Source organism: Myroides sp. A21, from assembly GCF_000807225.1.
Lineage (GTDB): Bacteria > Bacteroidota > Bacteroidia > Flavobacteriales > Flavobacteriaceae > Flavobacterium > Flavobacterium odoratimimum.
On record NZ_CP010327.1, the window covers coordinates 230,687 to 346,029 of the forward strand.

The window sequence follows — 115,343 nt, forward strand, 5'->3', positions numbered from 1 at the left end:
ACCCGAATGCTAATTTATAATCAGCATTTAAGTCAATAGCATAAGCTAAATCTACAGAGATATTATTCTCATCCATCGCTCCTAGTCGATCATTGGTAAAGTTCACTCCTAGTCCTAATCCACTTTCTCCAAGAGGTGTAGACACAGATACATTCGCTGTCTTAGGTGCTCCATCTAGTCCTACCCACTGTGTTCTGTACATCCCAAACACGTTCAGTGTTCCTCTACTACCTGCATAAGCAGGGTTGATCATATTAGCATTATACATATACTGTGTATACTGTGGATCTTGTTGAGCTTGCATTTGAGAAAAGCAGCCTAAGGCGAATAGGCTGATTCCGATTTTCTTTATGTTTTGTTGAATATTCATATATTCTCTTACTTATTGCTTTCTAAATGTAGGTAACCCGATTTCTTAATCATACGCGAACCGCTAGCGTCTTTATACTCATAACTCACGATGTAGAAATAAGTACCTGTAGGTAATTTCTCACCTTTATTTACAGTAACACGTCCATCAGAGTATCCTCTAAACACATTACCTGCACTGTCATAACTCTTCGTATCAAATACCTTAACTCCCCAACGGTTATAAATCTCTACTGTATTATTAGGGAATCTGTTGATATTATCTATGATGAAGTAATCATTCTTACCATCTCCATCAGGAGAAACAAGGTTGTAAATAACGATATCTCCGTCTAAGATTAAGTCTGTATTCACAGTAGCTAATGTAAAGAATCCGTACCCCTTCACACTAGTAGGTGTTGTGATCTCTTTTTTCTCCACATCCACTACTCCTCCTTCGTCTACCCAAAGCTGTTGCTTAGCATCCCAGCGTACGATGTGTAATTCTTTCTCTGGGTTCACTAATAACTCTTTAGGTGTCGTACGCTCATCCCAACTCAGTGTCAGCATGATGTCTCCTTTACTATTATCACTTCCTTTATCTACTGTCCAGTACTCGCGCTCATCTAGTAAGTTAATCACTCCTGACTTAGCACTACGCGCTCTAAAGAAGTTCTTATCATCTAAGTTATACTTTCCTTCATACGCATCCTTTACATGATCTGGAGCAGTGATTCTAGCATAACGGTATAGTCCTTTATCTCCTTTAGGATATTGGAACTCCTCATTACCTATCTTCTCTACATATCCTTCTGCGTGGCTTCTGTCTGTAGGCTTAAGTGCTTTCGCTCCTTGGTGGAAGGTTAGCATCCCTGCTAGTGAGTCTACCTTAATAATACCATCTTTAAAGTCTACACTACCTCTTACGTTAGCCTCGTTCTTTAGGTCAAAGGCCATATCTTTAGTAGAGTTGTCTAGTACTACATCAAAGAAATTAGAAGGTTGGCTTCCAGTGATATGCTGAGCTCCTTTTGCTTCTTCAAAAGGAGTGAACACAGCTTTAGAACCTTTGGCGTTAGTGCTGTGATCATAAATATTGTCATTGTTAAAGTTGCTGTAGTAATAAACCGTTCCATCATTCTTTACATACCCTTCTTTTGTATTGTCAAAATCATAGATAGTAGACATTACACCACCTTCTGCTACTGAAATCTTTCCTTGGTTTACCATTACTTGGTCTTTCTTAGCTTGCTGTGCTACTACTGTAGCTGGCAATGCCAAACCTAATAAGGCAACTGATTTATATATTTTTTTTGATTGCATAGTTTTCAGTTTTTAAATACTGTGCTAGTGCGAGACTAGCACAGTTATTATTCTATTATCTCACTTTTTGATAAATCATAGGATTCGTTATCAATAATCCATTCCCTTTTAAAGGTACATAAGTATGAAATTCTTTAGTAGCATCCCATCCTTCGTCACCTTCTTTATATGGTGTTGGATCTGTTGAAAGTTCCTTAACATTACGTGTTGATTTAGACAATCTACCAACTCCTGTTACAGTTGCACGGTTGTAAACCCCTTTCGTTTCGAATACATCAGCTTCCGTTACTTTATAAGATACTGTGAACGTCCAAGTCTCATTTCTATTTAAAATACCATTATTATTTTTATCACCTGAGAAAGTCACTCCCTCTTGTATTGGTAAATGAGTGCGCTCATCTAGCTTAATAGTAAATCCAAACAATGGATCAATAATCTCAATATCCTCTATATCCATATCACCAGCATTTTTCACATCGAAAGTATATAAGATTGTTTCTCCTACTTGTGCATATCCATCTTTACTCTCATCTGTAAACACCCCTTCTTTCTCTATAGTACAAGTTTCACACTCTTTTTGCTGTTGACCATAACCAAAACCATACATCATCGTTTGACCAATTACATTTTGAGTTACATCTACTTTATTGATATCTGTACCTGTTCCTTCTGAAATCCAATGTACTACTTGCAACGGTACCGCTACATTTCCATTAGATCTATCATACACTTCCAATTCTTCTAATGAATCATCCGTAGTTCTTTTTCCCCATAATGTTACATTCCCCCATTTATCAATATTAACACGGATAACTGGTGAAGGATTATTAAATCGATCATTCAGATCAATATGTTTATTATCACTTTCATCACCATTAGGGTTTTTATTTACATTCCAAACAGCACTAGTTCCTGTCTCTCCAAATCTTTTTCCATCAGACTTAAAACGCACATTTCTATTTGCATGTCCTGTTTCAAACTCTAATTCTTCTTTATAAAGAGGCACTCCATTAATAACCATATTAAAAGAATTGTCTAATCGATAAATATCTACAACAAATCCTCCATCTGTAGCAGGTTGTTCAAACTTCTCAACCACATTGCTACCTCCTGGTTTTTCTCCAGCACTATAAAACCATCCAAAACCTTTACCTACGATGTCTTGATAACACTCATCTGCACAAGTAATATTAGAGACATGGATTCCACAACTTGGATCCTGAATACGCTTAGAGAATGTAATATTATCTATCAGAGTATGTCCAAAACCTTTTCCAGTTTCTAAAGCTCTATCCTGACTTCCTCGAATAGCAATCTTCACATTTTTACTTACTACATCATCACATGCAGCTTCAGCAAATGTAAAACTAGCTGTCAACGGTACCCATCCTAAACTAAATCCTTCTGGCTTAGCTCCTTCTGGCAATCCAACACCTCCATACTTCAATGGAACTGATGCATAGATATGACCAGTCTCTTTATCTAACACATCCATGATCATATAATCTTTATCATGGTAAGTCACATAAGAATAGATATCTAAAGTATAAACTCTGTCTTTCTCTATTTTTTCTGCTAATTCAAACTCATAAAACGGTTTAATACTTTGCGCAGCTGAAGCAGCTCCTCTTACTAAGAATGCTGAACCATTTACTGCTCCAGACATATCTCTTATCGCTTTAGCATTATCCCAAGCTGGAGTCCAGTCAAAATTACTATTTGCTTCAGTTGGATCATTACTTGGTGCATTCTCTACCCATATTCCTTCATGCCAAGAATCTGCTGTAGGGATCCCCATCTGTACATACCCAGGAGGATTTACAGAGTAATATCCATTTTTGATACGTGCTACAGAGATAGTTTCACTATGAGGATTTCTATTCGCACCTGCATAACGACTATCGTTAACACCTGGTGCAAAAAGATAAGATGCTGTCGCTCCTCCTCTAGGGCCTTGTCTTTTTATCGAACCATCCTGATTTCTCAATATCTCTCCATTCGCTCCTATACTAATAGAAGCTCGTTGACTCCAATCCGTTCTTCCAGAATTCACATTCCAATATCCACGATCAAAATCTTCAAAATACAATATCTTATCTACACATTCTCCAAGTGCCATAAAGACAACTTCATTGATATTGTTACATCCTATTGATCCATTTCCTCCAGGTAAATTACCTGAATCATTATTATAACATTCATAATGTGGATTCGTTGGTTTCACATTTGGGTCTCCATTTGTTGCATCTGGATCAGAAACATCAGCAGGTCTCATAATCGTTGATTCTGCAATCATTGATCCTGTCATACCGTTTAACACTCCCGTGATTTTATACTCAACTGTACATCCATTAGGTATTTGTAATTCTGAACGGAATGTACGCGTTAGAGGATCATAAGTAAGTGCTACTGATTCTTTAGCATTTCCATTCGCACATTTAAAAGTTGCTTTTACTCCTTTTGGATTGATTACATCCACTCCTGGAGGTACTGTAAATGTAAAAGGGGCACCATGAATTCCTTTACTAGCATCTGCTATAATATCAGAAGGTCCTTTATTACCTGCTGTCACTACATAATCTACTGTATCTCCTTTATGTCCTTTACTAGTACCACCTACTTTATAAGTAATATTCGTATAAAGGTCAGCCTCTTTTATAACAACCTCTGTCTTAATCTCTTTTTTATTTCCAACTCTGAACGTCCAAGTATCCATTGACTTTTTATCACCAAATGTACCAATAGCACCTGTACCATTTGCTCCCCACTTATGTCCATTAATATTACTACTAATTCCTTTATTCCCTAGAATTAAATGTGTATTTTTTATAGGATTAACTTTATCACCTACTGTATAATCCATCCATACATCACGATTCCAACGATCTTTTGTCCAAAAACCTTCTGTAATATCACTATCATCCCAAAATACTAAATCTGATAGAACATTATTATAATTATGATAATCTAATAATTCGATAGCTATACCTCCTATATTATATTCCATATCAAAGAAAGGGAAGTGAACTTCAGCACCTTGTAATTGTACATTTAGATCAACCGGAACTACACCTTTTAGCTTCGTTTTTCCATCTGTTCCTACTCCATCCCAATAAATTTTATTGTGTCCTTCTTTAGTATTTCCTTCTAATTTTTTAAATACAAATCCATTATTTATGATATCAATCGTAAACTGCTGTCCACTTATAGGAGCGTCAAACTCTATGTACCCACCTTTATGTCCAAAAACACCTACTGTCCCTTCAGCACCTACTATCTTCACATTAGATACTTCTGGCTCTATAACTGTAGGATTTAACCATGTAGTCAAACCATAAGATGAACTATTAATAGCAACTTTTGCCTTATTAGGCATATCTTCCGCAGGTAATGTATAGTAGATCTTATGGGTAATATTACTATCATCATCTGGAGTATTAGGATTATGAATATTATGAATAACTTGACTAGCTTCACTATTCATACTCTTATATAAAGAGTTCTTTGTGTAATAATCAAAAAAACCATTGTTATTCACAAAAAATGCCCATACAATACCTGAAGACCCCTTATGAGTCACTCTATACGTAAACCCATCATTAGTACGAACAAAAAAACGTCCATTAAAATTAACATTTTGATACGCAACAGCATTATCATTCCCATTAGTAAAATTCAGATTTGTAGTATAAACACGTCCCTCAATAAACTTAGTTTTACCCTTATTAATCACTGACACATCCCATGCTGCAATAGCTGCATTATTACCTTGAATCCAATTACCATTAGCACTAACTATAGCACTAGATGCAGATGTACTTCTAGAAGCAAATTCTACACGATAAATTCCCTCTCCTCCTTTTGGAACTTCATAATAAATAGGAGTATATCCACCTTGACTAGTAGCTGATAACCTAGGCCCTGCCAATTCAGCAGAACGACTTGGAATTTGTCCTTCTATTTGATTATTAATAACTTCAATACCAACAGGATTAAATAAATTAATTCCTCCCTTAGCATCCCAACGTCCATTTCCTTGGGCAGAAGATGCCATTGTGATGATTTCTCCTTCTTTAGCATACACGTAATGTGCTCCTTCATTTGGAAAAGGTATTGCTTCAGGTGAAGCATATCCCTTACCTAATAAAAAAGCACGATGTCCACTCACACCACTAGGGTATAGATTTCTAGAACCATCTGCCAACATAGTGGTACTTACTCCTAAGACTAAACTTAGAGTAAGTACTACTTTGATTGTTATCTTATTTATAATTTTATATATCATATTATATTTGTAATTATAATTTAGTTTAATAAGTATCTTAAGCTAAAGATACCTAACTATTTTTCGTTATTTGATTACAAAAACGATATTCATATATGAGGCAGGTGTCGCATTACCAATGATGTCATAAGTAAGCTTACCATCTTTATCTATACTCAAATTAGCAAATACTTTTGTGTCATAATAAGTCACATAGTAATGAAGCTCTCCTTTATCAAATACAGCTATATCTGCTGGAGCATCAGTACTCCCTACTATTCCTCCTGTATAAGGCATTGTATATCCACCTGCACCATGAGCAATAGGATATTCCGCATTTCCTACTCCTACTTTTCCTCCTGTAAACTGATCTACATACTCTTTATATAAATCTCTACTTAATTTAGTCCCTTTTGACTTTGTATCAAAAATAACTGCTGGCATATAGAAGAACTGAGGAGCTACTTTATTTTGATTTTTCCAAGTTGGAACTCCAGAACTATCAGTAACTAATACTTGATTCTTGCCAGCTTTAGCGACATCCTCTGGTTTAATAGTACCATTTTTAATTTCTTTAGAAGTAATTGACTCTTCTTTTACTCTTAAACTTGTCTCAACTAATACAGCTTTTAATCCACCATTTACAACTTCAATTGTTGCAGCATCTCCATCTGCAGCAGTTAAATTCTTACCATCAGTAACGTTGTCAACTCCTACATTTGGTGTACCTGGTTCCCAAGTATTTGTAGTTGTATTATAAACTAAAGTTTGTCCAGCAGCTGGTTTAGTTTCACTTACAGGCGTACCTTGAATACCACCTACAACTGTTTCACCATTCTTTAATACTACATCACCTGCTAAAGTTAATTCTGCTTTTTGATTGTTAACTGTTGTTACAATATTTGTTCCATCAGTCTTAATAGCATTAGTAGTTGTAGGAACTATTTCAGATTGTGCTACCCAAGTAGCTTTACCTTCTTTAGTAACCATTACTTGTCCATTAGTACCCGCTTTTATTTCTAAAGTAACATCTTTAAATGTAGAACCTACACTTCCTTTATCATCATTAACAACAATTGAAGAAGAAGTAACATTACCTGTTGCTAATTCTTTTTTAGCTGTATCGTAATTTACTGTTAAAGTTCCATCAGTAGCAACATCTAATCCCTTTCCTGGTTTTACTACCCCTGCTACATCTTTAGTAGCTGTTGGAACATCTAAAGTGTACTCATGAGAGTCTGTAGCTTTAGTTGCAGTAATATTTGTTCCTCCTTTAATAGTAGTAACTGTTTCGTTAGCTTTAACGATATCTTTTTGAGATACCCATTTAGTTACTTCTTTCTCACCATCATTTACAGTAACTAATACCTCTCCATTTTTACCTGGTTTGATCTTTTCTGTTGTTACAGCACCATCAGTAATTTGTGTATTAGTTACCTGACCTCCAATATTCTGTAGGCTTAGTTCTTTTTCTACTACATCAACAGTATACTCTGTATTTTTATCTTTTGTACCTGCTCCTGTAGTTACAACAGTAACTTTATCAGAACCATTTTTAACTGATGTTGTTTTTTGTCCTGCTTCGATAGCTGGTGTTAAGTCTAATCCTTCTCCTGATTTACCATTAACTGTAGTAACTAACTTATTATCTTTATCTAAAGTGTTTTCAATTGTATTTACAATATTAGCTGTTTCAGAAACACCATTAACATTAGATGTAAGTGTGTTTCCATTAGATATTAACTCGTTAGTTGTAGTAGGAACTAAAGTTGATTGATCTACCCAAGTAGTTCCATTTCCATCAGCATTAGTTACCATCACTTGATTAGCTTCACCGTGTGTAATCGAAAGAGTTACCTCTTTTAATACTGATCCTGCTCCATTATCTGTACCTCCTACAGTAATCCCAGTACCTGTAATTCCTTTTGAACTTGTCAGGTTATTTTCTGTTAAGCTTACCGCTTTCCATTTTCCTTCTGTTACATCATAAGTTAATACCTGATTAGCAGTTGGAGCAACATCTGAAATACTTGTTCCTTGAATAGCTACAACTTTTGTATCTCCTGTTTTACCTGTTACATCACCTTTTAATTCTATCTCAGTAATCTCAGATTGTTTAGCAAAACGAGCCCAACGATCTATATCCCAGTAGTAATAACCTGGAGTAACATCATTAGTTCCACTTGTTGTAGTTGCTTGATTATATACCATCAATGACTGAGCTGGACTATCGATAGTCACAGCATCAACAGTTGATTTTAAATTCACACGTGGTATCAACAATCCTCTTTTTGAGGATTGTATATCTACTGCTGCTGATTTATTTGGTTTATCTGTTCCGAATCCTTGTTGTGCTTGAACTGTTTGAGTTCCTAATAAAAGTAATAAACTAAGTCCGGCAAATCCTATGTATGTCTTTTTCATCTTTTGTATTCTATTTTTTATTAGTTACGTCCAACAACGATCCATTTCGTTCCATTAGACTTAATAATCCATCCTTGGAATGGCATAGCTCCATAAGCTAAAACATCGCTTCCTGATTTGATATTTAAATAACCATTGTGCTTTTCATCAGCATTTACAATCTTAACGCTGATTGTTTGTCCTTCTGTACCGTTAACAGCTGGTAGGCTAAGATTAGTATCTGTAGCGCCTAAAGTAACTTCGATAACAATCTCTTCCATTGAAGGGTGATAGTTATTTACTACTGAATTATTTCCTCCAATAGTAACATCTCCCTCTTTATTAATTGTAACGTTACCAACTCCTTTATCAATTGTAGCTAATTTACCATCTGTATCTACTACAACTACTTTTGTTGTTTTATCTTTAGCTGGAGAATCTAATCCAGTAATTGCTAAAGAACCACCTTTAGTATTATCAATCGCTAAAACAGTTTTTTTATCAACTATTCCACCTAATTGAATATCGTTACCTTCTTTAGTTAAACCATTACTAGCTGTAACTGTATTTCCTAAAGCAGAAGCATCAACCCATTCAGTAGTAGTTCCTGTAACTGTTCCTTCAGCATCTTTAACTTCTTTAGTAACTAATACTTGACCTGCAGTAGTACCTCCTTTTATTTCTATTGATGTCTCATCTAATAAAGCTTTTGCTCCTCCTGTTACAACAATTGATTCAGATTTTAATGCTTTACCATTTAACAACTCTCCTGTTACTTGTTGGTAAGTTACTCCTCCATTACCATCTGCTACAGGTATTTGTCCTTCTCCTGCTGGAGTAGCTGTTCCATTAGCTGTAGTATTAGAAGTCATTTTATCTGCTGATACAGCTCCGCTACCTAAGTCAACATTTGCTATTGTACCATCAAGAATCTCTGTAGATGTAATACTTCCTTCTTTAATACTTAGTTGAGTAGCTACTAAAACAGCATTATCTAATTTATCTAAAGTAGATTTATTATCACCAATAACAATTTTACCATCAGTAGTTAATGTTTTAGCAGTTAACCCTCCTTTATCTACAGCATCTTCAATTAAGTTCTTAGCTGATGTTTGTTTTAACACACCATCTTTATCTGCGATAACAAGTTTATCACTTCCTGAATCTAATTTATTTCCAGTAGTAGCTTCTTTGCCTACTAGCTCTTCTAATCCTTTAATAGCAATATCACCCGCTTTATCACCTTTAGTATCTGTTAAGTCAATAATAGCACCTGGTGTAGTACCATCATTTTTAATCTTACCTCCTAAGTTAACAGTGTTGTCATCTTTAACTGTAATACCTTGACCAGACTTTACTGTATTACCTAAAGCAGATGCATCAACCCATTCTGTTACATGAGTAACTTTACCTTCGCTATCTGTAATTTCTTTAGTAACTAATACTTGACCTGCTTTCTCTCCTCCTTTAACTTCGATATTCACATCTTTTAAAAGAGCTGTAGCAACTGCATCTCCTTTGATTTCAATAGATTTCCCAGTAGATGTTAATGCTTTTCCATTAATAGCACCTTTATCTATAGCATCTTCTACTAAATCTTTAGCTGATACATTCTTTAAGATACCGTCAGATCCCATTACTACGATATTATGTCCAGCTACATTGTCTTTTGTTAATAATTCAAGTCCTTTTATCGCTAATTCTTTATCTTTCCCAGTATTTAAAACTGTTTTCTCTGTTAAATCTCCACCTAGTTTTACAACGGTATTAATAACATTTCCTTTATCATCTTTAACAACCTCTGTTTTCACACCATTAGTTCCTGCTACTATATCTTTTAAAAACACCTCAGGATTAACCCATTCTGAAACAAATGTGTCACCTTCTTTTTTAGTAACTAATACTTGGTTAGGAGCAGTTCCTGCTTTTACACTTACATTATAATCGATATCGTGTCCGTTTGCATCTGGTTTTGGTGTAACTGTCACATTATCTCCTGCAGAAACTGTTACTGAACTACCTGAGTTAGAAGATACGAAACGTACCCATCTACCTTTAGATCCGCCTTCGTGTTTAAAATTTGCATCCCAGTAATAAAAACCAGCTGGTGTTTTCGATCCAATATTATATACCATTAAAGCATTAGCAGGATTAATTACTGGAGTACCTTGGTCTAAATTTGGAATATCAAATCTAGGAATCAATAAACCACGTTTACCCGAAACGATATCTACAGCAGATGATCTATCTGGTGTATTAGTTCCGAATCCTTGTTGAGCGTATATATTTGAAGTTGTTAAAACTGTGAAAGCTACTGTAGCTGATAATATTAATTTTTTCATTTTGATTTCTAATTAAGTAAGGTGATTAAAATTTGTTAACGATTTGCCATTGAGTACCATCAGATACTAGGTCCCATCCAGAGTAAGGTAAGCCTGTTTCTAGCTTTTTACCACTTTCTACTCCTGCTACGTTTCCTTCAATAACTACATAACCGTCTTCATTCTTGTCAAGTTTTTTAATAGTGTATTTTTTTCCTCTATTTTCTTCACTTGCAGTTGGCAGAGTAATAACTATCCCATCTGTTGTAGCTGCATTAGCATCTACTAGGATTATAGCATCTTCTGCTACTAAAGATGTTGCCGAAGTAACCGTTTTAACAGCATTTGCAACATCTACTTTCCAGATAGTTTCATTTGGTTTAGCTACATCTACTCGACTAGAAACAGTTGTATTTGTACCATTTTCTAAAACAACTGTCTTTTGAGTGTTTTGAACCTGCGTCTCTAAATCTTGGTAGATTACATCTCCATTTTTATCAGCAATACCAACTCTAGGAGCATCTGATGTACTTGTTCCAGCATCTAATTTACCTGCTGTTATTGCTTTATCAGCAATACCTAAAGTCACATCTTTTAATAGAGAACTAGCTACTGAAGTATCAGTTCCTTCAACACCACCAGCTGTTACCGTAATTCCTACTCCTTTTAATGTCTTTGCTTCTAAATTACCTGCTTCAACAGCGTCTTCAATTAAGTTCTTAGCAGAAGTTTGTTTTAATACACCTTCTTTATCAGCGATAACTAGATTGTTACCAGCAGTTACTGGCTTCTCAACATTAGCTAATCCCTCTATAGCCAAAACATTTTTATCTGTAGTTGTAATACTAGTTTTAGGCTCTGTTAAAGCACCTCCTAATTTGAACTCACTATTACCGTCTTTATCATTTACTACAGTAATACCATTCTTTGCTGTTACAGTTCCTGACACAAATTCTTTAGGATCTACCCATTCTGTAACTTTATGAGTTTCTTTCTTATCTGTACCGTCAGCATTTTTACCAACAACTATTTCTTTTGTTTTTGTAACTAACACTTGACCATCTTTCTCTCCACCTAGAACTTCGATAACAGTTCCATCTAAAAGAGCTTTTTCTCCACCAAATACTGAGATAGAACCTGAAGTAAGAGCTTTACCTTGTGTTTTTGCTATATTTTCAACATTAACAGACGCTACACCATCTTTAAATAAAATAGTTGGATCTACTTCTGCTTGTTTAGTAACACCAGCTGTAGTACCATTCGCATCAGCAATCTGAATCACATAATCTTTACCTCCAGTTGTATTAGTTGAACCTTCTACAATACTAATTGGAGCATTTCCTGTGAAAGTATCTTTATTATTTAAAGTTGATTGATCAATCCACTGTACTTGACCATCAGCTCCAGTAACTAATACTTTAGATTTTCCAGCTGATTCCATATCTTCAGGCTTAATCGTACCATCTAATATCTCGTCAGACGTTACAGCACCTGTAGCAATATGATCTGCAGTTATTTTATCTTTTCCTATGTTTAATTTTACATCAGCTAATAATGAATTATCTGCTAAAACAGTAGTTGATGTACTATCAGTACCTATCACAATAACTCCATCTGTAGTTAAAGCTTTTGCTTCTAAATTACCTGCTTCAACAGCGTCTTCAATTAAGTTCTTAGCAGAAGTTTGTTTTAACACACCATTAGCATCAGCAATAACTAGATTGTTACCAGCAGTTACTGGTTTATCAATATTAGCTAATCCCTCTATTGCTAAAACATTTTTATCTGTAGTTGTAATACTAGTTTTAGGCTCTGTTAAAGTACCACCTAAACCTAATTTAATAGTTCCATCATCACCAGTAATCTTTTGAATACCATTAGTAACTTCTACACCTACCTTATCAGCATTTACCCATTTAGTGATATATACTCCTTTACCATTCTCATCAACTACAGGTTGTCCGTTAGCATCAAGTTCTGGTGTAGACACTAATACTTGTCCTTCAGATGTACCTCCTTTAATCTCAAGATTAGTATCTTTTAATAAAGAATTCTCTCCTCCTTTAACGATAATAGATTGAGAAGTTAAGTCCTTAGCTTCAAGTTTACCATCTGTGATAACATCCTCAATCAAGTTCTTAGCAGAAGTTTGTTTTAACACACCATTAGCATCAGCAATAACTAGATTGTTCTCTAATACTTTTCCTTTCTCTACTAAATCCATATTAGCGATAGCTAATGTGTTCTCTTTAGTATCGATAACAGTTGCTTCTGTTAAGTAACCTCCTAATTTAAACTCACTACTACCATCTGTTGCGTTATTTACAACTGTAATACCATTCTTAGCATTTACAGTACCTGACACAAATTCTTTAGGATCTACCCATTCAGTAACTTTATGAGTTTCTTTCTTATCTGTACCGTCAGCATTTTTACCAACAACTATTTCTTTTGTTTTTGTAATTAACACTTGACCATCTTTCTCTCCACCTAGAACTTCGATAACAGTTCCATCTAAAAGAGCTTTTTCTCCACCAAATACTGAGATAGAACCTGAAGTAAGAGCTTTACCTTTAAGAGTCTCACCTGAGATTTCTTTATAAGCAACTCCTCCTTTACCATCAGCTACAGGGATTTGTCCTTCTGCTACAGGATTAGTAGTTCCATTTTCTGAAGTAAAAGAAGTCATCTTATCCGCTGATACAGACTTTTCACCTAACTTCTCGTTAGTAACTGCTTTATCGTCTAATTTCTCAGTAGAGATTCCTTTATTTGCTACTTGGATATTAGCATCTGCTAATAATGCTTTAACTCCAGTTGTTTTAGCAATAAATTCAAGACCACCTGATACCACTAAATCACCACTAGTACCTTCTACTGTAGTAATTTTTTCTAATAACTTCTCTATCGCTCCTTGAACATTTGTTGCTCCTAACTGAGTTGAATTGTCATTATATACAATACCACCAGCATTCGCATCAATCTCACCAACTACATCACCCTTTGAGTTTTTGAACTCATACACATTCTTTGTGGTATTTAAAGCAACAGATACTTCTTTTGGATCAATAGTTACTCCTGTCTCACCTGTTAATGGTAGACCATCTGCACCTATTTGTTTCTCATTATAATAAGTATAAGTACCATCTACGTTTTTTACTAATGTAGTAACAGTCTCATTTTCTTTAACAATAGTGCTAAACTTAGAGTTGTCTACATTAACCCATTCTTTCTTATCCTCATTCCATTCTTGGAATATAACATCCCCAGTAGACTGATCATAAACAATCTTAGTAAACCCACCTTTTGTTTCAGTTACATATTTAATATATTCATCAACATTAGTGAATGCACGTCCATCAACTGTTACAGGTTGTTTAACAATAGTTTCAAATTGCTTAACTACACTTGATGGAATATCAATAATAGTTTCTGTTCCATTCTCACTTGTGTAAGTATAGGTACCATTATTATTGTTTTTTAGCGTAGTTACAGTTTCGTTCTTCTCAACAAAATCTTTTAAATACTCCTCTACTGTAGTATATGTATTTCCATTAACTGTAATCGGTCCTCCATTGATAATTTTATCAAACTGGTTAATTACAGATTGTGGAACATCAATAGTAACATCTTTACCATTACCATTAGTAAATGTATAAGTACCATTAGTGTTATCTATTAATCCTGCTTTATTAACTGTTCCTAATACAGTACCATCTTTTGATACTACTGAGAAACTTCCGTTATTATTATCTTTAATAGACACATCTGCACCAGATCCTAAAGATTTCACGATTTCATCGATAGCACTTTGTACATCTTTAGAACTCAATCCTGAATCAGTATTATCATACCCTATAGCTTTAGCATTGGTATCAATAGTAGTAATCACTTCACCTTTACCATCTTTGAATGTATAAACACCATTCTGTGTTTCAACAGTTGTTTTATTGCTATCAAATGATACTGTCTTCCCTTTCTCATCAGTATACTCTAAAGTACCATCTCCTTTATCTAACAATGTAGTCAAAGTCTCATTACCTTTAACGATAGTACTAAACTTAGAGTTATCTACATTCAAATATTTTTGAGTAGTTTCATCCCATTCTTGGAATATAACATCCCCTGTAGACTGATCATAAACAATTTTAGTAAATCCACCTTTAGACTCTGTTAAATAAGTAATATAATCATTCACTGTTTTGAATGTGCGCCCATCAACAGTAACAGGTCCTTTATTTACTATCTCTTCTAAGTTATTTACAACACCACCAACAACGTCAATAGCATAGATTCCTTTTGGTAAATTAGCTGCATCTACTGTAGTTGGCACTACACCTTTATTAGCTACTAGATACTCTTCAGAAACGTAATATTGCTTTTTATTTACAGTGATAATAGCAGTCTTACTTTCATTAGCAGTAATAACTTGATTAATAGAAACCTCTTTTCTTTCTCCTTCTTTAGTTACATAAGTAAGCTTATCACCTTCATAATAAACATTACCACCTACATAAGTTCCATCTAAATAATTAGTGATATGATCTTGAACAGTTTTATTATTGATAATATCACCAAACTTATTGATAACTGTCTCTTTTACTTTAATGCGAATACCTTCACCAATGATTTTGCCATTGCGATCTACAGCATTCTCATTGTAATAAATATAGTCTCCAGTAACTTCATCATACACGATAGAAGTCAATTTATCTTTTATCTCTTGTTTTACAACTTTGTCACCATCTTTAGTGAACGTATAAAACTTATCACCTTCATAGATAACATTACCTTCTGTATTCTTAACGATGTTCTTGATGATAGTTTGTACTTTATCACCATCCATATTCACAATATCTTGGAAATTATTCACTACTATCTGAGGTATATCTTTATCCGCTGTTAAACGCACCCACTTATTGATATCCCAATAGTAGTACCCTGGAGTAATATCTTTCTTCTCAGAAATTTTTGTAGCATAAACCATCAAGCTTTGAACATTACCATTTGTGATAGTTGTTCTGTCAGTAGCACTAGTTAATGCAACATTAGGAATCAATAAACCCCTATTACTTGACTCGATTAATAATTCTGCAGATTTATTAGGTGTTGCTGTACCAATACCTACTTGGGCATTAGTAGCAAAAGTTCCTAATAAAAGTGCAACAGGAAGTAATCTTTTTTTCATAACAATAATGATTAATATCTTATTTTAAAAAAATGCTACTGAAGAAAGTTCTAGTCAAATGAATCTTAGATCAAGTAGTCTTTTATAATTAAATTATTAACAATGCCTAGTTTTGTTTTTATTAGCATCATTTTACACGCATACACCTTAATTCTATACGCGCATTATTTATGCTACAAATTTCTCTTAAAAGGAGAGATAAAATGTTCCAAAACATTAGCTCGAAAGACGTACCAACAAAATGAAACATGAAACAAAAAACCATTAACACCACGCTAACAGACACTTACAAAAACAATAAGTATTTCTCATTAAAAAAAAGGCAAACACCTGAAAGAAATAAAAAACAGTCTCAAAAACACACTTTTGAAACAGCAAAAATCGTTTTTTGAATCACAAATACTACAATAAAAAAAGTAAATCTTACAACTAGAGTCCCCTCTCATATTTACCAAAAAAGAACACAGATACCACTGATATTTTTATGATATCGTGGCAGTATTTCAACACTCTTAACGCACAAAATAGAAAGTAAAATATCATTATATAAAACAAAACAGATCTGCTTAAAACAAAAAAAAGTCACAACATTGGCGAAACGTTGTGACTTTTTTGTAGCGATTGATTCTACACTGGCTATGTAAAATCGAGGTAATTAATTATTGTTGTTTGTCGTTCTGACTTGTTGATTCTCAATATACTCTGAAGGAGATACTCCTACATATTTTTTAAATGCTCTAAAGAAAGATGTTCTTGAGTTAAAACCACATTCTTCTCCTAATTCACTAACAGAAACATTGTATTCTCTAGCTTTCAATGTCTCTTTAGCATATTCTACTCGCAACTCATTGATATAAGTATTGAAATTCTTACCGTATTCAGTAGAGAAGAACTGTGACAGATGATGTCTCTGTATACGTGTTAATTTCTCTACTAAATCCAATGAACAGTTTGTTTTTAAAAACAATTGATCTTTAAGAATTACTTTTTCTATTTTCTCTTTATACTCATCTACAAATTCGTTTGCAAACTTAGATTTCTCATACTTGTTTAGCTCTACATCAACTATATCTCCAGACTTCTCCTCTTCCCTTTGGTTAATATAAACCTCATCGCTTTTCAATTTTTCTACATAATAGAAAAAAATAGTCATTGCTAAACACAGCACCCCTAGATATAATACATTACCATCATTATTAGGAATTGCATTGTACAATACTAATCCTATTGAAACAATTCCCACAAAAACCATAATCCAAATAACACGCAATACTAATAAGCGTACAGAATTAGATATATTTAACTTACTGACTGCTAAATAACCAAAAATGGCATAAAGAATTAGCTGACTTCCTAATACTACATAATTAACTAAATAGTAGTAAATCAAAAACTCCACATCAACACTTCCCAAATTAAATAAAGTAATGATATATCCAATAAAAAAAAGAACACCTGGTACAAAGTGAATATAGTCATCTTTAAAAAATACTATCGCACTTTTACCTGTATCAGCATTTTCTTTAACCTCTTTTACAAACGTTTTAAAACAACAGTAAAAATATGGTGCATAAAATATTCCAAACGGCATCCCTAAATAAACAAATGTTTCTTCTTCAAAAAAGAATCGCACTAGAATAGTTACTGTACAATGAAGAATCATAAATAGTAAAAACCAATTTAAAATTCTCTGAGAACTTCTTTTACTAATTAATCTATTATTTATAAAGTAAGATATACATGCGAAAACGATTGCTGCTGATAAAATAAGTATGTATAAATATTCTTCCATAACTTATCCTTACGCTACCAAACTTCTATAACCTGATGGTGTCTGGCCAACGAAATATTTAAAATATTTATTAAAAGTTGACTTACTACTGAATCCACACTCATCTACTATCGCCTCAATAGTCAAGTTCTGTTTCTTTTCTATTAAAAATTTCGCATGGTTAATTCTATACTTTGCTAACAACTGATAGAAACTAGTATTCATATCGTGATTGATAACTTCTGACACTTGATGTTTACTCATCTCAACTTCTTTAGCTAAATGATCTAAAGAGAAATTAGTATCCAAATATTCTTCTGAGTTTTCGAAGTATTGAATAATACTTTCTACTTGACCACTCATTTCTGTCTCTAATACATCAGTAACAACAACATTCAACACAGGAGCTTCTATAATCTTATTTGTTACCTCCTTAGTTTCATTATCAACAGTTTCTTCTGAACGACTAACAATCAAAGTAAGTGTCGAAAACAAAATAGCAAAGAAATCTATTCCACCAAATAAGAAAGAACTTGTTACTCCATAGCTCTTATCAAATAAATCCATTAGGAAATAGAAAAAACAAATTACAGTACCAGCAACAGCATAAAAACTAAAAAAGCTAATAAAGTTAAATGCCTTATAACTTAAGTTCTTTGCGTGTACTGAGTTTATATTTTTACAAATAGCAAATAGATATCCTACCAAAAAAAGTAGGTTAACAATCTCATATAGCATTGTCATTTCACTAAAAGCTAATAATAGTACTCCTAAAGTACCTACAAAATGTAATTGTAATTTATTAAAGATATTGACCTCTGTACGGTCATATTTTATCATAACGTATATGATAGGTAGGATGAAGTATCCAAACGTAATATTAATATTAATTAGCGATAATAAAAACTGCAAAGCCACTAATACAATAGTTAGCTGCACTATCTTTTCGAAGATAGCTTTATCACTTTTTGCGTTATAAGGATTACTCAAAAATTTCATGCGTTAGGTGGTGTTAATGCAATGCTTTGGAAGCTGCCCTCAACGCACAAGATCATACGCCACATATTGATACAATATGTGGTACATGCCTAGATAAGTGGGGACTTAAATATAAATATTCGCATATTCATATTTTTCTCTAAAGCAGTGCAAATTTATTACTTATTTCTTACTTAAAAACATTTTTTAACAATGCAAGATCAGTTTTGTGAAAATCATATATATAAACTTAAAATGACGAACAAAAAACAACCATTACACAATAAATTATTAAACTTTATTCACCATTCATGTTTAAGTAAAGAAAATAATAAACCAAATTACCCTTATTTTGTAAATATTACTAAAAATATTATCGCAAAATCCGATTATTAGGTAATTCAAGCTCCTATTTTTGTTACATGATATATATCATACTTTATTTTTTAGATATATTATATACCTTATAAGTATACTTTACACAAAAATGAATGGTTAACTTCTGTAAATAAGACAACAAGACATCTAAAAAGTCACATATTTAAAAACATGAAACAAGAATATTTCGCATACAGTCACACAGCACAATACACACAAACATAAACAACTATCATTAATCAATATTTTTTAACCTAAAAAACAAACTTACCATCATAAAAACAACCAAAAGAAAGTAAAAAACACAATAGTCATAAAAAACATATTCTTTTTAAAATACTTCATTTATGCTTCCTTTTAACCTATTTCTTCACATTTAATGAAACAAAAAAACAGCCATATATAGCTATATTAACTATACATGACTGTTCATGTTTCATTTTATTAGAACATCGTACTGATACGTCGTTTTAACTTATTTAGTACCTTACTAGGTACCTTTCTTAGTTTACTGTTTTAATTTTTTCCACCCAAGTATTCCATAATTGTTGAGCGACCTTGTCTAAATCAGGGTGTTTCCCTCCACCATAGACTTCATAATCATTAGAAGTCTCTTCATCATCTTCATAGAAGTAATAATAAGTATAAACTTCTTTTGCCCAAATCTTTTTTGAGATTAACCCTAATAGCTTCCTTACTTTCTCTTCGCGTTCATCTATATTAAAACGAATAGTATAATTTCCTTCTTTAAAATAAAAATCTAATGATGTATCATAAATAACCTCCTTAGTATTTTCTCTTAAATTCCTAGGACATACTTTTAAATGGTATTCTTCACTTACCCAATATTCAGCAGGTGTCTCTTGTCCCTGTTGTACATAATCAACGATATCAGCCAAATACTTAATATTCGCTGTATGGTCCATTAAAGAATAATTCTGTGTAACATTAACCTCTACTTGTGCCAAATGCCATAATCGATTAACAGCTTCACGTTCCTCACTAGGTAACTTGTATTCTTGAGGAATTTCATCTACTGTACTCTGATAGCGCCCATGTCCATCAAAAGCATCGACTATCATATCAAAATACCTACTTGCATTATTTCTATCATTTAACCCATGATAAGACCAAGCTAAACTAAACCAATAATTAACCTTCGCTACCTCATCTACTAAATCAAAATACATAGGGTTACTGAAGAACTCTTCTGTTAATTCAATAGTTTTATAAAAATCGTGCTTCTTATATCTCACATAAGTAAAGAAGTCTGCTGCCATATAGATCATCTCTGATACAATGTCCTCATCCTCTATTTCTTTTTGTTCAAATCGCTCTTTTAAGCTGTAATAAAATAACTCTGCCTCTTCATATTGATCAGCATTAATATGATTCTTTAAAATACGTCCTTGAACAGACATCCACTCACTGCTAAACTCATCGTGATACGTTAATAGTTCTTGAGAGAAATACTCAACTTCTCTAAACTCTTCTAATGTTTCTGCTAAAAACAAACCATTGTCTAAGTTCTCTATAAATGGAGACAACTCATACCCTTTGCGATGAAGGGTTAAGGCATATCTACAGTCATCAGTCTCATAAGTATCTTCCTTTAATTTAGATACATTTCTGATCGCTATTCCCAGGTTATTACACAGCATCGCATAGCCATGACTATTATTATTCACCTTTGGGCCTTCTCCTCTATCAAAATAAGCATCAAGTTGAGGGATGACTAATCCTCCTATTTCTTTTGCCTGTTCATAGTACTTTAATGCCCTTTCATTATCTTCTCCTTTTAGTTCTCCAGCTTTTTCTAGAAAACGAGTCATCAAGTTGTACCCATAAAAACTATCACATCGAATAGGATAATCCACTATTGACACACCAAATTTCTCTGCTAATTCATAATAAGTAAAAAATAGAGAACTAGTCACTTCCTTTACCACTGAATAATACTTACCTAAAGTTTCGAAAGCCTTCTTTGAATTTTTTTCTACTACGAGATAGTAACGTATTTTCATACGAAGTACTATTTCATTCTCAGGGTTAGTTTTTAACTCTTCCTCTATTATATCAGCGAACCTCATTCCATATTCACGTGTATTCTTCGCTCCGAATTCTTCAGGATAATCAATACCGATATGATATAATAAAGAGATTAGATTCCAATACCCCTCTAATTTTCCTGCTTTATACAGTTCCTCTATTTCTTTTCCAAAATTGACACTATACTCATTTCCATGAAAGATATAGAAAGAGTTTAATAACTCATAAGCCTCATTATACTCTCCTCTTTCTAAAAATAATCGTCCTCCTTGATAAGTAGCGTAATAATGATCAGGGAAGTGATCATAAGCTAATTTATAAAAAGATACTGCTGTACTATAATCTTCTAACTCACGATATAGATAAGCTATCATATAATAAGTCTCTCCGAACTCTTTATCTTGCAGACTATAATCGTCTTTTACTAATGATATTTCGATTAACTTATCATGTAGTACTTCAATTGATTTCTCTTTAAGTTCTAATTTTGTCTCATAGATCCAAGACAACCAATCAAAAGCACTAAACACAGCTTTTTTATCAGTAGGTAGTCGCTCAATAATCTCTTGCGCTGTAGACATCATCACAGACACATCGTCGTAATAGGGGCCATTATAGATGCGTATCTTCCAGAAAAGAGCTTCTTTATTTAAAGCATCTTCCCTTAAGATTTCTTCTATAATAGACAATATTTGTTCGGATACCTCCTGATTCTTATGATATAATTCTATTTTTTGCTCTTCATTGGCATTAGACAAATCATCTCCCATCACCAACTGATCATATAATTCTTTTATTTCGTCTAAGCGTTTATCTTTTTGCTCCATAAAGCACATCTTTCCTTTTTTGTATAAATAAACGATAAAGATAATACTTTAACCTATTCCCTAAAAAGACGCCTAAACATTTTACCCTAAACCCTAAACAAAAAAAGACGAACTATCGTTCGTCTTTTTTATAATATCTATAAGTTCTTTTTTCATTTAATGCCTTCTCCTCTTCTATAAATTCTTCTGGAATCACTTTTAAGAAAGAAGGGTGTTGCTCTATCGCCATCTCTACTTTTTCTACGATTTGCTCTATAGTATCATTCTCGTAGTCGATATCTAAAGGCTCTTTAATCACCATAGATTGAAGAATTCCTTTTTTCTTAAGGTGTAATCCTTTTTTATCAAAAGATCTTCTAAATCCATCGATAACAATAGGCACTACGATAGGCTTATAATTCTTAATAATATGAGCCGTTCCTTTTCTAATAGGTTTAAAAGACTTAGTCGTTCCCTGAGGGAAAGTGATTACCCATCCATCATCTAGAGCTACTTTAATATTCTCTACCTGATCTTGATTCACCTCTCTTTTCTCTTCTAACTCTTTTCCCTGGCTTCTCCACGTTCTATCTACTGTTACAGCCCCTACATAAGCTAATATACGCGGTAGCCATCCGGCCTTCATTGTTTCAGATGCAGCTACATAATACAGATTCAACTTTGGCTTCCAGATATAAAATATATTCTTGATAGAATCTTCACGTCCTTTAAGACTTGCATTAAATACATGGTACATTGCTACCACATCAGCAAAGTAAGTTTGGTGATTTGAAATAAATAATACATGCCTATCTGGCAATTGCCTAAGCACTTCAGAGCCTTCTATTTGTAAGCTATTAAAGCCACGGAAACGCTGATGCGTTGCAAATCCAAAAACCCTAATTATCCACTTCTTTAAAAATAAAATATGACCAAATGGATTTCTTTTAAACAATCCCATAATTCACACACATTGGTTCGAACTACAAAATTACAACTTTTACTCCTCTACTTTGTTAATTAAATGAAATAAGTCATACTTCTAAATACTAAATAGTATTAAATAAACACTAATATACTGAAAAACAGAATAGATAAAGAATCAATATTTTTTTATAACCTACTTATATACCTGCTTAATCGTCTCCTTTAACTCACTTAACATCATCGCCGTAGCTCCCCAAATCGTAAAATCATTGTATACATATGCTGGCACATCTATAAACTTAGCATAACTAGTTTGTAGCCCTACCTCTTTGACAATGCTGTCGTCTAACAGAGTCTTGAGTGGCATCTCTATCACACTAGCTACCTCATCTACACTTAATGTCATTTTAGGAGTATGGTCTATCACTCCTAAATAAGGTTGTACGATAAAATTACTAGGAGGAATATACACCCTCGTAAATGCCTTTAGCACTTGTATTTTACTAGGAGACACTCCTATTTCTTCATCCGTTTCTCTTAGCGCTGTCCTCTCTAATGACAAGTCTTCTTCCTCATACTTCCCTCCTGGGAATCCTATTTGTCCTGAATGCACTCCACCACAGCTAGCTCTTTCGATTAATAAGATAGAAGTATCCTCTCCTTTAGGGTATAAAAGCATCATCACAGCAGAATATCTCGGATCCTTCTTAATGAAATCATCTACAGCTAAGTAAGGGCGCCTTTCTTCAGGCACCATCAGTTGCTGTGCTTCTACTCCTAGTAGATTAACACTTTTAATTTCAGGTATTCTATGTAAAAGAGAATCAAAAGTCATATTTTTGTACACGTATAAATTACAACTACTAAAATTACAATTTTATTATCTATGTTTAGCAAAGAAGAAGCACAACGAATAAAAAAAGAATTCTGGATAACTTTTGCAGATGAATATCCTCGCAAATGGTTATTACACAATACTAAGATTAAAGATTTCTCTTTTAAATTCTACGCTGATAACAAAAAAGCACAAGTTTTATTAGACATAGAACACAAAGACGAAGAAAAAAGAAAAATCTATTTCGAAAAGATTGAATCTCTAAAAACAATCTTACTTGAAGAATATCTTCCTGAAGCTATTTTTGAAAGAAACTTCTACCTAGAAAACGGTAAATTAATCAGCCGTATTTGGATAGAACAACCTAATGTTTGTATCAATAACAGAAAAACCTGGAATGAGATCTATGATTTCTTTAATGATAAAATGAACCTTTTTGAATTATTTTTCTACGAACACGAAGATTATATAAGAGATTTAGAAATAAACACGTAATTTTAGCGTTATACATCTAAGTTTCTAAACAAGAATGCGTTATCTAAGCTTTTTTATTATCTTATTTACACTATGCTTTACAGCTAGTAATGCACAAGAAAAACAACCTTATCAGAAAGATTCTTTGTCTTATGTTAAGGTGCATTACTCTGAACATGAAGCACCTAAGTTAATAGAGAGAGACACCACTCGAATCTTTAAAAACTTCGAACAAAAAAGTAAAAAAACAAAAGTAGGACGTTTTTTCAACAAACTTGTTTATAAGAATAATAAGAAACTTATAGCGAATGCTCCCGAAATAAAAACAAACCAACACCTAGAATTAGGCGAAGGAAAAGTTATACGCAATATCTATATCAAGACATTAGACCCTTTTGGGTTTTCTGATACAGACTCTCTAAAGACACCTAAAAACAAAGTAGAGGAAATAGGAAATAAGCTCCACTTCAAAACAAAAAGCTTTACCATCAAGAACTTTCTAATCTTCAAAGAAGGAGAGCGTTTCGACTCTTTAAAGATTAAAGAAAGTGAGCGTCTTTTGCGTACCCAGAGCTTTGTGAGAAAAGTAACAATGTACCCTATTCCTACATCACATCCAGATTCTGTAGATGTCCTTATAAGAGAGTTAGACTCTTGGAGTATATACCCGACTGGCTCTATATCTACCTCATCATATAGAATTAAACTAAGAGACAGAAATTTCGCTGGTCTAGGACATGACGTGATTCTTCAGTATACGAATAGATACAAAGAAAAAAAACAAGGAGTATACTTCGATTATACGGTTAACAATATTCAGAATACCTTCATAAGAGCTAATCTATTATATAATAAACAAGTTTGGGGAGACTATGTAAAAGGTATTGTAGTAGACAGACCTTTTTACTCTCCTTATGCTAAATGGGCAGGAGGTGTGACCTTATCTCAGCATTTTAGAAGAGATTCTCTACCTGATATTAATAATAATTACAGTTACGAATCACGCAAGTATAATACAGTAGATACGTGGGCAGGATATTCTATTCCTTTGTTTAAAAGCTATAAGGACAAACCTGTTATTACCAATCTTAGAACCTCATTGCGATATATAAAACAAAATTACACAGAGAGCCCACAAGAGCAATATGATCCATATGGATTCTATAGAGACCAGAGTACCTATTTAGCCTCTGTTAGTTTAAGTTCCATCAACTACGTCCAAGATCAATACATTTTTAACTATAATATTATTGAGGACGTCCAAGTCGGTAAAGTATTCGCACTGACTGGAGGTATGAGAGATCAGTATGGCAAGCGAAGAGCCTACTATGGAGCTAAACTAGCAATGGGAGGATATACTAGACTTGGCTATTTCTCCGGCAATGTCGAATGGGGAAGTTACTTCTATGGCAGTGATTCAGAACAAGGGGCTTTACGATTAGAAGGAACCTATTTCACTAAGCTATTTATTATGGGTAACTGGCGTTTTAGACACTTCTTTACTCCTCAATTTATCTATGGATATAATCGTTATGATCACATCGGAGATGAACTTAGACTGGATAATGTAATCCAAGGAATACGTGCCCAGAAAGTAACAGGATCAAAACGTCTAGCCTTCGCTTACCAATGGCAGTCTTACGCACCTTATGAGTGGAAAGGATTCCGTTTTAACCCTTATTTCAGTTTCGAAGGTGCCTTTATTACGAATAAGAGCGAAAACTTATTTGATTCTAAATTCTATTCTAGATTCAGCATCGGACTTGTTGCTTATAATGATTATCTAGTTTTTAGTAAAGTAGCACTCTCTCTTGTTTTCTACCCTACTATGCCTGATACAGGGTCTAGTGTCATCAGAGCTAACTCTAGACAGTACAATATGAATCTACCAGACTTTAACTACGATAGGCCTCGTACCGTATCGTATTATTAATAAAAATCCCCAAAGCAGTTAGTCTACTTTGGGGATTATTTTATCTACTCTTAAGATATTGTTGAAATCTATAAATCTCTGTTTCTGCTGCTACATTATGCATGATTTCCTCATCTACAGGAGTTAATTCTACATGTCGTCTAGCCATCACTATTTTCATCGTTTCTAGAGCTTTCTCTACCTTATACGTTTCAGAAGACTCTCCTCCTCCCCAAGTAAAACTTGGTAAAAACGTCTTAGGGAACCCTCCTCCGAAGATACTACATCCCACCCCCACTACAGTTCCTGTATTGAACATAGTATTAATACCACTCTTACTGTGATCTCCCATCATTAAACCACAGAACTGCAAACCTGTATTTTCATACGATTGAGTCTCATAGCTCCATAATTTCACAGGACTATAGTTATTCTTTAGATTAGAGTTATTTGTATCTGCACCTAGATTACACCATTCACCTAGTACTGAGTTACCTAAGAATCCGTCATGCCCTTTATTAGAATATCCAAACATCACAGAGTTACTTACTTCTCCACCTACTCTACAGTGAGGTCCTACAGTAGTAGCTCCATAAATCTTAGTTGCTAATTTCACCTGTGCTTCTTCACATAGTGCAAATGGCCCTCTAATAACCGAACCTTCCATGATCTCAGCATTCTTACCGATATAGATAGGCCCTGTAGAAGCATTTAATGTTACAAATGCTAACTTAGCTCCTTCTTCTATAAATACATTCTCTGGAGCGATTACATTTACACTCTTCGGAATGTCTTCTGATATTCTATCTTCTGTAATTAAAGCAAAATCTGCACGAATAGCAGCGTCGTTCTTCTCGAATATATCCCATTTGTGCTCTATCTTCATCAATTCACTCTCACATACCAATAACTCATAGTCATCGAAGTTCACTTCCTCTTGAGAATCTTGAGTATAGAACGCCACTATATCTTCATTATAGATAACAGCCTGCATAGGCTGTAACTCCTTGATTAAGTCAGCCACCTCTTGATTAGGTAGATAAGCCGCATTAATCATGACATTATTCTCCACCTCTATCATTGGATATTTAGTAGATAAATATTCCTCTGTCAGAGTTGTAGTTGTATAACGCAGGTAATTTTCCCATTTTTCGCGGATAGTCAATATTCCTACACGAATATCTGCTACTGGTCTAGTAAACGTAAACGGCAATAAGGCTGTTCTTACGTCTCCATCGAATAAGATATAGTTCATAGTATATAATTCAAGATTTTAAAGGTTTAAAGTTAACGAATCTACAGTAAAAAACAGTGATAACGATCAATTAAATAATACTCTATTCATACATAACAAATTCACTCCACAACCTATCTACTTCAAAATAAATCCTTTATCTTTAAAATAAAAAATATTATGAAAAAACTATTGCTATTATTCGGTCTCGTCCTATGTACACTATTAAGTAGCTGTAGTGGCTCTGATACTTATCAAGGTGAATGGAAGGCTACAGATGAAAACAATAAACACTTCACCATCACGTTCGAAAAAAGAAAATATACTATCACCAGTGAAGATGGACAAGTCAGCACACATAACTACACCGAATTTGAACATCACACCATAAATAGTATTGAGACCTACGGTATCAGGATGATAGAAGAAGGAAAAGAACTATACATACACTTCCCGATCAAGAACAATAATGTCATTGCCTTTATACAAACCAAAGGAAAGCAAGTATTATACACACTCTCTAGAGACGCATATCTCACCACGTCAGATATATATATATAAACTATAAAAAAAAGCCTCTCAAGTGATTGAGAGGCTTTTGTATATGATAAGCTAAAATTATTTACCAAATTTAGCGTATTTGTTTTTGAATTTGTCAATACGTCCTGCAGTATCGATAAGTTTAGATTTACCTGTGTAGAATGGGTGAGATGTACGAGAGATCTCCATTTTGTACACTGGGTATTCTACTCCGTCAACTTCGATTGTTTCTTTAGTCTCTACTGTTGATTTTGTGATGAATACGTCATCATTTGACATATCTTTAAATGCTACTAATCTGTAATTTTCTGGGTGAATACCTTTTCTCATGATAAATTCTATTTTAAATTGTGAGCTACCTTCCATTTCGAAGCTTTCTATTTTCAAGAAAGGTGTAAACTTCCGATAACTTTTTAGTTATACTTATGTATTTTATTTCAGATTGCAAATGTACAATATAATTTGAAAAATCAAATAACTATTTTACTTTATTTACTGATTTTATCAATCCTTTATAATATCCTATTCGTTATCAACTAATAAGCTTAGACACTATCTCCCAATCCTTATCCTCTTCTATCTCTATATGTATATCTATAGTATCTTCTATAGTATCACAATATCCTCCTATAGCCTCTCCATCTACATCATCACTCGCTAAATAACAAAAGATATCTCTTACCCCCCTACGCGTCATTTTACCTATATATTGTATATCTGACTGAGTTCTTCTTAAGATATCTATGATATTATTCTCTATTTCTTCTAATCGTTCGTTTTCTTCCCATGTAGGGTACTCACGCTCTGTCTCTACAAGTGATAATTCTATAACAAATGCATAAGGATATTTATCCTTGTCGCTAAAGTTAGCATAAGACATATTAATCACTCCAGTAGCTTTAAAGCCGCCTACCTCTAAAACACGAATACTCATACTTTGATCGCTCATAACTCTTTTAATTTTGAAACTAAATATACAAAATTTTTCGCATTTTAACATTTTTATATTTTAGTGAAGCTTTAACAATCCTATCTTTGAAAACACTAACCCTATTTAAGACTAAAACATTATGTTTAAAAAATTAATCACACTCGTATTCTTATTGATTACAGTGCTGGCAGTCGCACACCCTGATCAGAAAAAAGTAGAACAGGCTCTGTACAACTTAAAGAATGTAACATTCAAACAACTAGAGTCTAAAGATGACTCATATCTATTGTATGAACTTAGAGTAAGACAACAAGTAGATCACACAGATCCTTCTAAAGGTTATTTTTATCAAAAGGTACACTTCTATCACAAGGATTTTGATCACCCTATGATTATGGAGACTAACGGTTATGATCTATATGTACGTGCTAGCGAAATGGTAAACTATCTACAGAGTAACTACTTAAATATAGAACACAGATTCTTCGGAGAGTCTATCCCTGAAGGCAAACCATGGCAGTATCTTACTATGGAACAAGTAACAGCTGACTTACATGAGATCAACCAACTGTTTAAAGAAATCTATACAAACAATAAATGGATCAGTACAGGTATTAGCAAAGGTGGACAGACTAGCATCTACTATAAATACTTCTATCCTAATGACGTAGATGTAGCGATTCCGTATGTAGCTCCATTTAACCAAGCGTTAGAAGAGCCTCGTATATATCCATTTTTAGCAAATGTGGGAGACAAATCATGTAGAGACAAAATCTACAATATCCAGGTAAAACTATTTGAAAACAAAACACAGATTCTAGAAAAGCTTAAATGGTATGCTAAAGGAGCTAAATTGTCTTTTAGCTATTTAGGTTCTTTAGAAAAAGCTTTTGAATACGCAGTATTAGAATACAGCTTCGGATTCTGGCAAAGTGGTCACTCATGTGCTACATTCCCTAATACAAAAAACATTGATGAACTAACAGAACACTTCCTAAGCGTAAGTAATATAGACTTCTTTAGTGATCAAACGATCAAGCGATATGAATCACACTATTATCAGTCAGGAACACAGCTAGGATACTACGGATATGACATCACTCCATTCAAGAAATACGTGAGCTTTACGTCTAACCCGCTAGCTACCTTTATGCCTGAAGGAACTACATACAACAACTTTAACGATGCACTAATCCAAAAAGTAAAAACATGGTTAGAGAATGATGCGAATAACATTATCTATGTATATGGCGAGACAGATACATGGAGTGCCTCTATGGTAGTACCTAGTGCTAAGGTCAACTCTAAAGCTTACATACTTCCTAAAAAAGATCATGGACAAGCACGTGTGAAGAATATGACTCCTGAGATGAGAACGCAGTTCTTCTCTACGTTAGAAAAAATGACAGGATTAAAACCCCTAAAATAACTTGAAGAAATAAAGCCAAAAGCGCCTTTCTCTAATGAATAGAGAAAGGCGCTTTTTAATTTTAAAACTCTAATACTTCTGAATAGGTATTTTCATTACAATTCCTTAGTTTATATAACTCTCCAATTTTAATAGATGATTTTTCAACTACCGGATTCTCGCTATCAAATTCATTCAATCCAGTTGTTACTTCTTTTTTCTTAATTGAGAAATTTATACTCATGTGCATCCCCTCTCCTGTACTTCTACTAAACTGATAATAATCAGCGCCTATTAATTCAAAATCATTATGCTGATACCTAAATTTATAAGTCATATTACTGCTAAAATAAGTACCACAGCTTGACCAATAATTAAACTTCCAAATAAGAATATTATTGACGATACTCACTTCATCAAAAGGATCTGATAAACAAGGATTTTCCACAGAGTTTTCACTAGGAACAAATCCTTCAGAATTCTTCTCTACCAAACGATAGTTATTCGATTTATCTTTAAAGAAAACCAATACTTCTCTAGGATTAGTATCTAATAGATTTTGTCCTAATGACTCATTTTTAATTATGTTAGAAGCATCTGTATTTTTTATAACCAAAACTAAATCTTCTATTCCATCTTTATTCAAATCTCCTTTAGCTGTACTAACGATCTTCCAGTTTTTAGGTACATAATTAAGATACGATTTCTGTGCTACAGAGTTATATGAAATTAAAAAAATCACGATTAGCATCATATTTTTCATCACACATATCCCAATATTATTCTTTTGCATAAACATTTTATATAAAAATAGCATACTAAAATACAATATAAAAAAACATCGAAAAAACACTTTTCAAACAAACCTATACACCTACCATACATACTCCATACTTCATTCTATTTAAGTGCCCCTTTACTCAAAATTAAATTACTCAACCTATAACTCCCTCCACACTGAACCCAAGTTTTAGATTAGTCGTAGATCCCCTATCAATACAAGAATCATTCTTCGACTAATGACCTCTCTACTCCACCATTCTCGGCTTATTCTCCATGAATTATCGAGCAAATAAGAACCAACACTAGTGTTCGCAAGGGATTACAAGGGGGTATCATATTAGGTACATCATATCATTATTTGTATCAAAATAGCCTCTATCCCTTATAAATAAAGAGATTAGCAGTAAATATCTCTTTTTAGAATTCTAAAAAAAATAGGATGATTTTTTTATTAAAAGGGGCAAAAACAGCGTTTCGAACCGAAAATTTTAAAAAAAACAGAAGATTATAGCTCAAATAAGAGGGTACACATCAACATTTTAGATCAAAACAAAAAAACTGGATTATGAATTTTAATTCCCATTGATAAAAAGACGCTCCACATACTCACTTTCAATATGCTTATAAATTATTAGATTAGATATCCTTCTAGTCTAGAAAGAGCCAATAAATGAAAGCACGACAAGACCTTCTGCATCTTCACAACTTTACTGTTTTATAAAAAGAATAGATAAATAAGATGATTAGTGTACATTCTGTTAACAAACTCCCATTACATACCGTTCTAAAAGGGTTATTTTATTATATTTGTAAATCATATTTATAGATAACCAATGAAGAACCCAGTAAATAAAGTAGGTATTACTTTCGGAATCATATTAGCCATCTATTACACACTATTTAACAGTGTAATATTTTTTACAGACAAAGCCCTATTTGCCAATACTTTCGCTGGTTTTTTTAATATGGGTGTGATGGTTATCTTAGGGATACTGACTATCTATTTTGCTCGTAAAAAAGCAGGAGGATATGTTACATTCAGAGAAGGTTTTACTCCATTCTTCTTGATGGTCATCATCGGAGTGACTGCGAATATTATCATTTATAATATTCTTTTTAATATCGTGGATCCTTCTGCTAAGGAGGAAATTAGCAAATCTCTTTATGATATGTTAATCAAAACATTAGACGGGTCTGGACTTCCACAAGAACAAATCAATGAACAATTAGAAAAAGCTAGAAATATCAACCAATTTGCTCCTAAATCACAATTGTTTTTATGGGCAGGTAGTGTACTTAGAAATTCAATACTAGGGATATTATTAGCTGCTATATTTAAAAATAAATCAGAATTCGTAAATCCACATCCTGAAATTAATCATGATGTAGATACTGATTTTAACAAAGATCATAAATAATCTAGATGAATCTATCAATAGTAATTCCTCTGCTAAACGAAGCAGAGTCTCTGCCAGAACTACATACGTGGATAACTAAAGTTATGCAGGAGAACGGCTTTACCTATGAGATTCTCTTTATCGATGATGGTAGTAAAGACAAATCGTGGAATATAATCACTGCACTAGCTGCTAGAGATACTCAGGTCAAAGGAATACGCTTCCAACGCAACTTTGGTAAATCACAGGCTTTACACGCTGGATTTGCACAGGCACTAGGAGATGTAGTAATCACTATGGATGCTGATCTTCAAGATAGTCCTGATGAGATACCGGCACTATATGATATGATCACTAAAGAGGGGTATGATATGGTATCTGGTTGGAAAAAGAAACGATATGACTCTGTCGTATCTAAAAACCTTCCTTCTAAACTATTTAACTGGGCTGCGAGAAAGACTTCTGGTGTTCAGTTAAACGACTTTAACTGTGGACTGAAGGCCTATAAAAATGAGGTCATTAAAAATATAGAGGTATCTGGTGAGATGCACCGCTACATCCCTGTCCTAGCCAAAAATGAAGGCTTTGATAAAATAGGTGAAAAAGTAGTCATCCACCAAGCACGTAAATACGGTACTACCAAGTTTGGGATGAGTAGATTTATCTACGGTTTTCTAGATTTGATTACCATTTGGTTCCTCTCTAAATTTGGCAAAAGACCGATGCACTTATTCGGATCACTTGGGGTTATCACCTTTGGGATTGGGTTCTGTGCTGCCTTCTTTATTGGAGCGAATAAGCTGTATAAGCTTTATTATGGGTTACCCGCTATCCGAGTGACTCAAGATCCGTGGTTTTATATATCACTGGTAACAATGATCATCGGAACACAGTTATTCTTAGCGGGATTCTTAGGAGAACTTATACTTAAAACAAAGACAAACATTAGTAGATATAAAATCGCTGAACAAAGTGGTTTTTAATCCACACTAAATATCAATATTATGCAAATAGAAAAAGAAATCTTAGCAAAAGCTGAATTATGGTTAAAAGAACCTTTTGATGCTGAAACACAGGCTTCTGTTCAAAAAATGATGGATACTGATCCTGCAACTCTTAAAGACAGTTTTTATAAAAACTTAGAGTTCGGTACAGGAGGTATGCGCGGTATAATGGGAATTGGTACAAATCGTATCAACAAATATACACTAGGTAAAAATACACAAGGATTATCAAACTATATCAAACAATCATTCCCTAACCAAGAATGGAAAGTAGCTATCAACTTTGACTGTCGTCACAACAGTCAAGAGTTAGCGAAAGTAGTAGCTGATGTATTCACTGCTAACGGTATTAAAGTATACTTATTCGCAGAGATGCGCCCTACTCCTGAGTTATCTTTCGCGGTAAGACACTACGGATGTAATGCTGGTATCGTATTAACTGCATCACACAACCCACCAGAATACAATGGATATAAAGTATACTGGCAAGATGGTGGACAAATCGTTCCTCCTAATGATGCGGCTGTTATAGACGAAATCAACAGATTAACCTATAATGAAGTAAACTTCAAAGGAGATGATAACCTGATTACTTATGTAGGAGAAGAACTAGATGCTGCGTTTATCCAATCAACTGTAGAGAATGCAAGCTTTGATACTCCACAGTCTGTAAAAGATCAGTTAAAAATAGCGTATACTTCTCTACACGGTACTTCTATCAAACTTATCCCTAGAGCATTCGAAGCTGCTGGATATAAGAATGTATTCATCGTAAAAGAACAAGCAGAACCAGATGGGGACTTCCCTACTGTAAAATCTCCTAATCCAGAAGAACCAGAAGCATTGACTATGGCACTTCAGTTAGCAGATGAAACAGGTGCAGATATCGTGATCGGTACTGACCCTGATTCTGACCGTATCGGTATAGGTGTACGTGACTTAGATGGTAATATGATTCTGTTAAATGGTAACCAAACTATGGTGATGATGACAGGTTTCTTACTAGAACAATACAAACGCAATATCGGTTTTAAAGGAAATGAATTTATTGGTTCTACTATCGTTTCTACTCCTATGATGCTAGACTTAGCAGAAAGCTATGGTGTAGAGTGTAAAGTAGGATTGACAGGATTTAAATGGATAGCTAAGTTTATCAATGAATGTCCTACTCAGAAATTTATCGGTGGTGGTGAAGAGAGTTTTGGATATATGGTAGGTGATGCTGTACGTGATAAAGACGCTGTAGCTTCTGCTCTATTAGTTTGTGAGATCGCAGCTGTAGCTAAAGCAGCAGGTAGTTCTTTCTATAGAGAGTTAATGAATCTATATATCGACAATAAGTTCTATAAAGAATACCTTATTTCTCTAGTGAAAAAAGGAATCTCTGGAGCTGAAGAGATTAAACAAATGATGATCGAGTTAAGAGAAAATCCACTTACTGAAATCATCGGACAGAGAGTAGTATGTGTAGAAGACTATCAGTCTAGTGAAGCGAAGAACTTATTCACTAACGAGATAGAACCTATCCATGTGCCTAAATCTAATGTACTAATCTATTATCTAGAAGATGGTACGAAGATAGCTGCTCGTCCTAGTGGTACTGAACCGAAGATTAAATTCTACTTTAGTGTAAACGAACCATTACACGATATCGCTGAAGTGAAGGCAACGGAGAAAGTATTAGACCAAAAAATTCAAGATATCATCAACGAAATGAAGTTGAATTAGAACATATAAGAAAGACTGGTAGTACTACCAGTCTTTTTTTCTTTATTTTTGCTTTTTACATTATAACAAATATGAACGAATACTTTAAGAAGATACTTCACTTTGGTAAGCCATATAAGACCTATGCTTACTTAAACGTTTTTTTTAATATACTATACGCTTTATTCAGTGCGCTATCTTTTGTGGCATTGATCCCGATGTTGACAGTACTTTTTGGTGATGCCAAAAAAGTTACAGAGAAACCTCTCTATACAGGTATAGGACATATTAAGAATTACTTAGAAGACTATATGTCTTACTTCATCACGCAGTATACTGCAGAGCATGGAGCTCAAGATACCTTGATGGTAATGGCTGCTGTAATTATCTCGTTGTTTTTACTAAAAAACTTATTCAACTATTGGGCGATGTACTTTATTACCTTCCTAAGAAATGGAGTATTAAAAGACATTCGTAATGCGATGTATAAAAAGTCATTAGAATTACCTCTATCGTTCTTCTCTGAAAAAAGAAAAGGGGATGTGATCTCTCGAATCACTTCTGATGTACTAGAGATACAACACTCTTTCTTATCTATCTTAGAAGTAGTCGTAAGAGAACCTCTGACTATCATATTTACTATTGTAGCTATGTTTGCAATCAGTACTGAGCTAACTTTATTCGTATTTATATTTGTTCCTATCTCAGGTGTAATCATTTCTAAAGTAGGTAAGACCTTAAAGAAAAGTTCACAAAAAGCTTCTGAAGAACAAGGGTACTTCTTATCTATTATAGAAGAATCTCTATCTGGGCTAAAAGTGATCAAAAGCTTTAATTCAGAAAAAAACTTCAATAAAAAGTTTCAAGACTCTACATATAGTTTCTATGAACTAAACAATACTATCCTTAACCGTCAGAACTTATCTTCTCCACTTAGTGAATTCTTAGGTATCGTGACTATCGCTGTATTATTAGTATACGGTGGTCATCTAGTACTAGGTGAAGGTACACTGACAGGAGCTGCGTTTATTGCCTATATTGGTATGGCTTATAATATCCTTACACCTGCTAAGGCTATGTCTAAGGCTTCGTACTCATTAAAACGTGGTAATGCTGCTGCAGAGCGTGTGTTACAGGTATTAGAAGAAAATAATCCTATCGAAAGCAAAGAAAATGCAATAGCGAAGTCTAGCTTCGAGGATAAAATAGAGGTAGATAATATCTCGTTTAAGTACGAAGAAGAGTACGTATTAAAAGACTTTACCCTTACAGTGCCAAAAGGAAAATCTGTAGCGCTAGTAGGTCAGTCTGGTAGTGGTAAGAGTACGATAGCAAACTTATTGACTCGATTCTGGGATATCAATGAAGGAGCAATTAAAATAGATAACGAAGATATTCGTAACTTAGAGCTGAGCGATCTACGTGATCTTATCGGACTAGTAACTCAGGATAGTATCTTATTCAATGATACGATCAAGAACAACCTTAAGCTAGGTAAAGAAGATGCTACGGATGAAGAAATCATGCAAGCGCTTAAAATAGCTAATGCGTATGAGTTCGTCAAAGATCTACCTCATGGTATAGATACCAATATCGGTGATGCTGGAAACAAATTATCTGGAGGACAGAAACAACGTCTGTCTATCGCAAGAGCAGTGCTTAAGAATCCTCCAATCATGATATTAGACGAAGCGACGTCTGCGTTAGATACAGAAAGCGAAAAACTAGTACAGGTAGCCTTAGATAATATGATGCAAAATAGAACGTCTATTATCATAGCTCACCGTCTATCTACGATCCAAAAGGCAGACTTAATCGTAGTCATGCAAAAAGGTAAAATAGTAGAACAAGGTACTCATGAAGAGCTAATCCAGTTAAATGGTACTTACTCTAAATTAGTTTCACTACAATCATTAGAATAAATGTATAAAGACGGTAAAAATATAACACTCCCTAGCGATCCGAATACTGTTGTATGGAAGTACTTAGACTTATCTAAGTTTTTAGATTTATTACTGTCTAATAAACTATTCATGTCTAGATCTGACAAATTTGAAGATCAGTATGAAGGGACATTTAGCGAGCCAACTTTTGAAGAGATAAAAAGAATCAGCCAAGACAATCCTGATTTCTTACATCACTATAAACAGAAAAGAAAGAATATAGTCATCAGTAGTTGGCATCTTAATGAATGTGAGTCTTTCGCGATGTGGCAGATATTCACCAAAAACAAAGAAGGTATCGCTATTCAATCTACGCTAGAACGACTGCAAAAAGCGGTCTCTGTAGAAAACCGAATAGATCAATACATTGGAGAAGTAAACTATATCGATTACAAAAGAGAGTTTATTCCTTTTGACGATGAGTTCTTCCCATTCTTGTTCAAAAGACAAAGTTTTCAATACGAAAAAGAGGTTCGTATTATCTCAGATGTTAGCCCTCTAGGTATAGAGGTCAATGAAGGTATTAAAATACATGTGGATATCGAACAATTAATAGAAAAAATTTATATTCATCCTAAGTCAGAGAATTGGTATAAAAACTTAGTATTAGAGCTAATGCATAAGTTAAACTTCAAATTTCATGTGGAGAAATCTGACTTAGAAAGTGATATATTAATCTAAAAAACTATGGAAGCAATGAACACTAACCAAGTTATCGTATCTATATTAGATAACGATTTCTATAAGTTTACGATGCAGTACGCTGCTATTAAACAATTCCCTTATGCTAAAGCGTCCTATATCTTCATCAATAGAGGACAACATAAATACCCTCCAGGTTTTGCTGAAGCACTGCGCTCTGCCGTAGATGAAATGGCAAAACTAAAACTAACAAAAGCAGAGAAGATATTCTTAGAAAAGACTTGTCCTTACTTAGACCCTACTTATCTAGACTTCTTACAAGGGTATCACTATGATCCATCAGAAATAGAAATATCACAAGATGGACCAGATCTAGAAGTACATATCAAAGGATATTGGTATAGAACTATCTTATGGGAAGTACCTCTTATGTCTATTATCTGTGAGCTATATTATAAAATGACTAATTCTGAAAGAGACTCTTCAGAAAAGGTGATTGCGAATACGCGTAACAAAATAGAGAAATACAAAGAATTAGGGATTACCATTGCTGAATTTGGTACAAGAAGAAGACACTCTTATGCAGTACACCAATTAGTGGTAGATACCTTAAAGCAGTATGGCGACGGAAGCTTCATCGGGACGAGTAATGTGCACTTAGCGATGAAGTATAACACTAAACCTATTGGAACACATGCTCATGAATGGTTTATGTTCCACGCAGCTAAGTATGGTTTTAAAATGGCAAACTCAATGGGATTAGAACATTGGGTAGATACTTATAGAGGAGATTTAGGAATCGCGCTAACGGATACGTATACAAGTAAAGTTTTCTTTGAACAGTTTGATAAAAAATTTGCTAAGTTATTTGACGGAGTTAGACATGACAGTGGAGATCCATTAGACTTCGCTGATCAAGTCATCGCACATTACAAATCATTAAATATAGATCCTACTCAGAAGACTATTATCTTCTCTGATGGATTGAACCCTGAAAAAGTAGAGCGTATCGCTAATCACTGCAAAGGAAGAATAGGAATGTCATTTGGTATCGGTACAGACTTTACTAATGATGTGGGACTAGACGCTATGAATATCGTAATCAAGATGTCTCAAGCTCTTCCAGAGGGAGGATATTGGACGGATGTAGTGAAATTATCAGATGAACCTAAAAAGCACACAGGAACTCCTGAGATGATAGAATTAGCACAGAGATTATTAGAGATTCCTGTTTCTAAATAAAAGTGATTTAAACCACACTTTTTTATAAATATTATCACTTTTGTAATATTTAAAAGACTATTTTTGCAATAAATTAAATTTAAGAATAATGGCAACGAACAGAACTTTTACAATGATTAAACCTGATGCTGTAGAAGCAGGTAACATCGGTGGAATCATCAACATGATTACTGAAGGAGGATTTAAAATCGTTTCAATGAAGTTAACTCAATTAACTGTAAGAGACGCTCAAAAATTCTATGAAGTACACAGTGAAAGACCTTTCTACGGAGAATTAGTTGAATTCATGTCTAGAGGTCCAATCGTAGCAGCTATCTTAGAAAAAGAGAACGCTGTAGAAGATTTCAGAAAATTAATCGGTGCTACTAACCCAGCTGAAGCTGCTGAAGGTACTATCCGTAAAAAATATGCAAAATCAATCGGTGAAAACGCAGTACACGGATCTGATAGCGACGAGAACGCTGCTATCGAGTCTGCTTTCCACTTCTCAGGAAGAGAGCAATTCTAAGAATTTGCAATAGATTATTTGCACCCAAAAAGAAAGCCAACTGATAACAGTTGGCTTTTTCTATTTATAAGCACTTATTCTTATCTATTAAAAGATACTAAGGTTTAATTCATTTACTAGATCTAAGATCATGTGATACCCTACTACAGAGTTACCTTGTGTATCTAATCCTGGGCTGAAAGTCCCTATTCCGATTCTATTCGGCACAGAAACAACAATACCTCCTCCTACTCCAGACTTACTAGGCAAACCTACTGTACGAGCATACTCTCCACTAAACTCATACATCCCTGCGATTAACATCTGTGACTGTACTAACTTAGACATCTCTGAGTTTTTATACTTCGTATCTCCATCAAAACGAGTACATTGATTAGCAAAGAAATAACCAATCTTAGCTAAATCTTCTGCTGTAACCTCTATAGAACATTGTTTAAAATAATTGTCTAATCTATTCTCTTCTCCTTCGATCAGACCATTATTCTTTAATAAATGGAATATACCTCTGTTTCTATGTCCTGTTTCTCTCTCAGACATATATACAGAGTGGCTATAACCTATCGCTTCGTTCTTCGTGATATAACGAACCATGTCTAAAATCTTCTGAAATGCTTCATCATTATCCCCACCTAACAAGGCAGTCGTAAGTATAGCACCAGCGTTCATTAAAGGATTTAAAGGCTTTCCTTTAGTCTCTAAGTTAGCATAATGATTAAAAGGCTTATCTGTTCCATAATACCCTGCTTTAGAAAACACCTCTTTCTCTCCTAACTCCTCTACTGCTACCATCAGAGCTATTACTTTAGAAATACTCTGAATCGTAAACTTCTGTGATACATCCCCTACATTAACAACTTCTCCATTCTGCTTCACTACAGAGAATGCGATAGCGCTGGCATTAACCTTGCTCAGTTCGGGGATATAGTCTGCGACTTTTCCTTCTCCTACATGTATTCTATTTTTCTCTAAAATACGTTCTAACATCTCATTGGTAATTAGATTGGTATTATCACCATTTCTAATTATCTTCTTAGCATAAGCAGTTCCTCCAAAAGAAACTAAACATGCTACAACCCAGCTTAGGATAATGTTACTTACACTATTCTTCTTCATGTTATTAATCTAGTTTATTGAATATTCTTCTTTCTTATTATTTTGCCTGTTTCTGTCTCTTCGAACTTAGAAACAAACTGTACTTCACGAGGTTTCTCATATTTACCAAGCTCCACGTATATATCATCAGGTAAAGTATACTGCTCACTTTCAATAACTAACACTAGTTTATTACCTAAGTAAGTATCTTCTTTACTCGCCACAAAGAAACGATAAGGAATCCTCTTTGACAACTTTTCTTCTATTTGCTCAGGAAAAAGTTTTACTCCACCACTATTAATGACATTATCTACCCTTCCAAGCCATTTAAACTCCTTATTATTAATAATTTCTACTAAATCATTAGTAATAACTAATTCTGGATTAACAGTCGGGGCAGAGATTACTAAACACCCTCTATCATCTTGACTAACTGTCGCATGAGAAAGCACTGAGAAAGATGCTACACCTACTCGTTTAGCAGCTATATGAGTGATTGTTTCAGTCATCCCATAAGTCTCATATACCTTAGTAGTAACTTGTTTTAACTTATCTGCTAAACCTTGATTCACTTTAGCACCTCCAATAATAAGAGTCTTTACTTTATTTAACTCCTCTATCGAGTTCTCTACTTGCATAGGTACCATCGCTACAAAGTCATATAACTTTGTATTTTGCTCCAAAGGTCTTGCTGTAGGTTCTTTAACATCTAAAGACCATCCAACAATTAAAGATCTAATAAACATCAACTTACCACCTACAAACTTCGTAGACATACATAAAAGAGCAGTACTACCAGTAGTTATTTCAAAAAAAGAAGCAGTAGCCTTTGCTGAACAGATCATAGCTTCTTTCTTTAAATGTATAATCTTAGGAGGTCCAGTAGTACCTGATGTAGTCAAACTTACATAATCATTCATATCAAACCATTCTATAATAAGCCTTCCTAAATCGACCAAATATTCTTGAGTTCCTAGTTCCCATTCTTTAGCCAATGTAATCAACTCCTCTATCGTATAAGAGTTACCATTCAATCTAAAGTTAGGATGTATATAATTTAATTCCATAATTCATTCTTTTATCTTACTCTACCAAATAACTGATGTTTCCAATTCTTCCATTTATACTTTCTAGCGAAAACAAAAACTACTAAAGGCAAAACTATTCCCACCTGTATAATATATTCCCAAGGTGAAATAACACTTTCTGAATTAATATTGGTAAAAATAGAGTTCGTCTGAAAGGCAGTCCAATCAGAAGTGACTAATAGCACTCCTATTAAGTTATTCGCAGCATGGAAACCTAAAGCTAACTCTACACCATCATCCATTAAAGTAATAATCCCTAGAAAGAGTCCTGTTCCGATATAATAAATCATAATAGAGAATCCTATCTTCTCTACCTCAGGATTAGCTAAGTGCATTAAACCAAATAAAATAGACGTTGTAAACAAAGCTACTGCTCTACTGCGCGTAGCTAGACCTATTCCTTGCATTAAATAAGAGCGCATAAAGTATTCTTCAAAACTAGTCTGTAAAGGGATTAAAACAATCGCAAATAGAAAGAATACTAAAAAAGGCCACAGTTTAAACGAAAACACATAATCTTCTGGAGAAGTTATATATCCATAGATAAAGAACGCTATAATCACAAAACTCCATAGAGAAAAAGCAAATAATACTCTCTTCCAATCTACCTTAGCCTTAGAGGTAGTAAGGCTTAGCAGACTCTGCTTATGAACTACTAATACCCAAGCTATTAGAAACACAAACATGAATACTAAAGGCCCTATAGTTATCAAAAAATTGATGTTTTTACCAAATTTATCAATATTCATTTTTATGATTTCGTTAGTAGATAGGGCTGAATATCTTAAAGAAATCCAATTCAGGAACATAATCCCTAAAAAAAATAACGAAAAAGGTAAATAATGCCAAAGTTTCTGACTTTTGTTTATTCTCAATAGCTGTTCAATAATTCCCATATCTCAAAAAATGTACTATATTTGGTATAAAATTCCTTATTTATGATCACAATTTATCACAATCCGCGTTGTAGCAAATCACGCGAAAGTATTGCTTTCATGGAAGAGCAAGGTGTAGCATACAAAATTATAAAATATTTGGATGCAGACCTTACTGAAAATGATGTAAAGACAATACTAACAAAACTCAATTACAATCCAATCGATTTAGTTCGTACAAAAGATGCATTTTGGAAAGATACTTTTGGAAGTAATACATTGAGCGATGACGAGATAATCGAAGCTATGGTTTTAAACCCAAAGCTGATTGAAAGACCTATTGTTGTTAATGGCCCTAAAGCTGTTATTGCAAGACCTACAGAAAAGATTCATGAAATCCTGTAAGACTAATTAACAATTTATTAACCATTTTGTTTTTAAACCTTCACCGCAAATTATAGTCTAATAGATATAAAACTAACGACTATAATGAAAAGATTAAAAACTACAAAAGTTCTTCTAATGCTGTTAACTCTAATGTTCGGGGTAACAGCATTAGCACAGAACTCTAAAAAAAGTACTGTAACAGGTACTGTAGTAGAAGCTGCTACAAATCTTCCCTTAGAATATGCGAGTGTATTCGCACAAAATGAGAACAATGCTAATATTGTCTCAGGAGGTATGACCGACTCAAAAGGACAATACTCTTTTGAAGTACCTGACGGGTCATACTTAATTCGTATAGAATACTTAGGTTTTAAAACTATTGAACTACGCAAAGTAGCTGTCAATGGAAATACTAATATAGGTATTAAGAAAGTCACAGATGACGCTCAAATGCTAGACGAAGTACTAGTCATTGCAGAAAAATCTACTGTAGATATTAAGCTTGACAAAAAAGTTTACAATGTAGGTGAAGATATGATTGTAAAAGGAGGTACTGCAGGAGATGTATTAGACAACGTTCCTTCAGTAACTGTAGATAGTGAAGGTGCTGTTAGTTTACGTGGTAACGAGAATGTAAAAGTACTTATCGATGGTAAACCTACTGGTCTTGCTAATAATATCCAAGAAGCAATGCGTATTCTATCTGCTGAATCAATCGAAAAAGTAGAAGTAATCACTAATCCATCAGCTAGATATGAAGCTGAAGGAGGTGCTGGTATTATTAATATCGTCCTTAAGAAAGGTAAAGCACAAGGTATTAATGGAAATATCACGGGTACAATAGGAGATCCTCGCAACTATGAATTAAATGGTAATGTAAATATTCGTGGAGAGAAATATAACTTCTATACGACCTTATCTTATAGAGATACTAAAACAAAAGGATATAACGTTAACAACAACCAATATCTAGATCACGATGGTAATCCTATACAGTACATCGATGAATATAAAGACAACAATAGAGAAAGACAAGGCTACAACGGTATGTTCGGTCTAGACTACTATATTACTCCTTCTCTAACTTGGTCTAATAGTGTGAATGTACGTAGAAGTAATGGTACCTCTCCTAACTCTGTTGATTACCAATATTACGATGGTAACCACAACTTAGACTATAATAGATATAGAGAAGAAAGACGTAAGTCAAACTATAACAGTGTAGAATATACAACATCATTTGAAAAGAAATTTGCTAAAGAAGATCACAAGTTAACAGTAGAGGCTAGTATCTCTAAAGACACTAGTGATGACGATGCTAATATCTCTGACATTAATGATAAGCATAACCTAATGACTTACGAAAGAACTCTTAGTGATGACAAATATAAGTCAGGTCTAGTAAAAGTAGATTACACATTACCTTTAGGAGAGAGTGGAAACTTTGAAGCAGGTTACTTAGGTACATTTAAATCGACAACTAATAACTTTGGATTATATAATCTAACTAATAATGAATGGATTAACAACACTAGAGTTTCTAACGTACTAGAATACAAAGAACAAGTTAATGCATTCTATGCTCAATATGGAGATAAAATAACTGACAAACTTAACTATATGGTTGGGTTCCGTTGGGAAAAAAGTAATATTGACGTAAATCAATTAACTAGCAACGATTACAACAACAAGAAATATGATGACTTCTTCCCTAGTTTATTTTTAAACTATGAATTGGATGAATCTAGTAATGTGAGTATTAGTTATAGTAAACGTATTATGCGTCCTAGAGGGCGTTTCTTAAACCCTTTCTCTAATTATACGAGTGACATCAACTTCTTTCAAGGAAACCCTGATTTAAACCCTGCTAAAACAAATGCATTTGATTTAGGGTATTTGAAGAGATGGAGTGGATTCACTCTTAGTGCATCTGCTTACTTAAATAAAACGGATGACACATTCCAATTCGTAAGAAGAGAAGCGGGTACAAATGCAAGTGGTACAACTATTATTGTTAGTTCACCAATTAACTTAGCTACAGAATACAGATATGGATTTGATTTTACCTTAAACTATACTCCATTTAAATGGTGGAAATTAAATGGTAACTTCAACTTCTTTAGAACAGAAACAAAAGGAGACTATACTTTCACTAAACTAGATGGAACAGTAGAAACGCAAAACTTTGACCAAAACTCTTATGCTTGGTTTACTAGATTATCATCTAAGATATCATTGCCTTATAAAATAGATTGGCAAGTAAACGGAATGTACAGAGCACCTTATGATACATCACAAGGAAAAGCATTAGGAAACCTATCTGCTAATACCTCTATAAGTAAAGATATCTTAAAAGACAAAGCTACCATTACATTAAATGTTAGTGATATCTTCGACTCTAGAAAAAGAGAAACAGACACTTATTTACCAACATCTATTTCACATAGTGAAATGCAGTGGAGAGGAAGACAAGTAAACTTATCATTTACTTATCGTTTTAACCAAACTAAAATGGATAGACAGAAACAACAAAGAAATGCTGGTGGTGGCGAAGAACAAGGAGAAGGAGAAATGATGTAATCAAACAAAGAAACCTTTACTAAACTATTATAAATTTATTATTTGTTAGGGGGCTACCATTGGGTAGTCCCTTTTTTTATCCCCATATTTTTCGAATCTATCAACCCTCATAAATAGGCATAAAAAAAGAGCCATAATACATATTATGACTCTTTATTTCTTAAACCAAATACTAGATCTGATTGTCTTCTAATTGCTGTCTTTTAGCTTTCTTCTCTTTGATTAGTTCTCTAGCTCCACCTACTGCCCAGTAAGATACGAAACCAACTAAGAACATCATAAGCCAAAATGCCATAGTAACTACAGTCATGGCAACGATGAAACCTAAATACTGTTGAAATTCAAACATGTTTTCTCCGGATTAATTTTTGTATATACGCCGTAAATATACTCACTTTTATTTTTTCTACCTAACCTACTCTAACTTTTAATCTTTCTTTAGAATGAAACTAAATAATTATCCTTATCTTTAGAGAACAATCATTCTAAATAAATTAATAATGGAATACAGAATAGAAAAAGACACTATAGGAGAAATAAAAGTTGCTAAAGACAAATATTGGGGAGCACAAACGGAACGCTCTAAAAACAACTTTAAAATAGGTCCTGAAGCATCTATGCCACACGAAATCATAGAAGCTTTTGCTTATCTTAAAAAAGCAGCAGCTTTTACGAATGCTGATTTAAATGTTTTACCTTCAGAAAAAAGAGATCATATCGCTAAAGTATGTGACGAAATACTAGAAGGCAAACTAGATGCTCATTTTCCTTTAGTTATTTGGCAAACAGGTTCTGGTACACAGTCTAATATGAATGTGAATGAAGTAATTGCTAATAGAGCTCAAGTATTAGCTGGTCTTCAAATAGGTGAAGGCGAACCAGTACTTAAAGCAAATGATGATGTAAACAAATCTCAATCCTCTAATGATACCTACCCTACTGCAATGCACATTGCTGCTTATAAAGCTGTCGTAGAATATACTATCCCAGGTGTGACTGCATTGAGAAACACATTAGACAAAAAAGCTAAAGAACTAAAAGATGTAGTAAAGATAGGCCGTACACACCTTATGGATGCTACCCCTCTTACACTAGGTCAAGAAATATCAGGTTACGTCGCACAATTAGATTATGGACTAAAAGCATTAAATCACACTTTACCTCATCTTGCTGAATTAGCTCTAGGAGGTACTGCTGTAGGTACAGGCTTAAATACTCCTAAAGGATATGATGTAAAAGTAGCAGAGTATATTGCTAAATTCACGAAACTACCTTTTGTAACGGCTCCAAACAAATTTGAAGCTCTAGCCGCTCATGATGCAATTGTAGAAACACATGGAGCATTAAAACAACTTGCTGTTTCTCTTTATAAAATAGCTAATGATATCAGACTACTAGCTTCTGGACCACGCTCTGGAATTGGCGAAATCATTATTCCTGCAAATGAACCAGGGTCTTCTATTATGCCTGGTAAAGTAAACCCTACACAATGTGAAGCACTTACTATGGTAGCTGCACAAGTGATAGGTAATGATACTACAATATCTTTTGCTGGTACTCAGGGTCATTTCGAACTAAACGTATTCAAACCTGTTATGGCAGCCAACTTCTTACAATCTGCTAGACTGATAGGAGAAGCTTGTATTTCTTTTGATGAGCATTGTGCACAAGGAATTGAAGCAAACGACAAACGTATTAAAGAATTACTAGATAGTTCATTAATGCTAGTAACTGCTTTAAATACCAAAATTGGTTATTACAAAGCAGCCGAAATAGCGCAAACTGCTCATGCTAATGGCACAACGCTAAAAGAAGAAGCTGTTCGCTTAGGATATGTTACACCTGAAGATTTTGACAAGTGGGTTGATCCTAAGTTAATGATTGGAAATATCGAAGATTAAAACATACTGAACCTTAAATAGAAAAGCCAATAGCATATAATATGTTATTGGCTTTTTACCTTTTAAACAGTTCTCTTCAGATAACAATTCTTAAATACATACCTTATCTATTTTAGAAGTTAAAATAACTGCGATAATTATCTAAATCTTTATCTCCTCTTCCTGATAAATTGATCACAACAATATCCTCTGGTTTAAATTTACGTTGTTCTAATACTGCTAAAGCATGAGAACTTTCTATCGCAGGGATAATTCCTTCTACTTTACACAAGGCTAATCCAGCTGTCATTGCCTCATCATCTTTAATAGCATAAAACTCTGCTCTTCCCAATTCTTTCATATGTGCATACAAAGGACCGAAACCAGGGTAATCTAATCCTGCTGATACTGAATATGCTTCTAGAGGTTCTCCATTTTCATCTTGCATAAACAACGTTTTACTTCCGTGTAGCACTCCTTCTTTTCCTACAAAAGAAGTAGCCGCTGTTTTTGGACTATCAGCTCCTTCTCCTCCACCTTCTGCTACAATTAACTTCACTTGTTCATCTTCTAAGAAATGGTAAAAAGCTCCTACTGCATTACTACCTCCACCAACACAAGCTACTATATAATCAGGTTCTTCTCTTCCTTCTTTTGCTAATAGTTGTTTTCTAATTTCTTTAGATATAATAGATTGGAATCTACTCACCATATCAGGATAAGGGTGTGGACCTACTGCTGATCCTATCAAATAGAATGTATCATCAGGGTTCTCTATCCAGTATAATAAAGCCTCATCTACAGCCTCTTTTAATGTCTTTGCACCAGACTCCGCTGCTCTCACCTCAGCACCTAGCATTTTCATACGTGCCACGTTAGGCGCTTGTCTTTCTATATCTAAAGCTCCCATATATACGATACACTCCATGCCCATAAGAGCACATACTGTAGCGGTAGCTACTCCATGTTGTCCTGCGCCTGTCTCTGCTACTATTTTATTCTTTCCTAAGCGTTTTGCTAATAATATCTGACCGATAGTGTTATTAATCTTATGAGCTCCTGTATGACATAGATCTTCTCTTTTTAAATACACTTTAGTATTATACTTCTCTGATAACCCCTTTGCAAAATATAAAGGAGTAGGACGACCTACATAATCTTCTAATAACTGATTCATTTCTTGTTGAAAATCCTCTTGTTCAATAATGGTGATATACTCGCTCTGTAATTGGCCAATAATTGGAGCTAATGCTTCAGGAATAAATGCTCCTCCATAATTCCCATAATAACCGTCTTGATTAACTTGATATTTCATTTTATATATTGTTTTAAATTTTACTTTCGATAAGGCACAAAAAAAAGAGGCTTGTCGTTTGACAAGCCTCTTCTAGGTATTATATATTATTTCTCTTAATTCATATATACATAGCAAGGACTGCTCACGACATTCGACGTAAGTTTAGTCCACCACCAAGTATTTGTTAGAATTAAATTCATTTCGTTTTTCTACTTATTGAATTGCAAATGTAGAAACTTATTTTCAATAAACAATAAAAAAAGGATACCATTTTTTAAATGATATCCTTTAAGTTTTTCTTTTCTAAAGAGTTATAGCATCACTACAGCATCTTTTTCTGCTGTAATATCAGATACATCGTATCCACTAAAACTTTTTAGATATGTACGTATCGAAGTACCGTATCCATCTTGGAAACCGTTTGCTCCATTACTGTTCAAGAATTTCTTTACAGAACCTGCTCCACCTAAGTGAGCTGCTGCTAAGATTCCTGACTCTGTAATTGCAATTCCTCCGATGCGTTTACCATCAAATTTTTCAATCTCTTTTCTCAAGATCCATTTGTTTTTTGCAACCAAAGCATCAAAAGCTTTCTCTTGCATTAGTGGATCATGTAAAAAATTAGTCGTATCCGTTACTCCTATTGAACGTAATGCCACTTTACCAAACTGGTATTTGCCCATGTAACCATATGAATTTACTATTCTGTACAATCCATAAGATTCGCGTACTGCCAATGCCTGTTTAAAACCGACATAAGTCTTTCCGATAAATGGTATTGCTAATAACTCTCCTGACTCCTCCATAGCTAAATCGCTATATGGAAAATCATAAGATAGGGGGCCTTCAGGAACTATTTTATACTCCTCTAAAAGCATAGTTTCATACTGTTTAAAACCTGAAACTCCTACCCCTGTTAATAGGACAATACCAATAAAAAAAGAACATTTTTTTCTCATTAAAACTAATTTCTCAAGCCCTGTCACCACTTGAAATTTCTGTCTGCAAAGTTACTTCATTTTTCACATTCTCCTATTTTTTTAATATCACTTTTCAAATTTTAACACCAACACACAATATAAAATATTAAAAATCAACCATTTAAAAAATAAACAATTAACTTTTTCAATCTTGTTTGTTTCATAAATAAATCCTAAATTAAAGGAGCTCACATCACTAAAATAGGCTATTAAACGAAAAAAAGGTACAATATTGCTCAATATTGTACCTTTCTTATTTTTCTTAATTATGGTGTTTTTTATTCTTCCATTTTAGAAGAAAGTTCAAACCATTTCTCTTCTCTATCCTCTAATTCTGCTAACACTTTCTGTAGTTCATTCGCTTTAGATTCGATCTCATCATCTCCTACTTTTCCATCAGAAAATAATTTCTCTATTTCTACTTTCTTTTGCTCCAGATTAGCAATCTCTCTTTCTATTTTTTGAAACTCTTTTTGCTCCTGAAATGTCAATCCTTTTTTAACTTGACTTTCTTTCCAGTTTACCTTCTCTTTTGCTGACTCTTCTTTTACTGGTTCTATACTATCTTCATACGTTCTAAAGTCAGAATAGTTACCTGGAAAATCCTCTATTTCTCCTTCTCCTCTAAATACGAATAAGTGATCCACGATCTTATCCATAAAGTATCTATCGTGAGAAACTACCACTAAACAACCTGGATAGTCTAATAAGAAGCTTTCTAAGACATTTAAAGTCACGATATCCAAATCATTCGTAGGCTCATCCAGAATCAAGAAATTAGGGTTCTGAATCAGTACTGTACATAAATAAAGACGTTTTAGCTCCCCTCCACTTAATTTCTCTACGAAGTCATGTTGTTTCTTTCTATCAAATAAGAAACGCTCTAGAAGCTGTCCTGCCGATATAGATCTACCTTTAGCCAATGGAATATACTCACCGAACTCTTTAATCACATCGATTACCTTCTGTTCTGGTTTTATATTAATCCCTCCTTGTGTATAGTATCCTATTTTTATAGTTTCTCCTACCACTACTTTACCAGCATCTGGTAGTATACCTTGAGTAAGGATATTTAAGAAAGTAGACTTTCCACTACCATTCTTTCCGATAATACCAATACGCTCACCCTTATTGAAATTATAACTAAAGTCATTTAAGATGACCTTATCCTTAAACTTCTTATGTAGTTTATGAAGCTCCACGATCTTACTACCGATACGCTCCATATTGATTTCTAACTCTACTTGGTGTTCACGTCTTCTACTATGTGCTTTTTCTTTAATTACATAGAAGTCATCAATACGAGACTTAGACTTAGTTGTACGTGCTTTAGGCTGTCTTCTCATCCAAGATAACTCTTTCACAAATAAGTTCTGCGCCTTGTCTATGCTCGCATTCTCTATCGCCAGACGTTCCTCTTTTTTCTCTAAATAATAAGAGTAGTTTCCTTTATACTGATAGATCTTACCATTATCTAGTTCGATAATTTCATTACAAACCCTTTCTAAAAAGAAACGGTCGTGCGTCACCATAAACAACGTAATATTTTCCTTAGCGAAGTAATTCTCTAACCATTCGATCATCTCTAGATCTAAGTGGTTGGTAGGTTCATCTAAGATTAACAAGTCTGGTCTATTAATTAAGATAATAGCCAATGCTAACCTTTTGCGTTGTCCACCAGATAGCGTTTTTACTTTTACCTTTAGATCCTCTAACTTCAGCTTAAACAAGATCTGTTTATACTGCGTCTCAAAATCCCAAGCATTATGAGCATCCATCTTCTCGAATGCCTTCTGATAAGCATCTGCATCTTCCGGATTCTCTAATGCCTTCTCGTATTCTTCTATGATTTTTAAAGTATCATTGTCTGAGGCAAAAATACTTTCTTCTATTGTCAATTCATCCTGAAGTACAGGCTCCTGAGGCAAAAAGGCCATACGGATTCCCTTGCGCATAACTACTTGTCCTGCATCCGGAAAATCTTCTCCTGTTAGGATTTTTAAAATGGTTGTTTTACCTGTTCCATTCTTTGCTACGAAAGCAATTTTCTGATCTTTATTAATTCCAAATGATACATCCTCGAACAATGTTCTCGCACCAAATGATTTCGCTATATTCTCAACCGATAAATAATTCACAATCTAATATTTTTTACAAAAATAGCCTTTATTTTATTATATTCCTTGTACTCTGATTACGACGTATTCTGACACAGTACCTATTCTATATCTACCTCCCCATATTCCTACACCAGAACTGACATAGATATGTGTATCCTCTTTCTTTAGATACCCATGCGAATTCTCAAATAACCGATCTGTTATCCAAGACACAGGCCACATCTGTCCTCTATGTGTATGTCCAGAACACTGTAGATCCACTCTATTGTTCACCGCATTTTCTAAGGCGTAAGGTTGATGATCTAAGAGAATATTCAGTTTGTCACCATCTATGTTCTCCATCAGTTCACCTAACTCTTTACGATGTCGATTCGTCTTATCATCTCGTCCTATCAGATTCACGTTTATATCTTCTAGTACCTTGACCTGATCTCGTAATATATTTATACCTGCTGATTTTAAGAACGTAACGCTTCCTTCTACCCCTGCCAGATATTCGTGATTACCTAGACAGGCATATGTACCATACTCACTCTTAAACTGCTTTAATACCTCATCTAACTTATAATATTGTAATGGTATCAGACTTACATCTATCACATCTCCTGCGATAAGTACAGCATCAGCATGCTCTGCATTGACAGTATCTACCCATTTATTTAACTCTTTGTGTTCTATAGCATACCCAAGATGCAAATCTGTTAACAAAACAAAACGAAGCTCTTTAGGCAACTTCTTATTCACCTTGATCACTACTTCTTTTCTCTTCTTTTTAAGATAGGTAATATGTCCTATAAACGCAATTACTAATGTCAACAGTATCAATAGAGAACCACGTGCAGAAGAGTAATGATCATAAATAAACAAAGTAGACTGCTGTGTAAAGTGATTAATCAACGCTCCTATATCAAAAAGTAAACACAGCATAAAAGCGTATATACTCAACATAAGCCACCCCGTACCTATTCTATAGAAATACGATGCTAAGTATACAGGCATTCTCTTCCCTACACCATAGAATATAAGTATACTTAACGACATCGTCAATGCTATAGCACCGAACAACACTTTAACACTATAATCACTATCTCTAACTAATGCACTATAATTAAAAAACACATACACATTAGACAGCATATACATAATGAATATGCCTAAAAAAAGAAATCTCTTCATTGATTACTTTAAAACATTTTTTAATACTATTCTCACTAATGTTCCTTCGCTATCATGCTTGATGATTAAGTCATCATCTAGATACGATTGGATTAGCGAGATTCTCTCTTTCACGATCGCCATACCTTTAGACTCATGTTTCTTATTATTCACAGTAGTATTTCCTACTCCATTGTCCTTTATTTCTATAGCTAAATACTCTTCTTCTGTTTTATAAATACGAATCACAATACGAGGACTCTTTATATGCTGAGGAAAAGCATGTACTAAACTATTCTCTACGAAAGGCTGTAGTAATAAAGGAGGAACTAATATACCTCTTAGATCTACTCCCTTTGCATCTATCTCGAAACTCACCCTTCCGTCTAATCGCATATTTTCAATCTCGACGTATGTGCTCAGGTACTCGCATTCCTCATTTAAGGTAATGCGTTCTCTGGTAGACATATCTAATGTTGTCCTAATCAATTGAGCAAAACGCTCTAAATAAAAGAGTGCATCATCTACCTCTTCTTTTATAATATAGTACTGAATAGAACTCAATACATTAAAGATAAAGTGAGAGTTCATTTGACTACGTACAGACTGTAGTTTTACCTCTGCTAATCTCTTTTGATATTCTAGCCTTTTACGTTCTGCTATTTGAACTTTTCTCAACTGTTTAAACCTAAATAAATAGAATAAAGAAGAAACAGTTAATAGTAGAATAGCACATAGTATAATAAACCAAGCCTTTGCATAAAAAGGCTTATCTACCTCTACTAATAAGAGTGGGTATATCAATTCATTACCACTGTCATAGTCATACACCTTAATATCGATAGGATATAGTCCTGACTCTAGATAATGTAAATCTAGTCTATTCTCTTTTACACTGATCCAATTCTCGCCTAACTTTAAGCGATACTGAAACTCTAATTTGCCTGGAAACTTCGTTCCTAATACTTCGAAGCCTATCTGAATATTGTTCTCTCTGCTATCTAATTCTAACTTTCGTATATGATGATAGACCTCTCCATTTTTTTCTAATTCATGCCCATTGACTGTAATCTCTGAAATATTGACCTCATACTGAACATTTCTTCTTTTAAAATAAGTGATATCTAAAGTATACACCCCATCTACTGTCCCTATGAATAGTAAATTATCCTTTAACTCATAAGATAGGATCTCATCATTGCCAAAGCCTTGCTCCTTATTAAATTGAAACTTGTGATTATCATCTATAACAGTTAGCCCTTTACTCGTTCCTATTAAGATCTTTTGTCCTATACACTTGAGCAAGGTTATATTGGCTCCTACAATATCTTTATTTGAGATAAAGTCCTTCACCATATACTTTCCGCTCTGCGTCTCTAGTATATAAATGTCATTAAAGTCCGTAGCTACGTAAAGCGTATTATTAGCTCCTCTCTCTATCTTCTTTAATCTATTCTCAGGAAACAGATTGCGCTTAGACAAGGACATAAAGTTCTTTCCATCGAAAGTATACAATCCATCTAGAGCTCCTGCCAAAAACATCTTGTCTCCAACATACTCTATATCAACAATATCTCTTGGTATATCCTCACTATCTACCCTAAAGTGGTACTGATAGTCCATCTTATTCAAATCCTGATACACCCTTACTCCTCCAAAAGGATTAGTCTCAATAAATCTGTTTTGATAAAAGCCAAACTGGTAGGTATGAATAGAATGATAAGATAAAATATACCCGTTATACCCTATCTGAAACACACCTATATTACTACTAACCCAAATCGCACCATTATACTCTACTGCTGAGTAGAATATAATCTTATCTACAGGCACCGTATAATCAATCTCAAAAAAGTGATTGCTTTTCGTAGTTATAGCTAAATGTTTGCGATAATGCTGTTCTTGATAATGCTTAAATGCTGATAGAGGTATAGTCCCTACTTCCTCATCTTTATTCTGTATCAACACTCCTTTTTGAGTAAAGAAGAACACTCTGTCTTTCAACTTTTTTATAACAGATACCCCTCCGTGTGAACTATCATAACTCAGAGGAGAGAATAAATCGATCTGAAATACTCCTTGAGATTTAGTCCCTATATATAAGAAGTCATTCTTTTCATCATATCCCACAGAATAGAAGTCCGTAGAAGCTACTCCTAAGTACTCTGTGATATTATCTAATGAGACTCCATCCCATCTATACAGTCGCCCATTATTATCATCTACTCCACCACTGACGATATACAGCTGATTATTTGCTTTCTTTATATCCTTGACTGGTGGAATATCATACTTGGCTATCACTTTTTTAGTAGATAAATCTTTAACTACTAAGCCATCCTGACCTCCGATAAACACCTTATCGTCAAAACCAATAGCAGCAAATATTCTTCCCTCTTTTTCTACTAGAACTAACTCATTATTTATGAGCTTAAATATTCCATCATTAATCGTAGCTACATATACCTCTCCTCGATACTCAAAGAAATCACTTACCTCAAATGGGTGATGCTTATTCGTAACAAAACTAGGAGTAATAACTGAGAAGTCTTTTTTAGAGATCAGAGACACCCCATCAGAGGTAGCTACATAGATATAATCACCATTGTGATATAATCGCCTTATTCTATTAGAGATAAGTCCCTGCTGTACACTGATGATACGCACCTCACCTTTACCTCTATATAAGATACCTTGTCCATAACTCCCTACCCAGATACCCTGCTTATCATCCTCTATGATATCTGTTATATTAGTATATCGGTATCGAGCAGCATCCTCATTCGCTTTTACTATACCTTGTATTTTTTGTGCTAGACCAGATCGAGACCCTATCCATACTATCCCTTTAGAATCCACACATAGCGCACGTACATCATTAGCCATCAGACCATTCTCTATGGTATACTGCTTCGTGATAATCCCCTGCCCGAATCCTATAAAGTAAAAGAATACAAAAAATACAGTTAGTAAATATCTCATATATTAAGGCTATTAAGCTCCTTCATCATAGCAGAAGCCACCGTAATCACATTATCCACCTCTTCATGATTCACTACCATCTGTTCTTTAAAACAAATCACATTCGTATCCTTATCGATATAATCGATATGATCTACATTCACTAAATAAGAGCGATTTACACGTTTAAAGTTTTTATGCTTTATTTTATCTTCCACATTCTTTAATGTCTTAGACACTAAATATTTCTGATCTTTTAAATAAATCTCGCAGTAGTTATCCGCAGCCTTACAGTACACGATGTCTTCTACTCGTACGATATAGCGCTTCTGATTATTCTTTATAATCTTATAAAAGTAGTGATATCCCTCTAGTTCTTTATATTTGTCGAATACGTTCTGTACATCCTGTATCCCTATCGGCTTCAGTAGATACTTCAGACAGTCATACTTATTAATGGCCTCTATAGCATACTGGTCATACGCTGTAGTAAACACCACTTCGAAAGTACTTTTATCTACATAATTAAATAACTCAAATCCATCCTCTTCAGGCATGTGAATATCTAAGAATACAATATCAGGTAATATAGCATTAACTTCTTTTACAGCTTCTTGCACAGAATGGGCAGTATGTACGACTATTCGTTCGTGGTATACTACTTTTTTCTCTATAATCGTTTTGAGTACTTCAGCTACTTTAGGTTCATCATCTACAACTAAAACAACTAGTTCATTCATCATGTTCGTAAGGTATTTATTTTATAATAATGGTGGTATACGCAAAAATAAACAATACATCCATATCCTCACTACATCTACTGATATAAATAGGCAATAATATTCATCCTACTGGTACTTACAGCTGATGACTCACTTATGTTTTACTTGATGAAATACAATCAAAACACGACACTATTCTAATGCATTTCTGATTTATGTGATACATTCAAAACTACAACACTGATTCTCAATTCCTACAAACCTGTAAGATGTATTCAAAATTAATTAGTTTACTTTTTTATTTTTCAGCTAGTATAAAGACTTATAAAGACTAAAAAAGTCACTTCTATCTCTCTTTTTTTATCCTTCTCCCCCAAAAAACCTGCTAAACAGAGTAATTAATAAAAAAACAATCTCATTTTTTTCACAACCTCAAAACAATCAAAACACTATATATCAACACATTAAACACAAAACACCTAATTATACACTTCCTCTTAAAATGCCCACAACCCCTATAAACATTAACGATATCTGCAAATCCCTCGACAATACATGGACAATACCTCGAGAATGGTGGAGCTAGAGCCTTGTTTGTCGAACAATGCTTCTTTTGTATTCCACCTATTCTCCTCTAATGAGCTTATCTGGATAATGGTAAACAACTTCGAAACTTCTCTAAACAGTCTCCTACTACCTATTCATAAATAAATACAAGACTTATACACTCCTAAAAACAAAAAAGTCAGCCCACACAAGATCGTGTGAACTGACTTTTTGTATTCTTATCCCACAGTAGGTACTGCGGCGGGACTATATTATTCTTTGTAAACTCTCTTTAAAAATAAATTGTTCATAGGGTTAATTCCTAGTCCTTTTACATTCTGATGAGAGAACCTCGCTGCTCTGTCGTAAAACAAGATGATAGCGGGTACCTCATCTGCTATAATCTGATCCATCTGTTGATAGATACTATTTCGCTTCTCTTCTGACACTTCTTTAAAAGCTTGTTCATAGAGCTGATCAAACTTTTGATTAGTGAAGCGAGTATAGTTAGGCCCATTAGGAGCCTTGTTCTTTGAATAAAATAACGAAAGGTAATTCTCTGCATCAGGATAGTCTGCTATCCAACTTCCTCTGAAGAATGACACCTTACCTGATGCCATACCCTGACGTAGAGAAGCAGGCGGTGTCACATCTACTATTACTTCTATCCCTAGTTTTTTCCACTCGCGTTGTAGGTATTCTGCGATATCGAGATAGTTAGCATTCGTAGACAAGGTGATCTCTACCTTACTCTCTTTACTCGTCTTCTTATAATCATCCACTAGTGCTTTAGCCTCTTCTGGATTATAGAGTTTATCAGTACTAAAGTGCCCTCCGAGACCCTGTGGTATAATTCCTCCTACTGCTCCATCTCCCATACCACTACGCAGATACAACAACATCTTGTTTCGGTCAAACCCCATATTTAGGGCTTTGCGTATTCTTACATCTTGTATAGCACCTGGTGCCTCTAAGTTAAAGCCTAGGTACTCTGTATTTAGATAAGGGCCTGTCACCATCTGCACCTTCTCCTTATACTTCGGATTTAACTCTCCATTCTCTGTGATAATATCATCCTTATAAGATGGATCTAAGCCGGATATAAAGTCTAGATTACCTTGCAAAAACTGTAAAAAACCACTCTGCTTATCTGGCAAGAATGTTATGGCTACTGCCTCTAGATAAGGCAATGCATTGCCTTGTTCATCTCTTTCGAAGTAGTTTGGATTTTTGCGAAGGACTAACTTAATGTTCTCTTCCCAAAATTTAAAATAGAAAGGCCCTGTACCGATGGGATGAGAACGAAAGTCTATCGTCTTATCCTCTACTATCTCTCTCGGTACTACAGAAGCATACCTCATCGACAGCAATCCTAAAAAGGCAGGAAAAGCTTCTTTTAATTCGATGCGAAAGACGGTATCATTGATTGCCTTAAAATTCTTTACCTTCTGGAATATCCACGCTCCTGGCGAAACCACATCTGCATCTAATACCCTGTTAAAGCTGTATTCGAAATCACTAGCTACTACTGCACGAGTACTATCTGCCCCAAAGTGGCTATGCTTGTGAAAATAGACATCCCTTCTCAGCATAAAGTCATACTGCTTACCGTCTTCACTGATCGTCCATGACTTGGCGATATCTGCTTGTATATGCAAGCTATCGTCTAACTGCACTAATCCGTTAAAGAGTTGATTACACGGCCAGATGATAGCCATATTTCTTGCGAAAGCAGGGTCTAGTGTCTGAATATTAGCATTCTCGTTATATCTAAAAACTAAATTTTTATCCTGATTAGCTGTTTTTTTCTGACAAGAAAACGTCAGTGCACAGACACAAAATATTGAAACGTAATGAATTATTGATTTCATCAAACCGATTTTTGTACGTAAATTTGCAAACCTTTTCAATATTGAAAAAGTAAATATAATTCAAAGTTACTACTTAGTAAGTAATCATTATGGAAAATAGAAAAAAAGTAGCTTTTTATACATTAGGTTGTAAGCTTAACTTCTCAGAAACTTCCACTATCGCTAGAAATTTTGCAGAGGAAGGATTCGATAGAGTAGATTTCGAAGAAGTGGCTGATATATATGTTATCAATACATGTTCTGTAACAGAAAATGCAGATAAACAATTTAAGCAAATAGTAAAAAAGGCTCAGAAGAAAAACGATAAAGCTTTCGTAGCTGCAGTAGGATGCTATGCTCAATTAAAACCAGAAGAACTAGCTTCTGTAGATGGTGTAGACTTAGTATTAGGAGCAACAGAGAAGTTTAAAATAACAGATTACATCAATGACTTGTCTAAAAATGAAATGGGACAAGTGCATTCATGCGAAATTTCAGAGGCTGACTTCTACGTAGGGAGTTATTCTATAGGTGACAGAACACGTGCTTTCCTTAAAGTACAAGATGGATGTGATTATAAATGTACATACTGTACCATCCCATTAGCTCGTGGTATCTCACGTAGTGATACTATGGATAATGTATTGAAAAATGCAGCTGAGATCTCTGCTCAGAATATAAAAGAGATCGTACTGACAGGAGTGAATATCGGTGACTATGGTAAAGGAGAGTTTGGGAATAAGAAACACGAACACACTTTCTTAGAACTAGTACAAGAATTAGATAAAGTAGAGGGTATAGAGAGACTTCGTATCTCTTCTATCGAGCCTAACTTATTAAAGAATGAGACAATAGACTTCGTATCGAAGAGTAGAACATTCGTTCCTCACTTCCACATTCCATTACAGTCTGGATGTAACGACATTCTTAAAAAAATGAAACGTCGTTACCTACGTGAGTTATATGTAGAGAGAGTAGAGAAGATCAGAGAAGTGATGCCAGACTGCTGTATCGGTGTGGATGTGATCGTAGGATTCCCTGGTGAGTCTGATGAGAAATTCTTAGAGACGTATAATTTCTTAAGTGATTTAGACATTTCGTACCTACACGTATTTACATACTCAGAGCGCGATAATACAGAGGCTGTAGATATGGATGAAGTGGTACCTATGAATGTACGTAATAAGAGAAGTAAAATGCTAAGAGGACTTTCTGTAAAGAAACGCCGTGCGTTCTATGAGTCTCAAATCGGGAAAGAGAAAACAGTTCTGTTTGAAGGTGAGAATAAAGAAGGATATATCCACGGATTCACAGAGAACTATGTGAAGGTAAAAACACCATGGGATCCAGCCTTAGTAAATACGTTACACGCAGTGAAATTAACGAAGATAGATGAGGATGGTATCGTAAGGTTAGAGTTTATCTAACACAAGTTTATACACGACATCAATAGACCGTCACAGATTAGAAATCTGATACAATATAGAAATATAAAAAAGCCTGTTTAGAATCTTCTAAACAGGCTTTTTTATATCATTACTTTTTAGTCCTTATTATTTTAAAAGGCTATAAAGTGTATAATATTACTTAGATACGGATACCAGGAGGTAACATCTCTTTATACGTAGGGTTCTTTCTAAAGAAAGAAACAATCTTAGGATGTGTAGGTACTACTCTTAATCTCTTCTCTCTCAACATCTCCAAAATACCTTTTAAAAAGTCAGACGCTTGTGTTGGTAAAGCTTCTTCTAATCCAGTAAGTTTTGTAAGAAAAATCTTTCTTTCTTGTAGTGAATACTCTACACTAAGCAACCCTTGCTCAGTCTCATACTCGAACTGACGTAGTAACTCATTGTCTTTAATTTCCATTATATCTCCAAGTTTTATGATTACAAAACAAATTATAATAACTGCAGTGCTTCCTAAACTAATTAGGAGGGTAAGTGTATACTCCTACTCTCTAACGACCAACTAATACACTATAGCATATAACAGTACCTCAGGTATGCTAAATGATTATCTCTAATCACTAATATACCTCATGATGTATATGCGATAAATCTGCTCTTATTGGATTATTTCTCGTTAAAACTGTAGTAAAAAATAAAATATCTAGTATTTCTTTTTTTAAGTTACTATAATCTCTATATTTAGCAAAGTTCGGGATTTTTTTCCACATAACCTTATAAAAACGATTTAAAATATTTATAATGAGCAAAATACCTATTTATTTCTTTCCAGGTATGTCCTCTACTTCTTTGATTTTTGAACATCTTAGTTTGAATCAAGAAAAGTTTGAAATTGTCTTTTTAGAATGGTTACCTATAAATAAATCTGAATCACTAGAACAATACGTAAAGCGTTATCTTCCCCTAATCACACATGATAATCCTATCTTAATAGGCGTTTCTTTTGGAGGAATTATAGCTCAAGAAATAAGTAAATTAATTTCTGTAAGAAAGACAATTATTATTTCGAGTGTACGTTCTAATAAAGAGTTCCCTAAACGCTATCGTATCGCTAGAAAAACAGGACTCTATAAATGGTTGCCTACATCTCTTATCCCTACTCTTTGGAACGTTATCAAAAAAACAGCTTCAGAGAAAAAGAAGAAAAGATTAGCACTATATGATCGCTATCTCCCGATAAGAGATAAGGAATATGTAGACTGGTGTATCAGAGAAGTACTGCATTGGAAACAAGACAAACCATTAGCTAATGTAGTACACATACACGGGACTAACGATGAGATATTCCCTTACAAGAATATACAATCTGCCATCGAGGTAAAAGGAGGTACTCATGCGATGATTATCATCAAGCACAAATGGTTTAATGAAAATTTAGAAACGATTATACTTAAGAAAAATAATGAAAAAGACACTTAGAACTGTATTTGTAACCGCTGCTATTATAGCAGTAGCTTCTTCGTTTATGTTTGCTACTACTATAGCTAGCTCTACGGAGGATCATAATGAAGCTGCCTTACACGCTCATCCTCTACCGCTATCTGCTAACTTCGCTGGAGAAAAAGCTCCTTTAGACAAGATAGATGTAAAAGAAAGATTTGACCGAGAGATGATCATCAATACGAATCTTCACGGTACGACCATAACAACGATAAAAAGAGCGCATAGGTTCTTCCCTATCATCGAACCAATCTTAAAAAAGAATGGTATTCCTGATGACTTTAAGTACTTATGTGTGATAGAGAGCGGACTAGCTAATGCGGTATCTCCTGCTGGAGCTAGTGGATTCTGGCAGTTCATGAAAGGAACATCTAAGGACTTTAACTTATACATAGATGAATACGTAGACGAACGATACGACTTAATCAAAGTAACAGAAGCTGCGTGCAGATACTTCCAAAGTGCCAAAAACCGTTTCGGTAGCTGGACAATGGCTGCTGCATCTTATAATAGAGGAATGGCTGGTATGTCACGCGCTATGGAAAGTCAATATGTAGAGGACTACTATGACTTATTCTTAAACCAAGAGACTTCTAGATACGTATTCAGAATATTAGCCTTAAAAGAGATTATGTCTAACCCTGTAAAATACGGTTTTGACGTTCCGGAATCTGAAAAATATCCAATAGTACCTACTAAAAAAGTGAGTGTATCTTATGATATAGATGACTTAGCTTTATTCGCAAAAGAACAAGGTATCAACTACAAATTACTAAAACTATACAACCCATGGTTAGTAAACACTAGTTTAAAAGTAAAAGGCAAAGTATATGAAATAGAGATTCCAACTAAAGGAATCTAATCTAGATATAAAGCCAAAACAAAGAGCGCTTATTTAATACATTAAATAAGCGCTCTTTGTTTTTTTAATGCTTCTGAATTCTGTGTACCTTTGTACTCTAATTACATCTGTAGAATCATGGATAAACAACAATACATCAACAACGCATTCGAAATTATTCTTTCTAAGAATCTAAGTACACCTTTTCACCTAGACCCTGGAAGTACCGTAACTGATCTAAACAAATACTTAGAAAGCTTAAAGAGCGCTTATTTGAGTAGTGTTGACCCAAGACTAGAGAAACTATTCTATGACAAAATAGAAGCGCTAAAAGCACTGTAATTATATGTTCTTTTGAAAGAACGATACTATAACTTCTAGTGTTTGCTCTTTTATCTCTTTATGCGGAGTATGCCCTACATTAGGAAAAATAACCTTCTCTGCAATTCCTTGAGCCTTCGCTATTGTTTTCTCTACTTGGTCTAGACTACCATACTCGTCTTGATCTCCTTGTATAAATAACAATGGAGACAGTATTCCTTTCATCTCCTCTTCTACTGTCCAATCTTGGTATTCTGAAGATAACCAAGTATCTACCCATGCTCGGACTACATCATCTACCTTAGTTCCGTGATATTTCACCAAGCGCTCGGCTAAATCTGTAGTCTCATAAGCAGTCTTAGCAGCTTGCACTCCTTCTAAAGTTACTTTCTCTACAAAGATATGTGCTGCCTCAGCTACTAAGGCTAAAGTGTGATCTGGATACATTGCTGCAAATAATAGAGCAATAGACGCACCATCACTATGCCCAAATAAAGCGACACGCTCTAACTCTAATTCTTCCAATAAGTCTTTTAAGAATACTGCTTCTTGCTTTAGATAGTCTTTTCCTCTCTTCGTAGTATCCATCTTATCTGATAGCCCGTACCCTACTCTGTCATATACTACTACATCACACTGCAACCGTTCTACTAACAATTCTGGCCAATCTCTCCACAGGGTAACACAGCCTAATGAATCATGTAATAATACTAGCGTGTACTTACTCTCTCCTTGATAAAAAAAGTGTTTATAAAAAATATTCTTTTGATTGACTAAGACACAATCTTGAATAGCTGTAATCATTTACGGTAAGTTTTATTGTCGTTAGTCTCAAAAATAAAAAGGATATCTGGGGTGTGCAAATAAGATTCTGTAGGATATTCTTATTCTATCAGACCTAGATTATAGGATAGATTTGATTTTACCTAGTGACAAAATATTGACACCACTTCTAGATTTAACTATTCTCCCTCCTAACAAGACACATTACTGTAAAAAAGAAAAGAACTAAAAACTACTGTTATGAAGAATAAAATAAGCATTCCATTTGAACGCAAAAAGACAAATAATCTCTTATATATTCTATACTTAATAATAAGCTTTTAAATACTCATGAAACTGCTTTTTATCAAAACCTAAATGCCGAAGAATCTGCTTAACAATAAACTCAGGCACAGGATCTATATGTGATTGTATAATAATCGGTCTAGTCAAGTCTTTTCTTACATATTTTTTATGCCCACCTATTCCTCCGACATCCTTACATCCATTATGTTCTATAAACCAACACATTGTTTTGAGAGGAATGTTACTGAGCTTATAGGTATTCATACGTAGTTATTAAATAGGGATTACTACTTCTTTACTTGAGGTTTGTAAAGATTGATTATTCAATAAATCCGCTAAATAATCATTTTTTATTATCAACTGACTCAATAGAGGAGCTGATATTTTTTTTGGCTTTTTCTCACTCCCTTTTATAAGTTTCCAACCTAAATCAGATAAAGTCTTATACAAAGTATTTTTATTAGTTGTATAGTCTAGAAACATCTCTAGCGAATTCTCGAAAGAATTTAGGGCTTCTTCATAAGTATTACCATATCCACTTATATCTAATTGAGGAGTATACACTATGAATGTATTATCTTCTTTAAAAGACAACACAGAAATACTAGCAACTACACTTCCTGCTTTATTTGTAAACCTTAAAGACACTTGTTTACCCATAATTAGATATTATTCAATTATTTAGTTTATATAAAGATATAACATTTAAGCTTTTATAGAATAAAATAAATGTTATTATTCTGTTTAAAGAAATCAACTAAAACAATTTAAAAACAAAAAAGCCTCAACTTACGTTGAGGCTTCTGTGATCCAATCAGGATTCGAACCTGAGACCTACTGCTTAGAAGGCAGTTGCTCTATCCAGCTGAGCTATTGGACCTAACCAAAAAACATTAGATGTTTTTCTTTCGTCGGGGTGGCAGGATTCGAACCTGCGACCTCCTGCTCCCAAAGCAGGCGCGATGACCGGGCTACGCTACACCCCGAAAGAAGCGGAGAGACAGGGACTCGAACCCTGGCATCGGTTACCCGATGACAGATTAGCAATCTGCTCCGTTACCACTCCGGCACCTCTCCGTTGCTAAGAGAATTACTTCTCTAATGCGGATGCAAACTTAGCACTACTTTTGGTTCTATGCAAGCTTTTGAAAGAAAAAAACAACAAAAAATTACCACATAAAAACAAACCTATTCATAGTCAAGGAAGTAAACACAAATAAAAAAAACATTATTTTTTTATTTCTTAGATAATTATCCAAAATCAAGATATTTTATGTATTTTCCCACATCTTTATTGAGCCTTACAGAAGGTCTAAAGTTTTAAAACAAAAATCAAACTTAATTAATTCTATAAATTATGAGTAAAAAAGTAGTTATTGTTTCTGCTGCTAGAACACCAATAGGAAGTTTCTTAGGAAGTTTATCAACTGTACCAGCTACAGTATTAGGTGCTACTGCTATTAAAGGGGCGCTAGATAAGATCAACCTTGATACTAATCTAGTAGATGAAGTATTGATGGGGAATGTAGTTCAAGCAGGAGAAGGACAAGCACCTGCACGTCAAGCGGCTTTAAAAGCAGGTTTGTCTAAAGAGGTAGCTTGTACTACAATAAATAAAGTTTGTGCATCAGGTATGAAAGCGATTATGCAAGGGACACAAGCTATTATGGCAGGTGATGCAGAAATAGTTGTAGCGGGTGGAATGGAGAATATGAGTATGATTCCTCATTATGTTCACATGCGTAATGGTAACAAATTTGGTCCTGCAACTATCATTGATGGTTTACAAAATGACGGTCTAGTAGATGCTTATGACAATAATGCTATGGGAGTATCTGCTGACTTATGCGCTAGTACACATAATATCTCAAGAGAAGAACAAGATAACTTCGCTATTAAATCTTATGAGCGTTCTGCAAAAGCATGGGATGCTGGTAAGTTTAACAACGAGGTAGTTCCTGTATCTGTACCTCAACGAAGAGGAGATGCTATCGTAGTTTCTAAGGATGAGGAATACACAAATGTAAAATTAGATAAGATTACTTCTTTACGCCCTGCTTTTACAAAAGAAGGAACGGTGACTGCTGCTAATGCTTCTACTATCAATGATGGAGCTGCTGCTGTAGTAATCATGAGTGAAGAAAAAGCTTTAAGCTTAGGATTAAAACCTCTAGCTTATATCAAAGGATATGCGGATGCTGCTCAAGAGCCTGAGTGGTTTACTACTGCTCCTGCTAAAGCATTGCCTAAAGCGCTTAAAAAAGCGAATGTAGCTATCGAAGATGTGGACTTCTTCGAATTTAACGAAGCGTTCTCTGTAGTTGGTATTGCAAATACTAAATTACTTAATATCGATCCAGAAAAGGTAAACGTAAACGGTGGAGCTGTTTCTTTAGGTCACCCTCTAGGATGTTCTGGTGCTCGTATCATCGTAACATTATTAAGTGTATTAGAACAAAACAATGCAAAAATAGGAGCTGCTGCTATCTGTAATGGTGGTGGTGGTGCATCAGCATTAGTTATCGAAAGAGCTTAATTTTTAATAATATATTCAAGATGAGTTTGATTAGTTCAAACTCATCTTTTATTTTTGTACTTTAATTCAAACCTATATTATGTTTGCATATTGCAACCTTGCCATTGTACCCTTAAGACTTGAACCAAGCGACAGAAGCGAAATGGTCTCTCAAGTCCTTTTCGGTGAACACTTTACTATTTTAGAAAGAACAGAGAAGTGGTCGAAAATAGAATTAGCTTTCGACAAGTACCAAGGTTGGATAGATAATAAACAATATCAAGAAATCTCTGAAGAAGATTATAAATACCTTCAAAACACATCTGTTATTCACTCTGCGGAGTTAGTAGACTTTATTTCTTCTAACAACAATCACTTAATGGCAGTACCTCTTGGTAGTTGTCTTACAGGATTAAAAAAGAACAGCATCAATACAGATAACTTCACTTATGAAGGACTGACTATCACTGGTCAATTTACAAAACAAACTTTTCTAAAGACTGCGTTTATGTACTTAAATACTCCTTACTTATGGGGAGGGAAAACGCCTTTCGGAATAGACTGTTCTGGTTTTACACAAATGGTTTACAGAATCAATGGATATAGAATTCCTCGTGATGCCTCACAACAAGCAGCTATAGGAGAAGCCTTAAGCTTCATCGAAGAAAGCGAAATAGGTGACTTAGCTTTCTTTGACAATGCTGAGGGTAATATCATCCATGTAGGGATAATCATGGAGAACAACTATATCATACATGCTCATGGAAAAGTCCGTATAGACAGACTAGATCACTTAGGAATTTATAATATCGATTCTGGTAGACATACTCATAAACTAAGAGTAATCAAGAAAATCATTTAAGTCTATAGTAAGTTTAGGTCTCCACTTTTCTAATGGGAGCACAATTCATTACAAGGACTTATGTAATTGTTTTTTTATTAGCTATTTTATCCTATTTAGCTCAAAAACTATTCGTTAAGACAATAGAAACTATTTGATATTGCAAAAAAAATAAACGTATCTTTGCTGCAAATATCGACATATATGAATACTTTCGAGCAATTTAATCTACCGAAAGCCCTTGAAAAAGCTCTTAATGAGCTTAATATTATTTCACCAACTCCTATACAAGCTAAATCATTTCCAGTTATTCTTTCTGGAAGAGATATGATGGGTATTGCCCAAACAGGTACAGGAAAGACATTTGCCTACCTTCTACCTATCTTAAAACAATGGAAGTTTAGCCATGCTGAATCTCCTAGAGTAGTGATACTAGTACCTACACGTGAACTTGTAGTACAAGTAGTAGATGAAGTAGAAAAGCTTACAGCCTATATGTCTGTAAGAACATTAGGGGTATATGGTGGTACCAATATCAATACACAACGAAAAGCTGTCTATGAAGGTGTAGATATCCTAGTAGGTACACCTGGACGTATGATGGACTTAGCTCTAGATGGAGTATTGCGTTTTGATAATTTACAGAAGTTAGTCATTGATGAATTTGATGAAATACTAAACTTAGGGTTTAGAACACAGCTTACATCTATTCTTACAATGATGAAAGGAAAACGTCAAAATATCTTATTCTCTGCTACTATGACAGAAGAAGTAGACGAAGTACTTGACGAATATTTTGACTTCCCTGAAGAAGTATCTCTTGCTCCTTCTGGAACTCCGTTAGAGAATATAGATCAACAGATATATAATGTACCTAACTTCAACACGAAGTTAAATCTATTAATGCACTTACTTAGCAATAAAGAAGAGTTTAATAGAGTACTTATCTTTATCAACAGTAAACGTCTTGCAGATGTTGTAATGGAAAAGCTAGACGCAGCCTTTCCTGAAGAGTTCACTGTAATTCACTCTAACAAATCTCAGAACTTCCGTATGAGATCTATGGCTGAGTTCCAAGCGAATGAATTAAGAGGTCTTCTAACTACAGATATAATGGCTCGTGGACTTGATATCTCTGATATTAGCCACGTAATCAACTTACAGTTCACTGACTCTCCAGAACAGTATATTCACCGAATAGGACGTACAGGACGTGCTGATAAAAAAGGTACGGCTATCTCTATCGTAGACCCTAAAGAGGAAGAAGTAAAATTAGCTGCAGAGATTCTAATGGAGAAAGAACTTAGAGCAATGACAATCCCAGAAGAAGTAGTCATCTCTGAGTCACTTATGGAGTTTGAAAAATCTAAGTTAAAGTCTAAACAACTTGCTAAGGTTAAAAAGCCAATAGAAAAAGGAGCTGCTTTCCACGAGAAAAAAGACAAAAACCAAAAGGTAAATCTTGGAGGTCCTGGTAAACGTAACCCACGTAAAACTAAACCTCGTAACAGAGCAGTAGAAGCCAAAAGAGCTGCTAAACGCAAGAACAAATAAGATAATCGAACCATAAAAAAGCGTGCTAAATCAAGATTTAGCACGCTTTTTTTATATCTAAAAATATTCTCTTAAAAGAAAGAATACATATTTACTCTTTTATGTTTTCTTCTACAGCCTGTGGATTGTGTTTATACTTAAATATAATAGCAAACAATATAGTTACTACTAAAGCATATCCTGCGAATATAAGCCATGAATGTCTCCAACCTTCTAACTGTAAAGTAACATCTTCTTGGCTATATACAAAGTGATTCACAATGTACTGAGCGATAAGCATACCTATTGTTGCTCCAAAACCGTTAGTCATCATCATAAATACTCCTTGTGCAGAAGAACGAATATCTTCACTTGTCTCATTATCTACATATAGAGAACCTGATACATTAAAGAAGTCAAATGCAATTCCATAAACAATCATAGACAATATAAACATCCATACTCCATTTCCTGGATCACCTATACCAAAGAATCCAAAACGAAGAACCCAAGCAAACATTGACATCAACATTACTACTTTAATACCAAATTTTCTAAGAACAAATGGAATTAACAAGATACACAAGGTTTCTGAAACTTGTGATAACGAGATTAACGCATTAGCATTATGTGCTCCCCAAGAGTCAGCGTATTCTGGTACTTTAGAGAAACTCGTAATAAAAGGATTCGCATACCCATTCGTAATCTGTAATGACACTCCTAGCAACATTGAGAAGATAAAGAATACTGCCATCTTCTTCTCTTTAAACAAACTGAATGCCTTTAGTCCAAAAGCATCTGCTAAACTCTGCTTCTCATTAGATTTATTAATAGGGCAATTAGGCAATACGAAACTGTATAAGAAAAGAACTATTCCTAAAACACCTGATACAAAGAATTGATAATAATTAGATTGAAAACTCTCAAAAGCGATATCTCCACCAAAGTTAAACCCTAAAGAACCATCACTGTGGAACCCAAAAAAGTTAACAAACAACATCGCACAGATAAATCCTACTGTACCAAAAGTACGTATAGGCGGAAAGGCCTTAATCGTATCGAGGTGATTCTGTTTTAATATTGCATAAGAAGTTGAATTAGATAAAGCGATTGTAGGCATAAAGAAAGCTACACTACAAGTGTAAAGTGTAAAGATCGTTGTAAAGTCTACATCCCCTCCTGCTATAAAACCGTAATAACCTGTAGCAATCATAAAAATAGCTGCGGCTAAGTGATTCAATCCTAACAACCTCTGAACTGGTATCCATCTATCAGCTACTATTCCCATGATAGCAGGCATAAAAATAGATACTATACCTTGCATGGCATAAAAAAGACCAATCTTAGGCCCTAGCCCAACTGATCCTAAATAGTTCCCCATAGATGTTAAATAAGCCCCCCAAACAGCAAATTCGAGGTAACTCATCAACGTCAATTTTGCTTTTACATTCATTACGTGTGATATTATTTCTGTGTTATTAGTTTAAGAGTTTATGCCCTTAAACCTCGTTTTATAAGTGTGTTTATAATAATTTATTTAATTCTTTTTTGCGCTAAATCCAGAATTAAATTAAACTGTTCTTCTATAGTTAAATTAGAATTATCTACCTCTACAGCATCATCTGCCTTTACTAGTGGTGAATCTGCTCTGCTTGTATCTATTTTATCCCTTTCTACTACATTGTGAAACACTGCATCATAACTCACATTAGGGTCTTTATCTTTCAATTCATCAAAGCGTCTTTGAGCACGTATTTCTGGAGAGGCAGTCATAAATATCTTTAACTCTGCATCAGGAAACACAACTGTTCCTATATCTCTTCCATCCATTACTACCCCCTTAGACTTACCTAAATTTTGTTGTTGTTCTACCAACTTTCTTCTTACCTCAGGTACTTCTGCTATCTGACTTACAAACTGTGATACCTCTAAACTGCGTATCACACCTTCTACATTCTCTTGGTTTAAGAACACTTCTGCAAATCCTTTCTCTGGATTGTACTCAAAGTGTAGTTCTACTGATGGTAATGACTCTATTAACCCTTCTCTATTGAAGTAATTTTCTTTTATCAAACCTTTTCTCATTGCAGACAAAGTAACCGCTCTATACATAGCTCCTGTGTCTATATATACATAGCTAAGAGACTTCGCTAATGATTTCGCTAATGTACTTTTCCCGGTAGAGGAAAAACCATCAATCGCTATAGTAATCTTTTTCAAATTGAAAAATTTAAAATTAGTTTAAAACTCATTGATTTGTCAAATATAGTAGTATTTATAAGCTTTCGTATCTTTTTAAAAACACTTTATAAATAGCTATTTCTAATCAAAACACCTTTTTAAAACACTCATTGTAAAACAAATACTAAAAAAGCACCTTAAAAATACGACTATTTTCTACAATAATGGCTAGCAAAAGTAAGTTAATCTGTAAAAATTCCCATCATTTTAAGGTCACAAAATACAGCCAAGAACCTCTTATAACTAAAAAAGCCTCACTTTTATAAAAGTGAGGCTTTCTCTATCCTATCTAATAAGTTTTACTTTTTAGCTACTTCTAGCTTCTTAGCATTCTTTACCTTCTGATTTGTAATTGCGATCTCTAAGACTTCTTCCATTTTATCTACATAATGGAAAGTCAATCCTTTAAGATACTCTTCTTTAATATCATCGATGTCTTTTCTATTATCTTTACACAAGATGATCTCTTTCACATTAGCACGCTTAGCTGCAAGAATCTTCTCTTTAATACCTCCTACAGGAAGCACCTTTCCTCTTAAAGTTATCTCACCTGTCATCGCTAAGTTCTTTTTCACCTTGCGTTGAGTAAATGACGATACCATAGAGGTTAACATCGTAATACCTGCACTAGGTCCGTCCTTAGGCGTTGCCCCTTCTGGTACGTGGATATGTATCTTATAATTATCAAATACTTCTTGAGCTATATCTAACTCTTCTGCATGAGCCTTAATATACTCTAATGCGATAGTAGCAGACTCTTTCATCACTGTACCTAAGTTACCCGTGATAGATAGTTCTCCTTTACCTTTAGAGATAATTGATTCTATATATAGAATATCTCCTCCTACACTAGTCCACGCTAATCCTGTTACTACACCAGCCACATCATTATTCTCATACTTATCATTTTCAAAACGTGGTGTACCTAAGATCTTTTTGATATCCTCTTCTGTCATCTTCACATTATACTCCTCTTCCATCACGATATTCTTAGCCACACCTCTAGCGATGTGTGCTAGTTGTTTATCTAAGCCACGTACTCCAGACTCTCTTGTATAATTCGTGATGATAAACTCCATCTGTTTTTTACCAATCACTACATCTTTAGAAGTTACTCCATGTGCCTTTAATTGTTTTTCTAACAGGTGCTGTTTTCCTATCTCTACTTTTTCTTCTATCGTATACCCTGTCATCTCGATAATCTCCATACGGTCTCTTAATGCAGGTTGTATAGTGCTTAGACTATTAGATGTCGCGATGAACATCACCTTAGACAAGTCATACCCCATCTCTAAGAAGTTGTCATAGAACTCGTGATTTTGTTCTGGATCTAATACTTCTAACAGTGCAGAAGAAGGATCACCATTATGACTAGAAGACAGCTTATCTATCTCATCTAATAAAAACACAGGATTAGATGTCTTTGCTTTCTTTAGACTCTGAATAATACGTCCAGGCATAGCCCCGATATATGTCTTTCTATGCCCTCTGATCTCTGCCTCATCGCGTAACCCTCCTAGAGAAATACGTACATACTCACGACCTAATGCATCTGCTATAGATCTACCGATAGAGGTCTTACCTACCCCTGGAGGTCCATATAGACATAGAATAGGAGACTTAAGATCGTTTCTTAACTTCAGAACAGCCATGTGCTCTAAGACACGCTTCTTCACCTCTTCTATTCCATAATGATCTTTATCTAACTGCTTCTGAGCATTCTTTAAATTAAAGACATCCTTAGAATAGTGATTCCAAGGCAACTCTAAAAACAACTCTAAATAGTTTCGTTGAATACCAAACTCAGCTACTTGAGGGTTCATTCTTTGGAACTTCATTAACTCCTTATCGAAGCGCTCCTGTACTTCCTTAGACCACTTTTTATTAGCAGCTTTCTTACGCATTTCTTCAAACTCCTCTTCATTTGAGAAACCACCCAATTCTTCTTGGATTGTTTTCATTTGTTGGTGTAAGAAATACTCTTTTTGCTGCTGGTCTAAATCAACTCTAACTTTCGTTTGAATATCATTGCGCAACTGAAGTTTTTGTAACTCTAAAGTCATCATCTTTAGAGCTTCTAATCCTCTAGCATTTAGATCATCTATATTAAGTAATCGTTGCTTATCAGCAATATCCATACTCATATTAGAAGACACGAAGTTAATTAAGAAAGATTCACTAGAAATATTCTCAATAGCAAATGCTGCATCTGATGGTATATTAGGATTCTCTTTGATAATTTCTAAAGCAGTCTCCTTAATAGAATCTACAATAGCTGAGAACTCTTTATTCTTCTTGCTAGGGCGCTTCTCTTCACGAGCCACCACATTAGCCTTCATATAAGGTTCTTCTTGTGTTAGTTCTGTAATCTCAAAACGTTTTTTACCCTGTAAGATAACTGTGATATTTCCGTCAGGCAACTTTAATAACTTGATAATACGAGCCACTGTCCCTGTATGGTATATCTCATTGATACCAGGATCATCAGTACCCTCATCTATCTGCGCTACTACACCTATCGTTTTATCTCCTTTATTTGCTCTATTTAATAATTCAATAGACTTATCTCTACCTGCTGTAATAGGAATCACTACACCTGGGAATAATACCATGTTTCGCAATGGTAATATCGGAAGTGAAGTAGGTAACTCTTCTTTATTCATTTCTTCTTCATCTTCACTCGAAAAAATTGGAATAAACTCTGAATCACCATCTCCTAAATCTTGTAACGACAAGTTGTCAAATGTTATTATTTTTTGATTTGCCATATGTATTTTTACGTCATTTTGTCAGTTAACAGTTTTTTTTCGACATAGCCTAACTACAACCACACCCATAACCTACTGATTACCAACAAAAACATTAATTTTTAATTGTTCTACCTATATAATATTTCAATCTTTATGCCACAAAAAAATCCTTACTCTTATGGCAAGGATTTTTTCTCTTTTATGTTAAAATACAAAATATTATTTACTCGGCGAAGAAATAATTATAACAGAAAAATCTCCATAAGTGATTTTTACTCTTTTATCTTGGTCTTCTTCTTCCACTCCTACTAAAGTAGCTTCAAATCTACCTTTTAATAAAAACTTATTAGGATCATCTTTATCTTTCTCTGCATAATCAAAACGCAAGAAACCTTCACTCTCTGCCATATCTTTAGACGTGTACTTAACTCCATAAGGAGAAGTATACTCTACGTTAAACCATCCTAATTTCTTAAAATCTTTAGGATCATTCGATACAACGATATCATTATTATAAGGAAAATCTAATACTATCTTCTGTGTCTTCTCTACACCATCTATACTAGATACGTATGCTCTTCCTGCTTTTACTTCTACAGACTCCTCAGGATTAGTAAAAGGTTCATTATCTGCAAACGCTTCTAAGTACGTAGCCTCTTTTCTAACAAAAGGGATATCTACAAAGTTTCCACTAATAGGAAATGACTTTAAGTTAGGGTCATCTTGTATACTTGGCATCATGCGCTTAATATCAAAATCACCAGACAATACTCTTGCCTTTCTATTAATATTACCTATAGACATAATCCCTGTCACAATATTAGGACGCAATGTGTCCTTCGTAGTATACAGAAGCTTATTCTCCCAAGAATAGTAATTACTCTCATTCACATTAGTAGGAAAGTTACCTGACTGAAACTTTAAAGTTCTAAGGATCAGTTCGTCATTTTCATAATTCTCACTTCCTGTTAACTTCACTTTTATTTCTAAACGTCCGTTTTTATCTAACTCAGCTACTATTCCTTCTCTCATTAAGATAGTCTCTCCCTGATTATGAATAGTCATAATCGGCTTACCTACTCCCTGCTCACCTTCTATGATAGAGTCATAAGATTCATTATCACACGAAGCTACGGTCATAGCTGTGATAGAAAATAAACTAATCGCTAATATTCTAAATGTCTTTTTCATATTATATCTTACTATTCGTAAAGTAATCAATTTTTAAAAATATTTCAATAACAAAAATACAATCTTATTTCTTTTTTAATACTAATTCTATCTTTTATTAGGTATTCTTAATAGTAGAACGAAACCTACAGCAAAAAATAAGATTAAAAACAATATAGCATTCTGCATCTTACCTGTTATATCACTGACTAGCCCATACATAGACATCCCTAGTACAATACCTAACTTCTCTGTCACATCATAAAAACTAAAGAATGAAGTAGTATCTGTGGTCTCTGGTAGTAGTTTAGAATAAGTAGATCGAGACAACGATTGTATTCCTCCCATTACTAATCCCACAAAACTAGCTGCCACATAGAACTCATTAGGTGTGATTATAGTATATGCATATAGACATATTATAATCCATAACGCATTTAATACACATAACGTATAAATATTGCCAATTTTTTTTGACAATAGAGAAGTCAGATAAGCTCCTAGTACAGCTACTAACTGTATCATCAGTATACTTAATATTAAGCCTGTCGTACGCTGAGTATCGTTTTCCCATGCGATTTCTTTTTCTCCAAAATAGGCTGCTATAATCATCACAGTCTGCACAGCCATACTGTAAACAAAAAAAGCAACTAAATACCTCTTTAGCGCAACATACTCTTTTAGCTCTCCCCAAACTCTTTTTAACTCTCTAAATCCTTTAAAAAATAACGATTTAGTAATTTTCTTCTCATTTTTAAAATCTGGTAAATACCTAAAAGTATAAAGGCTAAACCCTATCCACCATAACCCTACTAATATAAAGGAGAAACGCATCGCTGTCATCGCTGTTGTAAAACCAAAGAAGTCATACTTCATGACTAACAATAAGTTTAATAATAACAGTATCACACTCCCGATATATCCTAGTGCATATCCTTTTGCACTTATTCTATCTTGTTGTTCAGTAAATGCTATATCAGGAAGATATGAATTATAAAAAACCAAACTTCCCCAAAAACCAATTAACCCAAACATATAGATCAATAAGCTCAATAGCATATAGTCTAGACTAAAAAAATAAAGAAGCATACACGATATAGACCCTATACCACAGAACAACTTCATAAAGAACTTTTTAGTCCCTAGATAATCTGCTATTCCTGATAATATAGGCGATAGTATACATACTATTAAGAATCCTATCGCAGTGATATAACTAATAATTGACTCACTCTTAATAGAGGTTCCCCAAAAGTCAAAACTATCAATGTTCAACTCTCTAAATAAAGATCCATAATACAACGGAAAGATAGATGACGAAATAACTAAAGCATATACAGAATTAGCCCAATCATAAAACGCCCATGCATTTAAAAGTTTTTTATCCCCTTTTACAAAACTTTTCATAGTCTAGTCTATTTAAAAAAATAAGCTACCTTTGGGTAGCTTACTCTATTTTTATCTTCCGAAAGATACACCAAATTTTGCTGCTTCAGCTTTCGCTTCAGGAATTAATTTCTTCAAATTAGCAATACGCTCTTGATTACTAGGGTGTGTGCTCATCCATGAGCTCCCACCTCCACTTCCATCTCTGGCAGCCATTCTACTCCAAAAACTAACTGCTTCTTCTGGATTATACCCAGCGATAGCCATTAGTGTCAGGCCTATCTTATCAGCCTCAGTCTCATGTGATCTACTGAAGGGCAACATTCCTGCCACATTACTACCATACCCATATAGTCCTGCGCTTAACTGTTTAGTCGTAGCGCTAGACTTAGCAGTAGCTGCATCTATTGCCACAGCTCCTGCCTGCTGTAACATACCTGCACTCATGCGCTGTTGTCCGTGATTAGCTAATGCGTGAGCGACTTCATGCCCCATCACTACAGCTATTCCTGCATCTGTCTGACAATATGGCAAAATACCTGTGTAGAACACAATCTTACCTCCAGGCATACACCACGCATTCACTTCCTTATCATCTACTAAGTTATACTCCCACTTATAGTCATTAAGATAACTCCCATACCCATTAGCCGTCAACCAAACCTCTGCTGCTTTCTTAATTTTTACACCTACGTCAGCTACACGTTGTGCATCTTTTGTCCCTTTTATCACCTTATGTTCCTTTAAGAAAGTATCATATTGTGAAAAAGACATTGGAAACAACTCAGCATTAGAAGTAAATGCCATCGTTTTTTTTCCTGTAAAAGGATTTGTTGCACAAGCAGTTAACAACAAAAAAGTTCCGATAGAGAATACGATTTTTTTCATTATTTTTTATTTTCAAAATTAATAGGAATTCGCATAATTCAAAAACTTTTACTTTTATAATAATTCTTTTAGATTCTTTTATTTTGTAATTTTACCTCCTTAGAACATTATTATAATGCAAAGTCAAAAACCAAAACAATCGCTTGAAATACCAAAAAGCATAATAGTAATAGGAAAAACATTACAATTATTTTCAAATAACCTAGCGACTAGATTTGCTCAGAACTTATTCATCACTCCTCTTAAATTTAAACCACCAAAAAGAGAGAAGGAGATGTTTGATAAAAGTGTTGTCACTAAAATAACCGTGCCAGCTCTGCGCAAAGACATCGTAGTATACCAATATGGAACCAATAAAGCTGCTGATAAAAAAGCACTTCTTATACACGGATGGAACGGTAGAGGTACACAGCTAGTGACTATTGCTAATATGCTCATGAGGTCTGGATATGACGTCGTTAGCTTCGATGCACCTGGTCATGGCAAGTCTCCTAAGACGAAGACGAATATGACAGAATTTATTGCTTCTGCATTCGAAGTAGAGAAACAGTTCGGTCCATTCGAACTCGTTATCGGTCACTCACTAGGAGGAATGACTACCATGAATGCGCTTAGAGATGGTCTAAAAGCTAAAAAAGCTGTCATACTAGGAAGTGGAGACGTGGTAAAGGATGTAATAGATGACTTCGTCAAACAAATAGAACTAAAACCTATTATCTCTAAAAAGATTCAAGAACGATTCGAAACTCAGTTTAACCAAACTATGGAGAGCTACACTGTACACTTAGCAGCAGAAGAAATAGACATTCCGCTTCTAATTATGCATGATGAAGATGATGTAGACGTTAATGTAAGAGCAGCTTATGCGATTAAAAAACACAGCAAGAATGCAGAGATTATGATCACATCAGGTCTTGGACACCGCAAGATCTTAGGAGATAAAAAAATAATAGAACGCATCAAAGCTTTCATAGAACAATAGATAAATGAAAATAGTTGTATTCGGTTGTATCATTCTAAGTATATTAGCCTGTAAAGATGTAAACTATCAAAAGATACCAAAGATGAAAAAAGATAAAACAACAACAGAACAAGAATGGCAACAAGCCCTTACCCCTGCTGAGTACTATGTACTACGAGAAAAAGGGACTGAACGTCCATTCACTGGAGAATACAACGACTTTAACGAAAAAGGGACATATCACTGTGCAGGATGTGGACAACTATTGTTCAGCTCTGATACTAAATTTGATGCACACTGTGGCTGGCCATCATTTGACAAAGCGATAGAAGGTTCTGTGACTTACATAGAAGACCTATCTCATGGAATGAAGAGAATCGAAGTGACCTGTTCTAACTGTAATGGACATCTAGGACATATCTTCCCAGATGGACCTACTGAGACTACAGGTATGAGATACTGTATGAACTCCATCTCATTAAAATTCAAAAAACAAGAATAACTATAGATAAAGAGAATAATGATTTAATTATTCTCTTTTTTTGTTTGTATACTTCCTATTTCACTTCACTCATATTTCTATCTAGCAGCGAATGAGTCCGTAGTGAGTCCGTTATGAGTCCGTAGTGAGTCCGTTAAAACATCTAATATAACGGAGTCAACACAGACAAACCATACTATGATTAAGTACGCATCACTTACAAGTATAAAACAAGATATAAAGGAAAGAGAAAGAAGACACACTAAACACAACACTACAGCATAACTATATCATACTACTTTATCACAATAAGTGATAAGATACTAAATCTACTGGCAGTACAGCCCTTAAGAAGGGCTCTTCCTTCCTGAGCAGTTATCAGTATAATAACTTCACTTGTTTAATATCAAATAGCGCTACACTATCATCTTCTTTTTTCACACTGAGTAGTCCATTCTTAGTCACCCCTAGTATAATTCCCATAAAACGAATACCACTAGGCAGTTCAAAAACACTAGGAACATTAATACGGTATAGACTTCGATGATATTCTTCCCATATAAATGTGCTACCAGAAGCTAGATACTTCTGACAGTATACTGTCAGCGACTCTAGTATGCTATGCATAAGTTCATCCTTATTTACTTTATCACCACATAATTTGAATAATGACGTGGCTTGTGGTAAATGATCGAAGTTTTCTTGGTTAGCATTTATACCTATACCTACTATTGACAAGGTTTCTCCGGAAGCTTTGATAATATTTTCGATCAAAATGCCACCTATTTTCTTATTATATGACAATATGTCGTTTGGCCACTTTATACTAAATGGCAGATTGTATAACTTTTTAAGACTAGAATATACACTTAAAGCAACTAGAATATTTAGATCAAAAACGTGCTCAGGGGTCTCTAACAATTCTTTCACTAACACACTAAACGTTAAGCTACTACCTACTTCCCCCTTCCATACACTTCCTCTCTGACCTTTGCCCTGAAACTGGTTTTCAGTAACGACAACAGTAAAGTTTTCTAGATTCGAATGCGTTAATATTTCCTTCAAATAAGTATTCGTTGACCCTATGGCATCGAGTTTGATAATATTCATGTAAAATAATTATAGACTAATCTGATCGATTTCATTATATTTGAATCCAAAATTAGCAAACATTACATTTAAACTAGAATAAAATAAGACAAAAAATAAATGGCAGACAAAAATATTAATAACGACGAATTGATTGCAAACATTGTAAAAGGGATAGAATCAGTTAAAGGTGAGAACATTACAATAATCGATTTAAGAGAAATAGACAACACTCCTTGCGATTACTTTATCATAGCTGATGGTAACTCTAACACTCAAGTTAATGCCATTTCAGGTTCTGTACAAAAATTAGTCTCTAAAGAATTACGTGATAAACCTTGGCACGTAGAAGGTGAAGATAATGCAGAATGGATTTTAATGGACTACGTAAACGTTGTTGTACACGTGTTTCAAAAACACATCCGTGAATTCTACAACATTGAAAGCTTATGGGGAGACGCTAAAATCACGACTATTGACAGCCAGTATTAACCACTAAACCAAAATTTCATGTCGGAAAATATGAAACCTAACCAAAATAAATCAAGATTTAATCCATGGGTATTATATGGTAGTATCTTGGTAATTATATTGGTGATAAATTTCCTTACTAATGGAAGCAGCTTTGGAAACTCAAGACAACTGGGACTTTCTAAGCTATATGAATATGTAGATAAAGGATATGTTGAAAGAATTGACTTTAGCCGTTCTGTTGCTAAAGTATATTTAACACCAGAAGCTCAAAAGAGCAAAGAATTTGAAGATTTAAACAAAAATAATATTCTTGGAAGAGAAAACGCAGGACCTCAATTCTTAACTGATATTGGAGATTCTAAATTGTTTCAAGAAAAACTAGACAAAGCTACTACTGAAGGAAAGATTAAAGAATATAAATCTGAACCAGAAAGCAACTGGGGAGATATCTTAATCAGCTTCTTACCTATCATCATCATCATCGGATTCTGGTTATTCATGATGAGAAGAATGACTGGTGGCGGAGGAGCTGGTGGTGGAGGTCAAATCTTCTCTATCGGTAAATCTAAAGCAAAGTTATTCGACGAGAAAAACGACATTAAAGTTAGCTTTAAAGATGTAGCTGGATTAGAGGGTGCGAAAGAAGAAATCGTTGAAATCGTTGAATTCTTAAAGAACCCTGAAAAATATACTTCTATCGGAGGTAAGATACCTAAAGGAGCACTATTAGTAGGGCCTCCAGGTACAGGTAAGACTTTATTAGCTAAGGCTGTTGCTGGTGAGGCTCAAGTTCCTTTCTTCTCTCTATCGGGATCTGATTTCGTAGAGATGTTTGTAGGAGTAGGTGCTTCTCGTGTAAGAGACTTATTTAAACAAGCGAAAGAGAAATCTCCTGCAATTATCTTTATTGATGAGATTGATGCTGTAGGACGTGCTCGTGGTAAGAGTAACTTCTCTGGTTCTAACGACGAAAGAGAAAACACTTTAAACCAATTACTAACAGAGATGGATGGTTTTGGTTCTAATACTAACGTGATTGTATTAGCCGCTACTAACCGTGCTGAGATATTAGATAAAGCATTACTAAGAGCTGGACGTTTTGACAGACAGATCTATGTAGACTTACCAGACGTTAAAGAACGTGAGGCTATCTTTAAGGTACACTTACGCAACATTAAGAAAGTAGATAACCTAGATATCGACTTCTTATCTAAGCAAACACCTGGTTTCTCTGGTGCTGATATCGCTAACGTATGTAACGAGGCTGCATTAACAGCTGCTCGTAAAGATAAAAAAGAGGTGGATATGCAAGACTTCTTAGACGCTGTAGATAGAATCATCGGTGGTCTAGAGAAGAAAAATAAAATCATCTCTCCTGAAGAGAAATATGCTATCGCTATACATGAGGCAGGTCACGCTACAGTAAGCTGGATGTGTGAGCACGCTTCTCCACTAGTGAAAGTAACTATCGTTCCTAGAGGACAGAGTTTAGGAGCTGCATGGTACTTACCTACAGAAAGACAAATCGTGAGAACAGAACAAATGTTAGACGAGATGTGTGCTACTATGGGTGGACGTGCTGCTGAGAAGATAATCTTCGATAAGATATCTACTGGTGCATTAAGCGATCTAGAGAAAGTAACTAAACAAGCTAAGGCTATGGTTACTATTTACGGTCTAAACGAAAAACTAGGTAATATTACTTATTATGATTCGTCTGGACAAAGTGAATACAGTTTCGCTAAACCGTACTCAGAAGAAACTGCTCGTGTAATAGACCAAGAGATATCTTCTCTGATAGAAGGTCAATACGCAAGAGCTATTTCTATCTTGTCAGAGAACAAAGAAAAACTAGTACAACTAGCAGATTTACTTTGTGAAAAAGAAGTAATTTTCAAACAAGATTTAGAGAACATCTTCGGTCCTAGACCCTTTGATAAAGAAGGAGCAGTAGAACTTAATCTAACTACTGAAACAAAAACTGAAGATAACATAGAATAATAGAGGTTCAAGCTCTATAAACATTAAAAATCTTAACCTAAAGGCAACTTTAAGTTAAGATTTTTTTTATCTTTGAATACTTAATCAATTTATTTCATCGGAGTTTATTTTAATATGAGTTTTTTCAAGAAGTTATTAAAAGTATTTCAACCTTCTGACCCAGTAGAGGAAAGCCCTGCTGTGCATAAAAGTCAATACTTACCTGAAGAAAAACTTCCTGTGGATGAACTTTTTACTTTAAACTTTAAAGAGAATGGCGGCAAGTTTCTATACTGTGAAACGCTAGATGAACTAAATGAATCTTTTATCAATATTCTCGTAGAGAATGATTGGTTTGAAACTGAAGCACAAACGTATGAAAGTCCTCTGTACTCAATGTTACAAGAGAACAATATAAAATATGGCGAAGTAAAGAACCCAACTTTCTTTTTCTCTGGGTGCGAAAACTTAATAGCCGAAGACGGTTCTATTCTATTTTGTGATAAACAAATCAAGAATAACAAAGCACACGATTTACCTGATAATATTGTAGTCCTAGCTAAGACTAGTCAAATGACAAGAACAAAAAGTGATGGCTTAAGAGAAATCAAGAGAAAATATGGTAGTGCACTACCTAGTAACATTACAACATTTAATTGCTTTAAACAATCTACCAATGAAAGCGATTTTTTAAGTTATGGTAGAACTCCCAAGAATTTGTATTTATTACTTTTAGAAGATCTATAATATGTCAGAAACAGTTACTCGAGCAATATCAGGCGTTGTATACATTGCGCTTTTGATTGGAGCAACGTTGTACTCACCTACTAGCTTTGAAATTCTTTTCGGAGCATTTATGTTCATTGCATCATACGAATTTGCAAAACTAATCAAGCTACCAAAATCATTAGCCATGATTATCTCTCTTATGGCTTCTGCATGTCTTGCGTGGTATAGAGATATATTACCTATTAACGCGATAGCTATATTCGCAGCAGTAGTACTTCTTGCATTATTAGCAGAACTATTCACTACAAAAAAACCTAATCGATCATTTCCTATCAAAATGATTATATTCTTAGGTTATGTAATATCATCATTTGTGACACTTCAGTACTTACCGTTTGTTAATGATGGTAATCAGCCTGTATATGTTCCTCAAATCATTATTGGTATTTTAATAATGATCTGGACTAATGATACTTTTGCTTATATCACAGGAAAGAAATTTGGTAAAAATAAATTATTCGAAAGAATATCACCTAAGAAAACAATAGAAGGTTTTTTAGGGGGAATGTTGTTTACAATTATTGCAGGAACAATCTTAAGTCAATATTTCGACTTTTTTAATATTGTAATTTGGATAAGTAGTGCTATTTTTGTCAGCATTTTTGGAACGATCGGGGATTTAGTAGAATCTCATTTCAAAAGAGAGGCTGGTGTAAAAGACAGCGGTGCTATCATGCCAGGGCATGGTGGGATCTTAGATCGACTAGACAGTGTTATATTTGTAGCACCATTTTTGTATTTAATATATCAAATTTTATAACTATGTTTCACAAAGAAGGAACTAAAATCATTTTCTTTTCATTAGTAATAGCTGCTGTATTAGTAGTTTTAGCTGATGTACTATGTGCTAGTATTCCATGGCTAAGAGTAGTCCTGCAATCAATAGTATTAATCTTTTTAATTCTAATATTACAATTCTTTAGAAACCCTGACAGAACTGTTACGGCTGATGATAATAAAATCTTAGCTCCCGTAGACGGTAAAGTTGTTGTTATAGAAGAAGTTTACGAACCAGAATACTTTAAAGAAAAAAGATTAATGGTATCTGTGTTCATGTCCCCTATCAATGTACACGTAACACGTTATGCTTTAAGCGGACTTATCAAATACAGCCAATACCACGCTGGTAAATACTTAGTAGCTTGGCATCCAAAAGCTAGTGAAGAGAACGAGCGTACTACTGTAGTAGTAGAAAATCCTGTTTTCGGAGAAGTAATGTACAGACAAATCGCTGGAGCATTAGCTAAACGTATTGTTAACTATGCTAAACCAGGTATGCAAGTAGTACAAGGTACTGATGCTGGATTTATTAAATTCGGTTCAAGAGTAGACTTATATTTACCATTAGGCACAAAAGTTGATGTGGTATTAAATCAAAAAGCAATTGGTAATAAAACTGTTATTGCGCACAAATAAATAATGAGCAATTTAGATTTAGATTTTACAGAAGCATACGAGCGAATTTCAAGAGAGGCTAAGAACCTTCCTCCTGATGTAATGTTGCGCATCTATGCTTTTTACAAACAAGCTACAAATGGATTAAGCCACCAAGATTTCGAAGATATGTCTAGTGATCTTAAACGTGCTTTTAAATTTAATGCTTGGACACAAGTAAGTCATTTAACAATAGAAGAAGCTAAATTAGAATACATTAAGTTAGCGAAAGAAATATTAGATAATGAAAAAGCTTAAGGTAACATTAATCACTGTAATCACTCTGAACTTTGTTCTACTTACTTCTTGTAATAACAAGGAAGAACTAACAGAAGTACAGATACCAGAAAGGGAATCTTTTATCACTAAAAATTCTAACTTTCCGGATCCTAATACTATCAAAACTAAACAAGGACCATTCGAAATGCAAGGTATTGGTCATGGTTTTGGTGATTATGTTGATATATTAAAACCTGAAAGCGTTTATATACATTACGACAAATACCATCTAAGCTATACTAATAAATTAAACACCTCTGTACATGGTACTCCATTTGAAAGAGATAGTATATCTGGCTTAGTGGCTAAAATTGATAATAATTACCCTAAACTAAAGAATTTCTCAGGAGCATATTACAATCATAATATCTACTGGCGTTCTATTTCTCCATTAGAAGAAAAAACTCCTAATGAGAGCCTTAAAAATGCTATAACAGAATCCTTTGGTTCTATGGCAGAGTTTAAGAAAGAGTTTATAACGCAAGGAAATGCTCTAATTGGGTCTGGCTGGCTATGGTTAGTACAGGTTAACGGAACATTACAAGTCATTACAACTGTAAACAACGACTCTCCTACAATGCCTGAAGTAGCTAAAGGAAGTCCTCTTCTGGGAATAGACTTATGGGAACATGCCTATTACCCTACTTACGAAGAAGACATTACAGCCTATTTAGAAATGTGTTTTAAACATTTGAATTGGGATTATGCTAACAAACTTTATAGACCTAAAGTTATTACTACAACTCCTATTACACAAGTTCAATAATAAGATATCATCTATACAAAAAAACGCCTACTTTATAAAGTAGGCGTTTTTTGTATATTTAGTTAAAAAGGAACATCATCATCATTCTGATAGCCCCCTTGGTAACTACCTTGACTAGGAGCTGAACCAAATACAGAATCACCAGATGGTAAATTCCCTACAAAGTTCTGTCTATAATCTCCTCCCTCTTGATTATTCATTGCAGATGAGAATGTATTACCAAATCCAATCATATCATCATCTAAATTATCAAACTTACCGAACTGCCCTAAGAACTTAAGACGAATATTATCTAATCCACCATTTCTGTGTTTCGCTACGATAAATTCTGCTTGTCCTGCAGTTGGACTTCTTTCCTCATCATCCCATTCTTCAATTTTATAGTACTCTGGACGATAAATAAACGATACAATATCCGCATCCTGCTCAATCGCTCCAGACTCCCTTAAATCGGATAATAAAGGCCTTTTAGAAGCACCTCGTGTCTCTACCGCACGAGATAACTGAGATAAGGCAATAACAGGCACGTCTAATTCTTTTGCCAATGCCTTAAGCGTTCTTGAGATAGTTGAAATCTCTTGCTCACGGTTCCCTCCCCCTTTAGAGTTCCCACCAGCTGTCATTAACTGTAAATAATCGATAATAATCAATTTAATTCCGTGCTGAGAAGCTAAACGACGAGCTTTAGCTCTTAAGTCAAAAATAGATAAAGACGGAGTATCATCTATATACAATGGTGCACGCTCTAAGTCTTTTACTTTTACGTTTAATTGTTCCCACTCATGTGTTTCTAATTTTCCTGTACGCAGTTTTTCTGATGAAAGTCCTGTCTCCGAAGAAATAAGACGTGTAATCAACTGTACAGAAGACATCTCTAATGAGAAAACCGCAACACCAGCACCTGTCTCAATAGCAATATTTCTAGCCATAGATAATACAAAGGCTGTCTTCCCCATACCAGGACGAGCTGCTATAATAATCAAGTCACTTGGTTGCCATCCAGACGTAAGCTCATCTAACTTATGGAAACCTGTTGCTAATCCACTTAGTCCTTCTTTAGTACTGATTTCCTCAATTCTTTTCTTTGCTTGCGCAACTAAAGACTGAGCTGTCTCCGAACTTTTCTTTATATTTCCTTGTGTAACTTCATATAATCTAGATTCAGCTTTATCTAATAAGTCAAATACATCACTTGTCTCATCATAAGCATCTTCAATTATCTCATTCGAAATACGTATCAAACTACGTTGAATGAATTTCTGTAAAATAATGCGTGAATGGAATTCAATATGCGCAGAAGAAGTAATCTTTTGTGTAAGACTAACCAGGTAATAATCACCACCAACTTGATCTAATTTACCATTCTTACGCAATTGCGTAGATACAGTTAATAAATCTATAGGTTGATTACTTACGAATAATTGATCGATTGCTTCAAATATATGTTTGTGAGCATCTTTATAGAAAGCATCAGGTTGTAATATATCAATAACCTCATCAATACCTTTCTTATCAATCATCATGGCTCCCAATACAGCCTCTTCTAAGTCAATAGCCTGTGGTGGAAGTTTTCCTTTCTCTAAAGACACAACTTCTCTAGAAAAAGATTGCTTTGGTCTAAATTCTTTTGCTTGTTCCATAATGCGAAATTAATCCTTTTTGACGATAACTCAATCCTTATTTATACAATTAGCTTGTTAATAAGATAACTAATAATTAGTGAAAAAAAAATCCGAGATAGACTCTCGGATTTTAGTATTTCTATATATTCAGAACTAGTCTTTATACTCACCCATTTCGAAGTATTTCTCCATGCGTTTTTCTATTAACTTATCTGTTGATAACTTAGCTAAGCTACTATATGTATCTACGATATATTTCTTAACAGTAGCGAAAGTTTCTTCTCTATTAGTATGTGCTCCTCCAAGTGGTTCTGGAATGATATCATCAACTAATTTGTTTTTCTTCATATCATAAGAAGTCAACTTTAAAGCATCTGCTGCTCTTTCTTTATACTCCCAACTTCTCCATAAAATAGAAGAACATGATTCTGGTGAAATTACAGAATACCAAGTATTCTCTAACATCGTTACTTTATCACCAACACCAATACCTAAGGCACCTCCTGAAGCTCCTTCACCTACGATAATACAGATGATAGGCACTTTAATACGGAACATTTCATAGATATTACGAGCGATAGCTTCACCTTGTCCTCTTTCTTCTGCTTCTAAACCTGGGTATGCACCTGGAGTATCAATCAAAGTGACAATAGGAATATTAAACTTCTCTGCCATTTGCATTAAACGCAAAGCTTTTCTATATCCTTCTGGATTAGCCATACCGAAGTTTCTATACTGTCTAGTCTTAGTATTATATCCTTTTTGTTGACCAACGAACATAAAACTTTGATCACCAATCTTACCAAGACCACCTACCATTGCTTTGTCGTCTTTTACATTTCTATCACCAAAAAGCTCTAGGAAAGTATCTCCACATAAAGCCTTAATATAATCTAATGTATAAGGTCTATTAGGGTGTCTAGACAATTGAACTCTCTGCCAAGCAGTCAAGTTTTTGTATATATTCTTCTTAGTTTCTTCTAATTTCTTCTCAATTTGCTTACAAGTTGCTGACACATCAACATCAGATTCTTCACCGATCAAAGCACATTTATTCAGCTGTTCTTCAAGCTCTTTAATTGGAAGTTCAAAATCTAAATATTCCATTTATGATTAAGTTTTAGTTTCAATTACGAATGACAAAGATAAAACAATACTCGGATAGATAAGCTATCTAGTACTAAGTTTTCTCTTTTTTCTATTTTTAACAATACCATTTAGTACCACTGTACTCAAAATCAACAGGGCTCCTATATAAAACTCCAAGGTCATTTTCTCACTGTCTTTAAAGATGGCCACAGCTAATAAAATACCATACACAGGTTCTAGGTTAATAGTCAGCATCACTGTAAAAGGTGTTAAATAGCGCATAATATAGACTGAACCTAAAAAAGCAAATGCTGTACATACTGTACCTAAAAGTAAAAGCCACATCCAATCATTTAGACTAACCTCAAAAAATTCTATAGTAAAACCTCCTGTAATCAATAATACTAAGGAAAGAACTATAAGTCCTCCTAACATTTCGTAAAATGTAATAACTGGAGCAGCAGTATGCACGATTAGTTTACTATTAATAATAGAAAACAAAGCTGACAAACAAGCTGCAATTAGTCCTAAGAGTATTCCTTCTATATACTCTCCACTCACACTAAAGATTAAAGTCAAAGCACATATAACTACAAAGCCAAAGAACACTTCATAGCTTACTACCTTTCTCTTTAAAATTAATGGTTCTAAAATGGAGGCAAAAAAGGCTCCTGTGGACAAACAAGCTAATGTGATAGAAATATTAGAAACCTTTATGGCTAAAAAGAAAGTTAGCCAGTGTAGCGCAATAACTACACCTGCTCCTAAAAACTGTATAATACGATGTTTGGGCGCTTTTATAGATTGCTTTGTAAAAACATAAAATACTAATAATGTAATTACTGCTATTAAAATTCGATACCATACTAATGGCAGAGCTTCTAGAGAAATTAATTGTCCTAGAATTGCTGTAAATCCCCATATAAAAACAATTAAATGGAGATATATCTGACTTTTTATATTATCTGCGAGCATTTCGAAGTAAGAATATTGCTAGAATACCAAAAACAACATTAGGTAGCCATACCGCTACTAAAGGTGGAATACTAGACGCTTCTGCCAATGTACCAAATATCTTATCAAAGAAGACATAGATAAATGCTAAAGCAATCCCTATGGCTAAGTTCATTCCCATCCCTCCTCTTCTCTTCATAGAAGAAACAGATACCGCAATAATCGTTAGAATAAACGCTGATACAGGTACACTATATTTTTTATACAAAACGACTAAATATACATTAATATTAGAAGACCCTCTCATTTGCTCCTTTTCTATGAATCGTTTTAAAGGCCCTAATTGCATTGTTTCTGCAGCGTATACTACAGGAGTAAGATCATCTATATCGAAGTCAAGCTTCATTTCTTTCTCATCAGCTCTTTCAAAATGATCTTCAGTTTCACCTATCTCTCTATTAAAATAACTAAATAACGTATAGGTCTCTGTCTCAGGATTCCATACAATACGGTTAGCCGTCGTTTTTGAAGTCATCTTATTTCCATCGAATACTTCTAATGAAAAGTTATATCCTGTCTTACTATTGTAGTTAAAGTTACTTACATAAATAAACTCAGTAGGGCTAATTTGTCGATATACGTTCTGGCTCTCCCGTACCTCTGTACTCTTCATATACTTATAACGGAAATCATTATACCCTTGACTAGCTTTAGGTACAATAAAAACAGACATTACTAAAGCAAAAATAGAAATGAAAGTAGCCCCGATAATATAAGGTCGTAAAAAACGAGTAAAGGAAATTCCCGAACTAAGTATTGCTACAATTTCTGTATTATTAGCTAGCTTAGAAGTAAACCAGATAATAGAGATAAATAACAATATAGGAAACAACATATTAGCAAAATAGATTGTAAAGTCCAAGTAGTACATTAGTACTGCTGGCAAGGGTACCTTATTTGCTAATATCTTGTTTATTTTTTCAGAAACATCAATTATGATTCCTATAGGCACAAAAAGCAATAATAACACAAAGAACGTTACTAAGTATCTTTTGAGTATATACCAATCTAATATTTTCATATAATTACTATTTGATGCTTCTTTATATTTTGATTAAATTATAAACGGTTATCCATTTGTTTCACCATCTTATTTTTCCACTCTGTAAAAGTACCTGCTAAAATCTGACGACGAGCTTCACGTACTAACCATAAATAGAATCCTAAGTTGTGTATCGTTGCGATTTGTTTACCTAATGATTCATTAGCTGCAAACAAGTGACGTAAATAAGCTTTTGAATAAGCTGTATCTACCCATGTATATCCATTCTCATCAATAGGAGAGAAATCATCTTCCCATTTCTTATTTTTCATATTCATAGATCCATGAGCTGTGAATAACATACCATTACGAGCATTACGCGTTGGCATTACACAGTCAAACATATCTACTCCTAAAGCAATATTCTCTAGAATATTAATAGGAGTACCTACTCCCATTAAATAACGAGGTTTGTCCTTTGGTAAAATATTAGTTACTAATTCTGTCATTGCATACATTTCTTCTGCTGGCTCACCTACTGATAACCCTCCAATGGCATTACCATCAGCACCTATATTAGCAATATACTCTGCAGACTGTTCACGTAAATCCTTAAAAGTACTTCCTTGTACAATAGGGAATAACGTTTGAGAATACCCATACATCTCTGGTACTTTAGTTAAATGATCTACACATCTATCTAACCATCTATGTGTACGATGCATAGATCTCTTAGCATATCTATAATCACATGGATAAGGAGTACACTCATCAAAAGCCATAATAATATCAGCCCCGATAGTACGTTGAATCTCCATTACGCTCTCTGGTGAAAAGAAATGATAAGAACCATCAATATGAGACTTAAACTTCACCCCTTCTTCTTTAATCTTTCTATTAGATGATAAAGAATATACCTGAAATCCTCCACTATCTGTTAAGATATTACGATCCCAGTTCATAAACTTGTGTAACCCTCCTGCCTGTTTAAGAATCTCCATTTTAGGTCTTAAATAAAGGTGATAAGTATTACCTAAAATAATGTCAGGATTAATCTCTTCTGATAATTCACGTTGATGAACTCCTTTAACAGAAGCTACAGTACCAACTGGCATAAAAATAGGTGTCTCAATAACACCGTGATCAAGCGTAATCTTCCCAGCACGTGCACGAGAATTTACGTCTGTATGTAATAAATCGAACTTCATAATTATTATTTACAACTCGCAAAGATAAAGCAAAACTATGGATGCTTTTAATTTTTAATATTTTTTTCTATTCTACTCTCAAACGAACTCTTACTGAACTTTTCTTCTTAAAATAAGCCATATTACAATAGGCGCTCCGAATATAGAAGTAACAGCATTAATAGGCAACAAGAACTGCTCTCCTTTTATTTGGGTAAGCATATCACATATCAACATTAAGACTCCTCCTAATAAAGCTGTAGTAATAATCAAATAGCGATGACTACTCACTTTTAATATAAGTCTCGCTATATGAGGCACTGCTAATCCGATAAACGCAATAGGTCCTACTAATGCAGTCGATATCCCTGCTAGAAGACTAGTGACTAAAATAATCATATTACGCGCCTTCTTAACATTAATCCCCATAGAAGATGCGTAATTATCACCCAATAACATTGCGTCTAAAGCTCTAATAAGTAACATACTTCCTAATACTCCTATCCCAACAACAATAGCAAAAAGAGTAATACTTTCCCAACTCAAGTTACCTAAACTTCCCAATGACCAAAACGCAAAACGCTTTAACTGCTCTGCAGAACTAAAATAGGTCAATATACCAACTATCGCATTAGCAAAGCTTCCAAACATTAATCCTACAATTAGAACAGTAACTGTATTTCGGACAGAATTAGAAACTAATAACACTAAAAAAAGTAAACCTAAGCTTCCTAAAATAGATACAAGAGCGATACCATAAGTAGAAGTAAAAATAGAAACAACAGTTGTTGGTAAAAAAGATACACCTAATATCAATATAGCAACACCTAAGCTCGCTCCAGAACTTATTCCTAACACATAACTTTCTGCCATAGGGTTCCGAAACAGCGTCTGCATAAGCAGCCCACTTATAGAAAGGGCTACTCCTACCAGAACAGCTACAATGGCTTTAGGCAATCTATAATTAAGAATAATATAACGCCATGTCTCTTTCACCTCTTCCTCTCCTAGTAGCACACTTATCACTTTACTAAAAGGAATATGTATACTACCCATAGATATATTGAAAATAAACAGGATTAACAAAGCTATCACTAAACCTATGATACCAAATTTTTTACTCATAATTACTTTAGTTGTTCAAAAAACACAGGTTGGTAATTAGGTATAGATATCTCTGGATGTAAAATATAGATCAAATCTTTTAATACTAAATCAGGGCGTGTCGGTCCTAATTCATAGAATAGACTTCCTCCTGTCTCTCCTTTTCTTGGAGAGAATGAATATACATTCTTATTTTTAAAAGCATTAAACTTAGCATAGTGCGGATTAGCATCTACTAACTGTTGAAGAGTTTCATATTGGGCTGGGTTAATCCAGAAAGATGCATCTATAGCTTTATCAAGTACCACCTCTAATGACAGAGATAAACTCCCCGTACCTTCTGTTTCTTTCCATAAATAGTCAGACTTAGCATCTTTAAAATATATAGCCATCCAGCTTTGCCCTTGAGGAGTGTACCATACATCTTGATACATAGCACCACTCATCACAGTCGGGTTATTTTTAGCATCTTTCACTAAAGCTTGTGCTTCCTTATAATCTTGAACTATTTTATCAAAAAAGATCTTCGCTTCCTTCTCTTTACCATATAAAGCCCCAAATAGTTTAATCCACTCCGCTTTACCTAAAGGTGTCTGTTCTACCCAATCACCATTATATACTACAGGTATCCCGCTCTTTTCTATTAATTGTAAAGCTTGATTAGAACCATCCATAGCGAATGCTACAATAACTGAAGGATTTAAATCTAATAATAACTCTGTATTTAATTGTTCATTTTGTCCAACTTCCTTAATATGATTATCATTTATTAACTTTCTAATTGAAGGAGATGATACATAATTTAACCCCGGAAAACCTTTCAATGACTTTTCTTCTTCTAACACTACTAATGAAGGAAGGTGTGTAGTTGAAGTAACTACTATAGACTGAACAGGTACTTTAAGACTAGGAAGTGTTCTTAACGAATCAGGAATAACCTCTTTACCTTCTTTATATAACACATATTTAAAACTTTTATCTGCACCTACCCAAGCCTGCTTTACATTTACCACCGAGTATTGATCATAAGCTTCTATAGTAAATCCTTTTGCATATTCTATTGTATTAGTATCATCAGAAGTAATTACAGTATTACTCTCTTTTTTACAAGAGACAAATACAGTCGTTACTAAGAATAGTATAGAATAAATCTTCCAGTTTTTCATAATTATCTTATTGGTTTAAATACAAAAATAGAACATTATTAAATATTAAAAATATAAATCGACTACCTCAGTAATAGATTGATCAAATACGATTTTCGAAAACTACGTAGGAATTATTCAAAAACTTATTTACATTTATATTATGTTTGTACATATAGATCAATATAAATGAAGAAAAAGACATCTATTAAAAACTTACTTTTCTTTGGAGCACTAGTATTAGGAGCTATTATGACTTTTATATACTTCCCAACCAAAAGTGACACCAAACCTACTTTAAAACAAAATGAGTATGGAACTTTTAATAATCCAGAAGTGGCTTATAAAGAATGTCAAAAATTACTAATTCAACTTTCTAATGACCTGAATAAAGGGATCCCTACTAACAAAACAAAGTAACCATGAAAAATACAGTAAAAGCAATATTTATCTTTTTATTTACCTTGAGCACTATTAACACCTTTGCTCAAGATGAATTTCAAGCATTCGAAAAGAACAAACAAGTAAATGCTGTAGTTGTAAATCAAAAGATGTTTGAAATGATGGCCAATGTAAAGGTAGAACCTACAAGCCAAGAAGAAAAAGCATATTTAAATCTAATCAAAAAATTAACTTCATTAAGGGTATTTAATACAGCTTCGGCTTCTTTAAAAGAAGAAATGAAAGCAGCAGTATCTAAGCATGTCTCTTCTGCTTCTTTAAAAGAGTTCTCTAGCAATAAAGATAATGGTGGTAATATTACGATATATATCAATCAAAATGGTTCTGCTAACAACATCAATAACCTACTTCTTTTCAACGAAAACAGTAAAGAGAATATAGTAATGATCTTGACAGGACAGTTCTCACTAAATGAGATATCGTCTTTAACATCTAAAATGAATTTAGGATCAACGTTAAAAGTTGGGGAGGAAAGTGTAAAATAATATCTTTGTGCTATGATGGATAGCCAAGAAATACTAAAACTAATCTTACCTACTTACTTAGTAGAACACTTCAATATTACCAAAATAGAAGAATTAGAGACCAAACTACATATCTACTTTGAAGAGAAGAATGATTACGGAAATCAATGTGCTGAAAGACAGCTTATTTCTAAAGGTTTCCATAGTATGATTACTATTGAAGACTTCCCGTTACGAGGTAAATCAGTTAAACTACACGTACAACGTCGTCGTTGGACAGATAAACAAACAGGAGAAATTATATCACGTGATTGGAATATCATCGCAGAAGGAACACGAATGACTACAGAGTTCTCGGAGTTCTTAAAAAAAATTGGCCGATACTAAAGTACTTAGCTGTAAGGCTATTGGTGAATTATTTGGAGTTAAAGGTGAAAAGTTTCAACGCCAATACAAACATAAAACTAGTGGTTTCAAACAATGGGATCAACAAGAACATGCACAAGACTGGCTACTCTACCCAGAAAATATAACTGAACAACTCTCCATAGATGAAGTATGTTTATCTATGGGAGAATTGTACACTATACTGACTTCTAAAGCAGGTAAAGGTCAGAAAAAGACCATTGTAGCGATAGTTAAAGGAACAAAATCAGATACTGTAATAAAGCATCTATCTAAACTACCTAAAAAACTTAGAGATAAAGTTACCGAGATTACTTTAGATATGGCAGGGGCTATGAAACAGATAGCTAAGAAGTGCTTCCCTAAAGCTGTGCAAGTAATTGATCGTTTTCATGTACAAAAGCTTGTAAGTGAAGCTGTACAAGATATTAGAATAAAATATAGATGGGCTGAGCTTGACGCTGAGAACACTGCTGTTTTAAAGGCTAAGGAAGAAGGCATTATATATAATCCTGAAATACTTAGTAATGGAGATACTAAGAAGCAACTTTTAGTTCGCTCACGTTCTCTACTTTATAAAAACCAAATTAATTGGACATCTGACCAACAAGAAAGAGCTAAGATACTATTTGAATTATACCCAGAGATTAAACAAGCCTATCTACTTGCTAATAACCTTAGACAGATATATAATCTACAAATAGATAAAGAAATAGCTATGACTAAGCTAGCTCATTGGTTTAATGATATTGAAAAAGCTTCACTCAAACACTTTAGTACTGTTTTAAAGACGTTTAATGTACACTATAACGAAATCATCAATTACTTTATTAATAGAAGTACAAATGCTTCTGCGGAATCATTTAATGCCAAAATTAAATACTTCCGTATGATGTATAGAGGTGTTAGAGATAAGAAGTTTTTCCTTTTTAGATTAACTAGACTTTTTGGAATCAACGTTAAAAGTTGGGGAGGAAAGTGTAAAATAATATCTTTGTGCTATGATGGATAGCCAAGAAATACTAAAACTAATCTTACCTACTTACTTAGTAGAACACTTCAATATTACCAAAATAGAAGAATTAGAAACAAAACTACATATCTACTTTGAAGAGAAGAATGATTACGCAAATCAATGTACTGAAAGACAGCTTATTTCTAAAGGTTTCCATAGTATGATTACTATTGAAGACTTCCCATTACGAGGTAAATCAGTTAAACTACACGTACAACGTCGTCGTTGGACAGATAAACAAACAGGAGAAATTATATCACGTGATTGGAATATCATCGCAGAAGGAACACGAATGACTACAGAGTTTTCGGAGTTCTTAAAAAAAATTGGCCGATACTAAAGTACTTAGCTGTAAGGCTATTGGTGAATTATTTGGGGTTAAAGGAGAGAAGTTTCAACGCCAATACAAACATAAAACTAGTGGTTTCAAACAATGGGATCAACAAGAACATGCACAAGACTGGCTACTCTACCCAGAAAATATAACTGAACAACTGTCCATAGATGAAGTATGTTTATCTATGGGAGAATTGTACACTATACTGACTTCTAAAGCAGGTAAAGGTCAGAAAAAGACCATTGTAGCGATAGTTAAAGGAACAAAATCAGATACTGTAATAAAGCATCTATCTAAACTACCTAAAAAACTTAGAGATAAAGTTACCGAGATTACTTTAGATATGGCAGGGGCTATGAAACAGATAGCTAAGAAGTGCTTCCCTAAAGCTGTGCAAGTAATTGATCGTTTTCATGTACAAAAGCTTGTAAGTGAAGCTGTACAAGATATTAGAATAAAATATAGATGGGCTGAGCTTGACGCTGAGAACACTGCTGTTTTAAAGGCTAAGGAACAAGGCACTATATATAATCCTGAAATACTTAGTAATGGAGATACTAAGAAGCAACTTTTAGTTCGCTCACGTTCTCTACTTTATAAAAACCAAATTAATTGGACATCTGACCAACAAGAAAGAGCTAAGATACTATTTGAATTATACCCAGAGATTAAACAAGCCTATCTACTTGCTAATAACCTTAGACAGATATATAATCTACAAATAGATAAAGAAATAGCTATGACTAAGCTTGCTCATTGGTTTAATGATATTGAAAAAGCTTCACTCAAACACTTTAGTATTGTTTTAAAGACTTTTAATGTACACTATAACGAAATCATCAATTACTTTATTAATAGAAGTACAAATGCTTCTGCGGAATCATTTAATGCCAAAATTAAATACTTCCGTATGATGTATAGAGGTGTTAGGGATAAGAAGTTTTTTCTTTTTAGATTAACTAGACTTTTTGCCTAGTCCCCAACTTTTGTCACTGATCCTGAATTTACCAATCGGAGATTCACTAAACAAAATAAAGTAATCAAAATATAAGACATAAAAAAAGCAGAGATTATAATCTCTGCTTTTTTTGTGACCCGACTGGGGCTCGAACCCAGGACCCCAACATTAAAAGTGTTGTGCTCTACCAACTGAGCTATCGAGTCATTGACAAACCGTTTGTTTCTCAATTGCTATGCAAAGGTAGACCTTTTTTTATATCTCACAAATTACAAACCAACCTTTTTTCCTAGATTTATCAAGGGATAGCCGTAAAACACAGTAAATGAATTAATAGCATTTTAAAAAAAAATATAAACTTTTTTATTAAACTACTTTCTTACTATTTTTAAGAATAACGATTAATCTAAATAGACTTTCTAACTATACGATTAGGTATAGTTTCTAAACATTCTCCTATTTTTTGACTACAAATATCTTATTTAACTTATCACCCTCCATTTAACAAAAGAACATACACTTTTAATATACAATTAGTTACCCTCCTAATTCACGATAAAACCTCGCTTCTACCTCATCAAATAACTCCCATATAAATTAGATGACAATTATCATTTTAAATGTTAAAAATATTCTATACTTTAGTGTTAAAATAACAAAAATAAACAGATTATGACTTTACAAAACCTACCTCTTTACAACTTCAACAACGGTACCTTCATGATTATTATCTTTGGATTAGTCTGCGTAGGTCTAGTTGTGGCTTTATTTTTACTAATGGGGCCTTCTAAGAAAAATGACGAGAATAGTGATGAGACAAATCAACAGTAAAAAAAAAGCTACTTAACCAAATTAAGTAGCTTTTTCTTTTAAAGCCCCCCCTACAGCGCTTCTATCTTATATGTGACCATGATGGGATTCGAACCCATACGTCTTGCGACACCACCCCCTCAAGATGGCGAGTCTACCAATTCCTCCACATGGCCTAAACGAATACATTTACCAACACCTTACTAAAGGTAAAGAAAATTAATATTCAAAAACAAAAAAAGCTACTCTTATTAGAATAGCTTTAGTGACCCGACTGGGGCTCGAACCCAGGACCCCAACATTAAAAGTGTTGTGCTCTACCAACTGAGCTATCGAGTCCGATATCGTTTTTGAAATAGATTTTTTATTTTAGTGACCCGACTGGGGCTCGAACCCAGGACCCCAACATTAAAAGTGTTGTGCTCTACCAACTGAGCTATCGAGTCAATTTATTTCTAAAACTGATATCTGTATGTATTATTTTGTGACCCGACTGGGGCTCGAACCCAGGACCCCAACATTAAAAGTGTTGTGCTCTACCAACTGAGCTATCGAGTCAAATACCAATTCCTAAAAATTGATATAATAATGTATGTATTTTCTTAGTGACCCGACTGGGGCTCGAACCCAGGACCCCAACATTAAAAGTGTTGTGCTCTACCAACTGAGCTATCGAGTCATGCAATTTTGAAATCGAAATTTTAAGTCTTCTTAGTGACCCGACTGGGGCTCGAACCCAGGACCCCAACATTAAAAGTGTTGTGCTCTACCAACTGAGCTATCGAGTCGTTATTTCAATTCCTGATTGCGGGTGCAAATATAGAAGCTTTTTTTAGAAATCCGACACATATTTGTTTTATTTTTGACTTTTATTTTTCAATTCATCCTAACACTCTAATAAACAACCCCTTGTTTTTATGAAAAAAATTATTCTTTTAGGCTATATGGGTTCTGGTAAATCAACTATTGGTAAAATACTGGCAGAACAACTAAAACTAAACTTTATAGATTTAGACAACGAAATAGAGAAAAAACATCAAATGTCGATTTCATCCCTGTTTGAAACGAAAGGAGAAATCTATTTTAGGAAGCAAGAACACCTATTATTACATGAGATAATAGATACTCAAGATAACTTTATTCTTAGCTTAGGTGGAGGAACACCATGCTATGCTAATAATCATTTAGCTCTACAGAGAGAGGATATCTCCTCATTCTATCTAAAAGGTTCTATTAAAACACTAGCAGATCGTCTAGAAAAAGAAAAAGAGCATCGCCCTCTTCTTAATCAGAATTCAGACGATACTCTTGAAATTTTCATTGCTAAGCATTTATTTGATCGTAGTTATTTCTACCATCAGGCTAAAACTATTATAGCTATAGATGATAAAACTCCTGAGCAAGTAACTCAAGACATCCTTAATCATCTTAATTAGCTTAAATAAGCATACTCCTCGTCTCCATCAAAGACAACCTGAATATGCTCTAATAATGATGTAGATAATGATATCCCTTTAAAGTCCGCTTTAACGGGATATTTTTTATGGTTACGATCTACTAGTACCGCCGTTTTTAGTTTCTTTAATGGCACTTCTAAGAAATGCTTTACACCGTATATTAATGTCGCTCCAGAATTTAACACGTCATCTACTAGTACAACACACTTATCTGTATAAACTGTACTATTTAATGAAGTCTCTATTGGATTAATCGGATTCTGTTTATCTATACGCACTTCACAAAGAATTACTTTTATAGAAGAAATCTCTTGTAATGCTTCACTGATCTTTTGAGCAAAAGTATATCCACTATTTGCTACACCAGCGATTACTATTTCATCCTCATCTATGTAGGTCTCATAGATCTGATAAGCTATACGTTTAGTAGTAAACTTAATTTGCTCTTTAGTTAAAATGATTTTTTTAGTCATGTTGTTTATTAATTATAAAAAATAACTCTCTACCTGCTCTAGGCTTAATAGAGTTATGTGCTGTTTCTAAAACTTGTATATTGAACTTTTCCTTAAACAATTCTAAGTACTCTTCTTTACTTCCTCCAAAAGGGGGAGTCTCTTGATTAAAGTAACAATCAAATAACACCCCTACTAGCTTTCCTCCTGGTTTTAATAAATCATACATCTTCTCTACATAATCACTTCTCTTATCGGTAGGCAACGAACAGAAGAACGTTTGCTCTATAATAAGGTCATATTGTCCATCATGTTCAAAGAAATCTTCTAAAATCACATCACCATAAGGAAAGTTATTCATCAATCCGTACGCTTCTAAAGCACCAGCAATAGTAAAGTCTAATCCACTAATATTAGTAAAATCATTTTCATATAAATACATCAACTCATGCCCATGGCCTATACCTGGTACTAAAATAGCTAAATCTTTCTTTGTCAATTGATCGATGTATTCCTTAATAGGCGTAGTGATGCTTCCTGCATTCCATTGCGCCTCACTATTAGCATACTTCTTCTCCCAAAACTCTTTATCAAACATCCTCTTCCCTATCTTTAAAAGAATTATCTCTCTCTATACTATCTTCTCCTTCTATGATATCATCGTCTTCATAGTCGTGAAAATCATCTATATCTCTTCTATCTTTCTTAGTAGGACGTCCAGTCCCTTTAGCTCTATAATAGTCCTTCGATAACTTTAATAACTCTAAGTGCTCAAATGCCTCTGCAGGAGTCTCATCCTTGCGGTAAATATCAACTAACTTAGCTCCTACTCTATTAGCAGGTATACCTAATACTGTTAATTTATAAGTTATTTGATCTTTTCTCAATGTGATTTTATCCGTAGGAAAGACTTCTCTAGAGGCTTTAGCCGCTTGTCCATTCACCGTGATATGTCCCTTTTTACAAGCTTCCGTTGCTATATTTCTAGTTTTATAGTATCTAATACACCATAAATATTTATCAATTCGCATAATTTCGTATTAAATTTCTCTAACAAAGTACACAAAAATAAAGTAAAATTGTATCTTGCACTACTAAAATAAGTCAAAAAATGAATAGATTATTTACAGTTTTAGGTCTTGCTTTTCTAGGACTAACAGCTGCCAATTGTAATAAAGATGACGGTAATGGTGGAAATGAAGTTGTAAACCTAAGAGACCGTAAAGAAGTTCGTGATGAAAATGCAAAGCAAATAGAAGAGTTCTTAGCTAAAAACTACTTGATTATTGAAGGAGATAATATTCGTTTTGATAGTATTAGTAATCCTAATAAACCTAATCCTAATGTAGTACCTCTTAAAGATGATAAAAGAATCAAAATAGAGCAACAAATCATTACATCTGACAACTACGAATACGAAGCTGTTAGAAACCCTAATGGTACTACTTCTTTAAAGTTTTCTAAACCTAAAGACGAATTAGAATATACTATAGCTTATTTTATTGTTCCTGATGCAGATGGAAACAAACTAGAAGGAAAAGGTGATTATATTTCTACTATAGATTCTGTATATGTAAAGACAAAGTCATTTTCTTTAAAGAATGAATCTTTTGACAATAACGGGAATATAGGTAATTATTACTCATTCCCTATTACATTACAGGAGTTCGCTCTTATGTCACAAGGTAATTATGGTCTTATACCTGCTCAGTTAAAAACAGCAGAAAGACAACTATTAACTAAAGTAAAAACAGCTACTGGTATACAATTAGGTGATAATGGTATCCCTACTTATGAAAAAGGATCAGCAGGTAGAATTATTGCTTTTATCCCATCAGGAGTAGGATATTTCAATGCTGGATACGGATCTAAGCTTAAGGCATATCAACCACATATCATCGATATGACGCTTATAGCGAAAAGAGAACGTGATCACGATGGTGATGGTATCCTTTCAAAGTATGAGGCGAAACAAGTAATCGAAAAATCATCAGAACTAGGAAGAGCACTTACAGATGATGAGATACGTGCACTTAAATTAACGATTAAAGATTACTTTGACTTTGATACAGATGGTGACGGTGTACCTAACTTCTTAGACGATGACGATGATGGTGATGGTGTACTTACTAAAACTGAATTACAGTATAAAGACAAAAACAACAAAAAAGCATATTACCAATACTATGACCCTATTCTAAAAACTTGTTCTAATGTATTTAGATACCTAGACAGAGCATGTTTCCCAGATCAAAAAGATGGTGAGGTAATTTGGCCTACTAAAAAATAACAAATAAGATTATATACAAAGAGGTAGATTGATTCTACCTCTTTTTTTTGTCCTACTCCACTCATTATACTACTATACAAAAAAACCTGCTTGATTGCTCAAGCAGGTTTTTATATATTAGATATACTCTTAATTATCTTTTGAATTTACGGTTGATTACTAACTGTGCTTTCTCAACGATAGCTGTAGCGTTTAAACCATATTTTTCCATTAATTGCTCTGGAGTACCAGATTCACCGAAAGTATCTTGTACAGCCACAAATTCTTGTGGTAATGGGTTATTTAAAGCTAATACTCTAGATACGCTTTCTCCTAGACCTCCTAAGAAGTTGTGCTCTTCAGCAGTAACTATACATCCTGTTTTTGCTACAGATTTTAAGATAGCCTCTTCATCAAGAGGTTTGATAGTATGGATATTGATTACTTCAGCAGAGATTCCTTTTGCTTCTAACTCTTCAGCAGCGATTAAAGCTTCCCATACTAAGTGTCCTGTAGCTACGATAGTCACATCTGTACCCTCGTTTAACATAACAGCTTTACCGATAACAAACTTCTCATCAGCAGGCATAAAGTTAGGCACTACTGGACGTCCAAATCTTAAATAAACAGGTCCATCATACTCAGCAATAGCTAAAGTAGCCGCTTTGGTTTGGTTGTAATCACATGTATTGATTACAGTCATATTAGGCAACATCTTCATTAATCCGATATCTTCTAAGATTTGGTGAGTAGCACCATCTTCACCTAGTGTTAATCCAGCGTGAGAAGCACATATCTTCACATTCTTCTCAGAGTATGCTACAGACTGACGAATTTGATCATAAACACGTCCTGTAGAGAAGTTAGCAAAAGTTCCTGTAAAAGGAATTTTACCTCCGATAGTCATACCTGCAGCTAATCCAATCATATTCGCTTCAGCAATTCCTACTTGGAAGAAACGCTCTGGGTGATTCTTTTTAAAATCATCCATTTTTAACGAACCGATTAAGTCAGCACATAATGCTACTACATTCTCATTCTTTTGTCCTAATTCAGTAAGTCCTGCACCGAATCCTGAACGTGTATCTTTACTTCCTGTATTTGTATATTTTTTCATTTTTGATTCAATTTAAGTGGATTAATAATCTCCGAATGATGTTTCTGGATTTTGTTTTAAAGCTTCTTCTAATTGAGCATCACTAGGAGCTTTACCATGCCATGCATGTGTATTCATCATGAAGTCTACTCCATTACCCATTTCTGTTTTTAACAATACACATACAGGTTTTCCTTTACCTGTTTTAGCTTTTGCTAATTCATATCCAGCTACGATTGAATCAATATCGTTTCCTTTCTCTATCTCTATAACCTCCCAATCAAATGCTTCAAACTTAGCTTTCATAGAACCTAAATTTAATACATCATCAGTTGGTCCGTCGATTTGTTTTCCGTTTAAATCTACAGTAGCGATTACATTATCCACCTTCTTAGCAGATGCATACATAATAGCTTCCCAGTTTTGTCCTTCTTGTAACTCACCATCTCCCATTAAAACATAAACAAGGTGATTATCCTTATTTAATTTTTTAGCTTGAGCTGCTCCTACTGCTACTGAAAGTCCTTGTCCTAATGAACCTGACGCCATACGCACTCCTGGTAATCTATCATGAGTACATGGATGTCCTTGTAAACGCGTATTGATTTTTCTGAAAGTAGCTAATTCACTTACTGGAAAATATCCACTACGTGACAATACGCTATAAAATACTGGTGAAATATGTCCATTAGATAAGAAGAAGATATCCTCCTCTGTTCCGTCCATATTAAACCCTTCTTTTCTATCCATTAACTTTTGATACAAAGTCACTAAAAACTCTGCACATCCTAAAGATCCTCCTGGGTGCCCAGAACTTACAGCATGTACCATTCTAAGAATATCTCTTCTTACTTGAGTAGTTAACTCTGTTAATTGTTGTGTGTTTGGTTTCATTATTTTTTCAATAAATATTTACACACAAATATAAGATTATTTTACGGTAATCACTGTCTTTTTAAAACACTAAATAGTTCATAAATCTTTACTACAAGAAGTCTTCTTATCAAACTCTTTATTGATGCTAAATATCATTCTTCCTAAAAACAAAAAAGGAGACCTTATCAGTCTCCTCTTCTATCTCATATAGATTGCTGTTATTTAGACAGACTTGCCATAAATGGATCCGTTATACTTGCTTGACCATTCTCAATATGACCAGCATAATATTGCTTCCACTCTATATCCTCTTTACAACTTATCATCAAATCATACCAGCCGTTTGAGCTTGTATAATCCCATTTAAGTAATTCTTCTTTATTAGGAGGCAACTCTATAATCGTTGCTTTTTTTAGATACAAACTATTATCTAAAGCAACATTTACAGTATCCGCGCCATTATTTTTTAATTTCACAGAGATACTTAAATCTGTGAGTAAAAGAACCTCAACATAAATATCTAAATTTTTCTTACTTCCCTTAAAGCTTCTAAAGAACCCATTAGGTCCATGTATATTATAGTGATACTGCTCTCCATCTTCTACCTTCCAGTAATAATCCATTGGTTCATTATCTCTAACCGCAAAGTCCCAAATGCCTCTTGACGGGCTAGCTCCTAACATATCATATACTTGTACAGGAGCTGCATACACCTTATTCTTTAACTGATTAGACTCAACCGTGAAATCCATTTGTAACTGCGTTTTACTTCCTGCCAGTTTCACATTTGCATTCAGATTATAAGGTAAAGCACATGCCTTCTTTATTCCTTCTTCTTGTTTAGGAAATTTGGATAACAGTGTCCAATGTTTAGCCCCTAATACCTCTTTTTTTGTAAACGCATTAAAGTCTCCAGGTACCTTCTTCTCTTTTGCATTCATGATTCTAGCGATATAGTCCTTCCGATCTACGAAGTCTAAGTTTACCTCTCTTAGATCGCGTTCAGATTGGAATACACTCGTCATATTACCACACACCTCTCTTCTCCAGCTAGATATATTCTCTTCGATAACTTGTTTACCTGTCTTTTTTTCGATAAAGTATTCTAAGAACTGTATAGTAGAGGTCAAGTCTAACACCTCTGAGTTTACCCAGCCTCCTCTAGTCCAAGGCGAGGCTATAATCATAGGTACTCTATACCCTAATCCTATCGGACTAGCTAATTGACTATCAAGTTTATCTGTTCTTACTCTTTCTTGTTCTTTAGTGACCCACTCATCTTGCGTATCCATTCCTTTAGCCACTTTACCCATCGTCTTATCAGTCGTTAACGGTGGTACAAAAGGAGCAATATGATCAAAGTAACCATCATTTTCATCGTATGTCAACACAAATATTGTCTTCTTCCACACCTCTGGGTTCTTCGTTAGGATATCTATCGCTTCTGATAAATACCACGCCCCAAACCAAGGCGCTGAAGGATGATCCGAAAAGTTACACGGCGCAACTAACCAGCTTACCATAGGCAACTTATTTTCATCTACATCTTTTCTAAACTGATAAAAGATATCCCCCTTAGGCACCTCCATTGTTTTCTCCACGCCTCTCTCCATATAGGTCATCTCCTCTAGCTTGTGATAATCTGGATCACTTGTATTAGTAGTAAATGCCTTCTTGTGAATAGCTTTATCGAATTCGCTTAATGCTTCAAATTTAGAAGGAGAGTATAGATCAATATCTTTTTCTAGCTGCTGTATCTTACCTTCTACTTCTTGTATTTTATCTTTAGCGAGAGTCTTGTCATTCAAGCTTCCCTTTAATCTCTCCAACTCTAGTACCATATAGTCATAATGAGCCTTGTGAAAACGCACATTATATTGCTTATAGAACTCTAAATTATTATCTGTAAAATTCGCTAACCAACTCTCTGCATGCCAATCAAATCCCACAGGAACACTTAACTCATTCTGATATACTTTCCACGACACATTCGCTTTTTCTAATCGTTCTGGGTAAGTAGTCCAGCTGACATCTTTATAGTTTATCTGCCCATTATCCACATGAGCTATAGAGTTAGGATCTCTTGGCTTCTCGCGGATAGCACCAGCCCAAAAATAAGATCGATTAGCACTAGTACCTGTCAGAGAAGAACAAAAGTGCTGATCACATACTGTAAAGGCATCTGCTAATGCGTAATAGAAAGGAATATCAGCTCGTGAGAAATATCCCATCGTCAGAGGTAAATCCTTATACTCGGCATTACCAGGTCGTTTGGCTATCAACCAATTATCCATTTTACCCTCGTTACGAGCCTCTACCATATCCTTCCAACTATGTGGTAAGCCACCCATCCAAGTCACCTTAGTATTCTCAATATCAAGTCTAAAAGGACCATAAATATTTTTATGAATATCTGACTGAAACCAGACAGGCAGACCATCCTTAAGCTTCATAGCTCTAGGATCATTAAATCCCCTTACTCCTTTTAAAGTCCCGAAACAATGGTCAAAAGATCTATTCTCTTGCATTAAGAAAACAATATGTTCTGCATCTAAGAACGTAGATCCTTCAGGAGCTTTGATATCAAATGCTCTCTGAATAGATGCTGGCATAGCCTCTGCGAAAAAGAGTCCGCTTGAAAATAAAGCGGACTTCTTTATAAAATCTCTTCTTGTTGTACTCATATATCTTATTTTAACCACCAAGTGATACCGCGTATATTATCAGCTCCACCGAATTGGCTATTTAATGCTTCTTGTAGTTTAGCTTGATTTCTATTATACTCTGTTTGTGGATAAATCCATCTTGTAGGAGGGGTAATCCCCTCTTGTATTTTAAACTCTGGATACCCTGTGCGCAAATGGTCGTAATAAATCGTCCAATTCGATTGATGAAACATAGTAATATACTTCTGTGTCAAAATCTGTTTTAATTGCACATTCAGACTTCCTGTTTGATACTTCACCTTAGACTGATTTATATAATTGATAAAAGCGTCTTTTGTATAATAACTAGCCATTCCCTTCGCATATGTATTATAGAAATTAAAGTTTGCTTCTATCGCTTTATTATAAAAATCAGCTGCACTACCTCCTATCCAGTTACGCGCTACAGCCTCAGCTAATATAAACTGCAACTCAGAATAGCTCAATATAGAAGTAGGCTCGTTAGTAGGATCTAAATAATAACGACTCTTGATTTTAGATATATTCTTGGTTTGCACTAACTTTTCATTCTCTGCATAAGGCACTGTAGGATCCCCTCCATTATATCCACTAAAATCTGTAATAGGTAAACCTTTTTCTAATGCTGTTGACGTTTGTTGTGCAAAAGCAAATAACCTAGGATCTTTTAAATCTTGTAGTAAATTAATAAATGTTCCTGACATATACATACTTGATCCATAAGAACTTGAATTAAACTGAGGATAGCGACTACCTGCTTGATCGAAATACATAAGTTGTCCACTATCTGCATTACTTTCTAATAGGTTTCCTGCGTTATATATTTTTGCAAATTGTTCTGCTACTTGAATCGTACCAACTGTTTTTTTCTTAGATAAACTCATCAATACCTTTAATTGATATGAGTTTATTAACTTTTTCCATTTATCAGTATTTCCTCCATAGATTATATCTCCTTTAATAGAGGGTTTGTTTTGAATCATAGAGGCTGCTAATTCCAATTCTTTTAAAACTCCTACAAAAACATCCTCTTGTTTATCATACTTAGGGAAAGGAACTTTCTTCTCTCCTAATAAGGCTTCTGAGTAAGGTACATCACCGAAGGTAATCGCTAATTCATAAAAGAACCTAGCTTTAAGAAAATGACCTACCGCTATATATTCTTCCTTATTGGTACGTTTCGCTTCATCCATCATTTTTTGTACTTGTAACAACTTCTGATACGCTGAAAAACTAGAACTATTCCACTTAAAGTATTGACTAGTATTCTCTCCATCTGTCTGAATAATCATTCTAGAAGCATACTCTTTGCTAATTCCATTTAATGCAAAAGCTGACTTACTTACTTTGGGCAATAGTAAATAAGGATCTGCCTCTTTTACTCGGTTAGGGTCTTCGCTTAATTTATCTAAATCTTGACAACTTCCCATTGATATAATTACTAGAGCTAATGCCGCTATTTTTATATATTTTTTCATTTGTATCAGTATTAAAATTTAATATTCACTCCTAAACCTACCCATCTCGTTGACGGATCTTGAATATCATTAGAAGTAGTGATTTCGTAATCTGGATCAGAATAAAGTCCTTTTGATTTTTTCCATATCAATAAGTTATATCCTGTTAAGGAAGCAGATAGCTGAGTAATTTTCTTAGATTTAATCATCTCTGTAAAGTCATAAGAGATAGCCAATGTTCTTAGCTTAAAATACGTTCGATCAAATACGTTCGCAAATAGTTTATTCTCTTTCTCTGTTACTCGAGCACGATAAGGATAATTCTGTGCCCAACTTTGCCAACTTACTGCTCCTGTATGCTTTTGGAACTGACGTGTATCAGATACTACATTGCCATTTACATCTGTAATTAATTCTCCAGATACGATATTTACCCCTTCCGGTACATAAATAGGTTTACCTGTAGCATACTCCTGATCTCTATATTGGGTTGATTTAGGATGTTTTCCTCCCCACCACATTTTTTCTACCACTTGAGAGCGAGTAACTCCTCCCCATATTCCATCTATACCAATATTTACATTCCACTTTTTATACTTAAAGTTATTATTCCACCCTAAAGTCCATTTAGGATCGAAGTTTCCTAGTTTAGTAGCTTGCTTATTCCCTGTTGGCATTCCTGTTTTAGCATCTAAGATTACTTGTCCATCGGGCGCCTTCATCCATTCTATATCGTAATAAGAATCCGCTCTATCGTTCAATTTTAAATTTCCGTATTTAGCAGCGCCTCCATGTATCTTCGTAATTTTTCGTTCTCTTGTACTCCAGTTTACAGTAGAGTTCCATTGAAAATCATCTTTTTTAATCACGGCTCCTGATAGACTAAGTTCCCATCCTTTAGTAGTATATTCATTTCCGTTAAGCAACATATTATCAAAGCCAGAAGCTTCTGATACTGGGAATTTAATTAAGAAGTTAGAATCCAATACTCTATAATAAGTCAAATCAAAGTTTAATCGTTTATTAAAGAAGGCTGATGACAGTCCTAGTTCAAAAGATTTAGATTTCTCTGGTAGAAGACTTAAATCTAATATAGAATTAGGATACTCTACCATAGGATTACCATTAAATGAAGGTGTAACTGGAGAATAAGCTGACTGCAACTGGTAAGGGTCTAAGTCACTTGACACCTGAGCCCATGAAGTATATAGTTTTAAATAATCTACTTGTTTTGGCATTTCTATCAGATTAGATAACAATACACTCAAAGAAGTAGAAGGGTAAAAATATGACCTATTTTCTTTTATTAAACTTGATGACCAGTCATTTCTAGCGGCAAATGTAAAGAAGAACGAGTTAAAGAAATCTAACTCTACAGTACCATATACACTATTTACAGCTTTTTTTTCTAAACGATTCTCTGCTGTCACAGGACCTGTAGAATTCCCTAGATTATATACCCCTGGTACTGTTAATCCATCTGCTGCAGAATAACTTCTGTTGTACTGACTATATCTAGACGCTGCCCCAGCATTGACGTCTATACTCATATAGTCGGTTAGATCCTTCGTATACATCGCTAAGAAATCATATTCTAGTTTTAAATCTTTAATATTATTGATACTAAAACCACCTTCTCTACTAGCGCTGTAATTAAAGTAAGATTTAGGACTCTGTAACTCTTCTTTATTGCTTGAAGATACTACAGAAGCTCTTCCTTGAAACTTCAGGTCATCCGTAGCATCATATCTTAGTGCCATCTGTCCTGTCACAATATCTTTATTCCAAATTCTCTTAAAATTTTCAACCCCAAACCAAGGGTTATTATACCACGCATAATTCCAGTTCGCTTGGCGATATCCTTCCATACCAGGTACCCACAGATTATTCTTTAAGTCTCTACCATTTACATCTGACCCCAGCCATATTAGGACAGTATACATATGTCCACTCGGATTGTAATCATAATTAGGAATATTAGGAGAATAGATATTTGCATAAGTAAGTTTAGCATCTAACGCTAGTTTCTCTGTTAATTGAGTTGTTGATTTAAAAGAAAGGTTACCTCTATATAAACTCGTATTCGGTACGCGATCTTTATTATAGTTAAACTCCCCTCCTAGTCGATAAGATGTTTTCTCACCTCTATTAGCAACAGAAAAGCTTGTTCTTGAGTTCACTCCTGTCTCTAGAAATTCTTTTAAGTTATCGTGATATTCCCATGCTATAGGCACACGCTCATATCTAGACTTATCATTGTACATTGTCCCTTCAACGTTTCCATACCAGTTAATTACTTGTCCTGTTTGCTTATCACGAATAGGGCTATTCCACTGAGCTATTTTTAACCCTGGTGTAAACTTAGGCCCCCAGTTCATATCTCCATCACTAATACCACCATCTTTTCCATCCCAGAATTCATATTTACCATCTGATCCATTACCATAGTCTTTTTGTGTTTTTGGATAGACTGTAAATCCTGCACTTATCATCGTGTTCTGTGTAAGCGTCACTTCTAGTCCTTCTTTTTTAGCTCCTTTAGTTGTGATAAGGATAGCACCATTACGCCCACGAGACCCGTATAGAGCAGAAGCACTTGTTCCTTTCAGTACATTAATATCTGCTATATCTTCTGGTGCTATATCATAAAAATCTGTATCTACAGGGATATTATCTACGATGACTAAAGGAGTTTTTCCCCTAAGAGAGAACTTAGGTCCTTGTAATAATCCTGGTGCATTAGACACTTGAAGCCCTGACACCTGTCCTGATAATAAACTTCCCATATTAGGAGTAGCTACTTCTTGTGTTCTAGCTACATCTACTTTTTGTGTAGAATACCCTACTTTCTTTTCGGCTTTACTAATACCTAAAGCAGTAATAATAACCTCGTCTAAAGAAGAGCTCTCTGGATCTAAAGCCACCTTCATACTCTGCTGTACTCCTACAGGCACCTCTTTATTATTATATCCTATGAATGAAAATACCAATATATCAGTGTCCATTACTTCTATTTTAAATGCTCCATCTAGATCAGTACTAGTACCTTCTGCTGTATTTTTTATAGACACTGATGCTCCTGGTAAAGAAACACCTGATTCATCTACTACACTTCCTTGAAGTGTACGCTTCTCTTGAGCATAAATAAGGGTTACACAAAAGAATTGGAGAATAACTCCTATAAGTAATTTTTGTTTCATTTGATCGTGTTGTTATTATGTACTCAAATCTAGACTAGGCATTTTATCTAAATATTAACACAACACTAACTAATCACTATATTCTCATTTTCAAAATGATAGATTTTAAATAATCACTTAACTATATAGAAACAATATCATAAAAAACATTACTCTATCTTAACCTCACGAAGATGCTTAAACATATTACTTTCATAATACAGTTCATTTAACTACATTTAATTTTTCTTATTCTAGTATATATAACACATGAACACACCTATTTTAAAAACACAAGAACTGAGTATAGGGTACCCACTAAAGAAAGGACATTATAAAATAGTTCAACAACACCTAAACATTGAATTAAAGCCAGGTACACTGACTTCTCTTTTAGGAATTAATGGAATAGGAAAATCCACTTTATTAAGAACATTATCTGCTAACCAACAGATCATAAGTGGAAAAATACAATTATTAGGAGAAGAGCTACACACTTACAGCAACTCAAAATTAGCGACCATCATCAGTATAGTACTAACAGAGAAAATACCAGTCTCTGAACTAACAGTAAGAGAATTAATACAGATAGGAAGAACTCCTTATCTAAATCATTATAGTACCTTAACCGACAAGGACTATACACTAATAAATAGAGCTATAGAACTAACAGATATACAAGAGCTAGTCGATAGGAATATGAGCCAACTCAGTGATGGGCAGTTACAACGTGTGCTCATCGCTAGAGCCATCGCTCAGGATACACCTATCATTATCTTAGACGAACCTACTAATCACTTAGACTTGCATCATAAAGTAGCCCTGTTTAAACTACTGCGAAAATTAGCCCATGAAGAACAAAAAGCAATTCTATTCTCTTGTCATGATATGGATTTGGCCATCGCTTTTAGCGATGATATCATTGTACTCAAAAAAGATTCGAATACACAGGGAGAAACTGACACACTAATAGAACAAGGGGTCTTCGACAACTTCTTCGAAGATGATAATCTTAGCTTTGATAGAACACAAAAGCGTTTTATCCTTGCGGAGTAGTTGAGCTATTATGTCTCTTATTCTTAGAGATATTCTCTATCGTCCATTCTATCTGATGTTCAAATTCGGCCTGACGATAAGCACAATTCTCCACTTTACAGATCACACATGAGAAGGGCTTACAGTCATCCATGTGAACGAATAACTCCATATCTGCTCCGAACTTCTCGATTATCTCCTGTTCTAATTGTTCTACCTCTTTATGTCCTTCGACGATATTAAAATACCATGGTATGGTCATATGACAGTCAAAGTGTAATACTGCTCCATACTTAATAATACGTAGATTATGAAGATCTATCCAATTGGCTCTGCGGTGTTCTTGTAGATATTCTACAACTTCTTTTAACAAAAGTTCATCCGTTTCGTCCATTATACCAGATATCGCACCACGTACAATCTTGTATCCCGTGACAATAATGATCCCTGCAAATAATAATGCAACACCACTATCTAACCATCCATATCCCGTAAAATAAAGTAAAATCAAACCGATAATAATACCTATAGTAGAATAGGTATCTGACTGAAGATGTCTACCACTCGCTACTAAAGCAAGCGACTTATTCGTTTTTCCCTTTTTAATAGCGTACCAGCCTAGAATATAGTTTACTACTGCTGTTATCGCTACTAGGATAATTCCGTAATCTAGTTGTCCTACAGGTTGTGGGTGTAACAAATTACGCACTGCTTCGAAGATAATCACTAGCCCTGCTAGAATAATCATTCCCCCTTCTACAGTGGCTGAGATAAACTCTACTTTTCCATGCCCATAAGGGTGATTTCTATCTCGAGGTAATGCTGATAAATATAAACTATATAGTCCTACAAAGCCACTAATCACATTAATAACACTTTCTAAGGCATCTGTCAATATAGCTACTGAATGCGTTAAAGACCAAGCAAGTATTTTAATAACAAATAATAATACTCCTACTATGGCTACTATCTTCTGAAATTGATAATTCTCTTTTGCTTTAGTATTCATACTGGCTTAGATTATAATTGATCTACTTCTTTTACTTCTCCTACTTGCATCCCCTCTAATGATATCTCTCCGATGCGCACACGCACTAATCTTAGTGTTGCATGTCCTACATGAGCTGTCATTTTTCTTACTTGCCTAAACTTACCTTCTGTTAGGACTATACGTACCCAACTCGTAGGGCCATGTCTCTCATCTCTAATGCGTCTACCTACTCCTACCCACTCCGGTAATTGTTCTAATCGTTCTGCTACACAAGGCTTAGTCAAGTATTTCTCTCCTTTTACCCCGATAAGCACTCCATTTCTCATTTGTTCTACAGCCTCTTCTGAGATAACACCATCTACCTGCGCATAATACTCCTTTTCATAATGTGCTCCTCTTACGCGCTCACTAGTCATCCCATCTGTAGTCAAAAACAGCAATCCCTCAGAATTTTCGTCTAATCTACCGATAGCCATAGTCCCTTCTGGAAAATCATATAACTCTCCTAGCTTATGCTTCGTTCTCTTCTTCTCGTATATGAATTGGCTGATATAACCATGTGGTTTATATAACAAAAAATGTCTATGTGTAGATTCCATTATTAATGTCTCTATGGGGATTTATTCTGCGGACAAAGTTAGTTATTAAATAGAGTATGATTATTAGGATTTGATTATAATTTAATGCTAATATGCTATCTCTCTTACTTACTTTCTACTACAGCATTCATATTAGTCATAAAGGTATCTATAGCCTTAATATATCGCTCTCCATGTGTGGTATCAGACAACGCCTGAAATCCCTGAAGATGAGCCCCTTTATACAAAACCACTTCACTCTTAGCATTCAGAAACTTAGCTCGATAACTATCATTAGGAGACGTCAGTCCATCCCTATCTCCTGCAAAATATAAGACTGGTAAGGTCAGCTTACTCAACGCTAACTCATACTGTGCTGCACTGCTAGGCAATGTGTACTCTTTCTCTAAAAACTGTTTTAGCTTACTAATGATATCCCGCGGACTAGATACAAACCCTTCTGCTATCAAGAAATCAAACTTCAAATCTGTATATAATAATGTACTAGCTATCGTGCCCATCGAAAGGGCCCAAACACCTACTGGCTGCTCAAATCTCTTCTGACTATACTCTACTACTGCTTTTAAATCTGTGACGAATTCGTCATAATACAGCTGTGTCTCTATCATATCGAATGCCTGACTCTCTCCATATCCTCTATAATCAAACATCACGACAGTATACCCATGCTTCGCTACTTCTAAGACTTGTCTTACATAATAAGACATATTACCTGCATCGCCATAGGCTAATACCAAGACTTTCTTTAAGTCCTTATCCTTAGGCGGAAAACAAATCCAAGATTTCAATTTATAATCATCCTTCGTTACAATCTCTAAGGCTTCAAAATTCACTGTCGAATTAGCAGGATGATCTACATACTCCTTCAACGGCTCTACTGCCCAAGACATATAACTGATTAATACTAAAAATATAGATAGAATAATTCTCATCTCAACTCTTATTTTGTTTCTTCACTCAAATATACAATTTTACAATAGTCTGACGCCATTAAACTTACTTTCTAACAATAAGTTCCTAACTTCCTTTTCCTTCTTCTAAATTTCAATAGTACAGATAGTCTAAAAAAGAAGCATTTATTTTTTTGTT

95 protein-coding genes and 10 tRNA genes (1 of these 105 cut by a window edge) are annotated in these 115,343 nt (G+C 34.3%); 40 read left to right on the forward strand and 65 right to left on the reverse strand.

Annotated elements, in window-relative coordinates:
* The 11 genes from MYRA21_RS01095 to MYRA21_RS01150 all read right to left on the reverse strand — a co-directional run.
* On the reverse strand, window positions 1-370 hold the beginning of the coding sequence (locus MYRA21_RS01095; RefSeq protein WP_006258685.1) for a type IX secretion system membrane protein PorP/SprF. The gene continues 563 nt to the left of window position 1, outside the view; the window shows 370 of its 933 coding nt (coding positions 1-370); the start codon lies at window positions 368-370; its stop codon lies off the left edge, out of view.
* An 8-nt stretch (window positions 371-378) separates the two neighbouring features.
* A complete protein-coding gene (locus MYRA21_RS01100; RefSeq protein WP_006258686.1) occupies window positions 379-1,671 on the reverse strand; it encodes a gliding motility-associated C-terminal domain-containing protein in 1,293 nt (430 codons plus the stop codon).
* A 55-nt stretch (window positions 1,672-1,726) separates the two neighbouring features.
* Window positions 1,727-5,956: a hypothetical protein gene (locus MYRA21_RS01105; protein ID WP_006258687.1), complete on the reverse strand. Its 4,230-nt coding sequence runs from the start codon at window positions 5,954-5,956 to the stop codon at window positions 1,727-1,729.
* A gap of 66 nt (window positions 5,957-6,022) precedes the next feature.
* On the reverse strand, window positions 6,023-8,359 hold the full coding sequence (locus MYRA21_RS01110) for a hypothetical protein (protein WP_006258688.1): 2,337 nt from the start codon (window positions 8,357-8,359) through the stop codon (window positions 6,023-6,025).
* Window positions 8,360-8,379: 20 nt separating this feature from the next.
* Window positions 8,380-10,680, reverse strand: coding sequence for a hypothetical protein (locus MYRA21_RS01115; protein WP_006258689.1), 2,301 nt, complete (start codon window positions 10,678-10,680; stop codon window positions 8,380-8,382).
* A gap of 25 nt (window positions 10,681-10,705) precedes the next feature.
* Window positions 10,706-15,847: a hypothetical protein gene (locus MYRA21_RS01120; RefSeq protein WP_039328352.1), complete on the reverse strand. Its 5,142-nt coding sequence runs from the start codon at window positions 15,845-15,847 to the stop codon at window positions 10,706-10,708.
* A 655-nt stretch (window positions 15,848-16,502) separates the two neighbouring features.
* A complete protein-coding gene (locus MYRA21_RS01125; protein WP_230486172.1) occupies window positions 16,503-17,510 on the reverse strand; it encodes an AraC family transcriptional regulator in 1,008 nt (335 codons plus the stop codon).
* Between the two features lie 138 nt (window positions 17,511-17,648).
* Window positions 17,649-18,617 (reverse strand): helix-turn-helix domain-containing protein, encoded by a 969-nt coding sequence (locus MYRA21_RS01130; RefSeq protein WP_006264349.1) that lies wholly within the window; start codon window positions 18,615-18,617, stop codon window positions 17,649-17,651.
* A gap of 860 nt (window positions 18,618-19,477) precedes the next feature.
* Entirely contained in the window at window positions 19,478-21,850 is a 2,373-nt protein-coding gene (locus MYRA21_RS01140) for a M48 family metallopeptidase (RefSeq protein ID WP_235280021.1), read from the reverse strand.
* Between the two features lie 112 nt (window positions 21,851-21,962).
* On the reverse strand, window positions 21,963-22,790 hold the full coding sequence (locus tag MYRA21_RS01145; RefSeq protein WP_006258695.1) for a 1-acyl-sn-glycerol-3-phosphate acyltransferase: 828 nt from the start codon (window positions 22,788-22,790) through the stop codon (window positions 21,963-21,965).
* Window positions 22,791-22,949: 159 nt separating this feature from the next.
* The gene (locus tag MYRA21_RS01150; RefSeq protein WP_039328357.1) at window positions 22,950-23,591 is read right to left on the reverse strand and encodes a CoA pyrophosphatase; all 642 of its coding nucleotides are present in this window, start codon (window positions 23,589-23,591) and stop codon (window positions 22,950-22,952) included.
* A 51-nt stretch (window positions 23,592-23,642) separates the two neighbouring features.
* Between MYRA21_RS01150 and MYRA21_RS01155 the strand changes: the two genes are divergently transcribed.
* Window positions 23,643-24,086, forward strand: coding sequence for a DUF4268 domain-containing protein (locus MYRA21_RS01155; RefSeq protein ID WP_006258697.1), 444 nt, complete (start codon window positions 23,643-23,645; stop codon window positions 24,084-24,086).
* A gap of 34 nt (window positions 24,087-24,120) precedes the next feature.
* Complete coding sequence (locus MYRA21_RS01160) at window positions 24,121-25,998, forward strand: hypothetical protein (protein WP_016648869.1); 1,878 nt, start codon at window positions 24,121-24,123, stop codon at window positions 25,996-25,998.
* 40 nt (window positions 25,999-26,038) lie between these two features.
* Here MYRA21_RS01160 and MYRA21_RS01165 read toward each other — a convergent pair whose 3' ends face one another.
* Complete coding sequence (locus MYRA21_RS01165; protein WP_006258699.1) at window positions 26,039-27,232, reverse strand: GlmU family protein; 1,194 nt, start codon at window positions 27,230-27,232, stop codon at window positions 26,039-26,041.
* Window positions 27,233-27,391: 159 nt separating this feature from the next.
* Between MYRA21_RS01165 and MYRA21_RS01170 the strand changes: the two genes are divergently transcribed.
* Window positions 27,392-27,772 (forward strand): hypothetical protein, encoded by a 381-nt coding sequence (locus MYRA21_RS01170; protein ID WP_039328360.1) that lies wholly within the window; start codon window positions 27,392-27,394, stop codon window positions 27,770-27,772.
* A 57-nt stretch (window positions 27,773-27,829) separates the two neighbouring features.
* Here the strand turns inward: MYRA21_RS01170 and MYRA21_RS01175 are convergent, their stop codons facing one another.
* Window positions 27,830-28,081, reverse strand: a complete 252-nt coding sequence (locus MYRA21_RS01175; RefSeq protein WP_025125308.1) for a type B 50S ribosomal protein L31 — start codon at window positions 28,079-28,081, stop codon at window positions 27,830-27,832.
* A gap of 202 nt (window positions 28,082-28,283) precedes the next feature.
* Window positions 28,284-28,700: a DUF695 domain-containing protein gene (locus tag MYRA21_RS01180; RefSeq protein ID WP_006261821.1), complete on the reverse strand. Its 417-nt coding sequence runs from the start codon at window positions 28,698-28,700 to the stop codon at window positions 28,284-28,286.
* A 121-nt stretch (window positions 28,701-28,821) separates the two neighbouring features.
* Here MYRA21_RS01180 and MYRA21_RS01185 point away from each other — a divergent pair, with 121 nt between their 5' ends.
* Complete coding sequence (locus MYRA21_RS01185; protein ID WP_039328361.1) at window positions 28,822-30,111, forward strand: S28 family serine protease; 1,290 nt, start codon at window positions 28,822-28,824, stop codon at window positions 30,109-30,111.
* A gap of 61 nt (window positions 30,112-30,172) precedes the next feature.
* Here MYRA21_RS01185 and MYRA21_RS01190 read toward each other — a convergent pair whose 3' ends face one another.
* Window positions 30,173-30,883, reverse strand: coding sequence for a hypothetical protein (locus MYRA21_RS01190; RefSeq protein ID WP_144246093.1), 711 nt, complete (start codon window positions 30,881-30,883; stop codon window positions 30,173-30,175).
* An 823-nt stretch (window positions 30,884-31,706) separates the two neighbouring features.
* Here MYRA21_RS01190 and MYRA21_RS01195 point away from each other — a divergent pair.
* The 7 genes from MYRA21_RS01195 (at window position 31,707) to MYRA21_RS01225 (ending at window position 39,316) form a co-directional block, all read left to right on the forward strand.
* Window positions 31,707-32,291: a DUF4199 domain-containing protein gene (locus MYRA21_RS01195; RefSeq protein WP_006258705.1), complete on the forward strand. Its 585-nt coding sequence runs from the start codon at window positions 31,707-31,709 to the stop codon at window positions 32,289-32,291.
* Window positions 32,292-32,296: 5 nt separating this feature from the next.
* A complete protein-coding gene (locus tag MYRA21_RS01200; RefSeq protein WP_039328362.1) occupies window positions 32,297-33,253 on the forward strand; it encodes a glycosyltransferase family 2 protein in 957 nt (318 codons plus the stop codon).
* Window positions 33,254-33,274: 21 nt separating this feature from the next.
* Complete coding sequence (locus tag MYRA21_RS01205) at window positions 33,275-35,002, forward strand: phospho-sugar mutase (RefSeq protein ID WP_006258707.1); 1,728 nt, start codon at window positions 33,275-33,277, stop codon at window positions 35,000-35,002.
* A gap of 71 nt (window positions 35,003-35,073) precedes the next feature.
* On the forward strand, window positions 35,074-36,903 hold the full coding sequence (locus MYRA21_RS01210; protein WP_039328364.1) for an ABC transporter ATP-binding protein: 1,830 nt from the start codon (window positions 35,074-35,076) through the stop codon (window positions 36,901-36,903).
* Window positions 36,904-37,605 (forward strand): DUF2971 domain-containing protein, encoded by a 702-nt coding sequence (locus MYRA21_RS01215; RefSeq protein WP_006258710.1) that lies wholly within the window; start codon window positions 36,904-36,906, stop codon window positions 37,603-37,605.
* Between the two features lie 15 nt (window positions 37,606-37,620).
* Window positions 37,621-38,808 carry a nicotinate phosphoribosyltransferase gene (gene pncB / locus MYRA21_RS01220; protein ID WP_006258711.1) on the forward strand — a complete coding sequence of 396 codons (1,188 nt, stop codon included), beginning with the start codon at window positions 37,621-37,623 and terminating at the stop codon, window positions 38,806-38,808.
* Window positions 38,809-38,896: 88 nt separating this feature from the next.
* Window positions 38,897-39,316 (forward strand): nucleoside-diphosphate kinase, encoded by a 420-nt coding sequence (locus MYRA21_RS01225; protein WP_006258715.1) that lies wholly within the window; start codon window positions 38,897-38,899, stop codon window positions 39,314-39,316.
* Window positions 39,317-39,403: 87 nt separating this feature from the next.
* Here the strand turns inward: MYRA21_RS01225 and glsA are convergent, their stop codons facing one another.
* Genes glsA through MYRA21_RS01240 form a run of 3 tightly spaced genes read right to left on the reverse strand, consistent with a single transcriptional unit; the run spans window position 39,404 to window position 42,392 of the window.
* Complete coding sequence (gene glsA, locus MYRA21_RS01230) at window positions 39,404-40,429, reverse strand: glutaminase A (protein WP_006258717.1); 1,026 nt, start codon at window positions 40,427-40,429, stop codon at window positions 39,404-39,406.
* A 14-nt stretch (window positions 40,430-40,443) separates the two neighbouring features.
* Entirely contained in the window at window positions 40,444-41,475 is a 1,032-nt protein-coding gene (locus tag MYRA21_RS01235) for an AMP-binding protein (RefSeq protein ID WP_006261829.1), read from the reverse strand.
* A gap of 11 nt (window positions 41,476-41,486) precedes the next feature.
* Entirely contained in the window at window positions 41,487-42,392 is a 906-nt protein-coding gene (locus MYRA21_RS01240) for a CPBP family intramembrane glutamic endopeptidase (RefSeq protein ID WP_039328366.1), read from the reverse strand.
* A 42-nt stretch (window positions 42,393-42,434) separates the two neighbouring features.
* On the opposite strand from MYRA21_RS01240, the gene arsC reads away from it, so the two are divergent.
* Window positions 42,435-42,776 (forward strand): arsenate reductase (glutaredoxin), encoded by a 342-nt coding sequence (arsC, locus tag MYRA21_RS01245; RefSeq protein ID WP_006258722.1) that lies wholly within the window; start codon window positions 42,435-42,437, stop codon window positions 42,774-42,776.
* An 84-nt stretch (window positions 42,777-42,860) separates the two neighbouring features.
* Window positions 42,861-45,338 carry an outer membrane beta-barrel family protein gene (locus tag MYRA21_RS01250; RefSeq protein ID WP_006258724.1) on the forward strand — a complete coding sequence of 826 codons (2,478 nt, stop codon included), beginning with the start codon at window positions 42,861-42,863 and terminating at the stop codon, window positions 45,336-45,338.
* A 172-nt stretch (window positions 45,339-45,510) separates the two neighbouring features.
* Here the strand turns inward: MYRA21_RS01250 and MYRA21_RS19120 are convergent, their stop codons facing one another.
* Window positions 45,511-45,687 (reverse strand): hypothetical protein, encoded by a 177-nt coding sequence (locus tag MYRA21_RS19120; RefSeq protein ID WP_006258725.1) that lies wholly within the window; start codon window positions 45,685-45,687, stop codon window positions 45,511-45,513.
* Window positions 45,688-45,838: 151 nt separating this feature from the next.
* Between MYRA21_RS19120 and fumC the strand changes: the two genes are divergently transcribed.
* Entirely contained in the window at window positions 45,839-47,239 is a 1,401-nt protein-coding gene (fumC, locus tag MYRA21_RS01255) for a class II fumarate hydratase (protein ID WP_006261833.1), read from the forward strand.
* A 112-nt stretch (window positions 47,240-47,351) separates the two neighbouring features.
* On the opposite strand, the gene trpB is transcribed toward fumC, so the two are convergent.
* The 7 genes from trpB to MYRA21_RS01290 form a co-directional block, all read right to left on the reverse strand.
* Window positions 47,352-48,533 carry a tryptophan synthase subunit beta gene (trpB, locus tag MYRA21_RS01260; protein ID WP_006258727.1) on the reverse strand — a complete coding sequence of 394 codons (1,182 nt, stop codon included), beginning with the start codon at window positions 48,531-48,533 and terminating at the stop codon, window positions 47,352-47,354.
* Window positions 48,534-48,826: 293 nt separating this feature from the next.
* The gene (locus MYRA21_RS01265) at window positions 48,827-49,474 is read right to left on the reverse strand and encodes a hypothetical protein (RefSeq protein WP_006261835.1); all 648 of its coding nucleotides are present in this window, start codon (window positions 49,472-49,474) and stop codon (window positions 48,827-48,829) included.
* Between the two features lie 299 nt (window positions 49,475-49,773).
* Window positions 49,774-51,633, reverse strand: a complete 1,860-nt coding sequence (abc-f, locus tag MYRA21_RS01270; RefSeq protein WP_006264360.1) for a ribosomal protection-like ABC-F family protein — start codon at window positions 51,631-51,633, stop codon at window positions 49,774-49,776.
* A gap of 36 nt (window positions 51,634-51,669) precedes the next feature.
* Window positions 51,670-52,791, reverse strand: coding sequence for a metallophosphoesterase (locus MYRA21_RS01275; RefSeq protein ID WP_039328373.1), 1,122 nt, complete (start codon window positions 52,789-52,791; stop codon window positions 51,670-51,672).
* Between the two features lie 3 nt (window positions 52,792-52,794).
* Window positions 52,795-55,752, reverse strand: coding sequence for a histidine kinase (locus tag MYRA21_RS01280; protein WP_039328374.1), 2,958 nt, complete (start codon window positions 55,750-55,752; stop codon window positions 52,795-52,797).
* Window positions 55,749-56,474 (reverse strand): LytTR family DNA-binding domain-containing protein, encoded by a 726-nt coding sequence (locus tag MYRA21_RS01285; protein ID WP_006258732.1) that lies wholly within the window; start codon window positions 56,472-56,474, stop codon window positions 55,749-55,751. Before MYRA21_RS01285 ends, MYRA21_RS01280 begins: the two co-directional genes overlap by 4 nt.
* A gap of 797 nt (window positions 56,475-57,271) precedes the next feature.
* Window positions 57,272-58,870, reverse strand: coding sequence for an ABC transporter substrate-binding protein (locus tag MYRA21_RS01290; protein ID WP_006258734.1), 1,599 nt, complete (start codon window positions 58,868-58,870; stop codon window positions 57,272-57,274).
* Window positions 58,871-58,959: 89 nt separating this feature from the next.
* Here MYRA21_RS01290 and mtaB point away from each other — a divergent pair, with 89 nt between their 5' ends.
* The gene (gene mtaB / locus MYRA21_RS01295; protein ID WP_006258735.1) at window positions 58,960-60,276 is read left to right on the forward strand and encodes a tRNA (N(6)-L-threonylcarbamoyladenosine(37)-C(2))-methylthiotransferase MtaB; all 1,317 of its coding nucleotides are present in this window, start codon (window positions 58,960-58,962) and stop codon (window positions 60,274-60,276) included.
* A gap of 160 nt (window positions 60,277-60,436) precedes the next feature.
* Here mtaB and MYRA21_RS01300 read toward each other — a convergent pair whose 3' ends face one another.
* Entirely contained in the window at window positions 60,437-60,718 is a 282-nt protein-coding gene (locus MYRA21_RS01300) for a GNAT family N-acetyltransferase (protein WP_006258736.1), read from the reverse strand.
* Window positions 60,719-61,059: 341 nt separating this feature from the next.
* On the opposite strand from MYRA21_RS01300, the gene MYRA21_RS01305 reads away from it, so the two are divergent.
* The 3 genes from MYRA21_RS01305 to MYRA21_RS01315 all read left to right on the forward strand — a co-directional run bounded on the left by MYRA21_RS01305 (window position 61,060) and on the right by MYRA21_RS01315 (window position 62,941).
* Window positions 61,060-61,737 (forward strand): alpha/beta hydrolase, encoded by a 678-nt coding sequence (locus MYRA21_RS01305; protein ID WP_006258738.1) that lies wholly within the window; start codon window positions 61,060-61,062, stop codon window positions 61,735-61,737.
* Window positions 61,721-62,620, forward strand: coding sequence for a lytic transglycosylase domain-containing protein (locus MYRA21_RS01310; RefSeq protein WP_006258739.1), 900 nt, complete (start codon window positions 61,721-61,723; stop codon window positions 62,618-62,620). Before MYRA21_RS01305 ends, MYRA21_RS01310 begins: the two co-directional genes overlap by 17 nt.
* Before the next feature lie 117 nt (window positions 62,621-62,737).
* Window positions 62,738-62,941 (forward strand): hypothetical protein, encoded by a 204-nt coding sequence (locus MYRA21_RS01315; RefSeq protein ID WP_006258740.1) that lies wholly within the window; start codon window positions 62,738-62,740, stop codon window positions 62,939-62,941.
* Here the strand turns inward: MYRA21_RS01315 and MYRA21_RS01320 are convergent, their stop codons facing one another.
* The 6 genes from MYRA21_RS01320 to MYRA21_RS01345 all read right to left on the reverse strand — a co-directional run bounded on the left by MYRA21_RS01320 (window position 62,942) and on the right by MYRA21_RS01345 (window position 65,065).
* Complete coding sequence (locus MYRA21_RS01320) at window positions 62,942-63,724, reverse strand: alpha/beta fold hydrolase (protein ID WP_006258741.1); 783 nt, start codon at window positions 63,722-63,724, stop codon at window positions 62,942-62,944.
* A 285-nt stretch (window positions 63,725-64,009) separates the two neighbouring features.
* On the reverse strand, window positions 64,010-64,213 hold the full coding sequence (locus MYRA21_RS01325) for a type II toxin-antitoxin system HicA family toxin (RefSeq protein ID WP_225581751.1): 204 nt from the start codon (window positions 64,211-64,213) through the stop codon (window positions 64,010-64,012).
* A gap of 48 nt (window positions 64,214-64,261) precedes the next feature.
* Window positions 64,262-64,648: a hypothetical protein gene (locus MYRA21_RS01330; protein ID WP_006258743.1), complete on the reverse strand. Its 387-nt coding sequence runs from the start codon at window positions 64,646-64,648 to the stop codon at window positions 64,262-64,264.
* Between the two features lie 146 nt (window positions 64,649-64,794).
* Window positions 64,795-64,868 (reverse strand) — tRNA-Arg (locus tag MYRA21_RS01335).
* A gap of 31 nt (window positions 64,869-64,899) precedes the next feature.
* A tRNA-Pro gene (locus MYRA21_RS01340) sits at window positions 64,900-64,974 on the reverse strand.
* A 7-nt stretch (window positions 64,975-64,981) separates the two neighbouring features.
* Window positions 64,982-65,065: transfer RNA gene (locus tag MYRA21_RS01345), tRNA-Ser, on the reverse strand.
* Between the two features lie 280 nt (window positions 65,066-65,345).
* Here MYRA21_RS01345 and MYRA21_RS01350 point away from each other — a divergent pair.
* From MYRA21_RS01350 to MYRA21_RS01360, 3 genes are all read left to right on the forward strand, one after another.
* A complete protein-coding gene (locus MYRA21_RS01350) occupies window positions 65,346-66,524 on the forward strand; it encodes an acetyl-CoA C-acyltransferase (protein WP_006258744.1) in 1,179 nt (392 codons plus the stop codon).
* Between the two features lie 79 nt (window positions 66,525-66,603).
* Window positions 66,604-67,365, forward strand: a complete 762-nt coding sequence (locus MYRA21_RS01355; protein WP_006258745.1) for a C40 family peptidase — start codon at window positions 66,604-66,606, stop codon at window positions 67,363-67,365.
* 183 nt (window positions 67,366-67,548) lie between these two features.
* Window positions 67,549-68,898: a DEAD/DEAH box helicase gene (locus tag MYRA21_RS01360; RefSeq protein ID WP_006258746.1), complete on the forward strand. Its 1,350-nt coding sequence runs from the start codon at window positions 67,549-67,551 to the stop codon at window positions 68,896-68,898.
* A 91-nt stretch (window positions 68,899-68,989) separates the two neighbouring features.
* Here MYRA21_RS01360 and MYRA21_RS01365 read toward each other — a convergent pair whose 3' ends face one another.
* From MYRA21_RS01365 to MYRA21_RS01390, 6 genes are all read right to left on the reverse strand, one after another.
* Complete coding sequence (locus tag MYRA21_RS01365; RefSeq protein WP_006258747.1) at window positions 68,990-70,330, reverse strand: MFS transporter; 1,341 nt, start codon at window positions 70,328-70,330, stop codon at window positions 68,990-68,992.
* Window positions 70,331-70,410: 80 nt separating this feature from the next.
* Window positions 70,411-71,097 carry a (d)CMP kinase gene (gene cmk, locus MYRA21_RS01370; RefSeq protein WP_006258748.1) on the reverse strand — a complete coding sequence of 229 codons (687 nt, stop codon included), beginning with the start codon at window positions 71,095-71,097 and terminating at the stop codon, window positions 70,411-70,413.
* Window positions 71,098-71,417: 320 nt separating this feature from the next.
* Window positions 71,418-73,886 (reverse strand): endopeptidase La, encoded by a 2,469-nt coding sequence (gene lon / locus MYRA21_RS01375; protein ID WP_006258750.1) that lies wholly within the window; start codon window positions 73,884-73,886, stop codon window positions 71,418-71,420.
* Between the two features lie 201 nt (window positions 73,887-74,087).
* Complete coding sequence (locus tag MYRA21_RS01380; protein ID WP_006258751.1) at window positions 74,088-75,059, reverse strand: hypothetical protein; 972 nt, start codon at window positions 75,057-75,059, stop codon at window positions 74,088-74,090.
* 87 nt (window positions 75,060-75,146) lie between these two features.
* Entirely contained in the window at window positions 75,147-76,445 is a 1,299-nt protein-coding gene (locus MYRA21_RS01385; protein ID WP_006258752.1) for an MFS transporter, read from the reverse strand.
* Window positions 76,446-76,496: 51 nt separating this feature from the next.
* Window positions 76,497-77,312, reverse strand: a complete 816-nt coding sequence (locus MYRA21_RS01390; protein ID WP_006258753.1) for a M48 family metallopeptidase — start codon at window positions 77,310-77,312, stop codon at window positions 76,497-76,499.
* A gap of 115 nt (window positions 77,313-77,427) precedes the next feature.
* Between MYRA21_RS01390 and MYRA21_RS01395 the strand changes: the two genes are divergently transcribed.
* Window positions 77,428-78,294 carry an alpha/beta hydrolase gene (locus MYRA21_RS01395; RefSeq protein WP_006258754.1) on the forward strand — a complete coding sequence of 289 codons (867 nt, stop codon included), beginning with the start codon at window positions 77,428-77,430 and terminating at the stop codon, window positions 78,292-78,294.
* Between the two features lie 4 nt (window positions 78,295-78,298).
* On the forward strand, window positions 78,299-78,775 hold the full coding sequence (gene msrB / locus MYRA21_RS01400; RefSeq protein ID WP_006258755.1) for a peptide-methionine (R)-S-oxide reductase MsrB: 477 nt from the start codon (window positions 78,299-78,301) through the stop codon (window positions 78,773-78,775).
* Window positions 78,776-79,132: 357 nt separating this feature from the next.
* On the opposite strand, the gene MYRA21_RS01405 is transcribed toward msrB, so the two are convergent.
* Window positions 79,133-79,864, reverse strand: a complete 732-nt coding sequence (locus tag MYRA21_RS01405; RefSeq protein ID WP_006258756.1) for a biotin--[acetyl-CoA-carboxylase] ligase — start codon at window positions 79,862-79,864, stop codon at window positions 79,133-79,135.
* Window positions 79,865-79,963: 99 nt separating this feature from the next.
* On the opposite strand from MYRA21_RS01405, the gene rsfS reads away from it, so the two are divergent.
* The 7 genes from rsfS (at window position 79,964) to MYRA21_RS01440 (ending at window position 85,565) form a co-directional block, all read left to right on the forward strand.
* Complete coding sequence (gene rsfS / locus MYRA21_RS01410) at window positions 79,964-80,335, forward strand: ribosome silencing factor (RefSeq protein ID WP_006258757.1); 372 nt, start codon at window positions 79,964-79,966, stop codon at window positions 80,333-80,335.
* Window positions 80,336-80,353: 18 nt separating this feature from the next.
* Window positions 80,354-82,318 carry an ATP-dependent zinc metalloprotease FtsH gene (gene ftsH, locus MYRA21_RS01415; RefSeq protein ID WP_006258758.1) on the forward strand — a complete coding sequence of 655 codons (1,965 nt, stop codon included), beginning with the start codon at window positions 80,354-80,356 and terminating at the stop codon, window positions 82,316-82,318.
* Window positions 82,319-82,432: 114 nt separating this feature from the next.
* Entirely contained in the window at window positions 82,433-83,044 is a 612-nt protein-coding gene (locus MYRA21_RS01420) for an LUD domain-containing protein (RefSeq protein WP_006258759.1), read from the forward strand.
* A 1-nt stretch (window position 83,045) separates the two neighbouring features.
* Window positions 83,046-83,846 (forward strand): phosphatidate cytidylyltransferase, encoded by an 801-nt coding sequence (locus tag MYRA21_RS01425; protein ID WP_006258760.1) that lies wholly within the window; start codon window positions 83,046-83,048, stop codon window positions 83,844-83,846.
* A gap of 2 nt (window positions 83,847-83,848) precedes the next feature.
* Window positions 83,849-84,502, forward strand: a complete 654-nt coding sequence (locus MYRA21_RS01430) for a phosphatidylserine decarboxylase family protein (RefSeq protein WP_006258761.1) — start codon at window positions 83,849-83,851, stop codon at window positions 84,500-84,502.
* Between the two features lie 3 nt (window positions 84,503-84,505).
* Window positions 84,506-84,778 (forward strand): acyl-CoA-binding protein, encoded by a 273-nt coding sequence (locus tag MYRA21_RS01435; protein ID WP_006258762.1) that lies wholly within the window; start codon window positions 84,506-84,508, stop codon window positions 84,776-84,778.
* The gene (locus MYRA21_RS01440; RefSeq protein WP_006258764.1) at window positions 84,765-85,565 is read left to right on the forward strand and encodes a superoxide dismutase; all 801 of its coding nucleotides are present in this window, start codon (window positions 84,765-84,767) and stop codon (window positions 85,563-85,565) included. The genes MYRA21_RS01435 and MYRA21_RS01440 overlap by 14 nt, the downstream gene beginning before the upstream one ends.
* A gap of 62 nt (window positions 85,566-85,627) precedes the next feature.
* On the opposite strand, the gene dnaB is transcribed toward MYRA21_RS01440, so the two are convergent.
* The 7 genes from dnaB to MYRA21_RS01475 all read right to left on the reverse strand — a co-directional run bounded on the left by dnaB (window position 85,628) and on the right by MYRA21_RS01475 (window position 93,729).
* A complete protein-coding gene (gene dnaB, locus MYRA21_RS01445) occupies window positions 85,628-87,205 on the reverse strand; it encodes a replicative DNA helicase (RefSeq protein WP_006258765.1) in 1,578 nt (525 codons plus the stop codon).
* 135 nt (window positions 87,206-87,340) lie between these two features.
* Window positions 87,341-88,294 carry an acetyl-CoA carboxylase carboxyltransferase subunit alpha gene (locus tag MYRA21_RS01450; protein WP_006258766.1) on the reverse strand — a complete coding sequence of 318 codons (954 nt, stop codon included), beginning with the start codon at window positions 88,292-88,294 and terminating at the stop codon, window positions 87,341-87,343.
* A 63-nt stretch (window positions 88,295-88,357) separates the two neighbouring features.
* On the reverse strand, window positions 88,358-89,251 hold the full coding sequence (locus tag MYRA21_RS01455; RefSeq protein WP_006258767.1) for a DMT family transporter: 894 nt from the start codon (window positions 89,249-89,251) through the stop codon (window positions 88,358-88,360).
* Window positions 89,238-90,311 (reverse strand): LptF/LptG family permease, encoded by a 1,074-nt coding sequence (locus MYRA21_RS01460; protein WP_006258768.1) that lies wholly within the window; start codon window positions 90,309-90,311, stop codon window positions 89,238-89,240. The genes MYRA21_RS01455 and MYRA21_RS01460 overlap by 14 nt, the downstream gene beginning before the upstream one ends.
* 38 nt (window positions 90,312-90,349) lie before the next feature.
* Complete coding sequence (gene tgt, locus MYRA21_RS01465; RefSeq protein ID WP_006258769.1) at window positions 90,350-91,480, reverse strand: tRNA guanosine(34) transglycosylase Tgt; 1,131 nt, start codon at window positions 91,478-91,480, stop codon at window positions 90,350-90,352.
* Between the two features lie 90 nt (window positions 91,481-91,570).
* Window positions 91,571-92,584: an iron ABC transporter permease gene (locus tag MYRA21_RS01470; protein ID WP_006258770.1), complete on the reverse strand. Its 1,014-nt coding sequence runs from the start codon at window positions 92,582-92,584 to the stop codon at window positions 91,571-91,573.
* A 2-nt stretch (window positions 92,585-92,586) separates the two neighbouring features.
* Window positions 92,587-93,729: an ABC transporter substrate-binding protein gene (locus tag MYRA21_RS01475; protein ID WP_006258771.1), complete on the reverse strand. Its 1,143-nt coding sequence runs from the start codon at window positions 93,727-93,729 to the stop codon at window positions 92,587-92,589.
* 168 nt (window positions 93,730-93,897) lie between these two features.
* Between MYRA21_RS01475 and MYRA21_RS01480 the strand changes: the two genes are divergently transcribed.
* The 6 genes from MYRA21_RS01480 to MYRA21_RS01505 are packed head-to-tail and all read left to right on the forward strand — an operon-like array spanning window position 93,898 to window position 97,367.
* Window positions 93,898-94,128, forward strand: coding sequence for a hypothetical protein (locus MYRA21_RS01480; protein WP_006258772.1), 231 nt, complete (start codon window positions 93,898-93,900; stop codon window positions 94,126-94,128).
* A 2-nt stretch (window positions 94,129-94,130) separates the two neighbouring features.
* Window positions 94,131-94,655: a DUF4252 domain-containing protein gene (locus tag MYRA21_RS01485; protein WP_006258773.1), complete on the forward strand. Its 525-nt coding sequence runs from the start codon at window positions 94,131-94,133 to the stop codon at window positions 94,653-94,655.
* A gap of 12 nt (window positions 94,656-94,667) precedes the next feature.
* Window positions 94,668-95,021, forward strand: coding sequence for a hypothetical protein (locus MYRA21_RS01490; RefSeq protein ID WP_039328386.1), 354 nt, complete (start codon window positions 94,668-94,670; stop codon window positions 95,019-95,021).
* Window positions 95,008-96,051, forward strand: a complete 1,044-nt coding sequence (locus tag MYRA21_RS01495; RefSeq protein ID WP_233446023.1) for a transposase — start codon at window positions 95,008-95,010, stop codon at window positions 96,049-96,051. Before MYRA21_RS01490 ends, MYRA21_RS01495 begins: the two co-directional genes overlap by 14 nt.
* On the forward strand, window positions 96,041-96,394 hold the full coding sequence (locus MYRA21_RS01500; RefSeq protein WP_006258407.1) for a hypothetical protein: 354 nt from the start codon (window positions 96,041-96,043) through the stop codon (window positions 96,392-96,394). The genes MYRA21_RS01495 and MYRA21_RS01500 overlap by 11 nt, the downstream gene beginning before the upstream one ends.
* Window positions 96,381-97,367 carry a transposase gene (locus MYRA21_RS01505; RefSeq protein ID WP_039328390.1) on the forward strand — a complete coding sequence of 329 codons (987 nt, stop codon included), beginning with the start codon at window positions 96,381-96,383 and terminating at the stop codon, window positions 97,365-97,367. Before MYRA21_RS01500 ends, MYRA21_RS01505 begins: the two co-directional genes overlap by 14 nt.
* A 115-nt stretch (window positions 97,368-97,482) precedes the next feature.
* Here the strand turns inward: MYRA21_RS01505 and MYRA21_RS01510 are convergent.
* Window positions 97,483-97,555, reverse strand: a tRNA-Lys gene (locus tag MYRA21_RS01510).
* Between the two features lie 466 nt (window positions 97,556-98,021).
* On the opposite strand from MYRA21_RS01510, the gene MYRA21_RS19125 reads away from it, so the two are divergent.
* On the forward strand, window positions 98,022-98,180 hold the full coding sequence (locus MYRA21_RS19125; protein ID WP_006258775.1) for a hypothetical protein: 159 nt from the start codon (window positions 98,022-98,024) through the stop codon (window positions 98,178-98,180).
* Between the two features lie 73 nt (window positions 98,181-98,253).
* Here the strand turns inward: MYRA21_RS19125 and MYRA21_RS01515 are convergent.
* The 6 genes from MYRA21_RS01515 to MYRA21_RS01540 form a co-directional block, all read right to left on the reverse strand.
* Window positions 98,254-98,335 (reverse strand) — tRNA-Leu (locus MYRA21_RS01515).
* Between the two features lie 90 nt (window positions 98,336-98,425).
* Window positions 98,426-98,498: transfer RNA gene (locus MYRA21_RS01520), tRNA-Lys, on the reverse strand.
* Window positions 98,499-98,532: 34 nt separating this feature from the next.
* Window positions 98,533-98,605: transfer RNA gene (locus MYRA21_RS01525), tRNA-Lys, on the reverse strand.
* A gap of 39 nt (window positions 98,606-98,644) precedes the next feature.
* Window positions 98,645-98,717 (reverse strand) — tRNA-Lys (locus MYRA21_RS01530).
* A 48-nt stretch (window positions 98,718-98,765) separates the two neighbouring features.
* Window positions 98,766-98,838: transfer RNA gene (locus MYRA21_RS01535), tRNA-Lys, on the reverse strand.
* Between the two features lie 36 nt (window positions 98,839-98,874).
* A tRNA-Lys gene (locus MYRA21_RS01540) sits at window positions 98,875-98,947 on the reverse strand.
* A gap of 129 nt (window positions 98,948-99,076) precedes the next feature.
* Between MYRA21_RS01540 and MYRA21_RS01545 the strand changes: the two genes are divergently transcribed.
* Window positions 99,077-99,595 carry a shikimate kinase gene (locus MYRA21_RS01545; protein ID WP_006258776.1) on the forward strand — a complete coding sequence of 173 codons (519 nt, stop codon included), beginning with the start codon at window positions 99,077-99,079 and terminating at the stop codon, window positions 99,593-99,595.
* Here the strand turns inward: MYRA21_RS01545 and MYRA21_RS01550 are convergent.
* From MYRA21_RS01550 to MYRA21_RS01560, 3 genes are read right to left on the reverse strand one after another with little or no spacing between them, the layout of a single operon-like run.
* Window positions 99,592-100,089 carry a phosphoribosyltransferase family protein gene (locus tag MYRA21_RS01550; RefSeq protein WP_006258779.1) on the reverse strand — a complete coding sequence of 166 codons (498 nt, stop codon included), beginning with the start codon at window positions 100,087-100,089 and terminating at the stop codon, window positions 99,592-99,594. The two genes, MYRA21_RS01545 and MYRA21_RS01550, sit on opposite strands and share 4 nt — an antisense overlap.
* On the reverse strand, window positions 100,082-100,666 hold the full coding sequence (locus MYRA21_RS01555) for a methyltransferase domain-containing protein (protein ID WP_006258780.1): 585 nt from the start codon (window positions 100,664-100,666) through the stop codon (window positions 100,082-100,084). The genes MYRA21_RS01550 and MYRA21_RS01555 overlap by 8 nt, the downstream gene beginning before the upstream one ends.
* Entirely contained in the window at window positions 100,659-101,099 is a 441-nt protein-coding gene (locus tag MYRA21_RS01560) for an RNA-binding S4 domain-containing protein (RefSeq protein ID WP_006258781.1), read from the reverse strand. The genes MYRA21_RS01555 and MYRA21_RS01560 overlap by 8 nt, the downstream gene beginning before the upstream one ends.
* A gap of 80 nt (window positions 101,100-101,179) precedes the next feature.
* Here MYRA21_RS01560 and MYRA21_RS01565 point away from each other — a divergent pair, with 80 nt between their 5' ends.
* A complete protein-coding gene (locus tag MYRA21_RS01565; protein WP_006258782.1) occupies window positions 101,180-102,358 on the forward strand; it encodes an EF-hand domain-containing protein in 1,179 nt (392 codons plus the stop codon).
* A 133-nt stretch (window positions 102,359-102,491) separates the two neighbouring features.
* Here MYRA21_RS01565 and MYRA21_RS01570 read toward each other — a convergent pair whose 3' ends face one another.
* From MYRA21_RS01570 to MYRA21_RS01590, 5 genes are all read right to left on the reverse strand, one after another.
* On the reverse strand, window positions 102,492-103,454 hold the full coding sequence (locus MYRA21_RS01570; protein ID WP_006258783.1) for a transketolase family protein: 963 nt from the start codon (window positions 103,452-103,454) through the stop codon (window positions 102,492-102,494).
* A gap of 21 nt (window positions 103,455-103,475) precedes the next feature.
* Window positions 103,476-104,327 carry a transketolase gene (locus MYRA21_RS01575; protein ID WP_006258784.1) on the reverse strand — a complete coding sequence of 284 codons (852 nt, stop codon included), beginning with the start codon at window positions 104,325-104,327 and terminating at the stop codon, window positions 103,476-103,478.
* A 200-nt stretch (window positions 104,328-104,527) separates the two neighbouring features.
* On the reverse strand, window positions 104,528-106,993 hold the full coding sequence (locus MYRA21_RS01580) for a phosphocholine-specific phospholipase C (protein ID WP_006258785.1): 2,466 nt from the start codon (window positions 106,991-106,993) through the stop codon (window positions 104,528-104,530).
* Between the two features lie 5 nt (window positions 106,994-106,998).
* Window positions 106,999-108,471, reverse strand: coding sequence for a SusD/RagB family nutrient-binding outer membrane lipoprotein (locus MYRA21_RS01585; protein ID WP_006258786.1), 1,473 nt, complete (start codon window positions 108,469-108,471; stop codon window positions 106,999-107,001).
* An 11-nt stretch (window positions 108,472-108,482) separates the two neighbouring features.
* A complete protein-coding gene (locus MYRA21_RS01590; RefSeq protein WP_006258787.1) occupies window positions 108,483-111,650 on the reverse strand; it encodes a SusC/RagA family TonB-linked outer membrane protein in 3,168 nt (1,055 codons plus the stop codon).
* 249 nt (window positions 111,651-111,899) lie between these two features.
* Between MYRA21_RS01590 and MYRA21_RS01595 the strand changes: the two genes are divergently transcribed.
* Window positions 111,900-112,685, forward strand: a complete 786-nt coding sequence (locus tag MYRA21_RS01595; protein WP_006258788.1) for an ABC transporter ATP-binding protein — start codon at window positions 111,900-111,902, stop codon at window positions 112,683-112,685.
* On the opposite strand, the gene MYRA21_RS01600 is transcribed toward MYRA21_RS01595, so the two are convergent.
* The 3 genes from MYRA21_RS01600 to MYRA21_RS01610 form a co-directional block, all read right to left on the reverse strand.
* Window positions 112,669-113,673, reverse strand: a complete 1,005-nt coding sequence (locus tag MYRA21_RS01600) for a cation diffusion facilitator family transporter (RefSeq protein WP_006258789.1) — start codon at window positions 113,671-113,673, stop codon at window positions 112,669-112,671. The two genes, MYRA21_RS01595 and MYRA21_RS01600, sit on opposite strands and share 17 nt — an antisense overlap.
* A gap of 11 nt (window positions 113,674-113,684) precedes the next feature.
* Window positions 113,685-114,254, reverse strand: a complete 570-nt coding sequence (locus MYRA21_RS01605) for a pseudouridine synthase (protein WP_006258790.1) — start codon at window positions 114,252-114,254, stop codon at window positions 113,685-113,687.
* A 104-nt stretch (window positions 114,255-114,358) separates the two neighbouring features.
* Complete coding sequence (locus tag MYRA21_RS01610) at window positions 114,359-115,186, reverse strand: alpha/beta hydrolase (RefSeq protein WP_006258791.1); 828 nt, start codon at window positions 115,184-115,186, stop codon at window positions 114,359-114,361.
* Window positions 115,187-115,343 lie beyond the last annotated feature (157 nt).

Coding starts and splice junctions, on each gene's coding strand:
- MYRA21_RS01100 (WP_006258686.1), bottom strand. CDS start 1,671: ATGCAATCAAAAAAAATATATAAATCAGTTGCCTTATTAGGTTTGGCA.
- MYRA21_RS01105 (WP_006258687.1), bottom strand. CDS start 5,956: ATGATATATAAAATTATAAATAAGATAACAATCAAAGTAGTACTTACT.
- MYRA21_RS01110 (WP_006258688.1), bottom strand. CDS start 8,359: ATGAAAAAGACATACATAGGATTTGCCGGACTTAGTTTATTACTTTTA.
- MYRA21_RS01115 (WP_006258689.1), bottom strand. CDS start 10,680: ATGAAAAAATTAATATTATCAGCTACAGTAGCTTTCACAGTTTTAACA.
- MYRA21_RS01120 (WP_039328352.1), bottom strand. CDS start 15,847: ATGAAAAAAAGATTACTTCCTGTTGCACTTTTATTAGGAACTTTTGCT.
- MYRA21_RS01125 (WP_230486172.1), bottom strand. CDS start 17,510: ATGATTCTTCATTGTACAGTAACTATTCTAGTGCGATTCTTTTTTGAA.
- MYRA21_RS01130 (WP_006264349.1), bottom strand. CDS start 18,617: ATGAAATTTTTGAGTAATCCTTATAACGCAAAAAGTGATAAAGCTATC.
- MYRA21_RS01140 (WP_235280021.1), bottom strand. CDS start 21,850: ATGGAGCAAAAAGATAAACGCTTAGACGAAATAAAAGAATTATATGAT.
- MYRA21_RS01145 (WP_006258695.1), bottom strand. CDS start 22,790: ATGGGATTGTTTAAAAGAAATCCATTTGGTCATATTTTATTTTTAAAG.
- MYRA21_RS01150 (WP_039328357.1), bottom strand. CDS start 23,591: ATGACTTTTGATTCTCTTTTACATAGAATACCTGAAATTAAAAGTGTT.
- MYRA21_RS01155 (WP_006258697.1), top strand. CDS start 23,643: ATGTTTAGCAAAGAAGAAGCACAACGAATAAAAAAAGAATTCTGGATA.
- MYRA21_RS01160 (WP_016648869.1), top strand. CDS start 24,121: ATGCGTTATCTAAGCTTTTTTATTATCTTATTTACACTATGCTTTACA.
- MYRA21_RS01165 (WP_006258699.1), bottom strand. CDS start 27,232: ATGAACTATATCTTATTCGATGGAGACGTAAGAACAGCCTTATTGCCG.
- MYRA21_RS01170 (WP_039328360.1), top strand. CDS start 27,392: ATGAAAAAACTATTGCTATTATTCGGTCTCGTCCTATGTACACTATTA.
- MYRA21_RS01175 (WP_025125308.1), bottom strand. CDS start 28,081: ATGAGAAAAGGTATTCACCCAGAAAATTACAGATTAGTAGCATTTAAA.
- MYRA21_RS01180 (WP_006261821.1), bottom strand. CDS start 28,700: ATGAGCGATCAAAGTATGAGTATTCGTGTTTTAGAGGTAGGCGGCTTT.
- MYRA21_RS01185 (WP_039328361.1), top strand. CDS start 28,822: ATGTTTAAAAAATTAATCACACTCGTATTCTTATTGATTACAGTGCTG.
- MYRA21_RS01190 (WP_144246093.1), bottom strand. CDS start 30,883: ATGCAAAAGAATAATATTGGGATATGTGTGATGAAAAATATGATGCTA.
- MYRA21_RS01195 (WP_006258705.1), top strand. CDS start 31,707: ATGAAGAACCCAGTAAATAAAGTAGGTATTACTTTCGGAATCATATTA.
- MYRA21_RS01200 (WP_039328362.1), top strand. CDS start 32,297: ATGAATCTATCAATAGTAATTCCTCTGCTAAACGAAGCAGAGTCTCTG.
- MYRA21_RS01205 (WP_006258707.1), top strand. CDS start 33,275: ATGCAAATAGAAAAAGAAATCTTAGCAAAAGCTGAATTATGGTTAAAA.
- MYRA21_RS01210 (WP_039328364.1), top strand. CDS start 35,074: ATGAACGAATACTTTAAGAAGATACTTCACTTTGGTAAGCCATATAAG.
- MYRA21_RS01215 (WP_006258710.1), top strand. CDS start 36,904: ATGTATAAAGACGGTAAAAATATAACACTCCCTAGCGATCCGAATACT.
- pncB (WP_006258711.1), top strand. CDS start 37,621: ATGAACACTAACCAAGTTATCGTATCTATATTAGATAACGATTTCTAT.
- MYRA21_RS01225 (WP_006258715.1), top strand. CDS start 38,897: ATGGCAACGAACAGAACTTTTACAATGATTAAACCTGATGCTGTAGAA.
- glsA (WP_006258717.1), bottom strand. CDS start 40,429: ATGAAGAAGAATAGTGTAAGTAACATTATCCTAAGCTGGGTTGTAGCA.
- MYRA21_RS01235 (WP_006261829.1), bottom strand. CDS start 41,475: ATGGAATTAAATTATATACATCCTAACTTTAGATTGAATGGTAACTCT.
- MYRA21_RS01240 (WP_039328366.1), bottom strand. CDS start 42,392: ATGGGAATTATTGAACAGCTATTGAGAATAAACAAAAGTCAGAAACTT.
- arsC (WP_006258722.1), top strand. CDS start 42,435: ATGATCACAATTTATCACAATCCGCGTTGTAGCAAATCACGCGAAAGT.
- MYRA21_RS01250 (WP_006258724.1), top strand. CDS start 42,861: ATGAAAAGATTAAAAACTACAAAAGTTCTTCTAATGCTGTTAACTCTA.
- MYRA21_RS19120 (WP_006258725.1), bottom strand. CDS start 45,687: ATGTTTGAATTTCAACAGTATTTAGGTTTCATCGTTGCCATGACTGTA.
- fumC (WP_006261833.1), top strand. CDS start 45,839: ATGGAATACAGAATAGAAAAAGACACTATAGGAGAAATAAAAGTTGCT.
- trpB (WP_006258727.1), bottom strand. CDS start 48,533: ATGAAATATCAAGTTAATCAAGACGGTTATTATGGGAATTATGGAGGA.
- MYRA21_RS01265 (WP_006261835.1), bottom strand. CDS start 49,474: ATGAGAAAAAAATGTTCTTTTTTTATTGGTATTGTCCTATTAACAGGG.
- MYRA21_RS01275 (WP_039328373.1), bottom strand. CDS start 52,791: ATGAAGAGATTTCTTTTTTTAGGCATATTCATTATGTATATGCTGTCT.
- MYRA21_RS01280 (WP_039328374.1), bottom strand. CDS start 55,752: ATGAGATATTTACTAACTGTATTTTTTGTATTCTTTTACTTTATAGGA.
- MYRA21_RS01285 (WP_006258732.1), bottom strand. CDS start 56,474: ATGATGAATGAACTAGTTGTTTTAGTTGTAGATGATGAACCTAAAGTA.
- MYRA21_RS01290 (WP_006258734.1), bottom strand. CDS start 58,870: ATGAAATCAATAATTCATTACGTTTCAATATTTTGTGTCTGTGCACTG.
- mtaB (WP_006258735.1), top strand. CDS start 58,960: ATGGAAAATAGAAAAAAAGTAGCTTTTTATACATTAGGTTGTAAGCTT.
- MYRA21_RS01300 (WP_006258736.1), bottom strand. CDS start 60,718: ATGGAAATTAAAGACAATGAGTTACTACGTCAGTTCGAGTATGAGACT.
- MYRA21_RS01305 (WP_006258738.1), top strand. CDS start 61,060: ATGAGCAAAATACCTATTTATTTCTTTCCAGGTATGTCCTCTACTTCT.
- MYRA21_RS01310 (WP_006258739.1), top strand. CDS start 61,721: ATGAAAAAGACACTTAGAACTGTATTTGTAACCGCTGCTATTATAGCA.
- MYRA21_RS01315 (WP_006258740.1), top strand. CDS start 62,738: ATGGATAAACAACAATACATCAACAACGCATTCGAAATTATTCTTTCT.
- MYRA21_RS01320 (WP_006258741.1), bottom strand. CDS start 63,724: ATGATTACAGCTATTCAAGATTGTGTCTTAGTCAATCAAAAGAATATT.
- MYRA21_RS01325 (WP_225581751.1), bottom strand. CDS start 64,213: ATGTGTTGGTTTATAGAACATAATGGATGTAAGGATGTCGGAGGAATA.
- MYRA21_RS01330 (WP_006258743.1), bottom strand. CDS start 64,648: ATGGGTAAACAAGTGTCTTTAAGGTTTACAAATAAAGCAGGAAGTGTA.
- MYRA21_RS01350 (WP_006258744.1), top strand. CDS start 65,346: ATGAGTAAAAAAGTAGTTATTGTTTCTGCTGCTAGAACACCAATAGGA.
- MYRA21_RS01355 (WP_006258745.1), top strand. CDS start 66,604: ATGTTTGCATATTGCAACCTTGCCATTGTACCCTTAAGACTTGAACCA.
- MYRA21_RS01360 (WP_006258746.1), top strand. CDS start 67,549: ATGAATACTTTCGAGCAATTTAATCTACCGAAAGCCCTTGAAAAAGCT.
- MYRA21_RS01365 (WP_006258747.1), bottom strand. CDS start 70,330: ATGAATGTAAAAGCAAAATTGACGTTGATGAGTTACCTCGAATTTGCT.
- lon (WP_006258750.1), bottom strand. CDS start 73,886: ATGGCAAATCAAAAAATAATAACATTTGACAACTTGTCGTTACAAGAT.
- MYRA21_RS01380 (WP_006258751.1), bottom strand. CDS start 75,059: ATGAAAAAGACATTTAGAATATTAGCGATTAGTTTATTTTCTATCACA.
- MYRA21_RS01385 (WP_006258752.1), bottom strand. CDS start 76,445: ATGAAAAGTTTTGTAAAAGGGGATAAAAAACTTTTAAATGCATGGGCG.
- MYRA21_RS01390 (WP_006258753.1), bottom strand. CDS start 77,312: ATGAAAAAAATCGTATTCTCTATCGGAACTTTTTTGTTGTTAACTGCT.
- MYRA21_RS01395 (WP_006258754.1), top strand. CDS start 77,428: ATGCAAAGTCAAAAACCAAAACAATCGCTTGAAATACCAAAAAGCATA.
- msrB (WP_006258755.1), top strand. CDS start 78,299: ATGAAAATAGTTGTATTCGGTTGTATCATTCTAAGTATATTAGCCTGT.
- MYRA21_RS01405 (WP_006258756.1), bottom strand. CDS start 79,864: ATGAATATTATCAAACTCGATGCCATAGGGTCAACGAATACTTATTTG.
- rsfS (WP_006258757.1), top strand. CDS start 79,964: ATGGCAGACAAAAATATTAATAACGACGAATTGATTGCAAACATTGTA.
- ftsH (WP_006258758.1), top strand. CDS start 80,354: ATGTCGGAAAATATGAAACCTAACCAAAATAAATCAAGATTTAATCCA.
- MYRA21_RS01420 (WP_006258759.1), top strand. CDS start 82,433: ATGAGTTTTTTCAAGAAGTTATTAAAAGTATTTCAACCTTCTGACCCA.
- MYRA21_RS01425 (WP_006258760.1), top strand. CDS start 83,046: ATGTCAGAAACAGTTACTCGAGCAATATCAGGCGTTGTATACATTGCG.
- MYRA21_RS01430 (WP_006258761.1), top strand. CDS start 83,849: ATGTTTCACAAAGAAGGAACTAAAATCATTTTCTTTTCATTAGTAATA.
- MYRA21_RS01435 (WP_006258762.1), top strand. CDS start 84,506: ATGAGCAATTTAGATTTAGATTTTACAGAAGCATACGAGCGAATTTCA.
- MYRA21_RS01440 (WP_006258764.1), top strand. CDS start 84,765: ATGAAAAAGCTTAAGGTAACATTAATCACTGTAATCACTCTGAACTTT.
- dnaB (WP_006258765.1), bottom strand. CDS start 87,205: ATGGAACAAGCAAAAGAATTTAGACCAAAGCAATCTTTTTCTAGAGAA.
- MYRA21_RS01450 (WP_006258766.1), bottom strand. CDS start 88,294: ATGGAATATTTAGATTTTGAACTTCCAATTAAAGAGCTTGAAGAACAG.
- MYRA21_RS01455 (WP_006258767.1), bottom strand. CDS start 89,251: ATGCTCGCAGATAATATAAAAAGTCAGATATATCTCCATTTAATTGTT.
- MYRA21_RS01460 (WP_006258768.1), bottom strand. CDS start 90,311: ATGAAAATATTAGATTGGTATATACTCAAAAGATACTTAGTAACGTTC.
- tgt (WP_006258769.1), bottom strand. CDS start 91,480: ATGAAGTTCGATTTATTACATACAGACGTAAATTCTCGTGCACGTGCT.
- MYRA21_RS01470 (WP_006258770.1), bottom strand. CDS start 92,584: ATGAGTAAAAAATTTGGTATCATAGGTTTAGTGATAGCTTTGTTAATC.
- MYRA21_RS01475 (WP_006258771.1), bottom strand. CDS start 93,729: ATGAAAAACTGGAAGATTTATTCTATACTATTCTTAGTAACGACTGTA.
- MYRA21_RS01480 (WP_006258772.1), top strand. CDS start 93,898: ATGAAGAAAAAGACATCTATTAAAAACTTACTTTTCTTTGGAGCACTA.
- MYRA21_RS01485 (WP_006258773.1), top strand. CDS start 94,131: ATGAAAAATACAGTAAAAGCAATATTTATCTTTTTATTTACCTTGAGC.
- MYRA21_RS01490 (WP_039328386.1), top strand. CDS start 94,668: ATGATGGATAGCCAAGAAATACTAAAACTAATCTTACCTACTTACTTA.
- MYRA21_RS01500 (WP_006258407.1), top strand. CDS start 96,041: ATGATGGATAGCCAAGAAATACTAAAACTAATCTTACCTACTTACTTA.
- MYRA21_RS19125 (WP_006258775.1), top strand. CDS start 98,022: ATGACTTTACAAAACCTACCTCTTTACAACTTCAACAACGGTACCTTC.
- MYRA21_RS01545 (WP_006258776.1), top strand. CDS start 99,077: ATGAAAAAAATTATTCTTTTAGGCTATATGGGTTCTGGTAAATCAACT.
- MYRA21_RS01550 (WP_006258779.1), bottom strand. CDS start 100,089: ATGACTAAAAAAATCATTTTAACTAAAGAGCAAATTAAGTTTACTACT.
- MYRA21_RS01555 (WP_006258780.1), bottom strand. CDS start 100,666: ATGTTTGATAAAGAGTTTTGGGAGAAGAAGTATGCTAATAGTGAGGCG.
- MYRA21_RS01560 (WP_006258781.1), bottom strand. CDS start 101,099: ATGCGAATTGATAAATATTTATGGTGTATTAGATACTATAAAACTAGA.
- MYRA21_RS01565 (WP_006258782.1), top strand. CDS start 101,180: ATGAATAGATTATTTACAGTTTTAGGTCTTGCTTTTCTAGGACTAACA.
- MYRA21_RS01570 (WP_006258783.1), bottom strand. CDS start 103,454: ATGAAAAAATATACAAATACAGGAAGTAAAGATACACGTTCAGGATTC.
- MYRA21_RS01575 (WP_006258784.1), bottom strand. CDS start 104,327: ATGAAACCAAACACACAACAATTAACAGAGTTAACTACTCAAGTAAGA.
- MYRA21_RS01580 (WP_006258785.1), bottom strand. CDS start 106,993: ATGAGTACAACAAGAAGAGATTTTATAAAGAAGTCCGCTTTATTTTCA.
- MYRA21_RS01585 (WP_006258786.1), bottom strand. CDS start 108,471: ATGAAAAAATATATAAAAATAGCGGCATTAGCTCTAGTAATTATATCA.
- MYRA21_RS01590 (WP_006258787.1), bottom strand. CDS start 111,650: ATGAAACAAAAATTACTTATAGGAGTTATTCTCCAATTCTTTTGTGTA.
- MYRA21_RS01595 (WP_006258788.1), top strand. CDS start 111,900: ATGAACACACCTATTTTAAAAACACAAGAACTGAGTATAGGGTACCCA.
- MYRA21_RS01600 (WP_006258789.1), bottom strand. CDS start 113,673: ATGAATACTAAAGCAAAAGAGAATTATCAATTTCAGAAGATAGTAGCC.
- MYRA21_RS01605 (WP_006258790.1), bottom strand. CDS start 114,254: ATGGAATCTACACATAGACATTTTTTGTTATATAAACCACATGGTTAT.
- MYRA21_RS01610 (WP_006258791.1), bottom strand. CDS start 115,186: ATGAGAATTATTCTATCTATATTTTTAGTATTAATCAGTTATATGTCT.